The sequence below is a fragment of the Streptomyces griseicoloratus genome (genome assembly GCF_014534645.1).
In the GTDB taxonomy this organism is placed as follows: Bacteria; Actinomycetota; Actinomycetes; order Streptomycetales; family Streptomycetaceae; genus Streptomyces; species Streptomyces griseicoloratus.
The window spans coordinates 115,344-226,685 of record NZ_JACVQF010000200.1; the positions used below are offsets into that span (position 1 = coordinate 115,344).

At 71.5% G+C, this 111,342-nt stretch carries 111 protein-coding genes and 2 pseudogenes (2 of these 113 running past the window's edge); 48 read left to right on the plus strand and 65 right to left on the minus strand.

Annotation, left to right across the window (positions count from 1 at the left end; genetic code table 11):
- Positions 1–385: the beginning of a YwqG family protein gene (locus H0H10_RS20995; RefSeq protein WP_188182569.1), read on the minus strand. Its footprint begins 485 nt before the window's first position; the window shows 385 of its 870 coding nt (coding positions 1–385); the start codon lies at positions 383–385; its stop codon lies off the left edge, out of view.
- 304 nt (positions 386–689) lie between these two features.
- Here H0H10_RS20995 and H0H10_RS21000 point away from each other — a divergent pair, with 304 nt between their 5' ends.
- From H0H10_RS21000 to H0H10_RS21010, 3 genes are all read left to right on the plus strand, one after another.
- Positions 690–1,130 (plus strand): hypothetical protein, encoded by a 441-nt coding sequence (locus H0H10_RS21000; RefSeq protein WP_188182570.1) that lies wholly within the window; start codon positions 690–692, stop codon positions 1,128–1,130.
- Positions 1,096–1,836 (plus strand): hypothetical protein, encoded by a 741-nt coding sequence (locus H0H10_RS21005; protein ID WP_188182571.1) that lies wholly within the window; start codon positions 1,096–1,098, stop codon positions 1,834–1,836. Before H0H10_RS21000 ends, H0H10_RS21005 begins: the two co-directional genes overlap by 35 nt.
- A gap of 174 nt (positions 1,837–2,010) precedes the next feature.
- Complete coding sequence (locus H0H10_RS21010) at positions 2,011–2,760, plus strand: methyltransferase domain-containing protein (protein ID WP_188182572.1); 750 nt, start codon at positions 2,011–2,013, stop codon at positions 2,758–2,760.
- 22 nt (positions 2,761–2,782) lie between these two features.
- On the opposite strand, the gene H0H10_RS21015 is transcribed toward H0H10_RS21010, so the two are convergent.
- Entirely contained in the window at positions 2,783–3,718 is a 936-nt protein-coding gene (locus tag H0H10_RS21015) for a phosphotransferase family protein (RefSeq protein ID WP_188182573.1), read from the minus strand.
- 107 nt (positions 3,719–3,825) lie between these two features.
- On the opposite strand from H0H10_RS21015, the gene H0H10_RS21020 reads away from it, so the two are divergent.
- From H0H10_RS21020 to H0H10_RS21030, 3 genes are all read left to right on the plus strand, one after another.
- Entirely contained in the window at positions 3,826–4,341 is a 516-nt protein-coding gene (locus tag H0H10_RS21020) for a DinB family protein (RefSeq protein WP_188182574.1), read from the plus strand.
- Between the two features lie 330 nt (positions 4,342–4,671).
- Positions 4,672–6,117, plus strand: coding sequence for an extracellular catalytic domain type 1 short-chain-length polyhydroxyalkanoate depolymerase (locus H0H10_RS21025; RefSeq protein WP_188182575.1), 1,446 nt, complete (start codon positions 4,672–4,674; stop codon positions 6,115–6,117).
- A 327-nt stretch (positions 6,118–6,444) separates the two neighbouring features.
- Positions 6,445–8,565, plus strand: coding sequence for a PQQ-dependent sugar dehydrogenase (locus H0H10_RS21030; RefSeq protein ID WP_188182576.1), 2,121 nt, complete (start codon positions 6,445–6,447; stop codon positions 8,563–8,565).
- A gap of 86 nt (positions 8,566–8,651) precedes the next feature.
- Here the strand turns inward: H0H10_RS21030 and H0H10_RS21035 are convergent, their stop codons facing one another.
- From H0H10_RS21035 to H0H10_RS21060, 6 genes are all read right to left on the minus strand, one after another.
- Positions 8,652–9,059, minus strand: a complete 408-nt coding sequence (locus H0H10_RS21035) for an STAS domain-containing protein (RefSeq protein ID WP_373566858.1) — start codon at positions 9,057–9,059, stop codon at positions 8,652–8,654.
- Between the two features lie 87 nt (positions 9,060–9,146).
- Positions 9,147–9,905, minus strand: coding sequence for an IclR family transcriptional regulator (locus H0H10_RS21040; protein WP_188182577.1), 759 nt, complete (start codon positions 9,903–9,905; stop codon positions 9,147–9,149).
- Between the two features lie 207 nt (positions 9,906–10,112).
- The gene (locus H0H10_RS21045) at positions 10,113–11,045 is read right to left on the minus strand and encodes a hypothetical protein (RefSeq protein WP_188182578.1); all 933 of its coding nucleotides are present in this window, start codon (positions 11,043–11,045) and stop codon (positions 10,113–10,115) included.
- Positions 11,046–11,105: 60 nt separating this feature from the next.
- Positions 11,106–11,450, minus strand: coding sequence for a hypothetical protein (locus H0H10_RS21050; RefSeq protein ID WP_188182579.1), 345 nt, complete (start codon positions 11,448–11,450; stop codon positions 11,106–11,108).
- Between the two features lie 179 nt (positions 11,451–11,629).
- A complete protein-coding gene (locus H0H10_RS21055) occupies positions 11,630–12,106 on the minus strand; it encodes a hypothetical protein (protein ID WP_188182580.1) in 477 nt (158 codons plus the stop codon).
- A gap of 258 nt (positions 12,107–12,364) precedes the next feature.
- Positions 12,365–13,231 carry a helix-turn-helix transcriptional regulator gene (locus H0H10_RS21060; protein WP_188182581.1) on the minus strand — a complete coding sequence of 289 codons (867 nt, stop codon included), beginning with the start codon at positions 13,229–13,231 and terminating at the stop codon, positions 12,365–12,367.
- Between the two features lie 93 nt (positions 13,232–13,324).
- Between H0H10_RS21060 and H0H10_RS21065 the strand changes: the two genes are divergently transcribed.
- The 5 genes and pseudogenes from H0H10_RS21065 to H0H10_RS21085 all read left to right on the plus strand — a co-directional run.
- A complete protein-coding gene (locus tag H0H10_RS21065) occupies positions 13,325–14,080 on the plus strand; it encodes an SDR family oxidoreductase (RefSeq protein WP_223180188.1) in 756 nt (251 codons plus the stop codon).
- A gap of 68 nt (positions 14,081–14,148) precedes the next feature.
- Positions 14,149–14,358, plus strand: a complete 210-nt coding sequence (locus H0H10_RS21070; protein ID WP_188182583.1) for a 4-oxalocrotonate tautomerase family protein — start codon at positions 14,149–14,151, stop codon at positions 14,356–14,358.
- Positions 14,359–14,516: 158 nt separating this feature from the next.
- Complete coding sequence (locus H0H10_RS21075; protein ID WP_188182584.1) at positions 14,517–15,014, plus strand: SRPBCC domain-containing protein; 498 nt, start codon at positions 14,517–14,519, stop codon at positions 15,012–15,014.
- Positions 15,011–15,346: an ArsR/SmtB family transcription factor gene (locus H0H10_RS21080; protein WP_188182585.1), complete on the plus strand. Its 336-nt coding sequence runs from the start codon at positions 15,011–15,013 to the stop codon at positions 15,344–15,346. The genes H0H10_RS21075 and H0H10_RS21080 overlap by 4 nt, the downstream gene beginning before the upstream one ends.
- Positions 15,343–15,537 (plus strand): annotated as a pseudogene (locus H0H10_RS21085) (DUF899 family protein); the annotation flags it as partial. The gene H0H10_RS21080 and the pseudogene H0H10_RS21085, both read left to right, overlap by 4 nt.
- 150 nt (positions 15,538–15,687) lie before the next feature.
- Here H0H10_RS21085 and H0H10_RS21090 read toward each other — a convergent pair.
- The 5 genes from H0H10_RS21090 to H0H10_RS21110 all read right to left on the minus strand — a co-directional run bounded on the left by H0H10_RS21090 (position 15,688) and on the right by H0H10_RS21110 (position 18,760).
- A complete protein-coding gene (locus H0H10_RS21090) occupies positions 15,688–16,782 on the minus strand; it encodes a response regulator (RefSeq protein WP_188182586.1) in 1,095 nt (364 codons plus the stop codon).
- Positions 16,775–17,017: a hypothetical protein gene (locus H0H10_RS21095; protein ID WP_188182587.1), complete on the minus strand. Its 243-nt coding sequence runs from the start codon at positions 17,015–17,017 to the stop codon at positions 16,775–16,777. The genes H0H10_RS21090 and H0H10_RS21095 overlap by 8 nt, the downstream gene beginning before the upstream one ends.
- 311 nt (positions 17,018–17,328) lie before the next feature.
- The gene (locus tag H0H10_RS21100) at positions 17,329–18,087 is read right to left on the minus strand and encodes a PIG-L deacetylase family protein (protein ID WP_188182588.1); all 759 of its coding nucleotides are present in this window, start codon (positions 18,085–18,087) and stop codon (positions 17,329–17,331) included.
- Between the two features lie 50 nt (positions 18,088–18,137).
- Positions 18,138–18,509, minus strand: coding sequence for a fic family toxin-antitoxin system, toxin component (locus H0H10_RS21105; RefSeq protein WP_188182589.1), 372 nt, complete (start codon positions 18,507–18,509; stop codon positions 18,138–18,140).
- Positions 18,506–18,760 carry a hypothetical protein gene (locus tag H0H10_RS21110; RefSeq protein ID WP_188182590.1) on the minus strand — a complete coding sequence of 85 codons (255 nt, stop codon included), beginning with the start codon at positions 18,758–18,760 and terminating at the stop codon, positions 18,506–18,508. The genes H0H10_RS21105 and H0H10_RS21110 overlap by 4 nt, the downstream gene beginning before the upstream one ends.
- A 104-nt stretch (positions 18,761–18,864) precedes the next feature.
- Here H0H10_RS21110 and H0H10_RS21115 point away from each other — a divergent pair, with 104 nt between their 5' ends.
- Together H0H10_RS21115 and H0H10_RS21120 are read left to right on the plus strand one after the other, a co-directional pair.
- Positions 18,865–19,674, plus strand: coding sequence for an alpha/beta fold hydrolase (locus H0H10_RS21115; protein ID WP_188182591.1), 810 nt, complete (start codon positions 18,865–18,867; stop codon positions 19,672–19,674).
- 44 nt (positions 19,675–19,718) lie between these two features.
- Positions 19,719–20,432, plus strand: coding sequence for a 2-phosphosulfolactate phosphatase (locus H0H10_RS21120; RefSeq protein ID WP_188182592.1), 714 nt, complete (start codon positions 19,719–19,721; stop codon positions 20,430–20,432).
- 66 nt (positions 20,433–20,498) lie between these two features.
- On the opposite strand, the gene H0H10_RS21125 is transcribed toward H0H10_RS21120, so the two are convergent.
- Positions 20,499–21,749, minus strand: a complete 1,251-nt coding sequence (locus H0H10_RS21125) for an MFS transporter (RefSeq protein ID WP_188182593.1) — start codon at positions 21,747–21,749, stop codon at positions 20,499–20,501.
- Positions 21,750–22,087: 338 nt separating this feature from the next.
- Here H0H10_RS21125 and H0H10_RS21130 point away from each other — a divergent pair, with 338 nt between their 5' ends.
- On the plus strand, positions 22,088–23,125 hold the full coding sequence (locus tag H0H10_RS21130) for an NHL domain-containing protein (protein WP_188182594.1): 1,038 nt from the start codon (positions 22,088–22,090) through the stop codon (positions 23,123–23,125).
- Positions 23,126–23,128: 3 nt separating this feature from the next.
- Entirely contained in the window at positions 23,129–24,148 is a 1,020-nt protein-coding gene (locus H0H10_RS21135; protein ID WP_309141861.1) for an HAD-IIA family hydrolase, read from the plus strand.
- Here H0H10_RS21135 and H0H10_RS21140 read toward each other — a convergent pair.
- The 7 genes from H0H10_RS21140 to H0H10_RS21170 are packed head-to-tail and all read right to left on the minus strand — an operon-like array spanning position 24,138 to position 31,023.
- Positions 24,138–25,232, minus strand: a complete 1,095-nt coding sequence (locus H0H10_RS21140) for a hypothetical protein (protein ID WP_188182595.1) — start codon at positions 25,230–25,232, stop codon at positions 24,138–24,140. The two genes, H0H10_RS21135 and H0H10_RS21140, sit on opposite strands and share 11 nt — an antisense overlap.
- A gap of 24 nt (positions 25,233–25,256) precedes the next feature.
- The gene (locus H0H10_RS21145) at positions 25,257–26,168 is read right to left on the minus strand and encodes a methyltransferase domain-containing protein (protein WP_188182596.1); all 912 of its coding nucleotides are present in this window, start codon (positions 26,166–26,168) and stop codon (positions 25,257–25,259) included.
- A gap of 37 nt (positions 26,169–26,205) precedes the next feature.
- On the minus strand, positions 26,206–27,189 hold the full coding sequence (locus tag H0H10_RS21150) for an ornithine carbamoyltransferase (RefSeq protein WP_309141862.1): 984 nt from the start codon (positions 27,187–27,189) through the stop codon (positions 26,206–26,208).
- A 12-nt stretch (positions 27,190–27,201) separates the two neighbouring features.
- Positions 27,202–28,233, minus strand: a complete 1,032-nt coding sequence (locus H0H10_RS21155) for an ornithine cyclodeaminase (protein ID WP_188182597.1) — start codon at positions 28,231–28,233, stop codon at positions 27,202–27,204.
- Complete coding sequence (locus H0H10_RS21160) at positions 28,230–29,171, minus strand: diiron oxygenase (RefSeq protein WP_188182598.1); 942 nt, start codon at positions 29,169–29,171, stop codon at positions 28,230–28,232. Before H0H10_RS21160 ends, H0H10_RS21155 begins: the two co-directional genes overlap by 4 nt.
- Complete coding sequence (locus H0H10_RS21165; protein ID WP_188182599.1) at positions 29,168–30,100, minus strand: pyridoxal-phosphate dependent enzyme; 933 nt, start codon at positions 30,098–30,100, stop codon at positions 29,168–29,170. Before H0H10_RS21165 ends, H0H10_RS21160 begins: the two co-directional genes overlap by 4 nt.
- Complete coding sequence (locus H0H10_RS21170; protein WP_188182941.1) at positions 30,097–31,023, minus strand: polysaccharide deacetylase family protein; 927 nt, start codon at positions 31,021–31,023, stop codon at positions 30,097–30,099. Before H0H10_RS21170 ends, H0H10_RS21165 begins: the two co-directional genes overlap by 4 nt.
- 256 nt (positions 31,024–31,279) lie before the next feature.
- Between H0H10_RS21170 and H0H10_RS21175 the strand changes: the two genes are divergently transcribed.
- The 11 genes from H0H10_RS21175 (at position 31,280) to H0H10_RS21225 (ending at position 43,141) form a co-directional block, all read left to right on the plus strand.
- Positions 31,280–32,554, plus strand: coding sequence for a M20 metallopeptidase family protein (locus H0H10_RS21175; RefSeq protein ID WP_188182600.1), 1,275 nt, complete (start codon positions 31,280–31,282; stop codon positions 32,552–32,554).
- The gene (locus tag H0H10_RS21180; protein ID WP_223180189.1) at positions 32,551–33,066 is read left to right on the plus strand and encodes a GNAT family N-acetyltransferase; all 516 of its coding nucleotides are present in this window, start codon (positions 32,551–32,553) and stop codon (positions 33,064–33,066) included. Before H0H10_RS21175 ends, H0H10_RS21180 begins: the two co-directional genes overlap by 4 nt.
- Before the next feature lies 1 nt (position 33,067).
- On the plus strand, positions 33,068–34,000 hold the full coding sequence (locus H0H10_RS21185) for a glutamate ABC transporter substrate-binding protein (protein WP_188182601.1): 933 nt from the start codon (positions 33,068–33,070) through the stop codon (positions 33,998–34,000).
- A 51-nt stretch (positions 34,001–34,051) separates the two neighbouring features.
- A complete protein-coding gene (locus H0H10_RS21190; RefSeq protein WP_188182602.1) occupies positions 34,052–34,699 on the plus strand; it encodes an ABC transporter permease subunit in 648 nt (215 codons plus the stop codon).
- Between the two features lie 68 nt (positions 34,700–34,767).
- Positions 34,768–35,619 carry an amino acid ABC transporter permease gene (locus tag H0H10_RS21195; RefSeq protein ID WP_188182603.1) on the plus strand — a complete coding sequence of 284 codons (852 nt, stop codon included), beginning with the start codon at positions 34,768–34,770 and terminating at the stop codon, positions 35,617–35,619.
- A complete protein-coding gene (thpD, locus tag H0H10_RS21200) occupies positions 35,616–36,530 on the plus strand; it encodes an ectoine hydroxylase (protein ID WP_188182604.1) in 915 nt (304 codons plus the stop codon). Before H0H10_RS21195 ends, thpD begins: the two co-directional genes overlap by 4 nt.
- A gap of 241 nt (positions 36,531–36,771) precedes the next feature.
- Positions 36,772–37,107 (plus strand): hypothetical protein, encoded by a 336-nt coding sequence (locus H0H10_RS40120; RefSeq protein WP_223180190.1) that lies wholly within the window; start codon positions 36,772–36,774, stop codon positions 37,105–37,107.
- Between the two features lie 122 nt (positions 37,108–37,229).
- The gene (locus H0H10_RS21210) at positions 37,230–37,583 is read left to right on the plus strand and encodes an ArsR/SmtB family transcription factor (protein WP_188182606.1); all 354 of its coding nucleotides are present in this window, start codon (positions 37,230–37,232) and stop codon (positions 37,581–37,583) included.
- Positions 37,580–37,894 (plus strand): hypothetical protein, encoded by a 315-nt coding sequence (locus H0H10_RS21215; protein ID WP_188182607.1) that lies wholly within the window; start codon positions 37,580–37,582, stop codon positions 37,892–37,894. The genes H0H10_RS21210 and H0H10_RS21215 overlap by 4 nt, the downstream gene beginning before the upstream one ends.
- A gap of 184 nt (positions 37,895–38,078) precedes the next feature.
- Positions 38,079–40,187, plus strand: coding sequence for an MMPL family transporter (locus tag H0H10_RS21220; protein WP_188182608.1), 2,109 nt, complete (start codon positions 38,079–38,081; stop codon positions 40,185–40,187).
- A 101-nt stretch (positions 40,188–40,288) separates the two neighbouring features.
- A complete protein-coding gene (locus H0H10_RS21225; RefSeq protein ID WP_188182609.1) occupies positions 40,289–43,141 on the plus strand; it encodes a SpoIIE family protein phosphatase in 2,853 nt (950 codons plus the stop codon).
- Between the two features lie 120 nt (positions 43,142–43,261).
- On the opposite strand, the gene H0H10_RS21230 is transcribed toward H0H10_RS21225, so the two are convergent.
- On the minus strand, positions 43,262–43,918 hold the full coding sequence (locus tag H0H10_RS21230; RefSeq protein ID WP_188182610.1) for a TetR/AcrR family transcriptional regulator: 657 nt from the start codon (positions 43,916–43,918) through the stop codon (positions 43,262–43,264).
- Positions 43,919–44,082: 164 nt separating this feature from the next.
- Between H0H10_RS21230 and H0H10_RS21235 the strand changes: the two genes are divergently transcribed.
- Positions 44,083–45,630 carry an APC family permease gene (locus H0H10_RS21235; protein WP_188182611.1) on the plus strand — a complete coding sequence of 516 codons (1,548 nt, stop codon included), beginning with the start codon at positions 44,083–44,085 and terminating at the stop codon, positions 45,628–45,630.
- Positions 45,631–45,687: 57 nt separating this feature from the next.
- The gene (locus H0H10_RS21240) at positions 45,688–47,322 is read left to right on the plus strand and encodes an amidohydrolase (RefSeq protein WP_188182612.1); all 1,635 of its coding nucleotides are present in this window, start codon (positions 45,688–45,690) and stop codon (positions 47,320–47,322) included.
- A gap of 23 nt (positions 47,323–47,345) precedes the next feature.
- Here the strand turns inward: H0H10_RS21240 and H0H10_RS21245 are convergent, their stop codons facing one another.
- Complete coding sequence (locus tag H0H10_RS21245; RefSeq protein WP_188182613.1) at positions 47,346–48,239, minus strand: GNAT family N-acetyltransferase; 894 nt, start codon at positions 48,237–48,239, stop codon at positions 47,346–47,348.
- 101 nt (positions 48,240–48,340) lie between these two features.
- Here H0H10_RS21245 and H0H10_RS21250 point away from each other — a divergent pair, with 101 nt between their 5' ends.
- Entirely contained in the window at positions 48,341–49,405 is a 1,065-nt protein-coding gene (locus H0H10_RS21250; protein ID WP_188182614.1) for an alkene reductase, read from the plus strand.
- Positions 49,406–49,553: 148 nt separating this feature from the next.
- Complete coding sequence (locus H0H10_RS21255) at positions 49,554–50,057, plus strand: MarR family winged helix-turn-helix transcriptional regulator (protein ID WP_188182615.1); 504 nt, start codon at positions 49,554–49,556, stop codon at positions 50,055–50,057.
- A 95-nt stretch (positions 50,058–50,152) separates the two neighbouring features.
- Here the strand turns inward: H0H10_RS21255 and H0H10_RS21260 are convergent, their stop codons facing one another.
- From H0H10_RS21260 to H0H10_RS21275, 3 genes are all read right to left on the minus strand, one after another.
- Entirely contained in the window at positions 50,153–50,503 is a 351-nt protein-coding gene (locus H0H10_RS21260) for a DoxX family protein (RefSeq protein WP_188182616.1), read from the minus strand.
- A gap of 266 nt (positions 50,504–50,769) precedes the next feature.
- Positions 50,770–52,170: an IclR family transcriptional regulator domain-containing protein gene (locus H0H10_RS40125; protein ID WP_223180192.1), complete on the minus strand. Its 1,401-nt coding sequence runs from the start codon at positions 52,168–52,170 to the stop codon at positions 50,770–50,772.
- 186 nt (positions 52,171–52,356) lie between these two features.
- Positions 52,357–53,130 carry an IclR family transcriptional regulator gene (locus tag H0H10_RS21275; RefSeq protein ID WP_188182617.1) on the minus strand — a complete coding sequence of 258 codons (774 nt, stop codon included), beginning with the start codon at positions 53,128–53,130 and terminating at the stop codon, positions 52,357–52,359.
- Between the two features lie 193 nt (positions 53,131–53,323).
- Between H0H10_RS21275 and H0H10_RS21280 the strand changes: the two genes are divergently transcribed.
- From H0H10_RS21280 to hxlB, 5 genes are all read left to right on the plus strand, one after another.
- A complete protein-coding gene (locus tag H0H10_RS21280) occupies positions 53,324–54,652 on the plus strand; it encodes an MFS transporter (RefSeq protein WP_223180193.1) in 1,329 nt (442 codons plus the stop codon).
- A gap of 8 nt (positions 54,653–54,660) precedes the next feature.
- Positions 54,661–55,440, plus strand: coding sequence for a fumarylacetoacetate hydrolase family protein (locus H0H10_RS21285; protein WP_188182619.1), 780 nt, complete (start codon positions 54,661–54,663; stop codon positions 55,438–55,440).
- Positions 55,440–56,411, plus strand: a complete 972-nt coding sequence (locus H0H10_RS21290; protein WP_188182944.1) for a sugar kinase — start codon at positions 55,440–55,442, stop codon at positions 56,409–56,411. The genes H0H10_RS21285 and H0H10_RS21290 overlap by 1 nt, the downstream gene beginning before the upstream one ends.
- Before the next feature lie 58 nt (positions 56,412–56,469).
- Complete coding sequence (locus tag H0H10_RS21295; RefSeq protein ID WP_188182620.1) at positions 56,470–57,099, plus strand: orotidine 5'-phosphate decarboxylase / HUMPS family protein; 630 nt, start codon at positions 56,470–56,472, stop codon at positions 57,097–57,099.
- 102 nt (positions 57,100–57,201) lie between these two features.
- Positions 57,202–57,771, plus strand: coding sequence for a 6-phospho-3-hexuloisomerase (gene hxlB, locus H0H10_RS21300; protein WP_188182621.1), 570 nt, complete (start codon positions 57,202–57,204; stop codon positions 57,769–57,771).
- An 81-nt stretch (positions 57,772–57,852) separates the two neighbouring features.
- On the opposite strand, the gene H0H10_RS21305 is transcribed toward hxlB, so the two are convergent.
- On the minus strand, positions 57,853–58,302 hold the full coding sequence (locus tag H0H10_RS21305; protein ID WP_188182622.1) for a MarR family winged helix-turn-helix transcriptional regulator: 450 nt from the start codon (positions 58,300–58,302) through the stop codon (positions 57,853–57,855).
- Positions 58,303–58,600: 298 nt separating this feature from the next.
- On the opposite strand from H0H10_RS21305, the gene H0H10_RS21310 reads away from it, so the two are divergent.
- The 4 genes from H0H10_RS21310 to H0H10_RS21325 all read left to right on the plus strand — a co-directional run bounded on the left by H0H10_RS21310 (position 58,601) and on the right by H0H10_RS21325 (position 61,905).
- On the plus strand, positions 58,601–59,107 hold the full coding sequence (locus tag H0H10_RS21310; protein ID WP_188182623.1) for a hypothetical protein: 507 nt from the start codon (positions 58,601–58,603) through the stop codon (positions 59,105–59,107).
- Between the two features lie 243 nt (positions 59,108–59,350).
- Positions 59,351–59,803 carry a VOC family protein gene (locus H0H10_RS21315; RefSeq protein ID WP_188182624.1) on the plus strand — a complete coding sequence of 151 codons (453 nt, stop codon included), beginning with the start codon at positions 59,351–59,353 and terminating at the stop codon, positions 59,801–59,803.
- A gap of 345 nt (positions 59,804–60,148) precedes the next feature.
- Positions 60,149–61,276 carry an LLM class flavin-dependent oxidoreductase gene (locus tag H0H10_RS21320; protein WP_188182945.1) on the plus strand — a complete coding sequence of 376 codons (1,128 nt, stop codon included), beginning with the start codon at positions 60,149–60,151 and terminating at the stop codon, positions 61,274–61,276.
- Positions 61,273–61,905: a CE1759 family FMN reductase gene (locus tag H0H10_RS21325; protein WP_188182625.1), complete on the plus strand. Its 633-nt coding sequence runs from the start codon at positions 61,273–61,275 to the stop codon at positions 61,903–61,905. Before H0H10_RS21320 ends, H0H10_RS21325 begins: the two co-directional genes overlap by 4 nt.
- A gap of 17 nt (positions 61,906–61,922) precedes the next feature.
- On the opposite strand, the gene H0H10_RS21330 is transcribed toward H0H10_RS21325, so the two are convergent.
- From H0H10_RS21330 to H0H10_RS21355, 6 genes are all read right to left on the minus strand, one after another.
- Positions 61,923–63,374 (minus strand): glucose/sorbosone family PQQ-dependent dehydrogenase, encoded by a 1,452-nt coding sequence (locus tag H0H10_RS21330; protein WP_188182626.1) that lies wholly within the window; start codon positions 63,372–63,374, stop codon positions 61,923–61,925.
- 106 nt (positions 63,375–63,480) lie between these two features.
- Positions 63,481–64,380: a pyrroloquinoline quinone biosynthesis protein PqqB gene (gene pqqB / locus H0H10_RS21335; RefSeq protein WP_188182627.1), complete on the minus strand. Its 900-nt coding sequence runs from the start codon at positions 64,378–64,380 to the stop codon at positions 63,481–63,483.
- The gene (gene pqqE / locus H0H10_RS21340; protein ID WP_188182628.1) at positions 64,377–65,471 is read right to left on the minus strand and encodes a pyrroloquinoline quinone biosynthesis protein PqqE; all 1,095 of its coding nucleotides are present in this window, start codon (positions 65,469–65,471) and stop codon (positions 64,377–64,379) included. The genes pqqB and pqqE overlap by 4 nt, the downstream gene beginning before the upstream one ends.
- Positions 65,464–65,787: a pyrroloquinoline quinone biosynthesis peptide chaperone PqqD gene (gene pqqD / locus H0H10_RS21345; protein WP_309141863.1), complete on the minus strand. Its 324-nt coding sequence runs from the start codon at positions 65,785–65,787 to the stop codon at positions 65,464–65,466. The genes pqqE and pqqD overlap by 8 nt, the downstream gene beginning before the upstream one ends.
- Positions 65,784–66,536 carry a pyrroloquinoline-quinone synthase PqqC gene (pqqC, locus tag H0H10_RS21350; RefSeq protein ID WP_309141864.1) on the minus strand — a complete coding sequence of 251 codons (753 nt, stop codon included), beginning with the start codon at positions 66,534–66,536 and terminating at the stop codon, positions 65,784–65,786. The genes pqqD and pqqC overlap by 4 nt, the downstream gene beginning before the upstream one ends.
- Positions 66,529–66,678 (minus strand): hypothetical protein, encoded by a 150-nt coding sequence (locus H0H10_RS21355; RefSeq protein ID WP_188182629.1) that lies wholly within the window; start codon positions 66,676–66,678, stop codon positions 66,529–66,531. Before H0H10_RS21355 ends, pqqC begins: the two co-directional genes overlap by 8 nt.
- Positions 66,679–67,658: 980 nt before the next feature.
- Between H0H10_RS21355 and H0H10_RS21360 the strand changes: the two genes are divergently transcribed.
- Positions 67,659–68,075, plus strand: coding sequence for an SsgA family sporulation/cell division regulator (locus tag H0H10_RS21360; RefSeq protein WP_188182630.1), 417 nt, complete (start codon positions 67,659–67,661; stop codon positions 68,073–68,075).
- On the opposite strand, the gene H0H10_RS21365 is transcribed toward H0H10_RS21360, so the two are convergent.
- From H0H10_RS21365 to H0H10_RS21415, 12 genes are all read right to left on the minus strand, one after another.
- The gene (locus H0H10_RS21365) at positions 68,072–69,943 is read right to left on the minus strand and encodes a glycoside hydrolase family 15 protein (RefSeq protein WP_188182631.1); all 1,872 of its coding nucleotides are present in this window, start codon (positions 69,941–69,943) and stop codon (positions 68,072–68,074) included. The two genes, H0H10_RS21360 and H0H10_RS21365, sit on opposite strands and share 4 nt — an antisense overlap.
- A gap of 87 nt (positions 69,944–70,030) precedes the next feature.
- Positions 70,031–71,827 (minus strand): ABC transporter ATP-binding protein, encoded by a 1,797-nt coding sequence (locus H0H10_RS21370; RefSeq protein ID WP_188182632.1) that lies wholly within the window; start codon positions 71,825–71,827, stop codon positions 70,031–70,033.
- Positions 71,824–73,563 (minus strand): ABC transporter ATP-binding protein/permease, encoded by a 1,740-nt coding sequence (locus H0H10_RS21375; protein ID WP_188182633.1) that lies wholly within the window; start codon positions 73,561–73,563, stop codon positions 71,824–71,826. Before H0H10_RS21375 ends, H0H10_RS21370 begins: the two co-directional genes overlap by 4 nt.
- Entirely contained in the window at positions 73,560–74,708 is a 1,149-nt protein-coding gene (locus H0H10_RS21380) for a SagB/ThcOx family dehydrogenase (RefSeq protein ID WP_309141865.1), read from the minus strand. Before H0H10_RS21380 ends, H0H10_RS21375 begins: the two co-directional genes overlap by 4 nt.
- Positions 74,709–74,718: 10 nt before the next feature.
- Entirely contained in the window at positions 74,719–76,098 is a 1,380-nt protein-coding gene (locus H0H10_RS21385; protein WP_188182634.1) for a YcaO-like family protein, read from the minus strand.
- Positions 76,095–77,576 carry a CocE/NonD family hydrolase gene (locus H0H10_RS21390; protein ID WP_188182635.1) on the minus strand — a complete coding sequence of 494 codons (1,482 nt, stop codon included), beginning with the start codon at positions 77,574–77,576 and terminating at the stop codon, positions 76,095–76,097. The genes H0H10_RS21385 and H0H10_RS21390 overlap by 4 nt, the downstream gene beginning before the upstream one ends.
- Positions 77,573–78,427: a hypothetical protein gene (locus H0H10_RS21395; RefSeq protein ID WP_188182636.1), complete on the minus strand. Its 855-nt coding sequence runs from the start codon at positions 78,425–78,427 to the stop codon at positions 77,573–77,575. The genes H0H10_RS21390 and H0H10_RS21395 overlap by 4 nt, the downstream gene beginning before the upstream one ends.
- Positions 78,428–78,517: 90 nt before the next feature.
- On the minus strand, positions 78,518–78,631 hold the full coding sequence (amiA, locus tag H0H10_RS40570; RefSeq protein ID WP_241270818.1) for a streptamidine family RiPP: 114 nt from the start codon (positions 78,629–78,631) through the stop codon (positions 78,518–78,520).
- Between the two features lie 57 nt (positions 78,632–78,688).
- A complete protein-coding gene (locus H0H10_RS21400) occupies positions 78,689–79,510 on the minus strand; it encodes an ABC transporter ATP-binding protein (RefSeq protein ID WP_188182637.1) in 822 nt (273 codons plus the stop codon).
- Between the two features lie 20 nt (positions 79,511–79,530).
- Complete coding sequence (locus H0H10_RS21405; RefSeq protein ID WP_188182638.1) at positions 79,531–80,538, minus strand: FecCD family ABC transporter permease; 1,008 nt, start codon at positions 80,536–80,538, stop codon at positions 79,531–79,533.
- The gene (locus H0H10_RS21410; RefSeq protein ID WP_223180237.1) at positions 80,535–81,632 is read right to left on the minus strand and encodes a FecCD family ABC transporter permease; all 1,098 of its coding nucleotides are present in this window, start codon (positions 81,630–81,632) and stop codon (positions 80,535–80,537) included. Before H0H10_RS21410 ends, H0H10_RS21405 begins: the two co-directional genes overlap by 4 nt.
- Before the next feature lie 107 nt (positions 81,633–81,739).
- Complete coding sequence (locus tag H0H10_RS21415) at positions 81,740–82,711, minus strand: ABC transporter substrate-binding protein (RefSeq protein ID WP_188182639.1); 972 nt, start codon at positions 82,709–82,711, stop codon at positions 81,740–81,742.
- A 94-nt stretch (positions 82,712–82,805) separates the two neighbouring features.
- Here H0H10_RS21415 and H0H10_RS21420 point away from each other — a divergent pair, with 94 nt between their 5' ends.
- Positions 82,806–84,005 (plus strand): hypothetical protein, encoded by a 1,200-nt coding sequence (locus H0H10_RS21420; protein ID WP_188182640.1) that lies wholly within the window; start codon positions 82,806–82,808, stop codon positions 84,003–84,005.
- Between the two features lie 32 nt (positions 84,006–84,037).
- Positions 84,038–84,358, plus strand: coding sequence for a hypothetical protein (locus H0H10_RS21425; protein WP_188182641.1), 321 nt, complete (start codon positions 84,038–84,040; stop codon positions 84,356–84,358).
- Between the two features lie 65 nt (positions 84,359–84,423).
- On the opposite strand, the gene H0H10_RS21430 is transcribed toward H0H10_RS21425, so the two are convergent.
- The 4 genes from H0H10_RS21430 to H0H10_RS21445 all read right to left on the minus strand — a co-directional run bounded on the left by H0H10_RS21430 (position 84,424) and on the right by H0H10_RS21445 (position 89,118).
- Positions 84,424–85,557: a methyltransferase gene (locus tag H0H10_RS21430; RefSeq protein WP_188182642.1), complete on the minus strand. Its 1,134-nt coding sequence runs from the start codon at positions 85,555–85,557 to the stop codon at positions 84,424–84,426.
- Between the two features lie 316 nt (positions 85,558–85,873).
- Positions 85,874–86,827, minus strand: coding sequence for an aminoglycoside phosphotransferase/kinase family protein (locus H0H10_RS21435; protein ID WP_188182643.1), 954 nt, complete (start codon positions 86,825–86,827; stop codon positions 85,874–85,876).
- A gap of 105 nt (positions 86,828–86,932) precedes the next feature.
- A complete protein-coding gene (gene abc-f / locus H0H10_RS21440; RefSeq protein WP_188182949.1) occupies positions 86,933–88,597 on the minus strand; it encodes a ribosomal protection-like ABC-F family protein in 1,665 nt (554 codons plus the stop codon).
- A gap of 215 nt (positions 88,598–88,812) precedes the next feature.
- Entirely contained in the window at positions 88,813–89,118 is a 306-nt protein-coding gene (locus tag H0H10_RS21445) for a hypothetical protein (RefSeq protein WP_223180195.1), read from the minus strand.
- Between H0H10_RS21445 and H0H10_RS40130 the strand changes: the two are divergent.
- A pseudogene (locus H0H10_RS40130) lies at positions 89,045–89,383 on the plus strand (GtrA family protein); the annotation flags it as partial. The gene H0H10_RS21445 and the pseudogene H0H10_RS40130 overlap by 74 nt on opposite strands.
- Before the next feature lie 60 nt (positions 89,384–89,443).
- Here the strand turns inward: H0H10_RS40130 and lysA are convergent.
- The 10 genes from lysA to H0H10_RS21495 all read right to left on the minus strand — a co-directional run bounded on the left by lysA (position 89,444) and on the right by H0H10_RS21495 (position 99,300).
- The gene (gene lysA, locus H0H10_RS21450; protein WP_188182645.1) at positions 89,444–90,778 is read right to left on the minus strand and encodes a diaminopimelate decarboxylase; all 1,335 of its coding nucleotides are present in this window, start codon (positions 90,776–90,778) and stop codon (positions 89,444–89,446) included.
- Positions 90,779–90,792: 14 nt separating this feature from the next.
- Positions 90,793–91,140, minus strand: coding sequence for an SAV_915 family protein (locus H0H10_RS21455; protein ID WP_188182646.1), 348 nt, complete (start codon positions 91,138–91,140; stop codon positions 90,793–90,795).
- Positions 91,141–91,186: 46 nt separating this feature from the next.
- Positions 91,187–91,609: a hypothetical protein gene (locus H0H10_RS21460; protein WP_188182647.1), complete on the minus strand. Its 423-nt coding sequence runs from the start codon at positions 91,607–91,609 to the stop codon at positions 91,187–91,189.
- 246 nt (positions 91,610–91,855) lie between these two features.
- Positions 91,856–92,536: a type 1 glutamine amidotransferase domain-containing protein gene (locus H0H10_RS21465; protein ID WP_188182648.1), complete on the minus strand. Its 681-nt coding sequence runs from the start codon at positions 92,534–92,536 to the stop codon at positions 91,856–91,858.
- Between the two features lie 46 nt (positions 92,537–92,582).
- Positions 92,583–93,842 (minus strand): MFS transporter, encoded by a 1,260-nt coding sequence (locus H0H10_RS21470; RefSeq protein WP_188182649.1) that lies wholly within the window; start codon positions 93,840–93,842, stop codon positions 92,583–92,585.
- 131 nt (positions 93,843–93,973) lie between these two features.
- Entirely contained in the window at positions 93,974–94,705 is a 732-nt protein-coding gene (locus H0H10_RS21475; RefSeq protein WP_188182650.1) for an HAD family hydrolase, read from the minus strand.
- Positions 94,705–95,298, minus strand: a complete 594-nt coding sequence (locus tag H0H10_RS21480; RefSeq protein ID WP_306420961.1) for a DJ-1/PfpI family protein — start codon at positions 95,296–95,298, stop codon at positions 94,705–94,707. Before H0H10_RS21480 ends, H0H10_RS21475 begins: the two co-directional genes overlap by 1 nt.
- Positions 95,277–96,032 (minus strand): cupin domain-containing protein, encoded by a 756-nt coding sequence (locus H0H10_RS21485; RefSeq protein WP_188182651.1) that lies wholly within the window; start codon positions 96,030–96,032, stop codon positions 95,277–95,279. The genes H0H10_RS21480 and H0H10_RS21485 overlap by 22 nt, the downstream gene beginning before the upstream one ends.
- Positions 96,033–96,253: 221 nt before the next feature.
- On the minus strand, positions 96,254–96,940 hold the full coding sequence (locus H0H10_RS21490; protein ID WP_188182652.1) for a type 1 glutamine amidotransferase domain-containing protein: 687 nt from the start codon (positions 96,938–96,940) through the stop codon (positions 96,254–96,256).
- A 233-nt stretch (positions 96,941–97,173) separates the two neighbouring features.
- On the minus strand, positions 97,174–99,300 hold the full coding sequence (locus H0H10_RS21495; protein ID WP_188182653.1) for a cellulose binding domain-containing protein: 2,127 nt from the start codon (positions 99,298–99,300) through the stop codon (positions 97,174–97,176).
- A 368-nt stretch (positions 99,301–99,668) separates the two neighbouring features.
- On the opposite strand from H0H10_RS21495, the gene H0H10_RS21500 reads away from it, so the two are divergent.
- The 4 genes from H0H10_RS21500 (at position 99,669) to H0H10_RS21515 (ending at position 104,943) form a co-directional block, all read left to right on the plus strand.
- Complete coding sequence (locus tag H0H10_RS21500; RefSeq protein WP_188182654.1) at positions 99,669–101,708, plus strand: beta-galactosidase; 2,040 nt, start codon at positions 99,669–99,671, stop codon at positions 101,706–101,708.
- A 15-nt stretch (positions 101,709–101,723) separates the two neighbouring features.
- The gene (locus tag H0H10_RS21505) at positions 101,724–103,076 is read left to right on the plus strand and encodes an ABC transporter substrate-binding protein (protein ID WP_188182655.1); all 1,353 of its coding nucleotides are present in this window, start codon (positions 101,724–101,726) and stop codon (positions 103,074–103,076) included.
- Positions 103,073–104,017, plus strand: a complete 945-nt coding sequence (locus H0H10_RS21510; RefSeq protein ID WP_188182656.1) for a carbohydrate ABC transporter permease — start codon at positions 103,073–103,075, stop codon at positions 104,015–104,017. Before H0H10_RS21505 ends, H0H10_RS21510 begins: the two co-directional genes overlap by 4 nt.
- 92 nt (positions 104,018–104,109) lie before the next feature.
- Positions 104,110–104,943: a carbohydrate ABC transporter permease gene (locus H0H10_RS21515; RefSeq protein ID WP_309141874.1), complete on the plus strand. Its 834-nt coding sequence runs from the start codon at positions 104,110–104,112 to the stop codon at positions 104,941–104,943.
- A gap of 126 nt (positions 104,944–105,069) precedes the next feature.
- Here H0H10_RS21515 and H0H10_RS21520 read toward each other — a convergent pair whose 3' ends face one another.
- The 5 genes from H0H10_RS21520 to H0H10_RS21540 form a co-directional block, all read right to left on the minus strand.
- Positions 105,070–105,510 carry an OsmC family protein gene (locus H0H10_RS21520; RefSeq protein WP_188182657.1) on the minus strand — a complete coding sequence of 147 codons (441 nt, stop codon included), beginning with the start codon at positions 105,508–105,510 and terminating at the stop codon, positions 105,070–105,072.
- A gap of 159 nt (positions 105,511–105,669) precedes the next feature.
- Positions 105,670–106,566, minus strand: a complete 897-nt coding sequence (locus H0H10_RS21525; protein ID WP_223180196.1) for a trypsin-like serine protease — start codon at positions 106,564–106,566, stop codon at positions 105,670–105,672.
- A 240-nt stretch (positions 106,567–106,806) separates the two neighbouring features.
- Complete coding sequence (locus H0H10_RS21530; RefSeq protein ID WP_188182659.1) at positions 106,807–108,084, minus strand: MFS transporter; 1,278 nt, start codon at positions 108,082–108,084, stop codon at positions 106,807–106,809.
- A gap of 245 nt (positions 108,085–108,329) precedes the next feature.
- Positions 108,330–108,713: a DUF6281 family protein gene (locus H0H10_RS21535; protein ID WP_188182660.1), complete on the minus strand. Its 384-nt coding sequence runs from the start codon at positions 108,711–108,713 to the stop codon at positions 108,330–108,332.
- Positions 108,714–108,805: 92 nt separating this feature from the next.
- Complete coding sequence (locus tag H0H10_RS21540) at positions 108,806–109,621, minus strand: NAD-dependent epimerase/dehydratase family protein (protein WP_188182661.1); 816 nt, start codon at positions 109,619–109,621, stop codon at positions 108,806–108,808.
- A gap of 390 nt (positions 109,622–110,011) precedes the next feature.
- Between H0H10_RS21540 and H0H10_RS21545 the strand changes: the two genes are divergently transcribed.
- Complete coding sequence (locus H0H10_RS21545) at positions 110,012–111,325, plus strand: vanadium-dependent haloperoxidase (protein WP_188182662.1); 1,314 nt, start codon at positions 110,012–110,014, stop codon at positions 111,323–111,325.
- Positions 111,326–111,333: 8 nt separating this feature from the next.
- Here the strand turns inward: H0H10_RS21545 and H0H10_RS21550 are convergent, their stop codons facing one another.
- Positions 111,334–111,342: the 3' portion of a hypothetical protein gene (locus tag H0H10_RS21550; protein ID WP_188182663.1), read on the minus strand. It continues 660 nt past the right edge of the window; the window shows 9 of its 669 coding nt (coding positions 661–669); its start codon lies beyond the right edge, outside the window; its stop codon occupies positions 111,334–111,336.

Below are 111,342 nucleotides of genomic sequence, written 5' to 3' on the forward strand. Positions count from 1 at the left end.
CTCCGATCGCACGGGAGTCCCTCCAGTGCACCCGAGGCAGGGGGTAGCAGAACTCGCCGTGCGCGTAAGGGCACCACAGCACCTGAAGCAAGTCGGATCCGTCGGGGAACGGGATGCCCGGGGCGTCGGCCTTGTGCACCTGTACGACGGGGACCATGGGCACGGCAGCCTGGAGTTCGCTCACGGTGTCGGGGTCGTAGTGCTCCTGCGCGCACACGGGCCACGGCTCTGCCGCGGGCCACAGCAGTGGTCCTCCGACGGAACTTTCGTGGCTGGAGGGGGAACCGGCGCGCGGATGCAGGCGAACGGCCTGACGGCGGAAGGGGATCAGCTCAGGGAAGAGCTTCTCCACGTTCACCGGGCGGGCTGGGGTACGACGGGTCATGCACCGGACTCTAGGACCAGGGTGTGACAGCCGGCCCCATCGGCCCCGCGATCCCCCTGCCTCTCGTCATGGGCGGCGTGGCCGAGGCGGGTCGGGCCGGCCTCTCGGGTCGTCGGGTGGCGGAATGCGGCCACAGCGTAAACCCGCCACCGTCTTCCCCTCCGTACCAGCCGCCCGTCTGCCAAGGTGGGGCCACCCCAGTACCAACCAGCTTCCGCCGCCTGCCTTTCGACGTCTCGTCGCAGGCACACGGCGCTGACGTGCCATCGGCCCGGACATGCCGGTGCACAGATTGGGGAGAGCGATGCGCTCGATATCGCGTACTGCCCTGGGGACGGCGATCGCCGCCGTTCTGGCCGCCACCGCGGCCGTGCCCTCCATGGCGGGGGCACCGGGGAACGGCACCCCCGCGGAGAAGAGACCTCTGACCGGCAGCTCGGCCGCCGCCACCGCGCGCGGTGGGCAGGGCGCTGTCGTCACCCTCGTCACCGGTGACCGGGTCCTGGTCACCGAGGGCCCGTCCGGGCGGAGTTCGGCGGTCCCGCTGCCCGCCGCGGACGGCAGCACACCGCTCGTGCAGACCCGCCAGGCGGGCAAGGACCTCTACGTCTACCCGGAGGGCGCCGCCGCCGCGATCGCCGCCGGCCGCGTCGACCAGGAGCTGTTCAACGTGACGGGCCTGGTGCGTCAGGGCTACGACGACGCGCACCATGATGGGCGCCGTCCGCACCTACCGAGCGGGTGAGCGTCGCACCGAGGACTGGTACGGCGGTGTCCTGGCCCCGGCCACGCCGCGGGACGCCTCGGGCAGGGAGCAACTCGCCGCCGAGCGGCAGGGCAACCGGATCGGCGTCGTGCCGGCCATGTGGGGCGACCGTGAACACGCCGCCAACCAGGGGTCGTTCGGCGACCTCGGGTCCATGACCCTGGGCATCGACGGCGAGGTGGCGGGCACCAGCGCCTGTCCCTACGGTGTCTTCGAGGTTCCGGCGGCCGACTCCGCGTACGAACTGACCCTGCGGACCATGAAGATCGGGCAGCCCTCGCAGGTCTGGAAGCGGTCCGTGTCGACCGAGACGACATGGTCGTTCCGTTCCCGGTTCGAGGAGGGGGTCTACTCGCAGGGACTGCCGGTCCTCTTCCCGCAGTACCGACTGCCCGAGGACGGCATGAAGACGCTGGCCGCGCATGACGGGCAGCGCATCACCCTCGGCGTCACCGGACACGCCGGCTACCGGCCCGGCGAGCTGCGGGCAGCGAAGCTGTCGTACTCCTACGACGGCGGCGGCACCTGGACCGAGGCGGCGACGGACCGGCACGACGGTGTCTGGACCGCCACGGTCGACCATGCCGGCGCCTCCGGCAAGCAGGTCACCCTGAAGGTCGCCCTGACGGACACCAAGGGCAACTCCGTCACCCAGACCGTGACCCGGGCCTACGACGTACGGTAACCCCGCACTTCCCACGGCCGGCCGGCGGCAGGGCGGCACCCACAGACCGGGAGTGCCGCCCTGCCACGGTCGCCCTCGGTTGTTCGGATCACCCTCCCTCGGCGGGCGGTAGGGGCCGGCGGTCGGCGAAATCCGGTGGCTTGCCGGACGAGCGGCGTGGCAGCCTTCCAGGTCATGGATGCAGACGTGTGGAACGAGCAGGTGGCACAGGGGTACGACGAGTCATCGGCACACATGTACGCGCCCGACGTCCTGGGTCCCGCGGTTTCCTTCCTCGAACGCCGAGCGGGCCGCGGCCCCGCTCTGGAGTTCGCGGTGGGGACAGGACGCGTCGCGCTTCCGCTGAGCGAGCGAGGCGTTCGTGTGGCGGGGATCGAGAAGTCGGAGCCCATGGCCCGGGAGCTCGGCAGGAAGCCCGGCGGCGACGACGTGGCCCTGACCATCGGGGACATGACGACCTCTCGGGTTCCGGGCACGTTCAGCCTGGTCTACCTCGTCTACAACGCCATCACCTGCCTGCTCTCCCAGCAGGAACAAGTCGCGTGCTTCCGCAACGCCGCAAGGCACCTTCAGCCTGGGGGCCGATTCGTGATCGAGGTCTTCGTCCCCGAACTGCAGCGGCTGCCGCCGGGCGAAACGGCACGCCCGTTCCACATCGGCGACCGGCACGTCGGCTTCGACACGTACGACCTGGTGAACCAGCAGTTGGTCTCGCATCACTACACGATCGTCGACGGTCAGGGCTCCACCTTCCTCTCACCTCACCGCTACGTCTGGCCCTCCGAGCTCGACCTGATGGCCATGCTCGCCGGCCTGGACCTGTCCGAGCGGTGGGCCGACTGGAACGAGGCGCCCTTCACCGCGTCCAGCAGGTCACACGTCTCCGTGTGGCAGAAGCCGTCCCACGGTTCCGCATCTCCTTGACCACCGTGCGGACACCAGTGGATCACGCCAGAACGTTCCAGGGAGCCGGTGGAACAGAGGCGAAGAAGCGGAGCAGGCCCAGGAGTCGGCTGGCCGGAGGGGCCGTCCAATGACGTTCGCCCGGGTGCGGGACGGGATCTGCCAGGCGGCCGAGGGCCCACGTGAGGTGGAACCACAGCACACGGGCTTCCCACGTCGGCGAAGGTACTGCGGTGCGCTCGCCGGTCTCCTGCCGGTAGCCGTCGAGCATGGCCGGGATCGCGGTCAGGGGCATCTTGGCGAAGTCGACGGCGGGATCGGTCCACTGGGCATCGCCCCAGTCCACGATGCCCGTGAGCCGACCGGTCCGCGGGGAGACGAGCAGGTTCTGCGGAGCGATGTCGCCGTGCACCAGGACCTGGTGCGGCTCGTCGGGGAGATGTACCGAGAGCCGATCGAGCCAGCCCCTCAGCCAGCGGGCGGCCCCGGCGTCGATCCAGCCGTCCGTGAGCAGGCGGTCGGTGAGTGCCCACGGGTCTGTGGTGCCGTCGTCCACGGGGACGGTACGGAGGTCGGGTGCGCCGGCCGGGGTCAGCCGGTGGAGCCGGGCCAGTTCTCGACCCACCTGGTGGAAGACGCGGTCGGTGTCGGCGGTGGCCGGTTCGAGGCGGACGAGATCTGCTCCCGGTGCTCGCGTGAGCAGCATGTAGGGCACGTCCACCGCCGAGCAGGTGTCGTCGAAGGCGACGATTTCGGGCGTGCGCACGCCGGCCTGCCGGGCGACGGGGATGACGGCGGCCTCCTTGACCAGGTCCGGGAGGAACTGCTTCGTCCGCGGTATGCGCAAGACCAGGTTGTCACCGAGAAGGAAGACCCGGTTGGCCACCCCGGAGGGAAGGGGGCGCACCTGTTCGGCCCGGGTCCCGTGCCGGCCGGCGATGGCGGCCAGTGTCCCGGCGCTCGGTTCGTAGTCCAGCATGACCGAACATGCTGACACAGGCGGGCCGGCCCCTTCTCGAGCCCATGCCCATGCACGACCGAAAATCAGGCGACAGCCGGAGACCGGGCGCCCTAACGTCCGCAGGCATGACCCCTTCACTTGAGCGTCCCCCCTTGCAGGCCGACGAGCGCACCGCGCTCATCGGCTGGCTGGATCTGCAACGGAAGATCCTGCGATGGAAGTGCGACGGCCTCAGCGAGGCAGACGCGCACCGCTCCGTCATCCCGACCTCGCCGGCGATGACGATGGCCGGGCTCATCAGCCATATGCGGTGGGTCGAGCACACCTGGCTGGAGGTGCTGTTCCTGGGCGGTGACAAGACGCAGAACCCGTCGTTCGACGAGACCGACGAAGACGCCGACTGGCGCACCGACGGCATACCGCTGAAGCAGTTGCTCGCGGAGTACGAGAGCCAGTGCGCCCGAAGCAACGAGATCGTGGCCGCGGCCTCCCTGGACGACGTCGGCCGCCACCCCGACTACCGCTCCGGCAACGCCAACCTCCGCTGGATGCTCATCCATCTCGTCGAGGAGACCGGACGGCACGCGGGACACGCGGACATCGTGAGGGAGCTGCTCGACGGGACGAAGGGGTACTACTAGAGCGACTGCCCGGGTGGGTCCGCGCGCATCTCGTGGCGCCGGCGAGCGCCTCGCTAGCAGACGGCACGCACCGGCACAACCCGTTCGAGCGCACACCCTGCCGCTCCAGGGTGTAGTGCTGCCCGCCATATCGTTGCTCGTTGAACAACCCCTACGGTGCCGGACACCGGGCCGCTCCCGCTGGTCCTCGCCTGCGGACCGACCCGGTGTCCCCCCGCGCCCAAGGGAGCCGCCATGCAGTCGCCGCCGTTCCGAAAAGCCGCCACTCCGCCGCACCGTATCTCCCCCGCGCCGCCGCACGCCGGTCCACGGCCCCGCCCGACGGGCGGCATGGCCCGAAGAGCGCTCACCCGCCTCGTGGCCGTCGTGGCCCTGGTCCTCGGAGCGGCCCTGGCCGGTCCGGCACCGGCCGCCCACGCCGCGGTCGGCCTGACCAAGGTCACCGACTTCGGTGCGAACCCGGGCCAGTTGAACATGTACCTTTACCGGCCGGCATCCCTGCCCGGCAACCCGGCCGTGGTGTTCGCACTGCACGGCTGCACGCAGGACGCCCAGACCTACGCCAACAACTCCGGGCTGCCCGAACTCGCCGACCGGCACGGGTTCCTGGTGGTGTTCGCCGAGACCACGACCTCGAACAACCTCAACAAGTGCTTCAACTGGTTCCAGAGCAGCGACAACCGCAGAGGCCAGGGCGAAGCCGCCTCGATCCGCCAGATGGCCGCGCACACCGTCTCCGCCTACGGCGCGGACGCCCGACGCACCTACGTCACCGGTCTGTCCGCGGGTGGCGCCATGACGTCGGTGATGCTCGCCGCCTACCCCGACGTCTTCCAGGCCGGAGCCGTCGTCGCCGGGCTGCCCTACGGCTGCGCCACCGACGTCGGCAGCGCGTACTCCTGCATGAGCCCCGGCACCGACCTCACCCCGGCGCAATGGGCCCAGCGGGTCCGCGACGCGTACCCGTCATGGACCGGCCCGTGGCCGCGCGTGGCCATCTGGCACGGCGACAGGGACACCACCGTCGTACCGCGCAACGCAGACGAGCTGCGCGACCAGTGGACCGCGCTGCACGGCCTGTCCCAGACCCCGACCCGCACCTCGGCCATCGGCCCCAACTCCACCCGGCACGAGGAGTACGCGGCCGGGGGCGGCCCGCTGGCCGTCGAGGTGAACCGCGTACCGAACATCGGACACGGCACCCCCGTCGATCCGGGCAGCGGCGCCCAGCAGTGCGGCGGCACCGGCGCCGCCTACTTCCTGGACTCGATCTGCTCCAGCCACTGGATCACGCAGTTCTTCGGCCTGGAAGGGTCCGGCTCCCAGCCCGGTTCACTGCCGGCCCCCACCGGTCTGGTCGCGACCGGCGCCACGGACACCACCATCAGCCTGCGCTGGAACGCCGTCGACGGCGCCACCGGCTACGCCGTCCACCGCGACGGTGCTCCGATCAGCACGTCGACCACGACGACGTACACCGACACCGGCCTGACCGCGGGCTCCTCCCACACCTACACGGTCGCCGCCCGTGACGCCGACGGCAGGACGGGCACGCCGTCGGGCGCGGTCACCGCGCGGACCACCGGCGCCACGGCGTCCTGCTGGACCGCCGGCAACTACGCCCACGTCCAGTCCGGACGCGCCACGACCAGCGGCGGCTACACCTACGCCAAGGGCTCCAACCAGAACATGGGCCTGTACAACACCTTCGTCACCCACACCCTGAAGGAGTCGCCCACCGGCTACTTCACCATCGCGGACGGATCCTGCCCCTGACCCGGGCCGGCCAGCACCGCAGAGGCCGCGCCCAACAGATGCGTCCTGCGCCCGTCATGGCGGCAGCCCACTCCAAAGGGCCGCCCACCATGGCGGGCGCACACATGCTCGGCAGGACGGGCCGTCATCCACCCGATGGATGGCCCAGCACCCGGACCGCCTTTCCCCAAGAAAGTTGAAACTTTGTCCTTGACGAGTGGAAAGTAGGCGCTCTAGCGTCCAACTGGCTCACTTCGCATGGTTTTTCACCCGTCTTCACTCTGTAGCAGCCGGCCGGGGCCAGCCCCCGGGCTGCCGCAGCCGCTGACCAGACCAGAGGAGTTCTGAGTGCGCAACAGACGGATCGTCACCCTTGTGGGGGCGGCGGCGCTGGCCGGAGCCGTCGGGCTCCTGCCTCTGTCACCGGCCCAGGCCGCCAAGTCGGACCCCGCACCGCCGGCCCAGTCGGACTTCCAGAAGGTCACCCTCAACGACCGCCCGGGCGAGCCCATGGCCCTCGCCGTCCTCCCCGACCGGCGGGTGCTGCACACGGCGCGCACGGGAGAGGTCCGGATCCACGACCCGAAGAGCGGCGTGAACTTCCTTGCCGCCGACATGAAGAAGAGCCCGGCCGGGCTCTACCAGCACGACGAAGAAGGCGTGCAGGGCATCGCCATCGACCCCGGCTTCGCCAAGAACCGCTGGGTCTACCTGTACTACTCCCCCCGCCTCGACACCCCCATGGACGACCCGGCCACCCCGGGCGTCAACGAAGGGGACGCACCGGAGTACGGCACGGCCGCGGACTTCGCCAAGTACAAGGGCGTCACGCGGCTTTCGCGGTTCAAACTGGAGGGCAACAAGCTCGACTTCGGCACCGAGCAGAAGATCCTCGACGTCCCCGCCGACCGCGGCATCTGCTGCCACGTCGGCGGCAAGATCGACTTCGACCACAAGGGCAACCTGTTCCTGTCGACCGGCGACGACTCCAACCCGTTCGCCTCGGACGGCTACGCCCCGCTCGACGACCGCCCCGACCGCAACCCGGCCTACGACGCGCGGCGCACCTCGGCCAACACCAACGACCTGCGCGGCAAGGTCCTGCGGATCAAGGTCAAGCGCGACGGCGGCTACGTGATACCCGACGGCAACCTCTTCGCGCCGGGCACCCCGAAGACCCGTCCCGAGATCTACGCCATGGGCCTGCGCAACCCGTTCCGGTTCGGGGTGGACGACAGGACCGGAGAGGTCTACGTCGGCGACTACTCGCCCGACGCCAACCAGGCGAACCCCGACCGCGGCCCCGCCGGCCACGGCCGCTGGATGGTCATCGACCGCCCGGCCAACTACGGCTGGCCGCTGTGCGTGACCCAGGACATGCCGTACCAGGACTACGACTTCGCCACCAAGAAGTCGAGCGGCGCGTTCGACTGCGCCGAGCCGGTCAACGACTCGCGGCACAACACCGGACTGAGCAAGCTGCCGCCGGTCACGGACGCGGAGATCGTCTACGGCTACGGGGCCTCCGAAGAGTTCCCGGAGCTCGGCACGGGCGGCATCGGCCCCATGGGCGGCCCGGCGTACCGTTACGACAAGCGGAACAAGGCCGAGAACCGCTGGCCCGAGTACTTCGACGGCAAGCCGCTCTTCTACGAGTGGACCCGCGACCAGATGAAGGCCATCACCCTCGGCCGGAAGAACGAGGTCAAGAAGATCGAGGACGCGATCCCCTCGATCACGACGGACGGCCCGATCGACGCCGAGTTCGGCCCGGACGGCGCGCTCTACGTCCTCGAGTACGGCACCGGGTACTTCGCGGAGCTGCCCGAGGCCCAGCTCTCCCGCATCGACTTCACGCGGGGCAACCGCACCCCGGAACCCAAGGTCGCCGCGGACGTGGTCAACGGGACCAACCCGCTGACGGTCCAGTTCTCCAGCGCCGGCACGAAGGACGCCGACGGTGACGCCCTCCGCTACGCCTGGGACTTCGACGCCGACGGCACCGTGGACTCCACGGAGGCCAACCCGAAGCACACGTTCACCGAGAACGCCGTCTTCGACGCCACGCTGAAGGTCACCGACAGCACCGGGCGCTCGGCCTCCGCATCGGTTCCCGTCGTGGTGGGCAACAAGGCGCCGACCGTCTCGCTCACGACCGACCCGGCTCCGCACGGCGGCACGGCGTTCCACTGGGGTGACACGGTCACCTGGAATGTCACCGTCACCGACGACCAGCCGGTGGACTGCTCCAAGGTCACCGTCTCGTTCATCCTCGGCCACGACACGCACGGCCACCCGCTCTCTTCCAGCACCGGGTGCTCCGGGTCGTTCAAGACGTTCGTGGACGGCGGTCACGCCGGTGCGGACAACCTGAAGGCGGTCTTCAACGCCACCTACAAGGACTCTCCCCCGGACGGTCTGCCGTCCCTCTCGGGCAGCGCCGAGGTCGCACTGACACCGGCCGACTGACCGGCTGCACAGGCACAGAGGCGGGGCGCCATCCCCAGGGGTGGCGCCCCGCCGCCACACCTGCGGCATCCCGCCCCCTGAGTCGATCAGGTGTGGCCGTGCGGCCAGCCGGCCAGGCCACTACCTTCGGGAGCGTGGCGCGTCGCCTCCTCGACCGAGTCGTGGAAGGCGTACACCGGATACAGGCCGCCGGCCTTGAACACCTTGAGTATCCGGGCATCGGCGCAGGTCAGGAGCAGGGACCCCGCGTGGGCCTGAAGGCCCTTGGTGATCGCCACGATCGTGCCCAGGCCCATGGAGTCCAAGAACGTCACCTGGCACAGATCCAGAACGAAGTGCCGGTGCCCTTCGTCGACGAGGCGGGCGACGGCCTCGCGGATCGCGGGTGAAGAGCAGACGTCCACCTCGCCGGTGACGCTGACGACGGTCCACCCGTTCGTCGTGCAGTGATCGAGCTTGTCGTTCCTCAGGGTGAGCCGTTTGGGCGTCCGCACTCTCTGCTCTCTGCCTCTCTCGCCGTCCCGAATGTCTCGTTCATCCAGTAAACGGGTCTTGAGTTTCCTGTCACAAGGGTGCGAGTTTCAGATAGTGAGCGAGAGTCCCCTGGTCACCCGGTTCGCCGCGGCGAGCAGCCGTGCGGAGGCGACCTGGATCGTGGACGAACGATCCGCGCGCAGCGAGACACCCAGGGATCCGAGAGTGTCACCCCTGTACACGGGCACCGCGACGCAGACGGTCCCGAGGGAGTACTCCTCCAGGTCAGTGACGGCCCGGTCGTCGGGGAAGGCGTCGAGCCGCCGCAGCAGCTCCCCGCGGTGGGTGATCGTCCTGGGCGTGAGGTCCGCCAGGGAGTGCCGGGAAAGGTACTCCTGGCGTGCCTCGTCGTCCAGCTCGCGCAGCACACACTTGCCCAGCGCGGTGGCGTGGCCCGCGTCCTCGAAACCCACCCACAGCTCGGCGCGGGGCGCCTGGGGGCCGTCGACGATCTCTGCCACGCGGATCTCGCCGTCCTCGTAGAAGGTGAGGTAGGCGGCGGCGGACAGGTGGTCGCGCAGGGAACCCAGCATCGGGCGGACCCTGCTGAGCAGTGCCTGTGTCCCACTGGCGTCGTGCAGGACTCCCAGCTTCTCGCCGAGGACGTAGGAGCCGTCCTCCAGCTTGCGCACGTATCCGTCGTGCGCAAGGGTCCGCAGCAGGTGGTACGTGGTGGCCAGGGCCAGCCCCGTCTCACGCGCCAGCTGCTTGGCCGGTGCGCCGCCTTCATGAGCCCCTACCGCCTCCAGCAGCCGGAAAGCCCGCTGTACGGAGGTGATGAGCGTGGGGCCTTCTTGAGCGCCCATACCTCCACCGTGCGCGCGACGGGCGCGCAGGGCAAGCTGCTCCGACGCCCGGTGCCCCGAGCCGCGGGTCCCCGCCACCGTCGGTCGCAGACCGGTCACCGCCTCGATCCGGTGGGAGGCGGCACCCTCAGTGGTTGCCCGGCTCCGGTCCGTGCCGACCGGCACGTTCCCGGCTCTGCAGCGGGCCATCGACATCGAGGGCGGAACTCAGGTACGGGGCCAGTCCTGGCCGGCGGTCACCTCCTGCGCGACGCGACGCCACCGGGCCTCTCCGCCGGGCAGGGGCCAGGCCCAGGTGAGTTGTGCCGCTGTATTGAGGTCGTGGAGGAGGCGGACGAGTTGCGGGCCGGCGGTGGCGGCGCCGTCCGGGACAGCGGGGCCGTGGACGGCGCGGAGTCCGGCGAAGCGTGCCAGTTCGTCCTCATAGAAGCCCACGGCGTCATCGATGCGTGCGGCGAGGTCGTCGCGCGGCACCGTGCGGTGCAACTGCAGCAGCGGAGGCTCGATGGACTCGGCGATCGCCGCGGCGAGCCGTGCGTGGCCGTCCAGGATCAGATGGCAGTCCAGGCCACTGACCCACCACAACAGAACCGGTGGGAGCGTCCCTTCGCGGGCCTGCCTGCGGTACGCCTTGACGCTGCTGTCGCCCGGACCGGGCATCGGCCGCAGCGGTAGAACCTCCCACGAGCCGGCGTGGAAGAACCAGTCGATGTATCCGTCCGGATGGCCCTCGACGAGCATCGAGCCCCAGTACTCGGCGTGCGAAGTGCCGGCGCGGCACCGGCGCTGGAGCGGACTCTCACATGAGAGCAGCCATCGTCCCTCGTGCAATGGGCTGTCCGGCGAGTCCACGAGGTACTGCGCGAAGCGGTGAGCCCACCGTTGCGGGCTGCCTGCCAGGACACGGCCCACATCGGCACGCAGCGGCGGGACGAAGGAGCGGTACTCGCCGGTGCGCCAGAACTCCACGCCCGCGAGGCGCTCGTCGACATCGGCGAGCAGCACGGCCCGCGACTGCTGCGAGACCAGCAGCCGCGGCCCGGCGCTGAACACACACAGACCCGGCTGGTGGCGGTCCTGTACGTCCAGGGACAGCCCCACCCACCTGCCGTCGTGCCGCGTGACATCGCTGCGTCGCATGCCGCAGAGCATAGACAGGCGGTGAGGGGCGGGATGGAAAAGCCGGGGCCTGGCGGTGTGTCAATCGAACAGGACCGACCGCACCTTCAGCCGCTCGGAGCCGCCACCGGTGAGCGGGCGGAGCCTGAAGGAGTCGCCCTCGCAGTTGGAACCGGTGTAGACCGTCGCCCAGGCGTCCGTGCGGTTCTTCGGCGAATGGCCGGGCTCGGGGTTCTCCTCGCCGACGCCGTGGAGATTCAGGCACAGGTCGCTCGGCGGGTCGTTGAGGAAGCCGGTCGCCTCATAGCCCTCGACGGTCACGTAGTCGTAGCGGAACTGCCCCGACGCGGCTGAGGCAGAAGAGGGGACGGCAGCGACGAGCAGGCCGGCGCCGAGAACGGCGGTGAAGGCGGAGCGAAGACGCATCGATGGGCCTTTCTGCTGGTGGAACAATGCCGCGGCCATCTCTGCCCGCTGAGCCGAACCGCATCCGCGCTTGACACGAACGGATGACGACGAAACGACCCTGCACGAACTGGTTCCTCCAAGGCATCGAAGGCATCAGCTACGGCCGCCAACCGGCCTGCTCATCACCCGCTGCCGGCTCAGCGCACGTCCGTCTCCTCAGTGCCCGTGCCGGGCTGGAGCATCCCAGTCCCGGGTTCGGCCGTCTCGGGCTGGATCGTGCCTGTTCCGGGTTCGGCCGTCTCGGGCTCGATCGTGCCTGTTCCGGGCTGGACCTGCTCTGTGCTCGGCGGGACGACCCGGCAGTTCACGAAGATGTCGCTCTGGTCCTCGTTGACCGCGAGAACGGTGTAGTCGACGTTCCTCTGGAAGCGCGTCAGCAGGAAGTTTCCGTTCTCATCCACATTCAGGCGCTCTGTGGACTCACCGTCGTTGAGGTCCCGCGGAGCCGTGAAGCCCTCGCCGGAGATGGTGACGGACATGCCGTTCGCCGCGGGTGTGACCGTGCAGCTTGCGGCGGGTACCGCAGCGGCGGTCGGTGCGAAGACGATCGCACCGGACAGTGCGAGCGAGGACGCGAGCACGGAGACCACGGTGCGTCGAGGGTGCAGATGCATGACAGTGCTCCCATCAGAGAGGCGGGGGAAAGGCCGTCCGCAGAGGCGTCGGCGTCATCGCCACGAGCACCGCGCGACGGCCTGCAAGGCGGGCCGGCGCCTGCCGTCCTGGGCTCTCGTTGCCGGCGCGTACAGGGCGGCAACCTGGAGGCCGGAAGGGGACCCGCCGTTCCATGCTCCCCCGCTCTCCCCCACGTGTCGACCGGACGGACGGGCCGCTCCCAGTGCTCGCGCGTTCCTCACCAGGTGTACGAGGACTCACCGCGTCGGTCGGGCGATGTCCTGAGTGCCGATGACGGCGAGCAGCCTGAGCAGGTCGGCGCTGTCCGTGCCGACCGCGGGGGTGAACCAGAGCAGCCGTTGCCGGCCGTCTTCGCTGAACAGGTTGAGGCAGTTGACCTCGATCAGCCCGAGCGTGGGGTGGACGAGGCGCTTGCGGTCGTCCCGCCGGAACGCCACGTCGTGCTCGGCCCACAGGGCGGCGAACTCGGCGGAGGCGTCGCGCAGTGTGCTGATCATCGAGCTTGCCTCGGTGTCCCTGGCGTCCCGCCGCGCCGCGGCGGCTCGCAGATCGGCGACGAAGGCACGGGACTGGGCCTCGTGATCGGCTTCGGGATACAGGCGCCGGGCGTCCGGGTCGGTGAACCACCGGTGGACGAAGCTGGCCCGAGGGCCCCGGAAGCCGGACTGGTCCCCGAGCAGTGCCACCGCGAGCGGGTTCTGCACCAGGGTGACGTGCAAGTCGGTGATGACCTGTGCGGGGGTGGAGGTCAGACGATCGAGCAGGTCGAGCATGGCCGGGTGGACGTGCGACGCGGCGCCGTGCACGGGCACCGGGCGGCCCGCGAGGTGGTAGAGGTAGTCGCGTTCGTCAGCGGTCAGACGCAGGGCCCTCGCCAGCGCGGCGATCATCTGCTCGGACGGCTGGGACCCGGCGCCGCGTTCGAGTTCGTTGTAGTAGTCCACGGACGCCCCGGCGAGCTGGGCGACCTCTTCCCGGCGCAGGCCGGGCACCCGTCGCCGAGGCCCTGAGGGAAGCCCCACGTCGGCCGGGCGGATGCGTTCACGCCGCGAACGCAGGAAAGCGCCCAGCTCGGTGTATCTCGTAGATCCTGCGGAGGCCATGCCGTCCATTGTGCGCTCGGCCGGGCCGGCGACCCAGGGGATGACATCCCCTGGTTGCGCCGGGCGGCACCGCGCATGGTGGAGGGCGTGACCATGAACCAGCCACCCCGAGAACGGGCGACCGAACGGGTCGCCGTCGTCACGGGCGGATCGCGCGGCATCGGCCGCGCGGTCTCCCGCAAGCTCGGCCGGCAGGGCCTGGCCGTCGTCGTGAGCTACGCCGGCGACGACGCCGCCGCCGAGAAGACCGTGGCGGAGATCGTCGCCGCCGGCGGGCGGGCGATCGGCGTGAAGGCGGACGTAGCGGATGAAAACGCGGTCTCCGCGCTGTTCGACCGGGCGGAGCGGGAGTTCGGCGGCGTGGATGCCGTCGTGAACGCCGCCGGCCGACTCGCTCTGTCGCCCATCGCCGATCTCGACCTCGCCGTGCTCGACGCCGTGCACCGCACCAACATCCGCGGCACGTTCGTCGTCGCCCAGCAGGCGGCTCGGCGACTGCGCCCGGGGGGCTCCTTCGTGGCGTTCTCGACCTCCGTGGTCGGCACCCAGTTCCCCGGCTACGGCGCGTACGTGGCGAGCAAGGGCGCCGTCGAGTCGATCACGCTGATCCTCGCCCGCGAACTGCGCGGACGGGACATCACCGTGAACACCGTCGCCCCCGGGCCCACGGCCACCGACCTGTTCCTCGACGGCAAGACCCCCGAGCAGATCGACCAGCTCGCCACAGCCGTTCCGCTGGAGCGGCTGGGCACCCCGGAGGACATCGCCGAGGTGGTCGCCTTCCTCACCAGTCCGGAAGGGCACTGGGTCAACGGCCAGATCCTGCGGGCGAACGGGGGCTTGGTGTGACGACCTGACCGAACGCCGCAGCGATCAGACCCGAGACCCCTGACGACACCCACACAGAGGAGACACACATGCCTTTCGCCAACTTCAAGGTCCCCGCGGGCACCATCACCGACGAGGACAAGAAGAAGATCATCGAGCGCACCACCGAGCTCTATGCGGAGATCTACGGCGAGCGGGCCCGTCCCACCACCGTCGTGCTCGTCGACGAAGTCGTCGACGGCGGCTGGGGTGTCGCGGGCAATGTCCTGACCGCCGCCATGCTCAACGGCGACGCCTGACGATCACGCGCGGCGGCCCGACGCCCGGAGCGCGGGCCGCCGCCACGATCCGCCCTGACCGGGTCCGGCACCCCGGAACAGCAAATGCAACCCACAGGTTGCAGTCACTCTCGCGATGTGCAATCGTTCAGTTGCACAGCAATGCGAGGGAGCTACCCATGAACGACACCACCTACACCGACGCGGAGCTGGCCGAGCTCGACCGGATCGCCCGGCAGATCGACATCGACGCCCCGGCCGAACGGGTATGGGAGCTGGTCGTACGGCCCGGCTGGTACATCAACGACGGCGTGGTCGAGGCCGAGCAGGACCTGCGCTACGAGGGCGACGTGGCCGTGGTGCGCCATCCGTCGCTGGGTGAGTTCCGGTTCCGCACGGTGGAGCTGGACAAGCCTCGCTACGCGGCGTTCCGCTGGATCGGAACCCCGTTCCGGGACGGATCGACGCCCTCGACCCTGGTCGAGTTCTGGATCGACGAGCGCGCCGGCGGCGGGGTGACCCTGCGCGTGGTGGAGAGCGGGTTCTCCAGCCTCGCCGACGACCCGGCGGCGTGGCTGAAGCAGCGCGAGGGCAACGACAAGGGCTGGCTCACCGAGCTGGCGGCCGCGAAGGCGTTCGTCGAGAAGAGCGCGCCGGCCCCGACGGGGCGTCCATGACGGCCCCCGCTCTTCCCGTCGTGTGTGCCGCGCTCGGCGACGCGACGCGCTGGGAGATCCTCACCCGGCTCGGCGAGGGCCCCATGTCGGCGTCCGCGCTGGCCAGGGTCCTGCCGGTGAGCCGGCAGGCGATCGGCAAGCACCTGGAGGTGCTGCGGGAGGTCGGGCTGGTCGAGTCCGAGCAGCGCGGACGCGAGGTCGTCTACGTCGCAGTCGGCGCCCGGCTCGGCGCGCTGGCCCGCGAACTCGACCGGATCGGCCGCTCCTGGCAGACGCGTCTGCTGCGGATCAAGGAGCTGGCGGAGAGCCCCGCATCCGACACGGCCGACTGACGGATGACAGCAGGACGGCGGACCGCGCTCCGGTGCTGCCGCCGACGGCCGACCGGGTCACCTTCCAGGCCGAGCCGGACCGGCTGCGGATCCGGGAGAAGGCGCACACCCGGGAAGGCGACGCGATCGCCGCCGCCCGAGGGCGCCTGCCCATGACCGCGGTCGCCGCCGACTGTCCATCGTCCACTCCTTGATCACCGCTCATCAGGGCCGCGTCGAGGTCCGCACCGCCTCCGGGCAGGGCGCCACCTTCCGCGTCCTGCTGCCGTTGCATCCCGACAGCCCCGGCCGCCGGGCGCCCTGTGCGGTGAAGACCGTCCCCTCGCGCATCCGCCCGGTGGTCACTGCTCTCCGGCCAGGCGTCGTTGTTCGAGGTAGATGCCGGTGAAGACCGCGACCTTGGCGCGCAGGACCCAGGGGTCGAAGGGTTTGCCGATGTAGTCGACTGCGCCGGCGGCATAGCCGCGGGCGGAGTGTTCGGGGTCGGCGCCCATGGCGGTCAGGAAGATGATGGGCACGTCGCGGGTGCGGAGGCGTCGTTTGATGTGGGCGGCGGTCTCGTAGCCGTCCATGTCGGGCATCTGGACGTCCATGATGATCACGGCGAAGTCGTCGTGGTCGAGGAGGGCTTTGAGGGCCTCGCGGCCGGAGGAGACGGCGACCAGTTCCTGATCGAGGGTGGCCAGGACGGCGGTCATGGCCAGCAGGTTGTCCGGCTGGTCGTCCACGACGAGGACCTTGGGCATCGCCTGAGGAGCCACCGGTGTCACGGCAGCGACGGCCTGGACCTGCTCGACCACCTCCAGCTGTCGTTCCAGCAGGGTGCAGCGCGCTTCGGCTTCGTCACGCTGTTTCTCGGCCTGGTTCAACTGGGCGGACAGGCGGGCGACTTCCTCCTGCAGCCTGTCACGTTCACGCAGCAGGTCGGTGACGTCGGGGTTGGCCGCGGCCAGGCGCTCGGCTCGTTCGCGCTCCGCGCTCCATTCCGCTTCCATCTGGTTCAGGCGCACCTCCAGGTCGGCGATGCGGTGTTTGCGGTCCAGCAGCGCGTCGCTCAGCGCGTCGCCGCGGGCGGCGGAGCGGCGGGAGACACGGTCGGCTTCGGCGAGCTGCTGCTCGAGCACTTCCATCGCGTGGCGGGGCGAGGAACTGGTCTCGACGGCTGCCCGGTGCAGGCGGCGCACCAGTTCGATGGTGTCCGGGGTCGCGGCCATGCCGCGGTGTTCGGCGACGTCCGTGAACAGGTCCATCACCACTTCCCATGGAGGCACTCGACTGCCGTTGAGGTAGCGGGAGAAGGTGCCGGCGTCGCGCACCCGGCGGGCCGCGTAACGGCGGACCGAGACCTCCAAGGCCTCGAACAGCTCGCGCAGCGCCATGGCCAGCGCTCGCGCTTGCGGTGTCAGGTTCTCGGCGAGAGGACGCAGCTCACCCACGGGCGTTCCCGCCCTTCGCGCCGGCCTCGCGCACGGCCGGCCTGCCGTGGACGGTGTCAGGGGCGATGACCTGGTTGAACACCGGCACGGCTCCGCCCGCGGCGGTGAGCCCTGCCAGCACACCGGCCGCGATCCCGTTACCGGCCAGCACCGTCAACAGGCCTGCGCCCACACCGGCCAGCGCCGCCAGCAGCAGCACCATCGCTGCCCGCACCGACACAAGTGAACGATCCATCTCCCAGCCCTTCCTCACCCCTGCCGGACACCCGGCCGAGACCGAGCGGGCCCCGGACGAACCCGCCTTGCGACGGGCTCCAGATTGACGCCGGGTGAATCCGTTGCGCCAGGCAACCGACGAATCGGCAACACGCATGGCCCGTTGCGGACCCCGCCCGGCCATCCGCAACACTTCTGACCTGCGGATCCGTGCCGAATCGCCGTCCGGTGTTGCGGCAACACTCACACCGCCCGCGAACACGGTGTTGACGGCCGCCCCCCGAACCGCGTTCCGCGAGGAACGCGGCCCTCGCGGTCCGGACCGTGTGGTCAGGCGGTCAGTTCCCTCTGGGCCGGCGCCGCAGAGGTGAGTGCGTGACGGATGTACCACTCGGTGGCGAACAGCCGTTCCCGTGCATCCGGCGACAGGCCGGCGATCACGCCCGGCAGGGCTCCCCGCTCCACCTCGGAGCGATGGGCCAGTACCGCGGCGATCTTCTGCTTCATCCAGGGGCCGACATCGACGGTAGCGGTGACCTGTTCGTCCGGAACGCTGTACACCGCCTTGCGCGCACCGATCACGTCTCTCAGGGCCGGCACGGCCGAATGCGGGTGCGTGGCCAGGCAGAGCGCACGGGGCTGCCAGGCTGCTCCCGCGTCCGGGTAGAGCTGTTCGAGCCCGGCCGCCCGGGCCGCGATCATGGTCACCCGGTGGGTGTGCACGTGGTCCGGGTGGCCGGGCAGCCCGCCGTAGGCGTCATGGGTGACGATGATGTCGGGGCGGAACGCACGGATGTGCCCTACGACCCGCCGTACCGCTTCGTCGAGCGGTGCATCGCAGAACCGCGCCGCGCCCGGGGCCGACTCCGGTACACGCGCATCGGCGTAGCCGAGCATCCGCGGCTCGCCGGCGCCGAGGATCCGCAGCGCCTCGGCCAGCTCCGCAGCTCGCGCGGTGGCCTCGGCCCAGGTCGCCGTGACGACGGCCGTACGCGCGCCCGCAGCCGCGTGACGGGCGAGCACTCCTCCCGCCGACAACGACTCGTCGTCCGGGTGGGCGAAGACGGCGAGCAGGCTGGGCACGGGCATGGACGGACCGCCTTCCGTCATGAAACAGACCGCCTTCGGTGGGTGCCCCGTCAGGGCTTCCAGGTGCGCAGCATGGCGGCGATCCGGCCGGCGGTGCACCGCGGGCTGTGCAGTTCGTGCGCGAGCGCCGTGAGCTGTTCGCGCGTGGGGTTGACGGGGATGCTGCTGGCTTCCAGGTACATGACGGCGACGGCGCAGGCAACGGTGAGGTTGGAGCGTTCCAGCCAGCGGCAGCGCCCCAGGGTGTGGACCAGGGCGGCGGCTCGTGCGTACGGGCCGTCGTAGACCGGGTGGTCGAGAAGTTCGCCGCGGTGGCGGGCGACGGCGGCGACGGGTACGCCGTAGTCGTCCACGCCCGGGTCGCTGCGCCCGGCTCGCTCGGCGACTTCGAGGATCCAGGACTCGTCGATGTGCAGGATCACGCGGCGGCGCCGGGCTGCCGGTCGTACGGCTGCTCGAGTTGGTGCTCGAGGTCGTCGAGGAAGGTGCCGTGCTCGTCGAGGAGGCGCTGTGCGGCCGCCATCCCGGCGGCCCGGGCGCCGGTGGTGTCCTCGATGATGAGGCGCTCGACGTATCGGTTGAAGTCCAGCCCTCGGGAGGCCGCGGCTTCCTTGCCCGCGGCGAGGACGTCGGGCTCCAGCCGGATCTGAGTTTGCTTCTTCGCAGAGGCCACACCACATGGTAGCACCCTGGTAGCAGGGGCACGGCGCCGAGCCGTTCACGGCCGCTCCCGTCGCGTGAAGGGGGATGTCAGACCCGCGCGTTAGAGTCCCGGGCATGACGTCGACCGCACACTCGGCCCCCTCGGCACACAGGGAATTCGAACTGGTCCGCAGAGACCTGGACCTCGGTGGGAGGCGTCTGTCCCTGCTGGACTCCGGCGGGCCCGGGCGGCCTTTGCTGGCCCTGCACGGGCACTTCTCGGAAGGCCGCACCTTCGCCCGTCTGGCCCGCGAACTCGCCCCTGACTGGCGGGTCGTCGCGCCGGATCAGCGCGGACACGGGGAGTCGGACCGGCCGGCGGACTTCTCCCGGGAGGGGTACGTCGCCGACGCCGTGGCAGTGCTCGACCATCTGGGGCTCGGCCACGTGGTGGTGCTCGGCCATTCGCTGGGCGGCGTCAATGCCTACCAGCTCGCCGCCCGTCACCCGCAGCGCGTGAGCGCCCTGGTCGTCGAGGACATCGGTGCCGTTGTCGACGACGACCTGTCCTTCTGTCTTGCCTGGCCCCGCCGGGCACCCACCCGTGCCGCCCTGATCGAGGAACTCGGGGACGCGGCTCGCTATCTCACCGACGCCCTGCGCGCATACGCCGACGGCTGGGGACTGGCCTTCCGCCCGGAGGACATGGTCACCTCGCAGCGGCAGCTCCTGGGTGATCACTGGGATGACTGGCTGGCCACCGACTGCCCCGCTCTGCTGATTCACGGCATCCGCAGCGACACGCTCAGCGCCGAGCACGGGCATGAGATGCAGGCCCGCCGTCCCCGCACCCGACTGGTCCAACTGCCCACGGGACACACCGTTCACGACAGTGACCCCGCAGGATTCGCCGCCGCGGTCCGTGCTTTCCTCGACTCGCTGTGACAGGCGGCGCGAGGGTCCCCCCGGCGAACTGCGATCATGTTCGGATGGACGCTCGTTTCCTTGGCATCGCCGAGCTGGTCGAAGTCCCGTCCGTGGCGGTCGTGGTCGACGTCATGCGTGCGTTCACGGTGCCTGCCTGGGCCTTCGCCCAGGGAGCGGAGAAGATCGTTCTTGCCGAGTCACTGGACGAGGCCCTGGCCCTCAAGGCCTGTCACCCGGATTGGGCAGCGCTCAAAGACGGTCCGCCCGCTCCCGGTTTCGACACCGTCAACTCCCCGGGTCTGCTGCGGTCCATCGACCTCGGCGGACGGACCGTGGTGCAGAAGACCACGGCAGGGACGGTCGGCGCCCTCGCGGTCAAGGAGGCGTCGCTGGTGCTGTGCGCCGGCTTCGTGGTGGCGGAGGCAACGGCTCGGCTGTTGCGGACACGCGAGTGTGACAGCGTCACGTTCGTGGTCACCGGCGAGGGCGGGCAGGCCGACGAGGATCTGGCGTGCGCTCAGTACATCGCTCGGAGGGCTACCGAGGCCGGGACGGATCCAGCCGGGTTCCTACGCCGCGCCGGGGAGTCGCGCGCCGCCGCCGAGCTGGCGGAAGGTGTGCGTCAAGGAGTCCATCCTGATGACGTCGCACTCTGTCTGGAGCTCGACCGGTTCCCCTTTGCCATGGTGGCGGCCTCGGAGGACTCGCTCATGGTCCTGCGCCCGTGCGCGGTGCCTTCGCCGGCCGAAGGGACTTCGATCCAAACGCCGGCCTAGCACGGCGGACCGCAGTGTCCTGCCGTCCCTCCGAGCGCTCGTCGGCCCTGTGCCCGCCGGGACGGGTCAGGCATACACTGCCGCAGGATCGGCCGGCAGCGCGCGGTGGCGGTGTATCCAGGCCACGGCGCATGACGAGAGCAGTCCGAGTGCCGCGCAGCAGGTCCACGGCAGCCAGGTGCGGCCGGTCCGCTCGCCCAGATCCATCACCCAGCCCACACCTGTGTTGCAGGCCGCGGCGGCGGTGCCGGACAGGACGTAGAACAGGCCGAAGTAGGTACCGGTCATGCCGTCGGCCGCGTAGCGGGTGACGAGCTCCATCGCCGACGGCTGGGTGATCATCACGCCCAGACACATCAGCAGCGCCCCGACGGCCAGGGGCACGGTCCGCAGCACCGCGTCCGATGTGCCGCCGGCCGGGCCCGTGCCACTCACCAGGACGGGCGGCAGGAAACCCAGGCCCATCAGGGCCAGACCCGGCGCGATCCAGCGTCCGGCGTCGCCGCGGGACCGGGTGAGCCGAGTGACGTGCAGTTGCAGCATCAGCTGTGCGAGCGCGCCGGACAGGAACAGCAGGGTGATGGAGCCGTCCCAGCCGGAGGCCCGCCGAACGCCCATGGTGAACAGCAGGTAGAGCTGGTTCTCCAGGGCCGCCATCCCCATCATCGTCAACGCGAAGGCGAGGAAGCCGCGATGGCGCAGTGCCTCACGCCAGTCGAGCAGGACCGTCTTGCCGGTGGGCCGGACCTGGTGCACGGGCAGCGAGAAGAGCTGAGCGACCGTCAGGACCGCGAAAACCGCGGCGGCCGAGAGGGCGCAGACGCGGAAGTCGATGAGGCAGAACACGCTGCCGAGCAGCAGTCCGATCATTCCGCCGGCGGTGGCGCAGACGTTCAGCAGTGAGAACGCCTCGGCCTGCCGGTCCCGGGCCTGCTGCGCGAGGTAGGAGCGTACGGCCGGATAGAAGAGCGCGCCGGCCAGTCCGCTGAGGACCGAGGCCGCGAACACGGTGACGATTCCGTCGCCCAGGGCGAAGAGGGCGAAGCCGATCGTACGCAGGGCGCAACCGAAGGGAATGACCCGGTGTGCGCCCAGTCGGTCGGCGGCGGTGCCGCCGAGTACGAACAGGCCCTGCTGCGAGAGGGTGCGGACGCCGAGCACGGTGCCGGTGAGGGTGGCGGACAAGCCCAGGTCGGCGGTCAGATGCGTGGCGAGATAGGGAATCAGCAGATAGAAGCCGACGTCGATGCCGAATTGGTTGAGCAGAAGCAGGCGAACGGTGAGAGGAAAACTGCGAAGGGCGCGGAGAGTTTTCATGGCGCGCTTTCTGTCCGCGGTCGTGCGGAAACAGCCCTGAATACCGCAGGGTTGGTGCGTTGCGTTCGCCTTCACCCTAGGGAACACGAGGCCACACCAGGCGCAGATGCCAGAAACGCACCTGTTGGAGGGACGTTCTGATATTGGCCCACCATCGCCTCATGGCATCTCGGTGCGCCCGCTCGTACCGATGCGTCGGGTGGTGCATTCATGCGCCGTCGTATGCAGAGCAACGCCCTGTTCCGGACAGTGTGACGGGGGGTCGCGTGGCCGATGGCAGCCCTGTTCGGTGCCGGAATCCATGGCTACGCTGAGGCGCCCGGCAGGAAGGGGCGGCCATGACGACCACCAGCGGTTCCGGAGCCGGTTCCCCGCGGCTCACGGACGGCGTCATCACCACCGTCGCCGGCACCGGTGAGCCCGGCTGCGGCGGCGACGGCGGTCCCGCCGCACGGGCGCGGCTCAACCAGCCCCGGGCGGTGGTCGTGGACGCGGCGGGCGCCGTGTACCTCGCCGAGTGGAAGGGACACCGCGTCCGGCGCATCGGCCCCGACGGCGTGATCACCACCGTCGCCGGCACCGGGGAGCCGGGGTACGGAGGCGACGCAGGCCCCGCCGTCCGGGCTTTGCTCAACGAGCCCGGCGGCCTGGCGCTGGACGCCGAGGGCGGCCTCTTCGTCGCCGACTACTGGAACCACCGCATTCGGAGGATCGGCCCGGACGGCCTGGTCACCACGGTCGCCGGCACCGGCGAACCGGGCCACGGCGGTGACGGAGGTCCGGCCACCGAAGCCCGCTTCAACGAGCCCAGAGGGCTGGCCCTGGACCGCTCCGGCACCCTGTACGTCGCCGAGTGGAACGGCCACCGCGTACGTGCCGTCTCGCCCGGGGGTGTCGTCACGACGGTGGCGGGCACGGGCGTGCCCGGTGCCGGAGCGGACGGTGTTCCGGCCCTGGAGAGCACCCTCGACCATCCGATCGACCTGGCGGTCGACGCCCACGGGCGGCTCTACATCGCCGACTGTTTCTCGCACCGGGTCCGGGTGGTCTCCCCCGACGGGCTGATCACCACGGCGGCCGGCACCGGTGAGCCGGGGTCCGACGGCGTACGGCTGAACCAGCCGCGGGGGGTCGACCTGGACGCGTCCGGCAGGCTGCTCGTGGCCGACTCCCTCAACGAGCGAGTCTGTGTCGTCGCCTCCGACGGCACCCTGCACACGGTGGCCGGCGGTCCCCCGGGTCACGAGGAGGAGGACGGCCCTGCCGTCGGCGCCCGGATGCGGTTGCCGCGCGCCCTCGCCCTCGCTCCCGACGGCAGCCTGTACGTCGCGGAGACCGACAGCCACCGTGTCCGTGTGGTGAGGGGGCGTCAGTAGGCCGTGGAAACATGCGACGGAGCCGACGACGCGGCCGGTGCGCTGGCCGGTCACCACGACGCTGCCCTGCTCGACCTGGACGGCGTCGTCCACGTCGGCCGCCGCGCCGTGCCGCACGCCGTGGAGGTCCTGCGGCAGCTCGCCGGCCTGGGCACGCCCGTCGTGTACGTCACGAACAGCTCCCTGCTCGGTCCCGGAGAGATGGCGCGGCGACTGCGCCGGCTGGAGGTGCCCGCGGCCGAGGGGGACGTGGTGGACTCGGCGCAGGCCGCGGCCCGGCTCGCGGTGGAGCGGTGCGGGCAGCGGGCACGGGTCATGGTCGTCGGGGGCACGGCACTGCACCGGGCGCTGCGCGAGCGGGAGTTGCGTCCCGTGCGGTCGGCGCGGGCGGAACCGGCGGGGGTGGTCCAGGGGTTCGCACCGTCGGTGTCCTGGCGGCAGTTGGCGGAGGCCGGGTACGCGGTGGCTCTCGGCATCCCGTGGATCGTGACCAACACGGACCTGACCGCGCCCACGGAGCGCGGCACAGCGCCCGGCAACGGCGCCCTGGTGGCCGCGGTGCGGGCCGCGACGGGCGCGACCCCGCTCGTCGCGGGCAAGCCGTCGGCAGCGCTGCTCACCGAGGCTGCGCGTCGGGTCGGGGCGGTGCGGCCCATCGTGGTCGGGGACAGCCTGGACACCGACATCGAGGGCGCCCACCGGGCGGGGTACGACAGCCTGCTGGTGCTGACCGGCCGCACCGGGCCCGCCGGTCTGCTGGAGGCGCCGCCGCAGCGGCGCCCCACCCATCTGGGCGCGGACCTGCGGGCGTTGCTCGCCCCGCCACGCATCGCCGAGCGGCGGGGCGACGGCTGGGCGTGCGGTGCGTGGCAGGCTTGGGTGGAGCGGAACAGGGTGGAGCTGCGTGGTCACGGTGACCCTTGTGACGGGCTCCGGGCCGCGTGCGCGGCGGCCTGGTCGGCGCCGGGTCCGGTCGACACCACGGCCGTCGTCGCAGCCCTGGGCGAGGCGTTCAGCCCATGAGTCCGTGGGTGCGAACGAGCCGTCCCAACTCGGCCGTGGTGTAGCCGCGTTCGAAGTGCCGGGGTTCGGTCAGCATGAGGGAGACCAGTCCGCGCAGCATCGCGGCATAGGTCCCGACCGTGCCCTCCCAGGCCGTCGCGTCCAGCATCCAGGGTGCGGTGTCCGGGGTGAGCTGGGCCTTTCCCTCCCGCATCAGGGATTTGGACAGTTTGGCGCCGGACTCGGACAGGATCACGGGGGTGAACACGCGAGGCGGGGGAACAGCGCCCGGGAAGCACAGGAACGCCTCGTCCAGCAGTCGGCAGCCGGCGGCCCAGTCGGCGCCCTTGATGATCACGGGCATGGCGTCGTCCCGGTCGGCCGCGCGCTCCTTTACGAGGTTGCGGTGCAGGGTCGTCAGGCCGACGTACGCGCCGCCGTCGGGCCGGACCTCGGTGTCGTACCGTCCGTGGTCCAGGCAGACGGCGGTGAATCGCGCCGCGGTCGGGCCGGCCTGGAGGAGCCGGGTGTTCTCACCGTACTTCTGCAGCCAGCCGCACTGCGGGCAGGGAAAGCTGATGGGGACGTGCCCGCTGCCGGGCGCGAGCACCCAGCGCAGCCGCTCCCAGTGGGCGAGTGAGGTGAGGAATTCCTCGCGGAACGCGGGGAGTTGCTGTTGGGCGGTGTAGGTGTCGACCGTGTAGCGCACGCCGGTGGCGGAGGACAGGGCGTCGAACAGGTCGCCGTAGAACCGCTTCACCAGGTTCCCGACCCGGTCCGGCCCCAGGGCGTGGTGGTAGGACCTCTCGTAGCGGGTGCCGGTGCGCGGGCAGGTCCGGGACTCGTACGGGGCGTTGTCCAGTGCCCCGAAGCGCAGTCCGGCCTCGACTCCTAGGCGGTCGCGGGCGGCGCGGGCCAGCAGGAAGGCCGCCGTCTGCATGACGTTGGTGCCCACGTGCGGTGCGCCGTTGATCTGCACTCCGGCGTACAGGGCGACCCGGCGGGCACCGCGGGTGCGCAGTTGCGGCCGGATGACGTCGATGCTGTGCTCGACGGCGCCGACGGTGACGCTGACGGGTGAGGCGGGTGGTTCGGGTGAAGGCATGGGTTCTCTCCCTGCGAGGGTCGATCACCAGTGGTGCCGGGCCGACGCGGGCGGCAGCGCGAGGATCCGGACCGGCCATGGCGGGGAGGTGCCGCCGGTCTCGTCGAGGGCGTCCAGGGCGGTGGTGGTGGAGCGGGCCGCGGTGTGCAGGAGGTCCATGAGTTCCTTGGCCGCGTCGGCTCCGGACGTGTCGGCGGCCCGCCGGCAGGCCAGGCCGACGACGAAGTAGGCGGGCCGTTCGCCCGCGCGGCGCCACAGGACGGCTTCTCCGGCGGCCTCCAGGGCAAGGACCCGTTCGGGGTGTTTCATCGTGAAGTCCCCGAGCGGCAGGGGACACAACGTCACGGTGGCGATCCGGTATCCCGCCCGGTGCAGCAGGCCGACCGCGCGCCGGGGCGTGGAGTAGCTGCCGATCGTGAAGCCGAGGTCGGCGTCGAGGGCGCCGGCGTGTCCGATGATCGCTCCGGCCCACTTGAGGCCGTCGGCACCGCCGCTGATCGAGGGCCGTGCCCGGTCGACCTCGGGCGGCAAGGGCACGTAGGCCGGGTTGCTGGTCACGATCAGCGGACGGGGCAGGTCGCCGGGGGCCGTGGCCAGCAGCTCGTGCGAGGCCAGTTCGGCGTAGTCGGCGAGGGCAAAGGTGACGCGGCCGTCGGCGCGGGCGTAGTGGTCCCGGGCCCAGCGCAGTGTCCGGCGGCCGGAGTCGATGCCGTGGACGCGGGCCGCTCCGGCGCGTGCGATGGCGGCGGCGGCCGCTCCGCTGCCCGAGCCGAGGTCGAACACGGTGCCTCCGCCGCCGGCCGGCAGCAGGTCCGCGGCGACCCAGACGCCGATCTCGGTGTCCGCCGGCTCGAAGAACACTTCCGGGTCCCCGGGCGGCTCCAGGTCGTGTGCCGTCAGATGCCGGTACGTGGTGACGCGCGTGATGTCGGGCATCCGTGTTCCCTTCCGTGCGCTCGGGGTGGTGCGCGGATCAGCCGGCCGGGAGCGAGGCGGTGTGTTCCAGGACGGCCATGGCGCTCGGCAGTTTCATCGCGGCCTGGGTCCAGGCCAGGGAACGTGGGCCGTCGAGCACCTCGGCGGCGACCTCGTCGCCGCGGTGGGCGGGCAGGTCGTGCAGGAAGAGGGCGCGCGGCCGGCGCGCCAGCAGCGCGGCGTCCACGTGGAAGGCCCGGAAGGCCTCGCGCCACGACACGTCCGGTTTGCTGGTGCCGGTGGTCTGCCAGCGCGTGGTGTAGACGACGTCCACGTCGTCGGGCGCGCCGGCCGCGTCGTGGATCTCACTGAGCCGGGCCCCGTTCGACTCGGCGGTCTTGCGGGCCGCTGCCAGGGCGTCGGACGGCAGGCCGTAGCCGCACGGCGTGGCGAAGGTGACCTCGGCGCCGCGGATCGTGGCAAGCCCGTGGGCGAGGGCCGTGGCGGTGTTGTTGCCCTCCCCCACGTACAGCACCCGGATGCCGCTCAGGTCCCCGAGAGCGAGGGTGAGCGCGGCCAGGTCGCACACGCCCTGGGTGGGGTGCTCCTCGGTCGCCATGGCGTTGACCACGGGCAGCCGTCCGGTCCGCGACAGCTCCCGCAGTTCCTCCAGCGGTCCCGCGGTGCGGGCCACCAGCAGGTCGAGCATGGCTCCGAGGACGCGTCCGGTGTCCGCCACCGACTCACCGGTGTTGAGCTGGAGGTCGTGGGGGCCGTAGGCGACGGGTGTGCCGCCGAGCCGGACGGTGCCGGTCTGGAACGCGGTCCGGGTGCGGGTGGAGGTGCGCGTGAACAGTACCCCTACGACACGGTCGTGCAGGGGTCGCTCGTGGGCCCGCGGGTCGTGGAAGAGCTCCACGGACCGGTCGACGAGCTGCCGCAGGGCGGAGGGTTCGAGCCCGGCCAGCGAGAACAGACCCCGCTCGGATGCGCCGGCCGGCAGGCCGAGCAGGGCGGAGGGTTCGCCGAGGATGTCGTGCACGGGGATCCCCTTTCAGGACAGGCGCAGTGTCCGGCCGGTCTTGCGGGCCACGGCCACCTCGTGGACGGCGTGCAGGAGGGCCACGTCCAGGACGGCCATCCCGAACGGGTTGCTCACGACATGGCCGGTGGTCGGCCGTACGGCGGCCACGTCGCCGGCGAGGACCTGGCCGAGGGTGCCGTCGATGCCGCGTCCCCCGACCGGACCCGGGGAGCGGGCGGTGACGCGTCCCTCCCGCATCAGCGCGCCCAGGATCCGGCGCGGGTTGTCGGCGACCAGGTCCACGTCGTCGACGTAGAGGGCCTGCGCGGTCAGCAGGGCGTCGGGCAGCAGGTCGGCGAGCGAGACGTGGGCGACGAACGTGCCGGGCCCCAGCCAGGCGGCGGGCAGGTAGCCCCGGTCGGTGGTCGTCGCGGTGACCACGACGGGCGCGGCCCGCACCGCGGTGCGGGCGTCGGCGTGCTGGACGATGCGCAGTTCGGGCAGGTGGTGGGCGGTCCACTCGGCCAGCGCTGCGGTGCGCCGGACATCGGCGTCGTACAGGTGGACGGTCCGGGTCTGCGCGAAGCTCCCGCCGAGCAGTTCCAGGTGGGTGCGGGCCAGCGTGCCGCAGCCGACGAGGGTGAGCGCGTCCCAGGCCGGCGGGCCCAGGTGGCGCAGGCTGACCATGGTGTACGCCGCGGTGCGGGCGGCGCTGAGCCAGCCGGCCTCGGCGATCACCAGGGGCCGTGCCGTGTGGTGGTCGAACAGGACGCCGATGCCGGCGGCCCGCTCCCGGCCGTGGACCGGGTTGCAGGTGGCCGCGTTGATGAGCTTGACGCCGCGGACCGGTGGCCCGTCGTCTCCCTCCAGCGCGCCGAGCACGGCCAGCGACCGGCAGTGGGCCCCGGCTTCGTTGGTCCAGGACAGGTGGCCCTCGGCCGGCAGGGTGGCGGCGCCGCGCGCGTGCCGGACCAGGGCGTCGGCGACGACCTGGCACACGTCGACCTCGGCCGCGCACTCCAGCACGTCGGCACGGTCCAGGAAGAGCAGTTCCTCGGTCATGTCGTGTGCCTCCCGGGCAGCAGGCCCTCCGCGTGGAAGGCGTCCCGTCCGCCGTCCACGTCGAGGACGCCGGTCTCCTCGAACAGCCGCAGCGCGTGCCGCGCGGCGCTGCGCATGTCCGCTTCGACGCGGTCGCGCGGGTAGCAGTCCCGCACCACCTCCTCCGCACGGGCCGGGGACAGCCCCGCCAGGAGCAGCGCGGCGTGCACCGGACGCAGGTCGGGGAGCAGGCTGGAGCGGATCAGGCCGGGCAGGCAGCGGGCGACCCGGACCCGCAGCGCGGGCGTCAGGCCGGCCCACAGGTCGCGGAAGAAGCGGGCGAAGAAGGCGTGGTGCCAGCCTTCGTCCCGGGCGTGGTCGCGGACGGTGTCCCGGACCACGGTCAGGACCCGCTGGTCCTTGGGCACGTCGTTGAGGATGGCCGTGACGAGTGTTTCGAACACGACGACCTGGAGCAGCTGGGCGAGGACCGGTTCGCCGGGCAGGACTTCGGTGCCGACGGCGTCCAGCCGGGTCAGGAACGGGGTGAAGTCGTAGGGCAGCGGCGCGATGCCGGAGGCGTCGGAGACCTGCCGGACGACGTCGTAGCTGTAGAGGGCGTGGTAGCCCTCGTCGCAGTAGATGCGGTAGGCGTTCAGCCGGGTCTCGGGTGGCGTGTGCAGGCCGCTGCGGCCGGAGGCGATGAGGTCGGTGGCGCGGTTCACCACCCGGGTCTCGAACTGTGTGGTGAAGTGCAGGTACTGGAACAGGTGGCGGGCGAGCAGTGCCTCACGGGCGTCGTCGGGCAGCTCGGTCACCCGCGGATGCCGGGTGTAGGGCACCAGGGAGGGCGGGAAGTACAGCTGCCCGGTGCGCAGTTCGTCCCGCAGCAGGCGCCGCGGGTCCTTGCGCACGCCTGCCTTCGTGTACCAGTCCCGCTCGCCGGGGTCCGCCGTCATGACGGCACCTCCCGCGGCCCGGCCGGGCAGGTGCCGGCGCCTTGAGTGTCGTCGGTGGGGACCTCGACGCCCGCCACGGCGTGGGTGCCGGTCAGGCCGTGCTCCTGGCGCCAGTCGCGCGAGAAGACGGTGTCGAGGCAGCGGTCGGCCCCGTCGGGGCAGAGGCAGGCGAGGCGGGTGCGCCGGGTGCCGACGCGGAACAGCCGCAGTGCCGCGGCGGGCAGGCCGCCGGCGCTCGGTCCCCCTCCGATGCCGCTCGTCTCGCGCAGCCGGGCGCAGGCCTCGACGGGTTCCTCGGGACGGACGTACACCGTCGGCCGGTGCCCGTGGGGCAGGACGGCGGACGGCCGGCTGGAGCCGGTCCCGGACAGCAGCCTGGCTCCCGGCGCGCCGCCCAGGGCGACGGACCCGCTCACGTCCACGCCGGCCGGTTCCCACGGCGCGCCGGAGGCGGCGACGAAGTCGCGGAACCCGGCGAGGGTGCCGCCGGCGGAGACCGCGGTCAGGACGCCCATCGGTTCCCCGCCGGTCTGCCGGTGCAGCTCGGGTGCCGTCCCCGTGGCGTGGGCGGCCGGATTGGCGGGATTGGCGTACTGGTTCGGCCAGAGGGCCCGGACGTCGTGCAGCAGCGCGGTGCTGGTGCGCGGGTCCACGACCGCGGTGAAGGGGACGCGGTGTGCGGCGGCGAGGGCCGCGAGAGCCGGCCCGAGGTTGCCGGAGGTGGACTCCACCAGCCCGGCACGGGCATCGACGCGGTCGGCCACGTCGTCCCATAGCGCCAGGGCCGTACGGTCTTTGACCGAGCCGTAGGGGTTGTACGCCTCCAGCTCGAGCCACAGCTCCCTGGCCGTCCCGCCGATGTCGAGGCCCGGCCGGACGACCGGGGTGGGCGCCGGCCCGCCGTACCCCGGTGAGGGCGGCCGTGTCATGCGGCGGTGCCGTTCCCGGTCGCGCGGCGCCAGACGTACTGGGCGATCTGGGCGTGCGTGGCGTACCAGACGTCCGGGTGCCCGGCGATGTGCCCAAGGAGTTCTTCGAGCACCACCAGGCGCGAGCGGTGCCCGATGACATGGGGGTGCATCGTGAGCTGGAACAGGCCGCCCTCGGCGTAGGCCGCGTCGAACTCGTCGCGCCACAACGGGATCAGCTGCCGCGGCGGTGTGTAGGGCCGTACGGCGCTGTAGCGGTCCATGTTCAGGTAGGCGGCGTCGTCGCGGATCCACTCCGGGGGGATCTCCACCACGCCGGTGGGCTCGTGGTACGCGAGCAGCTCGTACGGATCGTCGTCCGCCATCAGGGACGAGTCGTACACGAGCCCCAGCTCGCGGGTGATGTCCAGGGTGCGCTCACTGAAGTCCCACGACGGGGTGCGGACGCCCACCGGACGCTGCCCGGTGAGCCGCTCCAGCGTGTCCGCGCAGCGGAAGGCGAGGTCGCGCTCGTGCTTGTACTCCAGCTCCATGTTGCGTTCGTGGATCCAGCCGTGGATGGCCACCTCGTGACCGCGGTCGGCGTAGCCGCGGGCCTCGTCGGGGCGCAGCAGCGCGGACACCGCCGGCATGAAGAAGGTGGCCGGGACGCCATGACGTTCCAGCAGGCGCAGGATGCGCGGCACGCCCGCCCGCGCGCCGTACTCGCCCTGCGAGAGTTTGCCCGGCATGACCTCGCCGTCCCGCAGCGGGATCGTCTCGTGATCGGAGTCGAAGGAGAGCGCCACGGCGCACCGGGCCCCTCCCGGCCACGCGGCGGGTTTGAGGGAGCGCCCGGCGCGCACGCGTTCGACGTGGTGCCGCCATTCGGGTTCGTCCCACTGCCAGGGTCGCCGTGATGTGGTCTGTGCCGACTGGGACATCGCCATGGATCAGTCCTCACCCCACGCGGACATCGGGCTGCGGATCGAGCATGTCAGCGCGTCGATGCCCGGTCACTACGAGGAATGCGCCATGCTGAGACCGTCGTCCGGTGGCCGGTTTCCGCTGACCGGGCGTTTCGCTGTCTGTCGGCGCGGGCGAAGGATCCCTACGGTTGGTGAGCACCCTGCCTCGCGTGACGCCGCGGCCGGCGGCCCCGTGTGCCGTCGCCGTCCACGGGGAAAGGAGATCGGTCTCATGACGAGCCCCAGCGGTGGCGTGGACGGTGCGCCCGGCCCGGCGCGCACCGGGTCGCCGGCCCTGTCCCTCTCCGCAGGGGCCTCCGTTCTGGACGACGCCCGGCGGCTGGCGCCCGAAGCGGTCGCCCTGCGCCGGGAACTGCACACCTGGCCGGAGACCGGCCTGGAGCTGCCGGGCACCCAGCGGCGGGTCCTGGACTCGCTGGAGGGCCTGGATCTCCGGGTGCGCACCGGCCGGCGGCTCTCCTCCGTCGTGGCAACCCTGACCGGGGCGGCCGACGGGCCCACGATCCTGCTGCGCGCCGACATGGACGCCCTGCCGGTGACCGAGGACACCGGCAGGGACTTCGCCTCCCGCACGCCCGGGGTGATGCACGCGTGCGGGCATGACGCGCACACCGCGATGCTGGTCGGCGCGGCGCGGCTGCTCGCCGAGCGGCGCGCGGAGCTGGCCGGGCGGGTGGTGTTCATGTTCCAGCCGGGCGAGGAGGGTCACCACGGCGCCCGGTACATGATCGACGAAGGGGTGCTGGACGGGGTGGACGCGGCCTTCGCCCTGCATGTGACACCGAATCTGCCCAGCGGCGCGCTGCGGCTGCGCCCGGGGACGCAGATGGCGGCCGCCGACCGGGTGTACGTCACGGTGCGCGGGCGGGGCGGGCACGCCTCGGCACCGCACACCACCTGCGACCCGGTTCCGGTGGCCTGCGAGATCGTGCTCGCGTTGCAGACCACGCTCACCCGGAGCGTCGCCCCCGACGACGCGGCCGTGCTCAGCATCACCCGCCTGTCGGCGGGCACCGCGAGCGGGGTCATCCCGGACACCGCCGAACTGGTCGGCACCCTGCGGACGTTGGTCCCGTCCACCCGTCGGCACCTGCTCGACGCGGTCACCCGTGTCGCCGGCGGAGTGGCCGCGGCGCACGGCGCGACCGCCGACGTGCGCGTCGAACCGGGCTATCCCGTGACCGTCAACGACGCCGGCTTCACCGACTTCGTCCTGCGCACGGCGGCCGGCGTCCTCGGCCCGGAGTCCGTGGCGGTGATGCCGGCCCCTCCGATGACGGCGGAGGACTTCTCCTACGTCCTCGACTCGGTACCGGGCGCGCTGGCCTTCCTGGGTGCCTGTCCCCCCACCCTGTCCCCGGACCGGGCACCGTCGCTGCATTCGCCGCGCGTCGATCTCGACGAGGACGTGCTGGCCGTCGGCATCGCCTGCCACGCGGCCGTCGCCCTCGCCTTCGCCTCCTCCGGTCGCGGGGCGGGCCCATGATGGAGGACGTGGACATCCGGGCGGCCGGGCCCGAGGAACTGGACACGGTGGAGGCACTGTGGCTGGAGGCGAGCCGCTGGCTGGCCTCGCGCGGCATCGACCAGTGGCAGTACCCGCCCCGCCGGTGGCGCATGGCCGAGGCCGTCGAGGCCGGGGACTGCTACCTCGCCGTCCGGGACGGCCGCGCGATCGCCACGATCACCGTGCACGAGCGGGCCGATCCCGAGTGGTGGGCCGAGGAGGACCCGGCGTCCGCGCTGTACGTGCACGACCTCGCTGTGAGCCGCCGCGCGGCCGGCCAGTCCCTCGGGGCCCGGCTGCTGGACTGGGCGGGCGCGGTGGCGGCCGGGCGGGGCAAGCGCTGGCTTCGCCTGGAGGCCTGGAAGACCAATCCCCAGCTGCACCGCTACTACATCGGCCAGGGCTTCGCGCTGCTGCGGATCGTGGATCTGCCGCACCGCAACTCCGGTGCCCTGTTCCAGCGTCCTGCCGTGCCCGCCGAGGCCGACTGACATGACGGCCCGGCCCTCCTCGTCCGGCCGTCGGCGTCCGCCGGCCGTGGCTGCGGCGCTCGCCGTGGTGCTGCCCGCCGTACTGGTGACCGCGTGCGGCCGCGCGGGTCCGGTGACGGGCAGTGCCGGCCGTCCGGACAGCCCACCGCGCTACCCGGCCGCCCGCGACGTCTCCGTCCCCGGCTCGTCCGTCCACACCCGTGCGGTGCGGCGCGGCACCGTCCGGGTCGGCGTCAAGTCCGACCATCCCTTCCTCGGCTTCGAGGACCCGGTGACCGGCCGCCGCTACGGCTTCGACATCGAGATCGCCACGATGATCGCGGCCGACCTCGGCTTCCCAGCCGACCGCATCCGGTGGCAGACCGTGCCGCCGCAGGCGCGGGAGACGGCCCTCGCGCAGAAGGACATCGACTACTACGTCGCCGCGTACACCATCAACGACGAGCGCAAGAAGCGGGTCTCCTTCGCCGGGCCGTACTACGTCGCCGGGCAGGACCTGCTCGTGCGCGCCCAGGACACCGGCATCCGCGGTCCGGGCGACGTCCGCGGCCGGCGCGTCTGCTCCGTCGACGGGTCCACGCCCTACCAGCGGATCAGCCAGGCGCGCTACGGCGCTCGCGTCGTCGGCCACGACAGCTACGCGCACTGCGTCCAGGACCTGATCACCGGCATGGTGGACGCGGTCACCGGCGACGACGCGATCCTCAAGGGATACGCGGCCCAGAACGGCCGGCGGCTGCGTGTCGTCGGCCGGCCCTTCTCCCGCGAGCCGTACGGGATCGGCCTGGCCCACGACGAGGCCGCGTTGCGCGGCGCCGTCAACGACGCGCTGCAGCACCACATGGACAACGGCGACTGGCTGCGTGCCTACCGTGCCACGCTCGGCCGGGCCGGCGGACCGCTCCCCCGGCCACCGCTGCTGAGACGCTACTGAACCGCCGCACCCGTACGCCGCTCGCCCCGACCGCACCGACCGGAGCCGCCCGTGCACGTGCTGCTCGACAACGCCGACCTGTTCCTCGAAGGCTTCGCGGGCAGTGTCCGCCTGACCGTGGCGAGCACCCTGCTCGCCCTGCTGCTGGGCGTCGCCCTGGCCGCCTGCCGGGTGAGCCCGGTGCCCCTGCTGCGGGCTCTGTCCGCCACCGCCGTGCGCCTGCTGTGCAGCACACCGCTGACGGTGCTGTTCTTCGGCGTGACGCTGGGCCTGCCCGTGCTCGGCCTGACCTCACTCGGCTACTTCTCCCTGGCCGTGCTCACCCTCGGCGCGTACTCCGGGGCCTTCCTCTGCGAGGCGCTGCGCTCCGGCGTCAACACGGTGGACACGAGCCAGGCCGAAGCGGGCCGGGGTCTCGGGCTGAGCCCGGTGCAGGTCGCCTGGCTGATCGTGCTGCCGCAGGCGGCCCGCACCGCGCTCTCCCCCGCCCGCAGCATCATCGTCACCCTCGCGAAGAACTCCGCCCTCGCCGGCGGCTTCAGCGTGCCCGAACTGTTCGGCGCCGAGAAGGCGCTCCTGGAGCGCGGCTACGCGGTCGGTGTGGTGTTCTTGTGGGTGACCCTGGCCTATCTGCTGCTCATCGCCCTGATCAGCGGCGTGTTCCTCGTGGTCGAGCGGCGGTTGGCGGTGCCGTGCTGAGCCCGCGCCCTTCCCCGTTGTTCGAGGTCCCCGGGCAGCGGGCCCGGCGGCGCCATTCCCTCTACACGATGCTCACGGCCGCGGCGGCTCTCCTCGTCGGTGTGCTCGTCCTGGTCCGGCTGTCCGGTGCCGGCCAGTTCACGGCGGCCCTGTGGGAGCCGTTCACCTATGAGGGGGTGCAACGACGCATTCTGACGGGTGTCGTGGACACCCTCACGGCCTTCGCGCTGGCCGCCGTCCTCTCGCTGCTGCTGGGGCTGCTTCTCGCGGGCGGCACGCTCGCCCGGCACCGCCCGGTCCGCGTGACGGCCACGACGGTGGTCGCGTTCCTGCGGGCCGTACCGGTGCTCATCCTCGTCTTCACCCTGTACAACCTGACGGCGTTGCGCCTGCTGCTGGACCGGACCGGCACCACGCTGTCCGGGCATCTCGGCGATGCGGGAACCTGGGCGGCCGTCCATGTCACCGACGTCACGCTGTGGGCGCTCGTCCTCGGCGTCGCCCTGCACAACGGCGCCGTGCAGGCGGACATCCTGCGCTCCGGCATCCGTGCCGTGCCCCGCGGACAGGTGGAGGCCGCCCACGCCCTGGGCATGAGCCGGACGCAGACGGCGTGGTCGGTGGTCCTCCCGCAGGCGGTGCGCGCGATGCTGCCCAGCATCGTGGCCCAGCTCGCCGTGACCCTGAAGGACACCTCCCTCGGTTTCATCATCATGTACGAGGAGCTGCTGTACGTCGGCAAGCTCCTGGCGCAGAACATCGCCACCCCCCGCGGATACCCCTACCTGCCCGTGCTGTTCGTCGTGGGACTGCTGTACGTGGCCATGTGCCTGGCCATCTCCGCGCTCGCCCGGCGACTGGCACGCCGCAGCACCCGTGCCCCGAACGTCTCCCGTGACCCGGAGGAGAGCCGACGATGACCGCTGCCGTGCACCCCGACGCCGACGACCTGTACCCGACGCGTACGGTCACCTCGTCCGTCCCCCTGCCCCGCCGGCACCCCGTGGTCTGGGGTGGCGAGGACGACGGGCCGCTCACCGCCGAGCGGCTCGCCGCCTACGACCGCGACGGTTTTCTCACCTTCGATGCCGTGCTGGACCCGGACGAGGTCAGCGCCTGCCTGGAGGAGGTCAGCCGCCTCACCGCCGACCCGTCGCTGCGCGCCTCCGGCCGTGTGGTGCCCGAGCCCGACGGCGGCGGCATCCGCTCCGTGTTCGAGGTGCACGCGCTGAGCGAGACGTTCCGCCGCGTCGTCCACTCCCCGGAACTCGCGGCGACGGCCCGTCAACTCCTCGGATCCGACGTGTATGTGCACCAGACCAGGGTCAACCTCAAGGCCGCCTTCGACGGTTCCGGGTTCGGCTGGCACTCCGACTTCGAGACCTGGCACTCCGAGGACGGCATGCCGGCCCCGCGCGCGTTCAGCATGACCATCGCCCTCACCGACAACACGCCCTACAACGGCCCCCTTCTGATCATCCCCGGCTCGCACCGCACCTTCGTCCCCTCGGTCGGCGAGACGCCGCCGGACTACCACCGTCTGTCCCTGAAGGGCAAGAACCTCCCGGCAGGCCCGGCGGACCGCTCCGCCGTCACCGAGCTCGCCCGCAGCCACGGCATCCGCCAGTGCGCCGGCCCGGCGGGTTCCGCGGTGGCCTTCGACTGCAACTGCCTCCACGCCTCCGCCGCCAACGTCTCCCCGTTCCCGCGCACCAACCTCTTCGTCGTCTACAACAGCGTCGAGAACCGCATCGGCACGCCCTACGCGGCGCCCCGCCCCCGGCCCGCCTATCTCGCGAGCCGCGACTTCACACCCGTCCCCGGCGCCTGAGCCACGGCGCCCTCGCCCGTGGCCGGTGGTCCGTCAAGATCAGCCGGATGGCAGAATGGCCGGTCGTCCAGTGGCGGAGAGGACGGACATCATCGTGCGACGGCGACAGAGGCACACGGCCCTGGCGTGCCTCGTCATGGCGGCACTCGTGACGGCGACGGCCTGCGCGCCTGCGGACCTCGGCCCCCTGCCCCCGCGCTTTCCGGGTCCGCCCCTGCCCGCTGACACGGTGGTCTCGGAGATGACGTCCGTACTGGCGGCGGAGGGCGTCGTGGTGGAGAGGGAACCGCCGAACCTCCCGGAGAGGTGCCTCGAACGGCTCTCGGGGCGGCATGCGCCGGAGACGGTGGACGCCGCCCTGAAGGCGGCCTTCGCGCGGGCCCGTTCCGAGCACGGCTGGCAGGCCGGTCCCGACCTGGGCAGCGGGACGCTCACCCTCACGAAGGCCAATTGGACGGCCGCGGCCGTCCTGCCCGTCAAGCCGGCCCAGGGCCTTCAGGCACCAGTGATCATGTCGCTGACATGCGTGGACGGCGGCGGTACGAGGACGCCGTCCGCCTGGCCGTCGGCAGGATGAGGCGCCCCCCGACCCGACCCTGAGATGTCCCCCATCTCTCCCGGAGATGTGTCAGGAATCTTTGACAGGTGCTCCGCTCGCCTGTCAGCCTTTTCTGACAGGTACGACGGAAAGGGGCCGCGATGGCCGAGGTCCCGCACCCGGCACCGACGGGCGACGAGTTGCTGAAGGTGCTCTCCGCGCTCGGCAATCCGCACCGCATGCGGATCGTCGCGGCGCTTCAGGAGCGCCGCAACTACGTCAGCGCGCTGGCCCGCGAGATCGGCATGGGCCGCCCGCTGCTGCACATGCACCTGCAGCGCCTGGAGGCGGCCGGGCTCGTCGTCGGCACGCTCGAACTCGCCGAGGACGGCAAGGCGATGAAGTACTACGAAGTCGCCCCGTTCTTCTACGAGTTGACACCACACGTCGTTGCCCGGGCGGCCGCGACGATCACCGAGACCACTGCCCGGACCGCGAAAGAGGAAACGAAGTGAAGGAGCAACTGGTGACGCTCGCCGCCGGAGAGGACGAGTGGGGGATTCTGGTCGGCGCCGTCGGCGCGGCCGGGTTCTTCGCCCTGATGATCGTGATCGTCTGGCAGGTCGCCGCCACCTGGCGGGCCCGGATGCTGGCGGCGCGTGAGGAGCAGTACAAGGAGCTCGCCACGAAGTACGCCCAACTCCTGGAGGACACCGTGGAGTTGCAGCGCCGCACGGTCGAGGAACAGCGGCAGACCCTGGACGAACTGACGCAGACCCGGCTCGCGGTCGGCTCGATGGAGAAGATGATGCGCGAGATCGAATAGCGGCACCCGCGTGCGTACGGCCGGGAGCGGCAACTCCCGGCCGTACCGATGAAGAACACACCTGAACACACCCATCCCGTACGCCACGGCAGGTCGTCACACCCTCTGCGCCGTGGTGCGGGCCCCGTGCGCCCTCGTGCCGGTCACCGACCGGCACGGCGCGTTCCCACGAAGGAGACTACCCATGCGTGCACTGCTGCAGCGAGCGGCCCGCGCGCCCGGCGGGCGAGGCGGCAAATGGCTCGTCCTGGCGGCCTGGCTGATCGTGGCCGTCGCGCTCGGCCCGCTGGCCGGAAAGCTCGGCGACGTCGAGGACACGAGCGCCAACGCCTTCCTGCCGCGCGGCGCCGAGTCCGCGCGGGTCAACACGGAGCTGGAGAGGTTCCGTACGGATCCGGTCGTACCCGCGGTCGTCGTCTACACCGGTGACGGCGCGGAGGCGAAGGCCGACGCCGACCGGGCCGCCTTCGCGAAGTTCGCACCCGCGGGCGAGCAGGTCACGCGGCCGGTCCCGTCCGAGGACGGCGAAGCCCTGATGACCGTCGTCCCGCTGGACAGCGAGGACGAGATCACCGACAAGGTGGACGAGCTGCGCGAGATCGCCGGCGCCAACGCGCCGCCCGGCGTGGACGTCCAGGTGGGCGGCCCCGCCGGGTCCCTCACCGACTCCGTGGCGGTCTTCGACAGCCTCGATTCCACCCTGCTGCTCGCCACCGGCCTGGTCGTGGCCGTCCTGCTGCTGATCACCTACCGCAGTCCCGTCCTGTGGCTCCTCCCCCTGCTCTCCGTCGGGTTCGCCGCCGTCCTCACCCAGGTCTGCACGTACCTGCTGGCCAAGCACGCCGGGCTGCCGGTCGACCCGCAGAGCTCGGGCGTCCTGATGGTGCTCGTCTTCGGCGTCGGCACCGACTACGCCCTGCTGCTCATCGCCCGCTACCGCGAGGAACTGCACCGCCACACCGACCGGCACGAGGCCATGCGGATCGCGCTGCGCCGCTCCGGCCCGGCGATCCTCGCCTCGGCCGCCACCATCGCCGTGGGACTGGCCTGCCTGGCCTTCGCCGACATCAACTCCTCCCGGTCACTGGGCCTGGTCGGCGCGGTGGGCGTCGTGTGCGGCTTCCTCGCGATGATCACGGTCCTGCCGGCCCTGCTCGTCATCACCGGCCGTTGGGTGTTCTGGCCCCTGGTGCCTCGGCACGGCACACCCACCCGCAAGGCCCACACCGTCTGGTCCCGCATCGGAGCCGCCGTCGCCCGGCGCCCCCGCTGGTCGTGGATGATGTCCGTCGCCGTCACCGCCGCCCTCGCCCTCAGCGCGGCCGGCATCTCCATGGGCCTGACCCAGTCCGAGATGTTCCAGGACAAGCCCGAGTCGGTCGTCGCCCAGGAGCAGATCTCGGCTCACTACCCCTCCGGAGCGTCCGACCCCGCGGAGATCGTCACCCGTACCGACAGGGCCGACGCGGTCCGCGCGGCCGCCTCCGCCGTGGGCGGCGTCGCCCGCGTCGAGAACACCGGCGACCGCACCCCGGACGGCGAACTCACCACGCTGTCCGTGGTGCTGAGGGAGACCCCGGACAGCCAGGCGGCCAAGGACACGATCGACGGCCTCCGCGAAGCCGTGCATCCCATGGGCGCCCTCGTCGGCGGCACCACCGCCGAGAGCCTCGACACCCAGCGGGCCGCCCACCGCGACCTGACCACGGTCATCCCGATCGTGCTCCTGGTCGTCCTGGCGGTTCTGATGTGGCTGCTGCGGGCGCTCGTCGCGCCGCTGCTGCTCCTGGCCACCGTGGTGCTGTCGTACTTCGCGGCCCTCGGCGCGTCGAACCTGCTCTTCGTACACCTGCTGGGCTTCGCGGGCGTCGACTGGTCGATCCCGCTCATGGGCTTCGTGTTTCTGGTGGCCCTCGGTATCGACTACAACATCTTCCTCATGCACCGCGTGAAGGAGGAAGCCGGACGCCTCGGCCACACCCGCGGTGTCCTGGAGGGCCTGACCAGCACCGGAGGCGTCATCACCTCCGCCGGCGTCGTCCTCGCCGCCACCTTCGCCGTCTTCGCCGGGCTGCCCCTGGTGACCATGGCCCAGATGGGCGTCCTCGTCGGCATCGGCGTCCTGCTGGACACCTTCCTCGTCCGCACTGTCCTGGTTCCGGCCCTGGCCCTCGACCTGGGCCGCTGGTTCTGGTGGCCGGGCGGGCTCTTCCACCGCCTCGCCCGCGGCGAACGGGGCAGGCCGGCACGCCCGGCGGCCACGACCGCCGCACCGGCCCACGACCCGGCCTGACGCGGCGCGCCGCCCGCCGGGGCGTTCCCGGCGGGCCGGCTCCGGTGCGGCTGAGCTGCCACACCGACTGGATGCCCTGTTCACCCGATTATCCTGATTATGTGGCGCCTTATCCCACCACCCCTCCGGGCAGCGACCACGGCGACCGAACGCCGCCGGTAGCCGGAGTACGCCCGGAGATCCTCGCCTCCTGGCAGCGCTCGCAGTCGCTCGGCATCGACCCCGAGGGCGCCGCCCTGCCGATCGAGAGTGACCTGGATCCCGACTCCCGGCTGGTCAGGGCGGCCACGCCGGTGCTGGACCGCCTGTGGGAACAGTTCTCGGGCGTACCGGTGACCGTGGCGCTCGCCGACTCGCGGGCGAACATCGTGAACCGCTGGGGCGACCCCGCGGGGCTGAAGCTGATGGACGCCGCCTCACTGGTGCCGGGCGCCAATGTCGACGAGCGCTTCATGGGGACCAGCAGCGTCAGCATGGTCCTGAGCACCAGGGCGCCGTTCGTGGTCGTCGGCCACGAACACTTCCTGCACGAGCTCAAGGAGCTCACCTGCATGGCCGCGCCGGTGCGCGACCCGGTGGGCGGCGCCGTGCGGGGCGCGGTCAACCTCTCCGTGCCCCGGGTGCTGGCCGAGCCCGGCATGGCGCTGGCTTTGCAGGACGCCACCGAACGCATCGGGGAACGCCTGCTGGAGCTGAGCACGGCCCGCGAGGTGGAGCTGATGCACTCCTTCCGCCGGGCCAGGGAGCGCGGCGGGCATGCCGAGCTGGACCTCGGCTCGGGAGAGCTGTCCCCGCTCTGCGGACCGGCGCCCCGGCTGGCCTCGCAGGAACGGCTGATGCTGCTGGAGCGAGCCGTCGAGCTGATCTCCTCGACCGGTGAGGGATTCGCCGAGGTGCCGCTCGCGGGGAGTCGCGTGGCGATGCTGCGCCGCCGTGAGCTGCACCACGGCGACGCGGAAGGCGCGGCGGTCGAGGTCAGCTTCGAGGAGACCCGCGGCACGGGGACACCGGGCCCCGCCACCGCGACCGCCCCCGACGGTCGTGATGTGCCGGTCCTGAGCCGCCCCACCGTGACCGCGGAGGCCCGGCCCACCGTGACCGCGGCGGCGCACGCGCCCGGCATGACGGCGGAACCGCACGCCGCCGCACCGGCCGACGCGTGGCTGCTGCTGGTGGGCGAGCCGGGCGTCGGCCGGCTCGCCGCCGAGGCGCGCGGGCGGCTGTCCCTGCTGAACGAGGCAGGCATGCGGCTCGGCACCACCCTGGACATGGGGCGCACCGCCGAGGAACTGGCACGCATCGCCGTGCCGCGCTTCGCGGACCTGGTCGTGGTCGACCTGCTGGAGAACGTCCTGGCGGGCGATGAGCCCCCGCCCGGACAGCTGCGCCCCGACACGGCACTGCGCCGGGTGGCCGCCTGGGCGGGCGAGGAGTCCCGCGGCACTCCGATCGACGGCGTGGACGAGCCGGCCCGCTACCCCTCCGGTACACCCCAGGCCCGGTGTCTGGAGACCGGGCAGCCGGTCACGGACTCGGTGCTGACCGCCGCCCTGACCGGGCCCTCCGCCGGCCGGGGGCACCCCGTCGACCTGCTCGGCGAGGGCGTGCACTCCTACCTCGGCGCTCCGCTGTCCGCGCGGGGCTCCGTCCTGGGCCTGGCGGGGTTCTACCGCCGCGGCAGGACGAAGCCGTACGAGCAGGACGATCTGACGCTGGCGGGGGAACTGGCGGCCCGTGCCGCGATCAGCGTGGACAACGCCCGCCGCTACCGCCGGGAGCACCACGCCGCCCTCACCCTGCAGCGCAGTCTGCTGCCGCACGCCCTGCCCCGGCTGAGCGCCGTCGACCTCGCCTCCCGCTATCTGCCCGCGGACGCCGCGGCAGGTGTGGGCGGTGACTGGTTCGACGCGATTCCGCTGTCGGGGTTGCGCGTGGCGCTGGTCGTGGGGGACGTGCCCGGACACGGTCTGCAGGCGGCGGCGACCATGGGCCGGCTGCGTACGGCGGTGCGGACACTGGCCGGGCAGGACCTGCTGCCCGAGGAGGTGCTGGCCCATCTGGACGACCTGGTCAGCCGCACCCCCGACGAATCGGCCGGCGAACAGGACCCCGCGACCGGAGCGACCTGCCTGTACGCGGTGTACGACCCGGTGTCCTGCCGCTGCACGGCCGCACGGGCGGGGCATCCGCCGCCCGCTGTGCTGACGCCGGGCGGGGAGGCGCGGCTGATCGACCTGCCGGCCGGTCCGCCGTTCGGGCTCGGCGGGATCCAGCCGTACGAGTCCGCGACCGTCGACCTGCCCGCGGACAGCCTGCTGACGCTGTACACCGACGGCCTGCTCAAGGAGAGCCGCGGCTACGGGGACACCGACGCGCGCACCGGACAGCTGCTGGCCTCGCTGAACCGCTCCGGTCCGGCCCTGGAGGACGTCTGCGACCGGGTCGCGGAAACCCTCCTGCCGGACGGCCCGCACGACGACGTGGCCCTCCTGCTGGCCCGTGTGCACGCGCTGCCCGAGGACCGGGTGGCGTCCTGGGAGTTCCCGTCGGACTCCTCGGTCGTGGCGCGGGCCAGGGCGCTCACCCGCGCTCAGCTCGCCGCCTGGGGCATGTCGGAGCTGGACTTCAGCACGGGGCTGGTGGTCAGCGAGCTGGTCACCAACGCCGTGCGGTACGGCGGCCAGGGGCCGGTGAACCTGCGGTTGCTGCGCGACGACTCGTTGATCTGCGAGGTCTCGGACCGCAGCAACACCTCTCCGCGCATCCGGCGGGCGGCCACCACCGAGGAGGGCGGGCGCGGCCTGTTCCTGGTGGCGCAGTTCACCAAGAGCTGGGGCGCCCGCTACATGCCGCAGGGCAAGACCGTGTGGGCCGAGCAGATTCCGCAGCCGGAGCAGCCCGCGTCGGAGGTGGACGAGCAGGCACTGCTGGCCATGTTCGACGAACCCGGCTGACCCGCCGGCCGGCGCGACGGCCTCCGGGTTCGGTGGCGCACGCCCGGCCGGAACGCGCGGTGACGCCCCTGGCCGATGCCGGTGATGCCGGTCGCGCGCCGTTCTCACCCGAGGCGCGGGTCAGCTTCTCGGCCCGCCTGCTTCCCGCCCGTCGGTGGCGGCGGCGGTACGGTCGCGCACGAGAAGACCGCGGCAGTGGTCCAGGAATCCCGCGAGCGTCAGATCGAAGGCCTGGTCTGCTCGGGCCGGTCCCGTGGCGGCCTGGGCTGCGGCGAGGCGCGGGGCCTCCGCCTCTCCCCCGACCACCCACATCACCTCGGGGGCCGACATGTCCAGGGCCGAGCCGAGCACGATGTTGTCCAGGCCGGTGATGATCGGCATGACCGCCTCGGGGGCGAATCCCGCGTCCAGCAGCAGGCCCGCCACCCGTTCGTACTGGTCGATCACCCGCGGCGCCCGCACCGGCGAGGTCATCAGCATGGAGATCGACCGGGGGTGCGCCGCGAAGGCCGCCCGGTAGGAGCGGGCCCACGCCTCCAGGGCGACGTCCCAGGGGCGTTCGTCGAGCGTGCCGGCGTCGAGTTCGTCGACGACCTGCTCCCTCAGCAGCTCGATCACTCCGGCCCGGCCGTCCACATGGTGATACACCGAGGCGGTCTGCACTCCGAGCCTGCGCGCGACCTCGGGGACGGTGAAGTCGCCCGTCTCGTCGACGAGTTCGAGTGCCGTACGACCGATACGCCTCCGGTCGAGCAGAGCCTTCCGCGGCCGCCCCATGGTCCATTCTCCTGACGTCGGGTCTTCCCGAATCGTACGGCGGCCGTCTACATTGCCTAAACCGAAACGGTTTAGGTTTCGCTGCGGCCTCGTCGGCGTCCCCACCCCCGGAAGCTCCCGGCCGCCGCCCATCCCTCTCCTCCGTCGAAGAAGGGCCGAGCGTCATGGCCGTAGAGTCCGCACCCCGCCAGGGAGCATCCGGAGGTGCCGCGCCGCAGCACCCGGGCGCGGCCGGGAACGACGAGTCCCCCGGGCTGCGCCGGGCCAGTCTCGGCGTCGCCGACATCGCGTTCTTCGTCGTCTCCGCCGCCGCACCACTGACCGTCATGGCGGGTGTGGCTCCTTTGGCCATCGGTGTCGGCGGCGTCGGCGCCCCGGTCGGCTATCTGCTCGCCGGGGCCGCGCTCACCCTCTTCGCCGTCGGCTTCACCGCGATGACCCGGCATGTCCGCCACAGCGGCGGCTTCTACGCCTTCATCACCCGCGGTCTCGGCCGCCCGGCCGGATTCGGCGCCGCCACGGTCGCCCTCCTCGCGTACAACGGCATGCAGATCGGTGTGTACGGGCTGCTCGCCACCGGCACCCAGGACGCGCTCGAGGCCCTGTGGGGCATCCATGTGCCCTGGCCGGCGATCGCGATCGCCGGCGTCTTCGTGATCTGGTTCCTCGGTTACCGCAGCATCGAGTTCGGCGCGAAGGTCCTCGGCGTCCTGCTGCTCGCGGAGACCGGCATCCTGGTGCTGCTCGCGGGCGGAGTGCTCCTCGACGGCGGCGGCGAGGGCCTCGCCCTGGACTCCTTCACACCGGACAGCGTCCTGGTCCCCGGGACCGGCGCGGTACTCGCCTTCGCGTTCGCCGCCTTCACCGGCTTCGAGTCCACCGCCATCTACCGCCGCGAGGCACGCGACCCCGGCCGCACCATCCCCCGGGCCACCTACATCGCCGTCGGCTTCCTCGGCCTCTTCTACGCCTTCTGCGTCTGGATCGTCATCCAGGCCTTCGGCAGCTCGCAGATCATGAAAGCCGTCACCACCGACCCCATGGGCCTGTTCTTCACCGCGACCACGCAGTACGTCGGCGGCTGGGCTGCCGACCTCATGCACATCTTCATCGTCACCAGCATCATCGCCTCGCAGCTGGCCTTCCACAACGCGATCAACCGGTACGGGCTCTCGCTCGCCCAGGAGGGCGTCCTGCCCAAGGCCCTGGGCAAGGTCCACCCCAGGCACCGTTCGCCGTACGTGGCGGGCATCGCGCAGAGCATCCTCGCGCTGTGCTTCGTCACGGGCTTCGCCCTGGCCGGCGCCGACCCGTACCAGCAGCTCCTGCTGTGGATGAACACCCCGGGCGGACTCGGCCTGATGGCCCTGCAGGCGGTCACCGCCGTCGCCGTGCTCTGCTACTTCCGGCGCATCCGGCACGAAGAGGGCCGCTGGCGCACGCTGATCGCGCCGCTGGCCGCGACCGTGCTGATGGCCGGCGCGATGTGGCTGGTCGTCAGCAAGATCGGCCTGATGACCGGGGCGCCCTTCGCGACCAACGTCGTACTGGTGCTGCTGGTCCCCGCCGCCTTCGTCCTCGGCGTCCTCATCGCGCTGCGCGTCCGCCGCAACCGGCCCGAGGTGTACGCCCACTTCGCGGACGAGCCGGACGAACCTGACGACGCGCACGACGCTGACAACACTGACAACGCGGACGAGGCCGCACGCTGACCGGTCCACCCGCACGACACCACACACCATCCCGCACCCACGCAAGGAATCACACCCGTGTCACAACCCGCCCAGCCCCTTTCCTCCGTCGCCGACACCATCCTGACCGGAGCCCGGGTCCGCACCCTCGACCCCGCCCGTCCGTCGGCCGGCGCGGTCGCGGTCAAGGACGGCCGCATCGTCGCCGTCGGCGACGAGACGGACGTACGGGACTGGCGGGGCGCGGACACGGAGATCGTCGACCTGGCCGGGTCCACCCTCACGCCCGGCCTGGTCGACGGCCACAGCCACCCCTGCCTGGGTGTCAGGATGGCCACGGGACTCGACCTCTCCGACTGCCGGGACCTGGACGCGCTACGGGCCGCACTGGCCGCCGCGGCGCGCGCGGCCGGACCGGGCGACTGGGTCCTCGGTCACGGACTGGACCACAACACCTTCGGCGGCCGGCCCGTCCACCACGACCTGATCGACGCGGCCCTCGCCGGTGTGCCCGCCTTCCTCCGGCTCTACGACGGCCATTCCGCCCTGGCAAGCGGCCCGGCACTGGCCGCCGCGGGCATCGACGGGCCGCGCCGCTTCGAGCAGCGCGCTCAGGTCGTCTGCGGCCCGGACGGGCGGCCCACCGGACATCTCGTCGAGTTCGACGCCATGAGCCTGATGGACCCCGTCCTGCCGGGTGAGACCGTGGCCGTGCGCCGGGAACGGCTCCTCAACCTGCTGCACGACATGGCCGCGACCGGGCTCACCGGTGCTCATGTCATGGACCTTCAGGAACCCGACGTACTCGGCCTCCTGGCCGCTCTCGAGGAGGACGGTGAGCTGCCGGTACGGCTGCGGATCGCCCCCTGGTGCATGCCGGGCACGGACGAGGACGGCCTCGACCACCTCGTCGAACTGCAGCGCTCACGCGGACGGCGGTGGCGGGTCGGCGGCGTGAAGTTCTTCATGGACGGGACCGTCGAGGGCGGCACGGCCTGGTTGGAGCACCCCGACTGCCACGGGCAGGGCACCGAGGCGTTCTGGCCGGACCCCGCCGCCTACACCCGGGCCGTCCACCATCTCGCCCGCGCCGGAGTGCGCACGGCCACCCACGCCATCGGGGACGCGGCCGTACGGCACGTCCTCGACACCGTGGAACTCCTCGACGACCCCGGGCAGCGGGCCCTGCACCGGATCGAGCACATCGAGACCGTGCCGAGCAGTCAGGTGCCGCGCTTCGCCCGGCTCGGCGTGGCCGCGTCCATGCAGCCCACCCATATCGCGTACACCCGCGCCGACCACTCCGACGAGTGGTCGGCGCGGGTCGGTGAGGAGCGTGCCGCCCGTGCCTGGCGCTGCCGTGACTTGCGGGACGCGGGCGCGATCCTGGTCCTCGGCTCGGACTGGCCGATCGCGCACTACGACCCGCGCGAAGTGCTCGCCACCGCCCGCCTGCGCCGGCTGCCCGGGCGACCGGATGTCGAACCGGTCACGGCCGCGCAGGCCCTCACCGGCCTGATGGCCCTTGAGGGATACACCTCGCACTCCGCCCTCGCGGTCGGCGAACAGGACGTGGCGGGTCGGATAGCGCCGGGATACCGGGCCGACCTCACGGCGTTCGCCGTCGACCCCGTCACCGCGCCCGCCGATGAACTGGGCACGGCACCCGTCACTCTGACCATGACCGGCGGGACGGTCGTGCACCGGGCCTGAGACAGGCGGGACCGGGGTGCCGGTCACCGCTGGGCCGGAGCGGTCGGCGATCCGGGCATCGTGCCGAAGTCGTACACGGCGAAGCCGGCGACCGGGAGGTAGCCGATTCGCCGGTACAGGCCGTTGCTGGTGGGGTTGGCCACGTCCGTGAACAGCACGACCTCCGTCGCGCCCGCGGCCAGCGCGGCCCGGCTCACCTCGGCCGTCGCGGCGCCCGCGTAGCCGCGGCCGCGGCGGTGGGCCGGGGTGTAGACGGGGGTCACGCGGATCTGGCCGGCGACCATCGGGGTCACGCCCGCCATGGAGACGGGAGTGCCGTCCGGTGTCTCCCAGAGCGTGACGCGTCCGTGGGCGATGCGTGTGTCGGCCCAGGAACCGGCGTCCACGGAGGGGGCTTCTCCGACGGCGGCGGCGAACTCGCGGTGCCAGAGCTCGAGTTGCTCACGGTCCTGTTCGCCCGCGATTCGGCCCCGGCCTGCCGGGAGCGGCTCCGGTGGGGTGAGTGTGCCGAGGCGGTACAGGCGTTTCCGTTCGACCAGGGTCGGCGTTGCGCCGGTGTGCCGCTGCCATGCCTCGGCGAAAGCGGTGGCCGTCTCGTGGTCCGCGCCGACACCGGGAAGAAGGTGCCCGAGGCCGGCCAGGCGGGCGGCGAGGGTGTCGGCATGCTCGGGGGCGAGAGGTGTGAGGTTCAGGCGCCGGGGCGGGGTCCGGAAGAAGGCGGCGTGGACCTCGCCGGCTCGTTCAAGCCGGCCGAAGACGGGGGCTTCGGCGCCGTACGCGTGCGCCCCGCGCGTCCGCAGTGTCTCGGTCACCGTCAGCGGGAGGGTGTGCAGGACCGGGCGCGAGTGCAGGAAGTCCCGGGTCCGGGCGAGGAAGTCGTCGAGGTCTTCGGTGAGGTGCCAGTCGTCCGGGCGCATGCTTACAACAATACTTGGTCGACCAATGATTGTGTACGCTCCCATCTGAGCCAGGTCCCAAAGGGCTTGGTCGACCAATGAATATGACCCATGGAGACCCCATGACCACCGCTTTCGACCCGATAGACCTCTCCGGCCTCCGCCTTGCCAACCGCATCGCCATGGCCCCCATGACCCGCAGCCGCGCCACCGCCGACGGCCTGCCCACCGCCCTCACCGCCGAGTACTACACCCAGCGCGCCTCCGCCGGCCTGATCGTCACCGAGGGCATCCAGCCCTCAGTGATCGGTCAGGGCTACCCCAATACGCCGGGGCTGCACACGGCCGAGCAGATCGCGGCCTGGCGCGCCGTCACCGACGCCGTACACGCGGCCGGGGGACGGATCTTCGCCCAGCTGATGCACACCGGCCGCATCGGTCACCCCGACCTGCTGCCCGAAGGACTGGTCAACGTGGCGCCCTCGGCTGTGGCCGCCACCGGCCAGGTCTACACCCCCGAAGGCCCCAAGGACTTCGTCACTCCCCGCGAGCTCACCGACGAGGAGATCCAGGCCACCATCGCGGACTTCGCCGCCGCCGCTCGCAACGCCGTCGAGGCCGGGTTCGACGGTGTCGAACTCCACGGCGCCAACGGCTACCTGATCCACCAGTTCCTCGCTCCCAACAGCAACCGGCGCAGCGACGGGTGGGGCGGTTCGGTGGCCGGCCGCATCCGGTTCGCCGTTGAGGCCGTCAAGGCCGTCGCCGAGGCCATCGGTCCCGAGCGCACCGCCCTGCGGCTGTCGCCGGGCAACCCGTTCAACAGCATCGAGGAGCCGGAGCCGGAGCCCACGTACACCGCGCTCGTCGACGCGCTGGACCCGCTTGGTCTGGCCTATCTGCACGCGGTGGAGGTCACCCCGGAGGCCCGGGAGGTGACCACGGTGCTGCGCAAGCGGTTCAGCGGGGTGTTCATCCTCAGCCCGGCGACCGACGGCCCGACCGGCCCGGAGTCGCTGGCGCTCGTCGAGGACGGCACGACCGACGTGATCGCCTACGGGCAGCTGTTCCTCGCCAACCCCGACCTCCCGGCCCGGCTCCGGGCGGGCGGTCCCTTCAACGCGCCCGATCAGTCGACGTTCTACGGCGGCGGCGCCGAGGGATACACCGACTACCCCACGCTGTGACCCATGCCAGGGGCCTCCGCGCCGCAGCGGGGGCCCCTGTGCCCTACGCGGCTCACCGCTGCGCCGTGAAGAAGCCCGGTCGACGTACCTGCGCCGCGGGGAGTCGCGATCGGTGAAGGGGTCGTCACGTGCACAGTAAAGTGAACTCATGGTCACGAACGCGCTCACACCCCCCGAGAAGGGCGCCGCTGCCCCTCCCGGGGATCTCATCCGGCACCTGGCGATCATTCTCCGGGGGTTCCAGGCCAGGTTCGAGAGCGCGATGGACGGGATGCCGGCCGGGGTACGCGGTTACCAGATCCTGTCGACCGTCGTTCACCTGGATCCGCCCAACCAGCAGGCGATCGGCACTCACCTGGCGATCGACCGGACGGTTCTGACCTACTTGATCGACACCCTCGTCGACGCCGGACTGGTCGAGCGCGTCCCCGACCCGGTGGACCGCAGGGCGCGCAAGATCGTGGCCACGGGTCCGGGCACCGAGACGCTGGCCAGGTACGAGGAGCGAGTGGCCGCTGCGGAGACCGATCTGCTGTCGGGGCTGTCCCCCCGGGAGGGCGCGGCCCTGTCGGCACTGGCCGGGCGCCTGTCATCACAGATCCACCGCGCGCACCCGGGGGTCGACCCCTGCGAAGCGATGGACCACATCTGACCCTGCACTCGCGGCAGGCGGCAGCGGAACGGGCCACCGAACCGGTGGCCCGTTCCAGCGTCCACGGCAGCAACTGAAGCCGGACGCTTCGCCGGTCACATGGTGGCGGCGGCCAGCGCCAGTTCGGCCGCCGAGACCACGAGCAGGACGCCGGAGCCGGGCACCCCCTTGACGTCCTTGACTCGAAGGTGGGCGATCACAGCGCCCAGGAAGTACAGCACCACACCCACGGCCGCCGCGACGCCGAGCGGCCGGTAGCCGATCCCGACGAGCAGACCGAGCGCGCCGGCGAACTCCAGAACGGCCAGCACCGGCACCAGTCCGGACGCCACTCCCACAGCCTCCAGGACCGCCATGACCTTCGGATCCTTGACGAGTTTGCCCCGTCCTGAGACGACCAACATCAGCGACAACAGGACGGCGAGGACGACATAGGCAATAGACATGGGTTCTCCGTGGGACGGACGGGCCGGGAGACCTGCGGCGGCCAGTAGCTGGCCAGCCAACTATCTGCCCGGCAAATAATCTGCGTGGCAGACTATATCCGAGATCGCACTGGAGTCGGCTGCGCCTGCCATGCGGGCCGTATGAGGGCGTACAGAATGACGGGACACCGTTACGTGCTTCAGTGGTGCTCACGCTTTGCCGACCAACTACGGACCGTCGGCTTCCTCGCAGTCCTGGTCGGGAGACCATGGCGGCGGCTACACGACTACCCCACCCTGGGCGAGCCCTCTGCCCTCGCGGGCGGCCCATCCGTGTCGCGGTCGCCGGGCAGCCGCTGCTGCAGTCCTTCCTCGATCTTGCCGAGGATGCCGGTCACCGCCGTCGTCTCCTCCTCGCTCAGCAACGTGGTGGCATCCTGTTCGAGCTCGTGCCAAAGGTCCGCGACCTGGTCCCGCAGGGCCTGCCCGGCGTCCGTGAGGGAGACGACCGACGCGCGCCGGTCGGTCGGCGAGGGGGAACGGGTGATGAATCCGGCCTGCTCCAGGCGCTGGAGCATCTTGGTCACCGTGGAGGCGTCCAGGGCGAGCGCGCGGATGAGGTCCGCCTGTGCGCGATGGTCCTCGTCCCACAGCAGCATGAGCAGGATCTCCTGGCCCGGGTAGAGCCCCACCCTGCGCAGCAGGGTGCCCGCGTGCACGCGATGCAGCCGGCCGGCACGGAAAAGGGCGTGGCTGACCCTGCCCCAGGTCGCGCCGGACGGCGCGTCCCCCATGGCGCAGATCTGTTCGCCGGGCTGCCTGGTGTCATGCGCCGTGCCGGCGTCCTTCTTGCCGACCCGGTTCCGGGCGGCCTCCGCCGCTTCACTCTCTGCCCCGGTGGGTTCTCCGAGGAGAAGAGCGGGAGGGCAGCCGATCGCGCGCGACGCGCCGGCGGCGGAGGCCACGACGAGGGCGGCCGTCCCCGGCACGTCCGCGGGTGTCAGCCGCTGCACCGGTGCCACGATGCCCAGGACGGCCACGAGTCGTCCGTGCACGCCGAAAACGGGCGCGCTCACGGAGACAGACCCGACGTCGCCTTCTTCGAAGGACACGGCGTGACCGCGTCGGCGGACGGCGGCCCGCTGCTCGGCCAACTGCTCCACGTCGGGGACGGTGTGCCCGGTGACCGGACCAGGGCCCTGCTCCAGGACGTCGCGCCAGGCGTCCTCGTCGTGGGCGAGGAACACCCTGCCCGCCGAGCCCTCGTGCAGGGGATCCACCGTGCCGAGGGCGACGGCGCGCCTGACGACATGCCGGGTCTCGGCGAGCCCCACGACACTGCAGTACAGACCGTCCCGCACGTACAGGCAGGCCGTCTCTCCCGTGCTGTCTCGCAGTTCGTCCAGGAAGGGCTGGATCCGCCGGACCGGATCGAGTTCGTACAGCCCGGGTGCGGCCATGCGTACCAGGGCGAGTCCGATGCGATAGGCGTCCCCGGTGCGGTCGAGGAAACCCTCGCGCGCGAGGTCCTCCACCAGGCGCCGGCAGGTACTGGACGGCAGCCCGGTCGCCCGCCTGATCTCAGGCAGCGTCAGTTCCGGCCCCTGCGGGGCGAAGCACTCCAGAATGGCGCGGATCTCGCCCAGCACGAGGAGTGGGGGCTGCCCCTGCGGGTCATCCTCGTTCATCGCTGCCGCCCTCCTGGCCACTTCGCCTGCTGACCTCCCGTTCACTGTCGTGCCGTGCTCGCACACGACGGTACGCCGACAGTACCTGACGAGGTTCAAACGGATGCATGGCCCATGCAGCCGCGTTGGCGGCCCCGCCGGAGCCGAGGACTGACTACCGTCACACCGTCCGCCCGAGACGACGCGTCAGTATGTCCCGGTGGGCAGCGCGTACGACAGTTCCTGCGCCGCGCTCGTGAGGGCGGGGTGGAGACGGACGAGGTCGGGCAGCGGGGTGCGGTAGGCAGGGGCCGCGATGGACAGGGCGGCGCGGGCCGTGCCGTCGGGGCCCAGGACGGGCACGCCGAGCGCGCGGATGCCGGGTTCGTGCTCCTCGTCGGCCACGGCGTACCGATCGGCTCGGACCTTCTCGATCTCGGCCCGGAAACGCGCTCGGTCGGTGATGGTGTGGGGACCGAGCGGCTCCAGTACCAGGGTCTCCAGGAGTTCCTCGCGCACCTCGCGCGGGGCGAAGGCGATCAGCGCCTTCCCCATCGCCGTGCAGTGGACCGGCCCGTGCTTGCCGGGCTCGCCGCGGACGCTGACCTGCTGCGGCCCCTGCACATAGTGGATGTAGAGCTGCTTGTCCCCGTCGAGCACCGACATCAGCACGGCCTCGCGGGACAGTTCGGCGAGCCGGCGCATCACGGGCAGGGCCACGCCGGTGAATCCATGTGCCTGCGAGACCCGCTGCCCGAGCTGGTACACCCGCAGTCCGAGCGTGTAGTGCTTCGTACGTCCGTCGAACTCGACGAAGTGGTCGCGGCCCAGCGACTTCAGCAGCCGGTAGCAGGTGCTGGTGGGATAGCCCGAGACGCGGGCCAGCTCGGACAGGGTGACACCCGAGGGGTGCTCGCCGAGCAGTGTCAGGACGGCGAGGGCCTTGCCGACCATGTCGGAGGCCGGAGTTGAGGCTGACATGGGACCACCTTCTCACAACTCTTGCCGCATCGCGGCAAGAGTTGCCGCATTTTGAAATCGATCATTGACACGGCCGTCAGCGCGACCTCAGACTCTTCCCGAATTACGGCATCACTTGCCACATCGCGGCAAAATCCGCGCTCCCCTGTGGCACCCACCGACGGCAATGACGCCCCGGAAGAAAGAGGCCCCGATGTCGCCCCGATCCACCGCGGTCCCGACCCCGACCGCTTCCGCTCCGCCCGCCGACGCGCTCAGTCCCCGACGCTGGACGCGGCTGATGCCGATCGTCTTCGTCACCTACAGCTTCGCGTACCTGGAACGCTCCAACTTCTCCGTCGCCACCGCCGGCGGCATGGCCGACGACCTGCACATCACCGGCTCGGTCTCGGCCCTGCTCGGTTCGCTGTTCTTCCTCGGCTACATCCTCTTCCAGATCCCCGGAGCCCTCTACGCCCAGCGGCGCAGCGTCAAGCGGCTCATCGTGCGCTGTCTGGTCGTCTGGGGTGTGCTGGCCACCGCTCAGGGCCTGATCCCGAACGTGCACGTGCTGATGGCGGTGCGGTTCGTCCTCGGTGTCTCGGAGGCCGCGGTCCTGCCGGCGATGGTCATCTACATCACCCACTGGTTCACCGCACGGGAACGCGGCCGGGCCAACACCTGGCTGATCCTCGGCAATCCGGCCACCGTTCTGTGGCTCACCGTCGTCTCCGGCTACCTCGTCGAGTGGGTCGGCTGGCGCGGCATGTTCATCGCCCAGGGCCTCCCCGCCATCGTGTGGGCCTGGGTCTTCCACCGCTTCGTCGACGACCGGCCGGCCGACGCCGCCTGGCTCACCGAGACCGAGCGGGCAGGCCTGGAGGACGCACTCGAGGCGGAGCAGCGCGGCCTGCGCCCCGTCACCGGCTACGGCAGGGCGCTGCGCTCGGCCAACGTCGTACTGCTGTCGGCGCAGTACCTGCTGTGGAGCCTCGGCGTGTACGGCTTCGTCTTCTGGCTGCCGTCGATCGTCGCCAAGGGCAGCGACGAGGGCATCGGAACCACCGGTCTCATCTCCGCCGCGCCCTACCTCTTCGCCTGCGTCGCGATGCTTCTCAACAGCCGTGCCTCCGACCGCGCCGGGCGCCGCGCCGTGTTCGTGTGGCCGTGGCTGCTGACCGGCGCCCTCTCCTTCTACGGCTCCTACCTGCTGGGCGACGACTTCTGGCTCTCGTTCCCGCTGCTGTGCGTCGCGGGCGCCGCCATGTACGCACCGTACGGCCCGTTCTTCGCGTCGATCCCGGAGTTCCTGCCCAGCAACGTCAGCGGCGCCGCGATCGCGCTCATCAACTCCTTCGGCGCGCTGGGCGGCTTCGCGGGCAGCTACCTGATCGGCATGCTCAACGACGTCACCGGCTCCACCGCAGCCTCGTTCCTGACCATGGCCGCGTGCCTGGCGGGCGCCGCCGCACTGACCCTCGCCGTTCGCCCCGCTCCGGCGAAGGCCGAGACGGACGCCCTGCCGGAACCGGGAAAGGCCTGAGCAACTCCATGCGCATCGCTCGTGTCGCCCATGCCGACGGGGTGGACTACGCCGTGCTCGACGGCACGGACGCCGTACTGATCGCCGACCCGTTCGCCACCACGCACACCGTCCGCCTGGGACGCCGCATCGCCCTGGCCGACGTACGGCTGCTCGCCCCGGTCGTCCCCAGGACGGTCGTCGGCATGGCACACAACACCGGCCCCGACGACCGGCGGCTGCCGCCTCAGGCCTTCCTGAAGCCGGCCCGCTCGGTCGTCGGGCCGGGTGAGCCGATCCCGCTGCCGACCACGTCCGAACACGTCGACGCGGAGGCCGAGTTGGCCGTCGTCCTGCGCGCGCCGCTCGCCGGGCACTCCGCGGAGACCGTGCACGAAGCCGTCCTCGGCTACACCGTCGCCAACGATGTCACGGCCCGCGATCTGCAGCGCACCGATCCGCTGTGGACCACCGCCAAGGGCCAGTACGGCTTCACGCCCCTCGGGCCCTGGGTGGAGACCGCTCTCGACCCGGACGACGTCCAGGTGGGCCTGAGCATCGACGGCCGGCCGCTGCGCCCCGCCTCCACCGCGCACCTGGCCCGCGGTGTCACCGAGATCCTCTGCCACCTCGCCGCCCATCTGCCGCTCGGCGCGGGGGACGTCGTCCTGACCGGCGCCCCGGGCGAGTACGGACCGCTGCGTCCGGGCGGACGGGTCGAGGCGACGGTCACGGAGATCGGTTCCCTCGCCAACCCGGTGATCCACAGCAACCACCCGCCCCACACAGGAGAGACCCCGTGTCCCTGATGCCCCCCGCCCACCTGCCGCCCCGCCTGGACGCGGTCACCTTCGGAGAGGCGATGGTGATGTTCCGCGCGGAGGACAACGGCCCCCTCTCCCAGGTCGACCGCTACACCCGGGCACTCGCCGGAGCGGAGGTCAACGTCGCGATCGGGCTGAGCCGCCTCGGCCACGCCACGGCCTGGGCGGGCCGGGTGGGCGACGATCCGCTGGGCGCCCACGTCGTCTCCGCACTGCGCGCCGAGGGAATCGACACCGGCGCGATCGACGTCGACGCTCACGCCCCGACCGGTTTCCAGCTCAAAGGCCGCGCCGACGTGGGCGACCCCGAGGTGGTCTACTTCCGCCGCCACTCCGCCGGCAGCCGCCTGACGTCCTCCCCCGCCGCCACCGCCCGGCTGACCGGAGCCCGGCATCTCCACGTCACCGGCATTCCGCCGGCCCTGTCGCCGACGGCGCGGGAGTTCACCTACGAGGCGATGGAGACCGCCCGTGCCGCGGGGCTCACGATCTCCTTCGATCCCAACCTGCGCCCCGCGTTGTGGGCGGACCGCGACGAGATGGTACGGATCGTCGGCGACCTCGCTGCCCGGGCGGACTGGGTGCTGCCGGGGCTCGGCGAGGGCAGGCTGCTCACCGGCCGGGACGACGCCGAGGGCATCGCGCGCCGCTATCTGACGGCCGGAGCCCGCCGCGTCGTCGTCAAGGACGGCGGGAACGGCGCGGCCCGGCTGTTCCAGGACGACGGCTGCTGGGTCCAGCCCCTCTTCACCGTACGGTCCGTCGACCCCGTCGGCGCCGGCGACGGCTTCGCCGCCGGGCTCATCAGCGCCCATCTCGACGGGCTCGACGCACCGGAGGCGGTGCGCCGGGCCGCGGCCGTCGGCGCCCTCGCCACCACACGGCGTGGCGACAGCGACGGGCTGCCCACCCGCGCAGAACTGGAGGAGTTCCTCGCGGCCCATGCCGCCGCCTGACCCCCGCCACACCTCTTGCCCTGACCACCGGCAAGCCTCTTGTAAGGAGCACTCTCACATGGCACTGCAACTGCAGATCGCCCTCGACCGCGTCCCGCTCGAGCACGCGGTGCGGATCGCCTCGGCCGTCGCGCCGCACACCGACTGGATCGAGGTCGGCACCTCCCTGATCAAGCAGTTCGGCATGGAGTCCGTACGGCAGGTCGTGGCCGCAGCTCCCGGCGTGCCCGTCCTCGCCGACCTCAAGACCGCCGACGACACGGTCTTCGAGTTCGGCCTCGCCTACGAGGCGGGCGCCTCCTCGGCGACCGTCCTGGGCGTCGCCGCCGACGCGACCCTGGACAAGGCGGTGCAATGCGCCGCCGAGCACGGTAAGGAGGCCGTGGTCGACCTGTTGGAGACCACCGGGCCACGGCGTGCGGAACTGGCGGCGCGGCTGCCCGCGTCCGTGGTCCTCGCCGCGCACATCGGCAAGGACGCCCAGCACGGTGGCACCGACCCCGCCGCTCTGCTCGGCACGTGGAGCGCGGGCCGACGGCTCGCGGTAGCCGGAGGGCTGACCGCCGAGGACCTGCCCGGCCTCGCCGGTGCGGGCGACCTGCGGGTGATCGTCGGCTCGGCCGTGACCGGCGCCGACGACCCCGCCGCCGCAGCCCGGCACCTGGCGCGGGCGGCGGGCCGCGACTGACGTACCCGCCGCGTTCGACGCCAGCACGCGTACGACCGAGCACGCGTACGACAACAGCACACGCACCACCCAGCACCACACAAGAACGGAAGACACACCACCATGACCGACCACGCCACCACCTACGTCCTGAAGACGCAGATCCTCACCGAGATCGAGAGGGTCCTCGCAGCCCTCGACGACGACGCCCTGGAGTCCCTGGCGAAGGTGCTCCTCGACGCCGAGCGCATCTTCGTGACCGGGGAAGGACGTTCGGGGTTCATGGCCAGGGCCTTCGCCATGCGGCTGATGCACCTCGGCCTGCCCGTGCACGTCGTCGGGGAGACCACGACCCCCGCGGTCGGCGCCGGCGCCACCGTGGTGGCGGTCTCCGGCTCCGGCACCACGGCGGGCACGGTCCGCGTCGCCGAGCAGGCGCTCGCGGCGGGCGCCCGCGTGCACGCCGTCACCACCGCACCCGGCTCCCCACTCGGGGAGCTGGCCGCCACCACCCTGGTGGTCCCGGCGGCGACGAAGTACCGGCGTCCCGGCGAGGCCGCCAGCGTCCAGCCCCTGTCCAGTCTCTTCGACCAGGCGACCCACATCGCCCTCGACGTCGTGGCGCTGCGGCTGGCCGGACTGCTGTCGGTGGACAACGACACGGCACGGAAGGCTCACGCCAACACGGAGTGACAGCGGGAGGCCCTGGTCCGACGCTCGTCGGACCAAGAGCCTCGAACACGTCGGGGACCGGCGAGGGTACGGCCCTCGGCCTCAGCCGTCTTGTGCCGCGTTCAAGTGGCTGGTGAGGCGTTCGAGGAAATCGACTACGTGGGGGCGTTCTTCCTCACTCAGGAAGGCGGTGAAGTCACGCTCGATGCTTCTTCCGTGCAGTCGACTGGCTCGGGTGAAGACCTCCCTGCCCCGGGAGGTCAGCTTGACGACCACGACGCGCCGGTCGTGGTGATCGCGTGTCCGTTCGACCAGCCCGGCCGCCGTGAGCTTGTCGAGGACCTTGGTCGCAGCGCCGCTGCTGTAGAGCATCGCAGCGGCGAGTTCTGCCATGCGGAGTTGTCCCTGGGGTGCGCGACTCAGGTGCGCGAGAGCGTCGAACTGGGAGATGGTCAGTCCGCAGGCGGTCTTCAGTTCGTTCTCGAACCGCTTGATCAGCGCATCGTGGGCGCGGAGGAAGAGGTGCCACGCCCCGGCGTCCCCACCACCCACGTCAGTTCTCCTTGCCGACCGGTCCATCCACTACGGAAATCGTAGTTGGCGGCAGACGCCGAGGCGTGCCAGCACCCCGCACCGACCCAGGTCGGCACGGACCCACGCCGGCGGGTACGCAGGCCAGGCCCGTGCTATTCCCCGTGATCACCACCCAACCGACATGAACTACATCACCCCTACAGATGTCCAACATTTAACGAAATGAGGAGTAGCGTCTTCCATGCCTCGCCCCTCAGGGGGGAGGTCCTGGAGCCCCCCAACCATGGGGCTGCAGGCCCAGCAAGGAGGAAAGACCATGAATCTCACCCTCGGACGGCGGGCCATCACCCTGGCTGCCACACTGACCATCGCGACCGGCGCTCTGCTCGCGGCCGGTGGCGCCGCCTCCGCCTCGGAGTCCGGCTACCGCACGTCGGAGTCCGCTTCCCACAGCGCGTCGCTCGTCTCCTACTCCAAGGGCGACGACCGCCGCGACCACCGGGACGACTACCGGGACCGCCGCGACTACCGGGACGACCGCCGCGACTACCGGGACGACCGCCGCGACTACCGGGATGACCGCCGTGACCACCGGCACGACCACGGTGACCACCGGGGCGACCGGCGCGACGACCGCCGTGACCACCGGGAGAGCCGCTGGGATGGTGAGCGCACCTGGGTGCGTGACGGCGGCAAGTGGTACTGCGACGAGGACGGCTACCGCTACCAGTGGGACGGCCACCGCTTCTACCAGCTGAAGAACGGCGCATGGATCGTGGTCCGCGCAGAGTCGCACGGCTTCTCCACCGCCATCTTCCGCTGATCGTCGCAGCGTAAGGACAGGCAGCAGGCGTCGCACCCTCGGACGGGGGTGGGCCGCGCCGGAAGACCTGGGCCCGCACGGCCACGGTAAGTGGCCGTGCGGGCCCAGGTCGGTTTCCTGTCGGACCCGTACCCGGCGTCGGAGGAACATCTGGATCACGTAGGCGGCGGAATCAGGGACTGGAGCGACGGGTGGGGTGGTACTCGAAGGCGAAGCAGCTGACGCCAGGGAAGAGGCCCCGCGATGCAGCGAGACGAACTGCCTGCCCCGGTCACCGGGATGCTCCTCACCCACTTCCTGACCGTGCGCGACGTGCCCCGGGCACGCGCCTTCTACAGGGACGTGCTGGGCGGCACCGTGGTCCTGGAAGAGAACCCGTGCATCATCAAGCTCGCCAACGGCTGGATCATCATGAACCCCGGCGGCGGCCCGACCCCCGACAAGCCCGACGTGACGCTTCAGCCACCCGATGACCCGACCACCACGTCGAGCTTCCTCAACATCCGTGTGGCCGACATCGACGCCTGCTACCGGGACTGGAGCGCCAAGGGGGCGGAGTTCCTCACCCCGCCCATCGACCGCAAAGCCGAGCTGCGCTGCTACATCCGCGACCCCGACGGTTACCTCATCGAGGTCGGCCAGGCCACGGGGCTGCTCGAAGGGATCCTCGCCGACCCGCCCGCGGGCACCGGGTGAACGGGCAGACGGATCCGCCCTCCCCCTCCCCCGGCGTCCGCCATGCGGCGCCGAGCACTGCACCTGCTTCAGGTCTTTCTGCCGCCTCGGTACCGGCCACGCGGTTCGGATCCGGAACGCCGGGTAGTCGGAGGCAGCCTGCGGTGAGCCGTGGGCCCGAGCCGGAGACGAGCCCGCGCGGAGACTGGTTCCGAAGAGGTCGGGGCCCCGGCCGGTCGGGTCCGCTCGCCCCCTGACGATCGACCGCGCCCGCGGGGACCGTCGCGGACAGCTCGCCGGAACAGGCGGGCGTACCGGTTGCGGGGTGCCACGGCGCGAGTACGGAAAGGCAGCGACATGACCGACATGCAGTGGGGGATATTCACCGTCGGTGACGTCACCCGCGACCCCACCACGGGGCGTACGCCCTCCGAGGCGGAACGCATCCAGGACACGGTCACCATCGCCAGGAAGGTGGAGGAGGTCGGCCTGGACGTCTTCGCGACCGGCGAGCACCACAACCCGCCGTTCGTGCCCTCCTCGCCCACGACGCTCCTCGGTCACATCGCCGCGTTGACCGAGCGCATCATTCTGTCGACCTCGACCACACTGATCACGACGAACGATCCAGTCAAGATCGCCGAAGACTTCAGCGTGCTGCAGCACCTGTCCGCCGGACGGACCGACGTGATGCTCGGGAGGGGGAACACAGGACCGGTGTATCCGTGGTTCGGGCAGGACATCCGCCAGGCCCTCCCCCTCAGCGTCGAGCACTACGGTCTGCTGCGCCGGCTGTGGCGCGAGGAGGTGGTCGACTGGGAGGGCAAACTGCGCAGCCCGCTGCAGGGCTTCACCCTCGCTCCCCGACCGCTGGACGGCGTACCCCCCTTCGTGTGGCACGCCTCCATCCGCACCCCCGAGGTCGCGGAGCTGGCGGCCTACTACGGGGACGGGTTCTTCGCCAACCACATCTTCTGGCCCTCGTCGCACACGCAGAAGATGGTCGAGCTGTACCGTCGGCGATTCGCGCACTACGGCCACGGCACCCCCACTGAGGCCATCGTCGGCCTGGGCGGACAGGTCTTCATGCGCCGCAACAGCCAGGACGCGGTCGACGAATTCCGTCCCTACTTCGACAACGCCCCGGTCTACGGTCACGGCCCGTCGCTGGAGGAGTTCACCTCAATGACACCGCTGACGGTGGGGTCGCCCGCACAGGTCATCGAGAAGACGCTGGGCTTCCGTGACTACGTCGGCGACTACCAGCGCCAGCTCTTCCTCATCGACCATGCCGGGCTTCCCCTCAAGACGGTGCTGGAGCAACTGGACCTCCTCGGCGAAGAGGTGGTCCCGGTGCTGCGCAAGGAGTTCGCCATCGGCAGGCCCGCCGGAGTACCGGCGGCTCCGACCCACCAGTCGCTGCTGCGGGCACGTGCCGCGAGCGAGGCGGCAACGCCGGATGCCACGCCCACCGAAGGACTGACGAAGCAATGACCGAACTGGCAGTGATCAGCGGCGGACTGCGCGAGCCGTCCTCGACACGTCTCCTCGCCGAACGCCTCGAGGCCTCGGTACGCAAGGAACTCGGCACCCTGGACATCGCGGCCGGGTCGTCGTTCGTGGAGCTGCGCCCACTGGGCCACCCGATCATCGACGCGATGATCACCGGTTTCGCCGCCCCGGCGCTGGAGGAGGCGTTCGAGACGGTGGCCGAGGCGGACGGCGTCATCGCCGTGACGCCGGCCTTCAACGCCTCCTTCAGCGGACTGTTCAAGTCGTTCTTCGACGTGCTGCCGGAGGAAACACTGTCCGACATGCCCGTGCTCATCGGCGCCACCGGCGGAACCGAGCGGCACTCGCTCGTACTCGAACACGCGCTGAGGCCGATGTTCTCCTACCTGCACGCGATCGTCTCGCCCCGAGGCGTCTACGCCGCCACCGAGGACTTCGGCGCCCCCGCCCAGGAGGGCTCGGCCTTGGGCCGGCGCATCACCGCGGCGGCAGCCGACTACGCACGTCTGGTCCAAGGATGCGGGTCCCACCAGCGGCGTGACGCCTTCACCGAGGAACTGACCTCCATGGAGCAGCTCCTCGGCGGCTCGGACGGCGAATCACGCCGGTAGGACATCCATGGGAACGGTCACTGCAGGCGGAAGACGAGGATGCTGCCGGGGTTCTCCAGTTCTGTCGTGGGAGCGCCGTTCCGGTCGCGCACGTTGCCTTCGGAGTCGGTGGCGACGTAGACGGACTTGCCGTCCGGGCTCAGCGCGATGTCGCGGTAGCGGTTCTGCGCCTTCCACAGCGGGGTGGCCTCGGTGATCTTCTGGCCGTCGTCGCTGAGCTTCAGCCGGTAGACGGTGCCGTCCTTGAGGGTGGTCATGAGCAGCGAGTTGCGCAGCCCTGCGATGCCACCGGTGTCGGGGTAGTACGTGATGCTGGAGTTGGCCAGTGACGGCCAGCAGATGTAGACCAGTTCGCCGCACTTGGGGTCGGCGAAGTCGTAGCCGGTGTCGACCGTGCCGAAGGTGCGGATCGGCTCGGTGAACCGGCCCTGCCAGTCGGTCTCCTTCTGCCGGAGCACCGACTCGGGCACCTCCAGGTCGCTGAACGTGAGGTCGGCGCACGGAGTCGGTGCGGACGCGGACCATGGACGGAACGCGTAGGCCTTGTCGTCCCGGTACCCCGCCACGTAGGGCCAGCCGTAGTTGGCTCCCTTCGTCAGGACGTTGATCTCGTCGTCGGTCTTGGGCCCCTGGTCGCCGTTGTACAGGGTGCCGTCCGCTCCGAAGTCCAGGCCCTGGGCGTTACGGAACCCGTAGGCCCAGACATGACTGCGTACGCCGTTGAGCACGGGGTTGTCCGCGGGGATCGAGCCGTCCTCCGGGTTCAGCCGCAGCGTCTTGCCGCGGTAGGCGATCCAGTCCTTGGCCTCGATCTGCTCCTCGGTGGGCAGCCACTGGGCCCGGTTCGGCTCGCAGAAGTGCTGGAGCTGGTTGGCGCCCTGGTCGCCGATCGTGTAGTACAGCTTGCCGTCGGGGCCGTAGCGCAGCCGTGCGCTCTGGTGGTCGGTACCCGATGCCAGTCCGCTGATCAGATTCTTCGGCCGGCCCAGCGTTCCGCTCTTGCTGTCGTAGGTGTAGCGGTCGATCCTCAGCCGCTGGTCGACCTCGGCGTCCGAGGTGTTCGAGTCGTACGTGTACGAGACGTACACGTAGTCGCGTCCCTTGTTCTTGAGCAGGTCCGGATGGAGGGCCAGGCCCAGCACACCGTCCTGACCGCCCATGGTGTGCACGGCTTTCTGCGTCAGGTCGAGGACGGTGCTCTTCGCACCCGTCCGCGGATCGACGCGGGTGACCTTCCTGCCGCTCTTCTCCGTGGCCCACAGGAATCCGTCGGGCCCCCAGACGATCTCGTACGGATTGCCCAGGCCGGTGGCGACCACCTGCTTGGTGAATCCGTTGAGGGAAGCGGTGTCCCTCTCGGTGTCGCCGCCGGCGGGGCCACCGGCGCCCGCCTGGAAGACCGCACTCTGTGTGATGCCCAGAACCAGAGCTGCCGGTACAGCGACCAGCGCTGTGCGTATGCGCCGCATGATTGCTCCCTTCGGCCCCCTCAACCACATTGACCCAATGCGGTGACCGGGTCGCTGTACGTATCCGCCAGTCGGGTGACGGGAGTGCGAGTGACGGCGCCATCGCTCAGAGCGTGAACTCCGCACCGTCCGGGAGCACCTCGACGCCGTGGGCACAGACATGTGCGCGGGCCCGGGAAGAGGGGTCGGCCAGGGGGTTGGTGTTGTTGAGGTGGGTGTAGATGCGACGGACGGCCGGATGGCCCGCGAGGCGGCGCAGGGAGCCGTCCGCCCCGTTGACCGGCAGGTGCCCCATGGCCGACTGCTCGCGGCCCGGCTGCTCGCCGAGTCCCGAGCCCATCTCGTCGGCCGTGTAGAAGGTGCCGTCCACCAGGGCGCAGTCGGCTCCTGAGAGCAGGCGGTCCAGCGTGGGTGTCCAGACGGCGAGACAGGGAGCGTACACGAGCGTGCTCCCCGAAGCGGTGTCCTCGATCCGGTACGCCGTCACCCAGCGATTGTCGGACGACGCCGAACCGACGTATCTCGGCGGCTTCGTGCCGACCGGGTGACCGGTCACCCTGAGACCGCCGGTCAAGGCGGTGACGTGGGCGCCCGGACCCTCCCGCCACTCCCACCGGGCGTACCGGTCGCTCATGCCCCGCAGGGGCAGGGCGTCGGTCAGGGCCCCCATGACGGGCGGACTGGCGTGGACGGTCAGCCCGGCGTGGCCGCGCAGGAGGGCCAGGCCGAGGACGTGATCGGCCTCGGCGTCGGTGAGCAGGACACCGCGCACCGGTGTGTCGCGTGGGCCCGGGCCGGCGGCGAGGCGGGGAGAGGCCAGCAGTTGCGTCCGCAGATCGGGAGAGGCGTTGAGGAGCCACCAGTTCCTGTCGTCCCCGGTGACGGCGACGCAGTCCTGGGTACGGCAGGGCAGCCGGCCGGTGCGGGCGGCCGCGCACTGGGCGCAGGCGCAGTTCCACTGAGGCAGGCCACCACCCGCGGCCGTGCCGAGCAGGATGACTCTCATGAGGCCGTCTGAGTGCGCATGACGAAGGCCGGCTGCGATGTGTCGTCCGGAGCGGCATCTTCCGTGAGGAGGGCGTCCACCAGTCTCCGGTGCGGCGACAGCGTGCAGACGGGATCGGTTGCCGTCGCGTCCCCCGTGAGCTGGAACGCCTGGCAGCGGCAGCCGCCGAAGTCGGTGTGCCGCTGCGGGCAGGTGCGGCACGGGTCGGCCATCCAGCCGGTGCCGCGGAATGCGTTGAAGGCGCGGGAGTCGTACCAGATCCGGGCCAGCGGCCGGCGCAGCACGTTCTCCACGGGCAGCGTCGTGATCACGCCGGCGGCGGGGCAGGGCAGGACGTCACCCGTGGGGGTGACGGTCAGTTGCCGGCTGCCCCAGCCGTGCATGCAGGGCTTGGGCCGGTCGGCGTAGTGGTCGGCCACGACGTACACCAGTTCCGGCCCACGGCCCGTGTATCGGGTGCGGGCCTGTTCCACGGCCTGCTGGGCCACCGCCAGCTGGCGTGGTGTCGGCAGCAGGGCACCGCGGTTGCGCAGCGCCCACCCGTAGTACTGGGTGTTGGCCAGCTCGATCCGGTCGGCGCCCAGGGCCGTGGCCAGCTCGATGATCTCGCCGGTGTGCTCGATGTTCGCCCGGTGAAGGACCACGTTCACGGTGAGCGGCAGTCCCGCGGCGAGTACCGCCTGCGCGGCTCGGCGCTTCGCGGTGTGCACCCGGGCGCCGGCGATCCGGTCGGCGCGTGCGGGATCGGCGTCCTGCAAGGACAACTGCACGTGGTCGACTCCGCAGTCCGCGAGTGCCCGCGCCCGGTCGCCGGTGAGCCCGACTCCGCTGGTCACCAGGTTGACATACGCGCCGAGGCCGCGGGCGTGGGCGACGAGCTCGGGCAGATCGCGCCGGGCCAGCGGCTCTCCGCCGGAGAAGTGCATCTGCACGACCCCCAGTTCATGGGCCTGGCTCAGCGCGTCCCGCCACTGATCCGTGGTCATCTCCGCCGAGCGGCCTGCCAGTTCCAGCGGATTGGAACAGTAGGGGCAGTGCAGAGGACAGCGGTGGGTCAGCTCGGCCAGCAGGCCCAACGGTGCTTCAGTCATCGGGGCGCACCCCCGCGGGGTCATCGAGGCCGGCACCCTGCCGGTCACCGAGGCTCACCACTCGCCGCTCGGCGAGATCGGCCAGCAGCTCGGTGACGTCCTCGGCACGCACCCCGTCGTACCGCTCGCGCAGAACGTCGGTGATCTGTGCGACGGTCCGCCTGCCGTCGCACAGCCCGAGCACGGCGGCCGCCGTCTCGTTCAGCACCAGGACGCCCTCGGGGAGCAGCACCATGTCCGTGTCCCGGACATGGTCGTGGGTCAGCCTGACGCCCGGCCTCAGCCGGGGCGATCCGGTGTCCAGCGGTCCGGTCACTGCCGTGCCACTCCCCTCGGGCCGGTGCCGCCGCAGTAGTAGTCCACGGTGTCGAGCACCGCCCACAGCACATCGCACTTGAACGCGAGGGCACTCACGCACGCCTCCTGCTCGGCACGCGTCCGGGCGCTTCTCACGACCAGGTCGAGCAGTGCCTGTCCCTCCGCTGCCACGACCTCGATGCGCGCGGTGAAGTAGGCGAGACCGTCCTCGGCGACCCACGGATAGTGCTCCCGCATCCGGTGCAGCCGGTGGGTGAGCAGCCCGGGCGAGAACAGCTCCGTCAGACCCGAGGCCACCGCCTCCAGCCAGGGGCGGCGCAGGGCGAAGCCGACGTAGGCGTCGACGGCGAACCTCACCCCCGGCAGAACCAGTCGTTCCGAGAGCACCTCGTCCCGTTCGAGACCGACCGCCTCGGCCAGCCGCAGCCATTTCTCGGCACCACCGGAGTGGGCGTCGACGCCATCGTGGTAGACGATTCTCGCCAGCCACTGCCGCCGCACCTCGGGCAGGGGGCAGCTGGCGATGATCGCCGCGTCCTTCTGCGGCAGGCACCGCTGGTAGTACCAGCGATTGGCTGCCCACAAACGGAGCTCGTCGTCACTGAGCAATCCGTCGTGCAGCCGCTGATGGAACGGGTGCCGGTCCCAGTAGCGGGACTCCAGCGCACGCAGCGCGCCGGCGAACTCGACTTCGCTCCAGGGCCGCCGGATCCGACCGTCGGCGCGGGATCCGTCACCGTCAGGCACGACCGGCGTAGGCGGTCACCTCCATGGGTGTGTCGAACACCTGGTACTCGGGGCGGATCCATGTCCTTGCCGCGGGACGAGCCGGGCTCTGGCGGCGCACGGGGCTCTGCACACGGACGCGAGCCTTCATGGTGGAACGCATGGGCACTCTCCTGCCTCGGCGGAGGGGTCGCGCGCCGGGCCGGAGACCGAGGCGTCGGCGACCTTGCCCGCAGGCAGGCCGGCAGGGTGTCGAGGAGGCCGGTCCCGGTTCGGCACGCCGTACTGAGCAGGCTATGCCCGACACATCGGCGCTGCATGTCGGGCAGCGGGCGGGCCCTGCCGGGCCGACGAGGGTGGCGCATGGCGGAGCTCACACCCGGCTTAGTTTACTGTTCAACCAACACGGGAGTAATGTCACCAACGCCCGAACAAGAACGGGTAAAGCGCCATGATCGGCCCACAGGCCGCGGCGTGAACAAGGAGGAAGAACCATGACATCGAGGATCGCGCGTCGGACTGCCGCAGCAGCCGCTTCCGTGACCGTCGCCGCGGCAGCACTCCTCGCCGCAGGCGGTACCGCTTCGGCGACCGAGCTTCCGGGCAGCGAACAATCCGCCCTGAGCCGAGTCGCGGACAGCCGCAGCGGGGACCGCCTTCGCACCGGCAACGAACATCTCCACGATCACGCCGGTGACGGCCACGCTCATCACCGGGGCCATGGTGACGACAGCCGACGTGCTCACGGATCGCACGACTCCCACCGAACCCGTCACTGGACGGACATCGACGACCTCCGCCGCATGTGGGTCGTCGACCAGATCCAGTGGCTCCGTGATCAGGGCCTTTCCCGCTGATCGGGCCCTTCCTTCCTCAGCCCGCAAGCACGAGTACGACCCGTTCGACGCGGCCGGCCGGCATGGGTCCCTGCGGAACACCCTCCGCAGCCAAGAGCCGGGGCGGCACTCCCGATCGTTCCAGAGGACAGCGCGATCACGAAGCGGAGTGCCGCCCCGCCACCGGCAGCCGCCACGCGCACGACGCATGACGTGGCGACGCCCCGGCACTCGGCAGGCAGTCCCGCGGTCCAGGACGGTTCACCCAGTTGTTCCGGCCCACTGAGCCCAATCAGAGAGACGAGCCATGACCGAGTGCATAGATCAGATGCTGCACATGGAGCTCCTGTCGGCACCGGAAGAACCGGTCGCACTGCCTGCCCTCCTGTCCTACCGACGGCGGGACCCGTTCGCCGTGCACGTCACCTTTCACACCGAGCCCGGCGGTCCCGTCCCGTGGGTGTTCTCACGTGAGCTGCTGTCGCAGGGCATGCACGAACCGAGCGGCGAAGGCGACATCCGCCTCTGGCCGAGCGGGAGCGGCCCCGGCGCCGTGCTGCACCTGGCACTGTCATCGCCGCACGGATACGCCCGTCTGAGAACTCCGCTGCCGGCACTGGCCGAGTGGCTCAGGCGCACGTACCTCCTGGTGCCCGCCGGCCACGAGGGCGATCAGATGAACTGCGACGCAGAGCTGTCACGGCTGCTGCACGGCGCGCCCTAACCGAGCATGCGGTCGAGGTTGAAGGCCGCGCTGATGAGGGCCAGGTGGGTGAAGGCCTGGGGGAAGTTCCCGCGCTGTTCGCCGGTGTGGCCGATCTCCTCGGCGTAGAGGCCGAGGTGGTTGGCATACGTGAGCATTTTCTCGAACGCGAGGCGGGCCTCGTCCAGGCGGCCGGCGCGGGTCAGTGCCTCGACGTACCAGAACGAGCAGATCGAGAACGTACCCTCCTCGCCCCGCAGCCCGTCGGGGCTGGCCTGCGGGTCGTAGCGGTAGACCAGCGAGTCGGACACCAGGTCCTCGCCGAGGGCGTCCAACGTGGCGAGCCACTTCGGGTCGGTCGGCGAGATGAACTTCGACAGCGGCATCATCAGCAAGGACGCGTCGAGCACGTGGCCGTCCTCGTGCTGGACGAAGGCGTGCCGTTCGGCGGACCAGCCCTGGCGCATGATCCTGCGGTAGATCGTGTCCCGGGCCCGCCCCCAGCGCAGTGTGTCGGCCGGCAGCCCGCGGTGCTGGGCCAGCCGCATGGCCCGCTCGATCGCCACCCAGCACATCAGGCGCGAGTAGAGGAAGTTCTTGCGTCCGCCGCGGGTCTCCCAGATGCCCTCGTCGGGCTGGTCCCAGTGGTCGCACAACCAGTCGACCAGCGCGCAGACGTTGTCCCAGTGGGCGCTGGAGACGGGCTGTCCCCACTTGTCGTAGAGATAGATCGCATCGACGAGCGCCCCGTAGATGTCCAGCTGCAACTGATCGACGGCGTCGTTCCCGATGCGCACGGGGGCCGAGCCCTGATGTCCCCCGAGGTGGGACAGTACGCGTTCGTGCAGCTCACGGCGCCCGTCGATGCCGTACATGATCTGCAACGGGCCGGTGGGGCCAAGCCCCACGGTCGCCTCGTCCGCCTGGAGGTGGACATGCTCGGAGAGGAAGCCCATGAAGGCTTCCGCCTCGTGGGTGAATCCGAGTCTGAGCAGCGCGTACACGCAGAACGCGGCGTCGCGGATCCACACGTAGCGGTAGTCCCAGTTGCGCTCGCCGCCGATCTGTTCGGGCAGGCTGGTGGTCGGCGCGGCGATGATGGCGCCGGTCGGGGCGTAGGTGAGCAGCTTGAGGGTGAGGGCGGAGCGGTGCACCGTCTCCCGCCACCGGCCTCGGTAACGGGACTGGGACAGCCACCGGCGCCAGTACCCGACGGTGGCGTTGAACTGATGCTCCGCCTCGGACAGCGGGCAGAAGCGGGGTGACACGTCGCCGCCGACCCGGTCGAGGGCGAACACGGCGGACTCGCCCTCGCGCAGCTTGAACAGCGACCACACGTCCGGGCCGGTCACCTCGATCGGCACACTGGAGGTCAGCGCGAGAGTCAGCGAGGGCGATTCGAAGAGCGCCTGTCCGTGCTCGGCGTGCACGGTGTGCGGCTGCGCCCCGTACTCGAAGCGCGGGGCCACCCGGGCACGGAACGGCAGCGATCCTCGTACGCACACCACGCGGCGGATCAGCCGGTGCCGGTCGGCCTCACGTGAGTCGTCGACGACCGGCATGAAGTCCTGGACCTCGCCGACCCCGTCGTCCGCGAAGAAGCGGGTGATCAGCACATTGGTGTCGGGGAAGTAGAACTGCTTCGTGTGCGTCGACGCGTCCGGGCCGAGCTCGAAGGACCCGCCGCGGTCGGCGTCCAGGATCGAGGCGAACACGCTGGGTGCGTCGAAGCGCGGGCAGCAGTACCAGTCGATGGTGCCCCTGGTGTCCACCAGTGCCGCGCTGCGCAGATCGCCGATCAGTCCGTGTTCCGCGACCGGCATGTAACGGGGCCGGGCAGCGCCGGTGCCGCGGGATCCGCCGACCGCACTCAACGCTTCAGCGGTCATTTCGGCCTCACTGGTCACTTCAGACCTCCCTGAGCCACCGCCCCACTCTTCAGGCTAACGGTTCCTTCGCGTGAACTGATGCGGGGATCAGCCGTCGGCGGCCCGTGGGCCTGCCTCGGCGGCGCCCGTGGAGGAGTCGACGGCGAGGATGCGGTTGAGCGCGCTGTCGGGGCGGCCGGTGAGGTCCTCCCAGGTGCCCTCCTCGATGATGCGGCCGGCCTCGAGGACGGCGATGCGGTCGGCCCGGCGGATGGTGGCGCGGCGGTGGGCGATGACGATCGTGGTGCGGCCCTCCTCGCGCAGTGCGCCGGCCAGTTGGGCGTCGCCCGCGTTGTCCAGGTGGGCGGTGGACTCGTCCAGCACGAGGACCCTCGGCCGGGCCACAAGCGCGCGGGCGAGGGCGATGCGGGCCCTCTGCCCTCCGGAAAGCGTGGCGCCGCGCTCGCCGACCAGGGTGTCCATCGGGGCGATCCGGTCGACGCCGCACAGGCGTGCCGTCTCGGTGAGCAGGCCGTCGTCCGCCTCGGGTGCGGCGAGCCGCAGGTTCTCGGCGAGCGTGCCGTGGAAGAGGGGTGCCTCCTGGCCGACCAGTGCCACGGCGCGCCTGAGGTCGGCATCGCTCACCTCGCGCACGTCGACGGGGTCGCCGTCGGCGGGGATCAGCTGGACCGCTCCCTCGGACGGGTCCCAGAACCGGGCCAGCAGATGGGCGCAGGTCGACTTGCCGGCCCCCGAGGCACCGACCAGTGCGAGGGTCTGCCCCGCGCGGACGGTCAGCTCGACGCCGTCCAGCACGGGTGCGCCGCCGTAGTCGAACCTCACCCGGTGCAGCCGGAGGCCCAGCGGGCCGGGGGGCAGGGAGCGGGGAGCGGAGGGCGGTGGGGCGAGGGCGGGCGCCTTCACGGCGGCGTCGACCCGGGCGGCGGCGGCGCGCAGCGCGACGGCCTGGCTCAGGGACCGGGCCGACTCGGCCACGGGACCGAGTATCGACAGGGCCAGGGTCATCGCCGCCGGAGCCCACGGGCCGTGCAGCCGCCCTGCTGTCAGGGACTGCGCCGCCGCGGACACCACTCCGAGGACCGCCGCCACGATGAGGAGGTCGCGGACCGCGGCGGCGACAGCCTCCCAGGTGGCCTCGGCTCGCTGGGCGTCGGCCACCTGCCGCCCCCGTTCGGCCAGTCGCCGGCGCCGTGCGGGCAGGGCTCCGAAGGCGATCAGCTCGCGCAGCCCGTCGACGGTCTCGACCGTGTCGGCCGACAGCCTCGCGGCGGCGCTCCGGGTCCGGCCGCCGCGTGCCGCGCGTCCTCGCGCATCGGCGAACGGCGCCGCGGCGAGGAGCGCGGCGACCGGCAGGACGGCGGTCAGCAGCCAGGGCTCCACCGTGGCGAGGACCGCGGTGCCGCCGGTGAAGACGGTCCCCGCCGCGAGGAGTTGGGCGGTGGTGTGGGCGTAGAAGAACTCCAGGGCCTCCACGTCCGCCATGGCCGTGGCGGCGAGGTCTCCGCTGCGCCGGCCGGCGACGCGGGCGGGCGCGCTGCGGGCGAGTCCGTCGAAGACGCGGACGCGCAGTGCGGCCAGCACCCGGTAGGCGAGGTCGTGCGAGAGGTCCATCTCGCGCCAGGTCATCAGGGCGCGTACGAGGACCAGGGCGACGAGCGCGGTGGTGGTGGCGGCCGAGGGGGCGTGGCCTTCGATGACCGCCGTTCCCACGGTGTGCGCGGCGAGGGTGAGCAGCGCGACGAGGGAGCCCTGTTCGAGGAGTGCGGCGGCGCAGGTGCGGACCGTCATGGCGCGGTGGCCGGCGAGGGCCGGGAGCAGGGCGCGCAGTGAGCCCCGCGCGGGCGGCTCCGCGTCGGTCGTGGCGGTGGCGATGGCGCTGTTCATGCGGCGAGTCCTCCTGGGTGGGCGTGGCCGGCCTCGACGAGTCGGGCGTAGACGCCTCCGGCCTCGACCAGGCCGGCGTGCTCGCCGACGGCGTCCACCCGTCCCGCGTCGAGGACGACGATGCGGTCGGCGTGCCGGACGGCGGCGAGCCGGTGGGCGACCACCAGGACGGTGCGGCCGGTCGCGGCGTTCAGCAGGTCCCGGACGATGTCCGCCTCGCGGCGTTCGTCGACCGAGCTGGTGGCCTCGTCGAGGACGAGCACCGGGGCGTCGGCGATCAGGGCCCGGGCGAGGGCGAGGCGCTGGCGCTGCCCGCCGGACAGGGTGGCGCCGCGTTCGCCGAGGACGGTGGCGTAACCGTCGGGGAGGGCGGCGATCTCGTCGTGGATCCCGGCGACCCGCGCCGCGCGCGTCAGCTCCTCGTCCGTGGCGTCCGGCCGGGCCAGGCGCAGGTTGTCGGCGATGGTGGCGTGGAAGAGGTACGTCTCCTGCGAGACGACGGCGATGCCCCGGCGCAGCGAGTCGAGCGCGTACCGGGTGGTGCAGCGCCCGTCGATGGTGATGCGGCCCTCCTGCGGGTCGCGGTCGCGCAGGAGCAGGGCGAGGAGCGTGGACTTGCCGGCGCCGGACGGGCCGACGATCGCGGTGGTGCGGCCGGCCTGTGCGGTGAAGGAGACACCGTGGAGGGCCGGCGCCGGTGCGCCGTCGTAGGTGAACGCGACGTTCTCGAAGCGGACTTCGGGTGGTGCCGGCCAGTGGGCGGGCGTGGTTCCGGTGTCGCGGACGGCGGCCTCGGTGGTGCGCAGCGCGGCGAGTCCGTCCGCGGCCGACACCCCCAGGTATCCGGCGTGCCACTCGCGGGCCAGGTCACGGACGGGCCGGAAGCACTCGGAGGCCAGCAGGAGCACCAGGTACGTGCCGGTCGCCGTGGTGGACCCGGTGACGGCCGACCAGCAGGCGAGGAGCGCGGCGGCGGCGGTGCCGCCCTGGATGGCGAGGTCGGTGATGCCGGTGTCGACGAGGGACACGCGCAGTTTGGCGACGGTCGCCCGGTGCAGCGCCGCCGAGCGCCTCTCCAGGCGTTCGCGGGTGCGGCCGACCGCGCCGGCGGCACGCAGGGCGGGCATGCCCTGCAGGGCCTCCAGGTAGTCGGCGCCCAGTCCTTCGTACGTGTCCCAGTGCTCCTTTCCGCGGGTGGCGAGGAGCCGGTCCCAGGCGCGCGGGCCGCACAGGGCGAGCAGCAGGGCGGGGACGAGACCGAGGAGGGCCACCGGTTCCACCGCGGCCAGGGCGGCGAGCACCAGGGGAGGCACGGTGAGGGTGATCAGCAGCTGGGGCAGGTAGCGGGAGACATACGCGTCGACGCCCTCGACGCCGTCGACGAGGGTGGTGCGGACGGCGCCGGCGCGCGCGGTGGTCAGGTGTGCGGGCCCCAGTCGTCCGAGGCGGGCGAGGAGTTCGTCCCGCAGCGCCACCCTGACCTCGGCCCCGGCGCGGGTGGCGGTGCGCCGCTGCCACGTGCCGAGTCCGGCGCGGGCGGCGACGACCGCGAGCACCGCGGCGAGCAGCCACGGGAGCCGGTCGGTGTCGCCGTGGGCCAGGTCGGCGAGCGCTACGGCCAGGACTGCGGCCTGTGCCAGGTGGGTGAGGGTGACGGCGCCCTGCAGCAGGGTGGCCGTGAGCAGGCGGCGCCGTGCCCGCCGGGCGGCGCGGCGCAGTTCGGGGTGGACGATCACGTGGTGTTCTCCTCGTCGGCGTGGCGGGTGCCGAGGGCCAGTCCGTGGACGACCCAGTCCCGGCCCGGGGTGGCGCCGAGCGCGGCACCGAGGTCCGCGCACTGCCAGGAGCCGATGGGGCGGGCGGCCAGTCCGTGGCGGCGGGCGGTGACGTGGGCCAGGTGGACGGCGAAGCCGGCCCGCAGGTGGGCGCGGCGGATGTGGGGCGCGCCGGAGTCGTCGGGGCAGCCGTGGGCGAGCAGGACGGCGCCCGCGTCCGCGATCCACGCCTGGCCCGCGGCCCAGCCGGCGAGCGTCGGGCGGGCCTCCCCCGTGGCGAGTCGTCGCAGTGCCGTGCCGTCGGCGGTCGGCCCGACCAGGCCGGGCCGTGGTGCGCCGACGGCGGCGCACCAGCGCAGGTCGTCACCGCCTGACTGTGCGGCGACGGCGAGCACCGCCCGCAGCACGTCCGGGGGTGGGGTGCCCGGCAGCGGCGGCGGGATGCTGCGGCGGGCCAGAAGTTCCTCGGGTGTGGGCGCGCTCGTCGGCGACTGGGGGTGCGGTGCACCGTCGGGCCGGTGAGCGGCGGCCTGCGGGCCGGGCGGGGGGATGCGTACGGTGGCGAGTGGGCTCGCGGTGAGTCCGTCCAGCCGGACGTCGGGGTTGCCCGCCCCCGATGCGCGGGCGGCGAGGTGCAGCGATGCCGCGGCGTGCCCGGTGTCCAGCAGCAGGAGCGGCCAGGCGCGGTGGCCGTAGTGGGAGGCCGTCCGGCGCACGGTGACGGAGAGTTCGGCGGTCACGCCCGGGGGTGTGCCGTCCGGTTCCCGGCCGAGCCGGTGGACGCGGTGGCGCAGCGGGTCGTAGCCGTAGCGGCCGGGCGGCAGGGAGCAGCCGGCGCCCACGACGAGTTCGGTGTCCACCGGGTGCAGGGCTCCGGCGGAGGGCGTGGGGCGCAGGCGTCCGGAGTCGTCCGAGGCCGCCAGGGACAGGCGCAGCAGGGCCCGCAGGTCGAGGTCCCCCGGGCCGGCCTCCGGGATCGGGCGGGATGGTCCCGGCCAGGCCCGGACGGCGGGCCCGGCGGGTGTGTCGGGACCGGGGCGCTGGGAGGAGCGGGCGCGGGCGAGGGCGGCGGCGAGGTCCACCAGGTCCTCACGGGTGTGTTCCACGGGGCGGCCCTCACATGTGGGGTGGCGGAGCGAGCGTGAAGTCCCGCGGGCCGCTGGGAGCGCTCGTCCGCCAGCCCCGTTCGACGGCGGCGTAGGCGAGACGCGGGCAGCCGAAGTAGCCGAAGGCGGCGGGGGCGTTGGGCAGGAGCCGGGAGACGAGGACCCGGGCGACGCGCAGGGAGGTCTCTGCCACGTCCTCGGTGGTGAGGTCGAAGGTCATGACACGGTGGCCGCCCGCGTGCAGCGCGCGCTCCAGCCGCTCCCGGCTCCCGGGCTCGACCGCGTCGATGGACACGGTCCCGTGGGCGGGGTCGGTGAAGCGCCGGGCCTCGGGCGCCATGCGTTCGTCCAGCCACACCTGGACGTGCGCGCCCAGGTCCCGTACGTGCTCGAACTGCTCGCCGCAGGCGTCGAGATAGCGTCGGTCCGCGCGGTGCTCCAGGTAGAGCCCGCGAGCCAGCAGTCCGGCATCGACGGCCTGGAAGACCCAGCCGTCGGGGTCGGTGAGTCCCTGGGTGAAGACCCAGGTGTGGACGGCTTCGAGGACGGCCTTGCGGGCGGCCTCGGCCGGGTCGTACTTGCAGGCGAAACCGGCGGCGTACAGGCCGAGGCGCGGGTCGTGGACGAGCGCGGCCATGCAGGGGGCGAACTCCGAGGGCATTTCGGCGATGTGGACGTCGAGCGCGCATCCGGCGAGGTCGTCGCTGAGCCCGGGCACGCTGGCCGGGTCGATGCCGCGGGCCGGTCCGTCGAGGTGCCACCACAGTTCCAGGGCGTCGCGTTCGACGATCTCCAGCAGGCCGCGTTCGACGGCGTCGTCGAGGCCCTGCCCGGTGGCGATGCCGGCGTAGTTGAGGTGATGGGTGCGGGGCAGTGACCGCAGCTCTCCCTGGCGCCAGTTGAGGTGGGTGAGCGCGACGGGCGCCCAGACCTCGGTGGTCCGCCTGTCGGGCAGGTGCTCGGTGCCGCGCGACCACAGGGCCGGGGTGTCGGCGGTGAGGGGACGGTAGGGGAAGTTCCTCCGGGCGTACTGCCACGGCGCGTAGGCGGGCGTGTCGTCGGGGCCGTAGAGCCGCAGTCCCTTGTCGGCCAGTTCGGCGGCGGTGGCGCGCAGCGGGGCGTCGGGGTGGCCGGGCGGCGGCACGCGGTTGCCGCAGTACCGTTCCATCCCCTCGGCTATCGCGGCGACGCGGGCGCCCTCGGGGTCGCCGAAGGTGGTGCCGAGGGACACCCGGTCGGCGGGCCACAGCCCGAGCCTGCGGGCGTCGGACACCTCGGCGGTGAGCGCGGTGTAGCGGGGCGGGGTGCCCGCGGGATGCTCGACGGGCTTGACCTTGCGGACGATGCCGCAGACCGGGTCGACGAGGGCTTCCAGCGGCAGCGCCGTCATCGCAGGATCTCCTTGGCGGGTTCGGTGGGGGTGGGACGGGACGGGAGTACGGGCAGGGTGAGCGCCACGCTCTCGGGGTCGACCTCCCGGCGGGAGGCGAGCAGCCGGTGGGCCGTCACCGGGTCGCTTCCGGTGTGGGGGTTGCGGGCGTGGGCCGGGAAGTGGTGCCCGGCGATCTCCAGGCGCAGCCGGGTGCCCGCCCGGATCCGACGCGCGAGCCGGCCGAGCTCGATCGTGAACTCCGCTTCCCGGCCCGCGGGTTCCTCGCGCCGGACGACACCGACGAGGAGTCGTTCGGCGATCCCTTCCGAAGTGAGCGCGACGAGCCGGGCGGCCCAGTCGGCGGACGGCGTGTGGGCGGTGGCCCGCAGCCGTACCCGCACGGGTCCGACCAGGTCGAGGGGGCGCGGGAGCGGCGGGGTGACCAGCAGGCAGCGGTCCGGCGGTCCGCCGGTGGGGACGGTGAGGTCGTCGGAGCGGACGGGACGGCCGGGGTCGGCGGTGAAGGCGGAGCCGTGCAGCAGCCTCGGCCGTCGCGTGCGCGGCTCGCCCTCGGTGCCGGCGGGCAGCCACAGGTCGCCGCCGCCCAGCGCCAGCGCGCCGTGGTGCCCGGGGGCGAGCTCGCCGGTGAGGGCGCGGCGGGCCCAGCGGACGTACAGCTCTCCGAGGTTCACCCGGTGGGCGGGGCCGGCGCCGGGTCCGGGCGCGGTGACGAGGCCGTGCCGCCACGGGCCGAGCAGCAGCCGCGCCGAGGGGCCGCCCCAGGCGCGCCACAGCCCGACGGTGTCCTCGGCGAAGTGGTCGTGGTGACCGCCCACCGCGAGCAAGGGGGTTCGGGCGCTCTCCGCCCGCGACACGAGGCGACCGCGCTCGCGGTGGTACCACAGTCCCGCCCAGGAGGGCAGGCTCCGGCCCAGCCGTGCGGGCAGCGCGGTGACCGGCAGGTGGGTGAGCAGCGCGGGGTCCGCGGCGAGGGCCTTGTCCAGTGCGCTGTCGTCGGAGTCCCGCCGGTCACCGTGGGCGGCCCACCAGCCCGCGCGGGCCAGCAGCCGTTCCACGCCGGAGGGTTCGCGCGCGGTCTCGGCGGCGCCGAGGGCGGGTACGGCGGCGATGACGGCGTCCGGGCGGGCCTCGGCGGAGGCTTCGAGGGCGAGGACGAGGGCGCAGTGGGCGGCGTAGGAGGCGCCGGCGGCGACGAGCCGTCCGTCGCTCCACGGCTGCCCGCGGACCCAGTGGGCCGTCGCCGCTCCGTCGGCCGCCTCGTTCTCGTACGGGCGCCACTCCCCCGGCGACGCGAACCGGCCCCGTACGTCCTGGACGACGGCGGCGAACCCGCGGCGGGTCCAGCCGCGCGCCTCCGGCCGGTGCCGGAGGCGGTCGTAGGGGGTGCGGATGAGGACGGTGGGGAAGGGGCCGTCGCCGTCGGGGAGGCGGACGTCCGTGGCGAGACCTTCGACAGTCGCGCTGAAGGGTGTCATCCGTCCTTCTTCGGTATGGGGGCGACCTCGGGCACCGGCAGGACGGGGTGCTCGGTGACGGTCAGGGTGCGCAGGTCGACGCGGCGCAGCCGGCGCCGTGCCGGGAGGCCGGCCGGGTCGGGGGAGCCGGTGGCCCACCGGCTGAGATCGTCGGCCAGCAGAGCCGCGAGCAGCCCCGCGGCGGGAACGGTGAGCCGGAGCGTTGCCCCGGACGTACGGGGTCCGCTCCAGTAGGCGGCCAGCTCGCGGTGTGCGGGGGTGGCGGCGAGCCGGCGGGCGCGGATGTGGGCCGAGACGACGTCTCCGGGGGCGGCGGCGACCGGCTCGACGTACGCCTGCCAGCCCTCGCGGTGGCACCGCAGCCAGGCGACGCCGTGCTCGGGCAGCCGGTCGGCGTCGTCCCACAGCCCGTCGGGTACGGGTCCGTCGATGCACCACACGACGGCTGCGGGGTCTTCGTGGAGCAGGTCGTCGAGGTCGTGCGGTGACGCGGCGGGGGCGGCCGGCACCGCGGTGGTGCGCGGCCGGGCTCCGAGGGCGGTCAGGTGTGCGGCGAGCGGTTCGGTCAGTACCGGGTCGCCCAGCAGCCGGATGTGCCGGCGGGCGGCGGGCCATTCCGGGTGCTGCGGCCCGTCCGCCAGGTAGCCGGCGTCCTCGAAGGCCCGTACGAGACGGTGCAGTTCCTCGTCCGCCGGGGCCACGGCAGCGCCGGAGAGCGCGGAAAGCAGGGCGTCCTCGTCCGCGTCTCGTGTCCTGACGGTGAGGAACTCCCCTTCTGCGGTGCGGACGGCGAGTCCCCGCCCGGGCACGGCGACGACCTCGACACCGGGTGCGAGCCGGTTGCGGAACACGGCGATCCTCCTGACGACAGTGCCTGGGATGGGCGTGGGCCCGCCCGGAAGGCAACGGGCGGGCCCACGGTCGGGGGTGCTGAGCCCCGCTTACTCCTCGGTGTCCTCGAAGGGGTTCTCGACGAGCGCGTTGGAGTGGGAGGCCGAGTCGTGGGCCAGCTGGCCGGGGTCGGCGATCGGCGCGAAGACCTGCTCGTTGTCCATGAACTCTCCTTTGTCGTAAGGGAGATGCGGCGTTCGGGTGAGCGCCGCAAGAGCACCCTAATGAATCTGATTTTCATATTCCAATACGGCGAGAGGGTGATCTGGGTAACACACCGGCCAGCCCCCCTCCGGGTCCCGGCCGACCCGGCCGGACACCCTCAGCACGTCCGCCAGCAACCCCGGCGTGACCACCTCCTTCGGCGGCCCGTCGGCAACCACGCGGCCGTCGCGCAGGGCGACGATGCGTTCGGCGAACCGGGCGGCGTGGGCGAGGTCGTGCAGCACCATCACGACGGTGAGACCGCGCTCCTCACGCAGGCGGACCACCGTCTGCAGCACGTCGAGCTGGTGGTGCAGGTCCAGGTACGTGGTCGGCTCGTCGAGCAGCAGGACGCGGGTGTCCTGGGCGAGCGCCATCGCGAGCCGCACCCGCTGCCGCTCACCCCCCGACAGCGCGTCGACGTCACGGTCGGCCCACCGCTCCACGCCGACGTCGCGCAGCGCCCGGTCCACCACGGGATCGTCGCCCTCGCGCAGCATGCCCAGCGGGCCGCGTGCCGCGTACCGCCCCTGCCGGACCAGGTGACGCACCGTCATCCCCGGCACGGCAGGCGCGGACTGGTGCAGCAGCGCCACCCTTCGGGCCGTGGCGCGCCGGGAGAGCCGGGCGAGGTCGTCCCCGCCCAGCAGCACGCGCCCTCGGTCGGGTCGCAGCAGCCCGGCGGCCAGCCGCAGCAGGGTCGACTTTCCGCAGCCGTTGAGGCCGATGAGAGCGGTCAGTTCGCCCGGCCGGACGGTCATGTCGACGCCTTGCAGCACGGGTCGTGCGGGGTAGCCGAAGTGGACCCCCTCGACGTGGATCCCCACGGACTCGGTCATGCTCTGTCCTTAAGTCGACGTCAGAATGTACGGCTCGGCGTGCGGCGCACGACGACCAGCAGCAGGGCGGCGCCGAGGCAGGCGGTGAGCGCCCCGACCGGCAGCGTGAGCCGTCCGGAGTCCAGCGTCTGGGCGAGCAGCCGCGAGGACAGCTGCGCCGCGGCGTCCGCCCCGCACACCACGACCGCGCCCAGCAGGGCGGCGCCGGGAAGGCTCACCCGCAGGTCCGCGCCGAAGACGGCCACGGCCAGATGCGGGACGAGCAACCCCACGAAGCCGAGCGCCCCGACGGCGGCCACCGCGCCCGCCGTCAGCGCCACCGCGCACAGCAGTGCGAGGGTCCGGGCCCGCCGGGCGGCGAGGCCCGCGGCGAGGGCGATGTCGTCCCCGCAGCGCAGCAGGGTCAGCGGGCCGGCCAGCAGCCAGGCCGCGGCTCCCCAGGCCAGCGCCCACGGCCACAGCAGGTGCCAGTGCTGCCACACCCGGCCCTCCGTGGTCCCCACCAGCCACTGGACGACGCTGCCGAGTTCACCCGGCTCCACGAGCAGCACCATGGCGGTGAGCCCACCGAGCACCGCCGACACCAGCACCCCGTGCACGGCGGTCTGCGCGGGGTCACCGCGGCCGCGGCCGGCGAGCAGCCACAGCAGCGCCGCTCCGCCGCATCCGCCCGCGCACGCGGCGATAACCACCGCCAGGGGCGAGTCCCACCCGGCGAGTCCCAGGGCCGTCGCGGCAACGGCGCCGAGCACGGCCCCCGGTGTCACGCCCGTCACCTCGGGCCCGGCGAGGGGATTGCGCAGCGCGGACTGCAGGACCAGCCCGGCCACGGCGAGGCACGCGCCCGCGCCGAGGGCGACCAGCAGTCTGGGCAGGCGCAGTTGCAGCAGAATGTGCCGCTCCGTCGCATCACCACCACCGCCGAGGACGTCCCATACGACGCCCGGGGACATGCCGCGCCCGGCCACCAGCTCCGCCGCGGCACACACGGCGGCCAACGCCGCGAGCACGGTGAAACGCCGGCTCACCGGACCTCCTCCGTTCCGTCCCGAAGGACGCTCTTCGCCGCACCGGTGCGCAGTGCTTCGTCCGCTGCCTCACCGGGCACGGTCCGCACTCCCTGCGGCAGCGGGCGCGCGGCCGCCGAACCCACCGAATCCGCCGGCCCGCGCCGGGCCGTCCGGTTGCGGCCGCCCGACCGCATCAGGGCGATACCGGCCGGCACACCCAGCAGGGCCGTCCAGGCACCGGCCGGCGTTTCCACCGGCGCCAGCGCCAGCCGGGCCGGCACATCGGCGACGGTCACCACCACGGCACCCCACGCTGCGGACCAGGGCAGCCAACGCACCGCCCCGGCCGCGGGGTTGAACCACCGGGCCAGGTGCGGGGCGAGGAACCCCACCCATGCGACGGGCCCGCACACGGCCGTCACGGGCGCGATCAGCACGACGGCGATGGCCAACGCGGCCAGCCGCGCCCGCTGTGCCCGCACGCCGAGGGCCGCGGCGTCCTCGTCCCCCAGCCGCATCACCGACAGCACCGGCGCACACAGCACGAGGGCGGGGGCGGCGACGAGCAGCCACGGCCACAGGCCCCCCACGTCGTCCCAGGTCCGGGCGGAGAGGGAGCCGAGCAGGTAGCGGTAGATCAACTGGAGGTCGAGCTGGTCGGCCATCACCATCAGCACGAGCAGCGCGGCCTGCAGGGCGGCCGCGACCGCGGCCCCGGTCAGCAGCACCGCGGACGGGCTGCGGCCCAGTCCGGCGGCGAGCAGCGTGAGGCCGCCGCCGAGCACCGCCCCGCCGACGGCCAGCAGGGGCTGGACGGCGGCGGGCAGGGACAGCGTCAGCACGAGCGGCGCGGCCACCCCGAGGGCGGCCCCGGACGACACGCCCAGCATCTCCGGTACCGCCAGGGGGTTGCGCAGCGCCTCCTGGAGCACGAGACCCGCCGCCCCCAGACATGCTCCGGCGATCAGCGCCAGCACCAGTCGGGGCACGCGGAGTTCGGTGACGACGATCCCCGCGAGCGAGCCGTCCCCGTCCAGCACCGCTGCGGCGAGCCGGTGCGGCGCGACGTAGGGCGTACCGAGGCTCAGGGCGCACACGGAGGCGACGGCCAACAGCACCGCCACCAGCAGTGGTTGCCGCCCCGGGGAACGGCGTGCGGACCAGGAGGCGCCCGCCGCCGTCCCACCTGCCGGGCCGCGCGCCGAGAAGGGCATCCTCGTCACAGCGCGGCCGTGGCCTCGTCGAGGACCAGGCTCAGCGAACGGGTACCGCGGCCCTTGGCCCACACCTCCGAGTTCACCTCGTGGACGTCGCCGTTCTTCACCGCCGGGATCTTGCCCCAGAGGGGGTTCTCCGCCAGCTTCTCGGAGAGCTTGCCGTCCGCGTCACCGAAACTCATCGTCTCGACGAACAGCACGTCGACCCCCTGGGCGAGGATCTCCTCCAGGCTGTAACTACCCTCCACGCCACGGGACTTCCAGGGATACCGGGCAATCTTCGGAAGGAGACTGGCGGCCACGTCGCCCTCGGGGGTGGCGACGCCGAAGTTCTCGTCACTGCCGTAGATGATGAGCGCGGTCTTGTCGCTCGGTGCCTTCTCGGCCTCGGCGAGCTTGGTCCGGAAGGCCTTCTCCGCCTTCTCCCCCTCGGCGGTGCGGCCGGTGAGCGAGGCGGCGTCGCGCAGGTAGCCCACGCTGTCCTCCCACGTCTCGGGCTGCATGGGCCAGAACGTGGTGGCACCCTTCAGCGCGGGGGCGAGCTTGCCGTGGGTGTCCTCCAGGCCGATCACGAGATCGGGCTTGTGGGAGAGGATCGCCTCCACCTCCGGAGCGATGAACCCGCCGGGGATGACTGCGACGTCCTTCGCCCTCTCCTCCCCCAGGAAGTCGGGGTGGGCGAGCAGTGTGCTGTTCGTGGCGGCCGGGACGATGTCCAGTTCGGTCAGGATGTCGTCGCAGAGCGCGAACAGGCAGACGATCCGCTCCGGTTCCTTCTCCAGAGAGATCTTCACGCCGTTGGTGTCGGTCAGCTGCGTCGCCGCCTTGATGGGCTCGACGGTGACTTCGGTCTTCGCCGCGGGCTTGGCCTTGTCGCCGGCGGGTTCGTCGGTTGCGCCGCAACCGACCAGCACGGAACCCACGACCGCTGCCGTGATCCAGCCGCGGACGAATCTCGACGGTGAGCGCAGCATTGATGCCCTCGTTTCTTCTCGGAACCTGGAACGCTCACCGAAGATACATGATAATCGTTTTCAACTATTGAACTATTCCCGCCCGGAGGCACCCATGACCGCTGCCCCTGCCGTGCTGCTCGTCTCCGACCACGTGCACGGGTCCGTTCACGTACGGGCCGTTCCGGACGGCACCGAGACCGGCCGCCTCACGGGTCGTCATGTCTCGGAGCACGCGGGGTTCCTGGCGTTGCCGGGCGGGCGCGTGGCCTGCGTCGACGACCGCCGGGGCGAACTGCTGGTGCTCGACCCCTTCGCGGACGAGTTGCTGGAAGCCGCGGTTCCGGTCGCCGTACCGGCCGAGCACCTGGCCTGCGACCCGTCCGGCCGCTGGATCGCCGTCACGACGGGCCTCGGCAGGAACACCGAGCCCTGGTCGGACCTCCTGACGGTCGCCGACCTGCGCACCGGAGAGGCGGCCCGTGTGCGCACGCGCGTCGGCGAACCGGGCGTGACGGTGCTGGGCGGCGGCGAACCGCTGGTCGCCCTGCGGCACCGGGAGCCCGGTGAGCTGGCCGTCCACCGCTTCGCCGACCTCCTCGGAGCACGGCCGGGCTGCCCTCCTGTGACGCCCCACGCCCTCCTGCCGTTGCCGGACGACGGACACGGCGACGCCCAAGCGCCGTTCTCGCGGCACGTCTTCTCGGCCACGGGCGAAGGAGTGCACCGGGCCCGCCGGGAGGGCGACGTGCTCGTTCCCGAGCCGCCGATCCCGTGGGAGGCGCCCGCCCGGGGCTGGTACCTGCGGCTCGACACCCGGCGACGGGCCCTGTGGTCCACGTTGCGCGGCGGCCCCACGGACCCACGGCGGTGGCCGGACTGGACCAACCAGGCATGGCGCCACGACTTGGAGACCGGCCGCACGCGCGTGACGGAACTCGGTCCCGGCCTGGTCTTCCGGCTGGCCCTCGCCCGGCACCACACCGCCTTCACCCGCATCCACCCCGACGGCGACGAACTGATCCTCCTGGACGCCCACGACACCGACCGTCGCGTCCCCCTCCCCGCCATGGACGGCGCTCCGCGCCGCGGCGGCACCCCCTGGGAGGGCGTCCAGCGCAGAGCGGTGGCCGCCTCACCGGGAGCCGACTGGATCGCCGTGACCCGCGGCGGCCACGGCGAGGTGCACGTCATCGACGCTCGAACGGGCCACGAGGCAGCCCGGTGGCGCCTGGACACGCCGCTGGACCACGGCGGTCACGCGGTACTGCGCACCCGCAGCGACAGCGCCGACGGCGATCCCGTCGGCCGGTGACAGACCTACCGGGCATGCAACCATGCTGTTCCATGACCCGACACGACCCGAAGGCCAAAGTCCGGCAGCTCCTCTACGAACTCTGCGTCGACCTCGGCTTCTGCCTCCCGCCGCAGGAGCATCATCGGCTGCAGGAGGCACCACCTGCCGACGTGGACGGCTTCACCGACGCCGTGTTCGAGGCGGAGGGAATGGACCCCGGCCTGCATGAGGAGCTACGGCGGCAGGTGCGGGACAGAGTCGATCGGCACATGCGCGGGTGGGGTGCCCCTTGGAGCACGGGCATACCGGACGACGAGCCCGGCGAACGCCGGCCCCGCCCCTTCACCGAAGGCGACGGCAACCCGCTCTGACGCCTGCACGGGTGACGCACTCCGGCCTCACCCATCGCTCGGTGAGGCCGGGGCGAGCCTGCTCGTCAACTGCGGGCGAGGCGCCAGAGCGAGGTGACTTCCGCGGCGCGGGCGGCGTGGAGGGGATCGGCGGTGTCCCTCGCCCGTGGATGCCGCGGCCGGGTGTCGATCTTGTCCACGACGTGCAGGCCGGCCGCCTCGATGGCGGCCGGCAGTTCGCCGCGCGTCCTGAGTCCGAGGTGCTCGGCGAGGTCCGACAGGATCAGCCACCCCTCGCCTCCTGGTTCGAGACGGGCGCCGAGCCCGGCCAGGAAGTCGCGGAGCATGCTGCCGCCCGGGTCGTAGACGCCCTGCTCCACGGCGGAGGTGGGCCGGGCCGGAATCCACGGCGGGTTGCAGACGACGAGGTCCGCGCGCCCGTCGGGGAAGAGAGCGGGGCCCACGACGTCGACGCGCCCGGTGAGGTGCAGCCGGCGGATGTTGTCGCGTGCGCAGGCCAGGGCACGCGGGCTGATGTCGGTGGCCACCACGTGGTCGATCCCGCGTCGGGCCAGGACGGCTGCGAGCACTCCCGTCCCCGTCCCGAGGTCGAACGCGGTGCGGCGGCCCGCGCGACGTCCGGCAGGCGTGGGGAGCGGAGCATGGGCGACGAGGTCCACGTACTCGCCCCTGACCGGGGAGAACACGCCGTAGTGCGGGTGGATCCGAGCGCCGAGGGCCGGTACTGCCACGCCCTTCGTGCGCCACTGGTGCGCTCCGATCACGCCCAGCAGTTCGGTGAGCGAGACGGCCATCGGCGCGGACGGCGGACCGTACGCCTCGGTGCACGCCTGGCGCACCTCGGGGGCTCTGCGCAGGTCCAGGCGGTAGTCGGCTTCCAGCAGCACGAGGAGCCTGCCCAGCACGCGGGCACGGTGGCCGCGGGCCCGGCGGTGCAGGTGGAAGGACTCTGCCGGGCCGTCGCCTCGCAGGGGAGGCTTCCGGGCGATGCGGCGGCCCATCGCCTCCAGGAGCCGACGTGCGTTGTGGAAGTCGCCCCGCCACAGCAGGGCAGTGCCTTCGCAGGCCAGTCGGTAGGCGGTGTCGGCTTTCATACGGTCGTCCGCGCGGACGACCCGGCGGGGAGGCGGCGTTGCGCTCTCGGAATGCCAGCGGGCGGAACGGGGGATGTTCGTCTCGGTCCAGTCGATGGTGGACACCGGGTACTCCTCGTGATCGGGCGTGCAGGGGCACGAAGAGCACTTCGACGAGGGGCTGGGCCAACGGCCCGTATCGCCGTACGGGGGCGTGTGTCAGCGCAGTTGGGGCTACCGCTCCCGCGTCGAAGCGCGAGCGGAGGAGTCGCCGAGAACCATGCCGAGAACCATGGCGCGTGTCATGACCAGCCCTTTCAGACGGACAGCCGCATGAGTCTCGCACATCCCCTCGCCCCGGACGGACCAGCCCATGGGGCCGTGCTGCTCGAGTCCGGGGCGAGGGGTGTCCGATGGCTGCCGTGTCTGCCGGTGTTCGGTGTCAGCTGCTGATGCCGCCGGCGAACGGCATCGTCTGCCACTTGTCGACGGCGGGCTTGAGGTACTCCATCAGGTCGGGAAGCTGCGGGGCCAGCGTGAGGGTGGCGATGGCCCGCAGCATGCCCAGGGCGTTGACGAAGCCGAGGACCTCCTCGTCGAGCGGCCTCGTGCCGTTGCGCCGTGCGCCGCGGTCGTAGGCGGCTTCGTGCTCGGGTCCGAGAGCGGCCAGGTCCCACTCGACGGGCCCCAGCGTGACCAGTTCGAAGTCGGCGTAGAGGTCGCCGTCCACCCCGGAGAAGATGTTCGCGGGCGGGCAGTCGCCGTGGATGGGCTGGAGCTCGACGCCCGGGAACCGGTCCTCGAAGGCCCTGCGTGAGCGCACGAGGGGTTCGAGGACCTGCCATTCGCGCCGGGCTCGGTCCAGCTCGGCCGCGGCGATCAGGCCGGGGTGCCGGTCGAGCCGGGCGAGGCTTTCCGCGATGAACCCCGGTTCGGCCGCGGACAGAAACTCCAGGCGGCCCGGGTAGGCGCGCAATGCCGCGTGCAGATCGGCGACGCTCTCGGCGTTCGCCACGTAGTCGGGTTCCTTGTCCCGGTCCTCCTCGACGAACGGCCACAACGTCATCGAGAACCCGCCGCGCTGCACGGGTTCCCGCGGCACGAGCGGGCTCGGCGCGATCACGGGGACTCCCCGGTCGCCGAGCCAACGCGTCACGTCCAGCTCGTCCTGCTGGCGGCGCGCGAGGGCGGCCAGGTCGTCCGGGCGGGGCAGGACGGTGGGAATCCGGGCCACGACCGGCGAGGGCGCGAGGTGGACGACGACGGAGAAGACGTCGTGGAGCACCGTGGGGTCGGTGACGGTCAGGCCGAGCTCGCGCCCGGCCGCGACGGCCGCCTCGACGGCGGCGGCGGTGCGGTCGGCAAGCTGTTGTGGTGTCAGGAAAGTGGTGGTCATGTCTCCATCGTTTCGGCGTGTTTTCGGCTGTTGGGCAGGTCGGGGCGGGGGCCCGGGGCCCCGGGGGGCCGGGGGCCGTTCGAGGCGGAGGTGGACCCGACGGGGTCAGCTCCTGCGGCCGGCACGCAGCTCCAGCTGCTCGGCTTCGAAGCGTGCGCGGAAACCGCGGTCGTGCGAGACCGCGACCACCGCCCCCGGGTACGCCGCGAGCGCGGCCTGGAGGTCCTCGACCAGGTCGAGTGCGATGTGGTTGGTCGGCTCGTCGAGGACGAGGAGGTCCGCGGGCCGGGTCACCAGGGTCGCGATCTGCAGCCGCCGCTGCTGCCCCGCGGACAGGGCGGCGACCGGGACGTGCAGGTCCTCTTCGCGGAACAGGCCCAGGGCCAGGAGCTGTTCGGCGTACTCGTCCGGCAGTCCGGGCCGCCCGGCGGCGAACGCGGTGAGCAGCGGGAGACTCGTGGAGTGCGCGGGCAGTTCCTGCGCGAGGTAGCCGATCCGGGCGGGGCGGCGTGCCCTGCCCGCGTCCGGCTCCAGGTCGCCCGCCAGGACACGCAGCAGTGTCGTTTTGCCCGCGCCGTTCTCGCCCGTGACCAGCAGCCGCTGTCCGGGCGCGACCGCCAGGAGCCCGTCCAGACGCAGCCGCTCGCCGACCCGTACGTTGTCGAGCTCGACGAGGGGGCCCTCGGCCGGGCCGTCTGCCGCCGACGGCCCTGTCGACAGCGCCGTCGTGAAGCGGAGCGGTGCCGGCGGTTTCGCCATCGGGTTGCGCCGCAGCTGGGCCAGGCGCTCCCGGGCGGAGCGCACCTGTCCGCCGAGCTTCGCCTCACTGGAGCGGCGGTGCTTGCCGAATCCCTGCTTCGGGTCACGGCCGGTGGTGGCCAGCCGCCTCTCCGCGGCCTCGAGCAGTTCCTCCATGCGGGCCACCTCCTCGACCCAGTCCGTGTACCGCTGCTCCGCGCCGCGCCGGGCGGCGGCCTTCGCGGCGCGGTAGCCGGCCCAGCCGTCGCCGTACCGGCGCACGGTGCGCTCGTCCCGGTCGACCTCGAGGATCGTGGTGGCGATGCGCTCCAGGAAGCCGCGGTCGTGGGTGACCGCGACGACGGTGCCGCGGTGTGCGCGCAGGTGCTCCTCCAGCCAGCGCACAGCCGCCGTGTCGAGGTGGTTCGTCGGCTCGTCCAGGAGCAGCAGTTCGGGGGCGGCGGCCAGGACGCAGGCGAGCGCGAGCCGCGACTGCTCGCCGCCGGACAGCGAGCCGAGCGGGCGCTCACGGGTGATCCGGGCGAGCCCGAGCCCGTGCATCGCGGCATCCACACGGGCGTCCGCCTCGTATCCGCCGCGTTCCTCGTACGCGATCAGCAGTTCGCCGTACGCGGCGAGTTCCTCGTCCGACGCGTCTTCGAGGGACTCCTCTGCCGCACGGAGCCTTCGCTCCATGTCGCGCAGTTCGGTCAGGGCGAGGTCGACGGCGTCCTGCACGGTACGGGCCGCATCGAGGTCGAGTGTCTGGGCGAGGTGGCCGGTGCCGCCGGGGAAGCTGACGGTGATCTCCCCGGCGTCCGGGATCTCGGCCGCGGCGAGCAGCCGCAGCAAGGTGGACTTGCCGGAGCCGTTCTCGCCGACGACAGCGGCCTTCTCGCCCGGCCGGACGGTGAAGGAGACCTGGTCGAGGACGGTCCGGGTGCCATAGGACTTGGTGACGTCCTTGACGGACAGCTGCGCCACGGCAGCGGGGGCGACGGTGGGCAGGGGGGTGTGGGCGCGGTCGCGCATATGGCTTTCCCTGGGCATGCGGAGGGTCTACGGGCAGCGGAAACGGCGGCATCGGCCGTGCCCGGACTCAGACGAAGAAAAGAAAAGCCATGCCCTCACCATAACAAGACGAAACGTCTCGCCTCAACTCGCGCGGGGCGCAAAGCCCGTGACCCACGCGTTCACCCCGATCCATTGCAACGCTTCGATCGACTGCCGTTGCATTGAACGCGAAGTCATTGCAATGATTTCTCGTCATCTGGCTGCTGCAATGCAGACACTGTGCAACGAACTCGTTGAAGAATCCCTGAAGACAACGTAGCTTTTCTAATAACCGAAACAACGACGAGCACAGGAGAAGAGGGACCACCCATGCCGTCGCCTCTCGCAGAGGAGGCCGGGAAGGCGACTCCGGCGTCCCCTGGCCCCGTCACCTCCTTCACACGGTTTCTGATCTTCGGGGGCGGCATCGGAGTCCTCTCCAGCTTCGCGATACCGCTCTTGGCCACAGCCATGCCCTGGGCGATCTCGAACGCGATCATCACCGTCGCCTCCACACTGCTGTGCACCGAACTCCACTCCCGCTACACCTTCGCGCGAGGGCGCAGCGCCGGATGGCGGGAACACTGGCAGTCCGCGGGCTCAGCCACCGCCGCCTACCTGGCGACCAGCGTTGCCGTTCACGTCCTGCATCTGGTGCAACCCTCCCCCGGCATGCTGACCGAGCAGATCGTCTACCTCAGCGCCTCCGGCCTCGCCGGCGCCGGCCGCTTCGTCTTCCTGCGCCTCTACGTCTTCGTCGGCCGCCTCAACGGTGACCGCGCCCGTCCTCGCAGCGGCGTAGGCCGTCCCGCCGGCGTGCGTCTGTCACAGGCCCACGTCGCGGTTGCGGATGTCGGTCAGCGACTCCCTGCGGACGAGCAGGCGGGCGAAGCCGTCGCGCACGGCGGCCACGGGTGGGCGTCCGACCAGGTTGTAGCCAGAGGCCATCGACAGGTGGTAGGCACCGGCCACGGGCACGGCGAGCAGGTCGCCGGAGCGCACGTCGGCGGGAAGTTCCGCGTCGGTGGCGAGCACGTCGCCCGCCTCGCAGTGCCGGCCCACCACGGTGACCCGGGCCCGGTCCACGGTGCTGCGCCGGCCGATCAGACGGGGTGCGTAGCCGGCGCCGTACAGGGCCGGGCGCGGGTTGTCGCTCATACCGCCGTCGACCGCCACGAACACGTGGTCGCCCGTGTGCTTCACCGTGAGCACGCGGTACAAGGCGATGCCGGCGGGCCCCACGATCGCGCGTCCCGGTTCGATGATCAGGCGGGGCACCGGCAGACCGGCCGTGGCGCAGGCGTCGGCCAGTTCGGTGCGCACCTTGCGGGCCAGCGCCATCACGTCCAGGGCCTGCTCGCCGGGGCGGTAGGCGATGCCGTGGCCGCCGCCGAGGTCGAGTTCGGGCAGGACCAGGCCGTGCTGCTCGTGCAGCCGGGTCATGAGGCCGACCATGCGGCGCACTGCGGCGAGGTACGGCTTGACGCTCGTGATCTGGGAGCCCAAGTGGCAGTGCAGCCCCGTGAGTTCGAGTTGGGGCTGGTCCAGGATGCGGGCGATGGCGTGCTGGGCGTAGCCGTCAGCAATGGACAGGCCGAACTTCTGGTCGTCCGTACCGGTGCGGATGTTCTTGTGGCCGCCCGCGCTGATACCGGGAACGACTCTCACCATCACCTTCTGGCGCCCGTCCGGTCCGACGGCGGCGGCCAGCCGCGCGATCTCCGAGGGGCTGTCGATGACGATGCGGCCGACGCCCAGGCGCAGGGCGGTGTCCAGGTCGTGTGGGGACTTGGCGTTGCCGTGCAGCACGATCCGGTCCGGTGGGAAGCCGGAGGTGACGGCGAGTTCCAGTTCGCCGGCGGAACAGACGTCGAGTCCGAGGCCCTCTTCGGCGGTCCAGTGGACCATGGCCCGGCAGAGGAATGCCTTGGCCGCGTACAGGACTTCCGCGTCGGGGAACGCGTCGCGGTAGGTGCGGCAGCGGCCGCGGACCTCGGACTCGTCGAGAACGTAGACGGGGGTGCCGAAGCGCTCGGCGATCTCGGCGAGCGGCACGCCGCCCACGGCGAGGTCGCCGCGTACGGGCTCGGTGGTCGACGCCGGCCACACCGACAGTCCGGCGGCCGTGGTGGGGGTGGTGGGCTCGTGAACCGTGGTCATGGTGCCCGCACCTCTCAGACGGTCCGCAGCGCGGAGGCGTGTGCCGACTCGGGGACCGGCGAGGTGACCGGCGCGGGAGCCGGGGCGGTGAAGTGCGGGTCCACCGTGAGGGTGGTGATGCCGAGCGGGGCGGTCAGCGCACGCAGGGCGTGCTCGGCGAGGCGGATCCACGCCTGGTCCGGGCCGAGCGTGGCCCTCAGTCCGTGCTCGGAGGTGAAACCGACGGCCGTACGCTCGCCCAGCGGCGTGCGGAAGAACCGGACCGCGCAGCCGTGGGGGCCCGGCCGGACCGGGATGTACAGAGGACCGGCCGGGAGTCGATCGGAGGGTTCGGGGTCGTCACTGCGGAGAAGTTCTGTCATGGGGTGCCTCCCAAGAGGCAGGGAACGAGTGATCTGGAAGGCCCGGTCACCGGGGCTCGGGCCGGGGCTCGCCGTCGACGTTATGCCCGCTGCCCCGGCTTCCGGTCGGACTCTGACGGGACGCTGACGGTGTTCCGGACGAGCTTGACGGGATGCTGACGGGGCGCTCTTGCTTTCGAGCCAGGACGACCATCCGGCGGCTCCCATCGGTCAAGGGTCCACCCGACTCATCGACCCCTCGGACTTCGCGGAATCCAGCCGCAGTAAGCCATTCCTTGAGTTCGACGTAGGTGAAGAGCCGGACGAAGAAGTGCGCCCGGCGGGTCTGCCCGCCCTTGATGATCGTCCGCTGCACGGTACTGCGACCGGTCATGGGGTCGAGTGAGCTCTGATCGATGAGGAAGTCACCGTCCCGCTCGATCACGCTCACGGGCTGGTAGTGGCGCAGCAATGAGGAATAGTCGGGCATCTCGATCGCGAGTGTTCCGCCCGGCCTCAGAGCCGCTCACTCCAGTGCAGATCACGCATGTCGCCCTGCACGTGCTCAACCGAAACGTCGAACGTCCGGGCGTCAGCCTGCGCCTGATCGAGGAAGAGGCGTGATGAGTCGAGCCCCGTGACCCTGCAGCCGCGACGCGCCAGCCGGTGACATCGCCGTACGCGTGGTGGGCGCGTGCGCGAGGTGTTGCCTCCCGCGGGCAGCCACACTATTCCGTCACTGGCCGAGGAGTTCGACCATCCGCCGGCCCAGCTCCGGTGCGGAAGCGGGATTCTGTCCGGTGACGAGCCGTTCGCCGACCACGACATGGGCGATGCGGTCGGGCGCGCAGGAATACAAAGCTCCCCTGGCTTCCAGCACGCTCTGCAGGGAGAACGGCACGACGTCGGTCAGGCCCCGCGCCGCTTCGCTCTCGTTCGAGAAGGCGGTCAGGGCCTTGCCCGCGACGAGGTAGCTGCCGTCGGACAGGGTGAGATCGACGAGTGCCGCCTGGCCGTGGCAGATGGCCGCGACCACTCCCCCCGCTTCGTAGATGCTCCGCGCTGCCGACTCGAGCCGGGCGTTGCCCCGGAAGTCCCACATGGTGCCGTGACCGCCGACGAAGAGGACGCCCCCGTACCGGGACGCGTCGACGTCCTCCGGAGTCAGCGTCCGGTCGAGTTTGTCCCTGACGTCGGCGTCCGCGAGGAAAGCGGTCTCCTCCGCCGCGTCGGGGTCGTGACCGATCATGGGCGGTTTGCCGCCTCGAACCGAGGCGAAGTCGACGTGGTACCCGGCCGCACGGGCGATCGACCAGGGGCGGACCGTTTCACCGAGGTGGAACCCGGTCGGCCTGCCGTCGTCGCCGAGGGTGTCGTGGCTGGTGAGGATGTACAGCATTCGCTTGTGGGTGGTCATGTTGGGGTTCCATTCGTGGTCATGCAGTTGACTGGGCGTCGACGGTTTACTGCTTGGAGGGAGACCGGGCGGCGACCGCCCGGTCGATGGGCCGGGCCAGTGACCGGGACGGCCTGGCGAAACGGGCCACGGTGGCCGCTGCCAGGATGACGGAGCCGGCGAGGACTCCCAGCATCATGTGGTAGCCGGCATGAGCCGCGGCCAGTTGCCCGAGCGATGCGCCGATGAACAGGACGAAGGTGTTGAACGCCACGGCGGCGCCCCGGTGTTGCGGAGCCAACTGGTGCAGCAGGCCCACCAAGCCGGGAACGACGAGGCTGATGCCGGCCACGAAGACCAGGCTCCCGCCCACGACCGCGGCGAGTGCTCCGCTGAGCTGTTCGAGAAGCAGGCCCGCCCCGGCGGTCACGAATCCCGCGACGGTCAGCACACGCGGGCCACTGCCGCCGAAGAGCCGGTTGACCACCGGGCCGACGATCAGGCCCACGGCACCGACGGCCTGCACCAGGAGCAGTCCGCCCTGGCCGACACCGAACGTGTCACGCAGGTGTGGGTTGAGCACGGCGTACATGGCGACGAAGCTGCTGAACACAGTGATGGCCGAGGCGAACACGGCCGCTGGACCGGGCGAACGGATCAGTCTCGCCATGCCGAGAAAGACGCTGCTCCACGCCGTGGTCGACGCCGCGGTTCCGGGGGCCAGCAGCCGCCAGAGGGCCAGGGCCGCCACCGCGTACACGACGGCCGTCGGCCAGAAGGCGGTCGGCCAGTCGGCGTGCGCGACGACGAAGTGGCCGAACGCCTGACCAAGCAGACCCGCCCCCAGCAGGCCGGTGGTGATGAAGGACAGAGAGGCCGGACGCCGCGCCTCGGGCGCACGGTCGGCCACATAGGCCAGGGCCACGGGCGCGAAGGTGGCCGCCGCAAGGCCTTGCAGCGCACGGCACGTGATGAACCAGCCCATGCTGGGGCTCAATGCGGTCAGAGCCGTGACGACGGCCGTTGCCAACGCTCCGAGCGCCAGTACCGGGCGACGCCCCACGCGGTCGGACAGCGGGCCGAAGACGAGAAAGCCGGCCGCATAGGTCAGGGTGAAGGCGCTGCCGGTCCACGAGGCGGTCGCTTCGTCCACACGGAAGGAGCTCTGGATCTGCTCCGCGACCGGGATCGCGAGATAGAGCTGGGCGGGAATCGCGAATGCCATCGCGACCAGCAGCGCCAACTGGACGGAGAAACCAGGGCCGTCCCGCGAGACACCGCCCGAGCGCGCGGATCGCGCGGGGGCCACGGGCTGCAGGGTACTCATGCGTGTCTGCTCCAAAGACAAACGGAAGGACGATCGGAAAGACGAACGGACAGGGCGTTGTACGGGACAAAGAGGCGGGTGGGGCGCAGTGAGGTGTGCTGCGCCCCACCCATCGCTGTGCCGAGCCCGGGTCAGACGACCAGCTGCGGCAGGTCGGAGAGCTCCAGCGGTTCAACGTCGAACCGCTTGGCCTCCTGGCGGTGTTCCGGCGTCTGGTAGCCCCATTGGGCCCACCGCGCCCGTGCGCCGACGGCAGAGACCCGGCGAACGTTGGTCAGGTTGTCGTCGATGAAGGTCAAGGAATTCGGAGTGATCCCCCGACGCGAGCACAGCTCCTGGACGGCCTCTGCCTTGCGCCCGCATTCACCGAAGACCTCTGACACGGTCTGTTCGAGCCCATGCCTGCGCAGGATGGCGCGCACCGACTCCTCGTCCTTCGCGGTGATGATCGCCACGTTGCCCGAGTTCTGCCGGAGCAGGTTGTCCAGTCCGGGGTACAGCGTGTGCTGCCCGAGCCAGAACTCCGTTTCCTCGGTCCGGAACCAGTCCCGGGCCCGGGACGCCGCGGTGGTGAACCGGCTGACGTAGTCGGACGGGAGTGAGGTGAACAGGAGGTCGAAGTCCGTCTGCGAGCCGACACCGTCGGCCGCCGGGAGGTGCGCCACCGCGAAGTGGTCCAGTAGCCGCGAGTAGTTGCGCACCTTCTGGAACCGCGCCGTGAAGTCGGCGGGCAACAGCCCGACGTGGCTGGGACCGGGGATGGAGCGGTCGTGCCGCTTGACTGCGAGCCAGGTGACGAGGGCGCACTCCTCCAGGGCGTCGCAGACCACCCCGTCGAAGTCGAGCGCCAGCACGCCGGCCATCAGGCGGAGACCTTTTCGACGGTCTCGAACACGCTGCGCATGAAGGCCCCCATGTAGCCGTAGTAGGAGCAGGTGATGATGTTGCCGTCGACGATGACGTCGCTGTCGACCACATCGGCGCCGGCGTTGATCACGTCGTCCCGCAGACCGATGTACGCACAGGCCTTGCGGCCCTTGAGCACCCCGGCGCTGACCATGATCCAGGGGCCGTGGCACAGGCCCGCGACGACCTTGCCCGCCTCGTCCATGCCGGCCACGAAGTCCAGGACGTTCCTGTCCTGGCGCACCCGGTCCGGGGCTTCGTGACCACCGGTGAGGATCACCGCGTCGTACTGGTCCACCGAGAGGTCCTCGTACCCGATCAGTGGCCGTGCGGTCTTGTCCATCGGCAGCGGAATTCCGTACTTGCCTGTGACGGGGTCGCCGTTCTTGGTCGCCACGTCGACGTGCCACCCTTGCTCCATGAGACGGTAGTAGGTGAACACCACATCGTGGTCCTGGAATCCGGCACCGGTGATGATGACAGCATTGCGAGAAATGTTTCTCTCCTGTTGGATTTCTTGGTCGATGTTCAGAGGTTCTTGCTGATGCAGAGGTACTGTTTGTCGGTCTGGGGCCGCCGCTTGTCGCCCTCGTGGCCGGTAAGGATCTCGACGTCCGAATAGACCACTCCGGACACGCACAGCGGAATGTAGAAGATGTCCTCGCTGCGCCTGCGGTAGAAGATGTCCATTCCCGTACGCAGATCGAATCGGAACTTTCCGTTCGGGGTCCGCCGCCGCATGTGGGTATTGGGGAATGCCGTCACCTTCTGCATGGAGTGTTCGGGCTCCTCCAGTGACGTCGCCTCGTAAGCGGTGCCCACCCGGTCGTAGTCGTCCTTGAGTCGCATGAGGTCGAACTTGTTGCGCGGAACCTCGACCTCGATGAGTTCGAGAGGCTCGTTCCCCGCGTTCCGGGTGCCGTGGAAGGCGCCCGGGGTGATACGGAGGATCGTGCCCTCCCGCACCGGCACTTCCTTCGCGAGGCCGGAGGTGACCCCCTGCCCGCCGAGGCAGATCAGGTACGTGAGTTTCCGGGGGTGCACGTGCATCGAGGTCCTGTGCGCCGCGTCGATGTGCAGCGCCCAGAAGTCGAAGAACTCGTCGACATATGCGCGGTACTCGTATCCCCACGGCTTGGGAATGACCTTGTTGAGATGGGTGTCCTCGTCGAACTGCTCATTGAGTGCCCGAGCTCCCCGCCGCACGAGCTTGTTCAGCTCGGCGACATCCGCGGAAGTCGCGCTGATCGGAACCGGCGAATATCGGGAAGATTCGAAATTCATGGTGGACTCCTCTCGGTGAAGGGTGCTTGTTTCCTGAGAAAATGCTGCCCGCTGTGAAGAATCCAGCAAAGCGACGGCAATTCGGGGCTTGACAGATCACCCTTCGCGGGCCGAGCGCACACAAAAGGACGCCGCGACCGGTCCGGACCGGTCGCGGCGCTCCATGGCAGGTCAGAGCCTGCGTCATCCACCATCCGGTGGTCTTTTCGATGGGAATCGGTCTACGCCGCGGCGCCCGACCGGAGGATCTCGAGCACCGCCTCGGCGACACCGGTCGAGGAAGCCGGATTCTGGCCCGTGACCAGGCGTCCGTCCACGACGACGTGAGCCGCGAAGTCCGCAGCCCCGCTGTGCTTGGCGCTGCGTTCCTCCAGCCTGGTCTGCAGGGCGAACGGAACGACGCCGGTGAGCCCGACCGCGGACTCCTCGTCGTTGGTGAAGGCCGCCACCTCCTTGCCCGCCACCAGGTACGTCCCGTCGGACAGCGTGAGATTCACCAGCGCGGCCGGACCGTGGCACACGGCGGCGATCACGCCGCCGCCCTCGTAGATGTCCCGGGCGACGCGGGCAAGCGTCGTGTCGTCGGGGAAGTCCCACATGGTGCCGTGCCCACCGGCGTAGAAGATCGCGTCGTACTGCGCGGGGTCGACGTCCTGTGGGCGCGGTGTGGCCTTGAGCCGGCCACTGATGCGGTCGTCCGCCAGGAATGCGTTCTGGACCGGGTCGGAAGGGTCCACGCCGACCATCGGCGGCTCGCCGCCCTTGACCGATACGAGGTCGACCTCGTAGCCGGCGTCCGTGAACACCTTCCATGGGTGGGCCGCCTCGGGGAGGTAGAAGCCGGTGGGGCTACCCGTGTCACCGAGGCGATCATGGCTGGTGAGCGCAATGAGAATCTTCTTGGTCATGCTGTCTCCCGTGGATAACGCGAATCCGAATGCCGCCGTGACTGCGGCCTCGATATGGACGGTAGGCCGCGCGACAGTAGGGGCACCAATAGCGGAAATTCGGGGCTTGACGGATGTGATCGAGCCGTACTCCAGCCAATCAACACCGCCGGGAGACACGCGCTCTTCCTGCCCAGGACAAGGCGCCCTGTCCGGGACAGGCCCGGACAGGGCGCTCCGTGACGTGTCGGTCGTCAGCTGCCCGAGCAGACGGCGCCGTTGAGGCGGAAGACCGTCGGCGCCGGGTTGGGTCCGTCGTTGGCGCCGACGAATCCGAACGAAGCCGTCGATCCGCCGTCAGCGGCCAGCGGCCCCGCGCCCTCGGCGGCGGTCACCCGCACGTGCCTGCCGGTCTGGTGGAACGTGGCGTTCCAGCCGGAGGACACCGATTGGCCGTCGGTCGGCCAGTCCCAGTCCACGGTCCAGCCGGTGATCGGCGTGTCCGAGAGGTTGCGGACACTGACCGTGGCCACGAAGCCGTTGCCCCAGCTCGTGTCGCGGTGGAACGTCACCGCGCAAGCGGCGTCCGACGGGGTGCCGGTGGTGAAGGTCAGCGGAGTGGACGGGGCGGAGAGCCGTCCCGAGGCGTCGGACGCGAGCACGTTGACCGTGTGGCTGCTGCCCGGGGGCAGGTTCCGCAGGGTCACGGACGTGCCGGTGGTTTCGCCGACCAGGCGGGTGTGCACGCCGTCGCGCTCCTGGACCAGGTAGCGGGTGGCACCCGTCGCGCCCTCCCAGGACAGGCGCGCGGTGGCGTCGGTCACCGCCTCCAGCTTCGGGGTGCCCGGGGTTCCGGCGGCGGAGGCGCCGGGCCCGGTGCCGGCCTGCGGGGTGAGGGTGACCGTGAGCATCGCGTACGGCGGCACGGTGACCTGGGAGGCGGTCGCCCCTCCGCCGGTGACGTCGGTGATGTCCTCGTCGCCGCGTGCGTAGCGGCTGACCTCGGGTGCTGCGGCGGACGGGGTGAAGCCCGCGTACTGGAGGTCCACGGTCCGTGCGGCGTCAGGGTTCTTGTTGATGAGCAGGACGCTCAGGCGTCCGTCGCGACGGTGCACGGCGTGGGCCGAGATGTCCTGCTCCGAGGACTCGGCGGCGACCATGGTGTCGCCCGCGGTGCCCAGTTCGCTGGTCATCTTCATGCCGTAGTAGGGGTGGAACGGTGTGTTCGGCGCCGGTTCGCAGATGTCACCGGTGCAGGCGCCGCTGGAGAGCATCCCCATGTCGCCGTAGTCGGTCTCGCCGTCGACGGTGGTGATCTGGCCGGCGCCGTTGTGGGTGTTCCACCAGTCGACGTTGAACACGCCGTTCTCCAGAGCCGTCATGAACGCGTCGGCGGCGAAGAGGCCGTTGGGGCGGGCGGTGAGCCGGGCGCCACCGGTGTTGGTGTTGATCTCGGTGAGGGCGATGCCGATGCGCGGCGAGTCCGTGCCCGCGTGCCGGTCGATCTGGCGGCGCACCTCCCGCAGTTCGCCGGGCAGCCCGGCCAGCCTCGCCATGGCGTCCTCGGCAGTGGTGTCGGACCCACCGGCGTACCAGTGGACGCTCACGAAGTCGATGACGTCGGTCACTTGGGAGAGCACGGTGTCGTTCCAGTCGCCGGGATCGCCCTCGCCGACCACTCCGTCCGGCCAGTGGCCCGGAGTGGTGAGCACCGCGCCGATCTTGACCGTCGGGTCGACGGCCTTCATGGCCGCGGCGTACGCGCGGACCTGGCGGGCGTACTCCCGAGGGCTCTTGTCCTCGTGCTCGTCGTGCTCCCAGCCGCTGCCGTAGTGACCGTTGCCGTAGATCTCGTTGCCGATCTCCCAGTACTTCGCGTCGTAGTCCTTGGTGACGTTCGCGTACCTGACCCAGCCGGCCGCCTCCTCGGGCGTGCCGGAGCCGTAGTTGGCGATCAGGATCGGCTGCGCGCCGGTGGCACGGACGGTGTCCATGAAGAAGTCGAAGCCGGTGCCCGGGGCGACGTATCCGCCGGGCGCCGTGTGCGTCTCCCAGTGGTAGATGTCGGCGTAGGAGCCGCCGGGGTAGCGCATCGCCCCGACGTCGGCCGCCTTCATCAGGCCGGCGACCTCCGGATCGTTCATGTGCGAGTCCCAGATGGCGGCATTGACGCCGCGGGCGGTGTCGGACAGCCGGCCCAGCGCTGCCTGGGCGTTGACCCGGACGTCGGCGTCCGCCTCGGCGGCGGCCTGCGGTGCGGCGGGCGCGACGCCGGCCAGCGGGGACAGCAGGGCCAGCGCGGCGGCCAGGACGGTCGCGCCGCGCGCGAGGGAACGAGGGCCGGCACCGGCCGGCCGGCCGGGTCTGTGCAGTAAAGGCATGGGGGGTCCTCCCTCGGGGGCCGGCGGCACGGGGAGGCAGCAGGCGCCGAACCGTACCGCCGGACGGGCGAAGTGCCGACGCGGCAGCGGGACGTTCCGCGCCGGCGGCGACGGAGACGGAGCGTGGGTGCGGTGCGGTCGTGCACGTGCGGGGCGGCGGCCGGACCCGCCGGTGGGAGCGCTCCCATCATGAGAGGCGTGTGACGTCCTGTCAACGTCCGGTCACCGGAGGGAGTATCGAGCGCCCTGGTGACACCTGGGGGTTCTCGCAGCCCCTGTCCGTTCTCAGGCGCTGACCCCACCCGGTTCTTTCAATTAATAATGCATATATCTTGACGAGCCGGTGCGGCGCTCCAAGACTGACCGGCATGCACCCAGCAGATGCGGTAGCAATCGACGGTCGGCGGCGCCTGCGCCCGGCCGGGATCGCCTTCGGCGGCGACTACAACCCCGAGCAATGGCCCGAGCAGGTGTGGGCCGAGGACGTCGCCCTGATGAAGGAGGCGGCCGTCACCATGGTGACGGCCGGCATCTTCTCGTGGGCCAAGGCCGAGCCGAGGCCCGGTGAGTACGACTTCGGCTGGTTCGACCGGGTCATGGACAAACTCGCCACGGCGGGTGTGGCCGTTTGTCTGGCCACCATGACGGCGTCACCGCCACCGTGGCTGTCCCGGCTGCACCCCGAGATCCTTCCGGAGACCGCCGACGGCCGCCGGATGTGGCCGGGCGGGCGGCAGCACTACTGTCCCTCCAGCGGCGTGTACCGCGAGCACGCCACGCGCCTGGTCGAGCGGCTGGCCACCCGGTACGCCGGTCATCCCGCGCTCGAGATGTGGCACATCGGCAACGAGTACGGCTGCCACACGCCGATGTGCTGGTGCGACGAGTCGGCGGCCGACTTCCGGCGCTGGCTGTCCGAGCGGTACGGCGACGTCGAGGCGCTCAACGACGCCTGGTCGACGGCCTTCTGGGCGCAGCACTACGAGAGCTTCGACGAAGTGCTGCCGCCCCGCCTCGCGCCGACCTTCCCCAACCCCGCGCAACAGCTCGACTTCGCCCGGTTCTCCGACGACGCGCTGCTCCGGTGCTACCTGGCGGAGAAGGAAGTGCTCCGGCGGATCACGCCGGACGTTCCCGTCACGACCAACTTCATCGGCGTGCACAAGCACGTCGACGCCTTCCGGTGGGCCGCGGAACAGGACGTCGTCTCGGTCGACGTCTACCAGGACCCGCATGACCCGGACACCCACGTCTCGGCCGGGTTCGTCTTCGACGTCACCCGGTCCGCCCGGGCCGGTCAGCCGTGGATGCTGATGGAGCAGGCCCCCAGCGCGGTGAACTGGCGCCACCGCAACGGGCCCAAGCCACCCGGGCGGATGCGGCTGTGGAGCTGGCAGGCCGTCGCCCAGGGCGCGGACGCGGTGCTCTACTTCCAGTGGCGCCAGTCCAGGGGCGGCGCCGAGAAGTTCCACTCGGCGATGCTGCCGCACGGCGGCACCGGCACCCGCACCTTCCGCGAGGTGCGCGACCTCGGCCGCGAGCTCGCCTCCGTACCGCAGATCGCCGGCACCCGCTCCACCGCCGAAGTCGCCCTGGTGCTGGACTGGAACAGCTGGTGGGCGCTCGAGCTGGACTCGCACCCGTCCACCGCGCTGAACCAGACGGACATCGCGCTCGCCCACTACCGGCCGCTGTTCGAAGCCGGCGTCACCTGCGACGTCGTGCCCCCCGACCGTGACCTGTCCGCCTACCGCCTCGTCGTCGTGCCCAACCTCTACCTGCTGAAGGAGCAGGACGCCGAACGCCTCACCGGCTTCGTGCGCGGTGGCGGCCATCTGCTCGTGTCGTTCTTCTCCGGCATCGTCGACGACTGCGACCGGGTGCACCTGGGTGGGTACCCGGCGCCGCTGCGCGAGGTGCTGGGCCTGCGCGTCGAGGAGTTCTGGCCGCCGGCCGAGAAGGAGACGGTGGACGTACGGCACCCGGACGGCACGGTCAGCCGGGCCGACCTGTGGTCGGAGGTCGTCGTGCTCGAAGGAGCGCAGACCGTGGCCGACTTCGGCTCCGGGCCGCTGGCCGGCCGGCCTGCCATCACCCGCCACTCCTTCGGCGAGGGCAGCGCGTGGTACGTCGCGACGCGTCTCGCGCCGGAGGCCATGCGGGCCCTCACCGAGGAGGTGTGCCGTACCGCGGGCGTCGGGCCCGTACTGGCCGGGCTTCCCAGGAGCGTCCAGGCGACCGTCCGCGAGGGCGACGGCCGACGGTTCGTCTTCCTGCTGAACCACGGTCAGGAACCGGCCGAGATCCAGTTGCCCGAGCCGATGGCCGACGCCCTGGCCCCAGGGACGGCCTCCACCGACCGCATCACGCTGCCGGCAGCCGGAGTAGCCGTACTGAGCAAGCCGTAGACCAAAGGGACACACATGGACACCTCACCACCCTCGCGGAGAGCCGTGCTCCGGTGGGGCGCCGGGACGGCCGCGGCCCTGACCGCCGGGCCCGCCCTGACCGCCTGCGGCCAGAGCGTCGGAGCCGCGCGCACCACCCGGCAGGAGACCACCCGCCGCGGCGAGAAGGTCGAGCTCGTCTTCTGGACCTGGGTGCCGATGCAGAAGACCGTCGACCTGTGGAACCGGACGCACCCCGGCATCCACGTCGAGATGCAGACCATCCCCGCGAACGTGCAGGGCGGCTACCAGAAGATGCACTCCTCGCTGACGGCCGGGAACCCTCCGGACCTGGCCCAGGTCGAATACCACGAGCTTCCCGCCTTCATGCTGGTCAACGGCCTGACGAACCTGAGCGAGTACGGTGCCGACGAACTGCGCGACAGCTATGTGCCCTGGCAGTGGCAGCAGGGCGTCTTCGACGGACGGGTCTACACCATCCCTCAGGCGTCCGGTCCGATGGGTCTCTTCCACCGCCGGGACCTCTTCGAGAAGTGGGGCATCGAGACGCCCGCGACCTGGGCCGACTACGAACGGGCCGCCCGCGTGGTCAAGGCCCGCGGCGACGGGGCCCGGATGTGCGCCTTCGCACCCAACCAGCCCAACTGGTTCGCCGCGATGTGCTGGCAGCGCGGCGCACGGTGGGTGCGCACCGAGGACGACACCTGGCTCGTCGACATGGACGACGACCTCTCCCGCGAGGTCGCGGAGTACTGGGAGAGGATGATCCGCGACGACCTCGTCTTCGTCGAGCCCGATATTTCCAGCGCCTGGTACAAGCACATCCAGAGCGGGAAGATCGCCGCCTGGGTCGGACCTCAGTGGGGCGACGCCCTGCTGCGCGGCAACGCGCCCGGCACCGCGGGAAAGTGGCGGGTCGCCCGGCTGCCGCAATGGGAGGCGGGACAGCACGTCTCAGCCAACTGGGGCGGATCGTCCACCGCGATCCTGCAGGGCACCCGCCACCCGCGTGAGGCGCTGCAGTTCGCGCACTGGATCAACACCGACCGCCGGGCCGTCGACCTGAACGTCGCCGCCGGCTACGGCTGGCCCGCCGCGGCCGGCATCTTCCGCGGATCGGCACTCGACAAGCCCGACCCGTTCTTCGGCGGGCAGCGGTACAACGACGTGTTCACCGCGTCCGACCGGGCCATCGACACCTCCTGGAAGTGGTCGCCCACCACGGATGCGGACTTCGCCCAGCTCCAGGACGCCTTCGGCGCCGCCATCGCCGAGGGAGGCAGCCTGGCCGGGGCGCTGGCCGAGATCCAGAAACGCACCGTGGACAACCTGCGGGCCAAGGGCCTGAAGGCAAGGAGCGCGCGATGAGCACCGAGACCACCAGGACGACGACGTCCGCACCGGGCAGCCGGCGCTCCGCTCGCCCCGACCGGGCGGCATGGGGGTTCCTGCTGCCCTTCGTCGCCCTCTTCCTGCTGACCTTCGTCCTGCCCCTCGGCTACGCGGTCTACCAGAGCCTGCTCACACCGGTCCGCTCCGGCCCGCTGGGCCTCGGCCCGGCCACCCTGGGTTTCGCCGGACTGGACAACTACGCCCTCGCGCTGGAGCAGTCGGCCTTCCTGGAGAGCTTCGCGCGGGTGCTGCTCTTCGGGCTGGTGCAGATCCCGGTGATGCTCCTGCTGTCCACGACGCTGGCACTGGCGCTCGACACGCTCTCCCACCGCTGGGCGGGCATCCTGCGCGCCGCCTACTTCCTGCCGTACGGCATCCCCGGCGTCATCGCCTCGATCCTGTGGGGCTTCCTGTACGTGCCCGGTGTGAGCCCGATCGTCGACCTGCTCGGCAAGGCCGGTCTCGCCCCCGACTTCCTGGGCTACGGCAACGTGCTGTGGTCGATCGCCAACATCGTGATCTGGGAGTTCGCCGGCTACAACATGCTGGTGATCGTCGCCCAGCTCAAGGCGATCCCCCAGGAGCTCTACGAGGCCGCCCGCATCGACGGGGCGAGCGCATGGCAGACGGCGGTCCGGATCAAACTCCCCCTCGCCCGGCCCGCCCTCGTCCTCACCGGCGTGTTCTCCATCATCGGCACGCTGCAGCTGTTCGTCGAACCGCTGGTCATCAAGCCACTGACGTCGGCGGTCACCAGTTCGTACACACCGAATCTGAGTGCCTACAACGAGGCGTTCGCCAACAACAACATCTACCTGGCCGCGGCCGAGTCGGTGATCCTCGCCCTGGCGGCGAGCGTGCTGTCCTTCGGTTTCCTCAGCCTGGTGAACCGCAAGGAAAGAAGGGATGCACGGTGAGCGTGTCCACACCCCGCGCCGAGAAGCCCGTGGCCTCCCCGCACGCTCCAGGGGCCGCCGCGCGACGCCGTGACGGCAGGCCCCGCCGCGGGGTGAAGCCCTCGCGCATCCTGCTGGTCGCGCTGCTGACCGTCGCGGCGCTGTACTTCCTGCTGCCCGTCTACTGGCTGCTGGTGGCCTCCACCAAGAGCAGCGCCGACCTCTTCGGCACCTTCGGGCTGTGGTTCTCCGACCCGCAGTGGCCGCACAACCTGTCGAACGTCTTCTCCTACGACGACGGTGTCTTCTGGAGCTGGACGTGGAACAGCGTCCTGTACGCCGGAGTGGGCGGCACGCTGGCCACCCTGCTCGCGGGTGCCGCCGGCTACGCCCTCGCCGTCTACCGCTTCCGCGGCCGGGAAGCCGTCTTCAAGGCCGTACTCGCCGGCGTGCTGCTCCCCAGTACCGCCCTCGCGCTGCCGATGTACCTCCTGTTCAGCAAGGTGGGTCTCGCCAACACCTACTGGGCCGTGCTGATCCCCAGCATGGTCAGCCCCTTCGGGGTGTACCTGTGCCGCATCTACGCCGAGGCGGCGGTGCCCACCGAGATGCTGGAGGCCGCCCGCGTCGACGGCGCCGGCGAGTGGCGGATCTTCGGCACGCTCGTGCTGCGCACCATGACGCCCGCGCTGGTGACCGTCTTCCTCTTCCAGTTCGTCGGCATCTGGAACAACTACTTCCTGCCGCTGGTCATGCTCTCCGACGACCGCAAGTACCCCATCACGCTGGGTCTCACCACCTGGCAGACGGCGGCCGACCGGACTCCCGAGCTGTACCAGCTCACGGTGGGCGGAGCGTTCGTCTCGGTCCTACCGCTGGCCGCCGCGATGCTCGTCCTGCAGCGCTACTGGCGCTCGGGTCTGACCCAGGGGAGCGTCAAGGGCTGACACACACCGGCGGCGCGCGTCCGGCGCAGGACTTCGTCCTGCTGGTCCGCACCCACTACTTCTGCGAACAGAAACCGGGCTCGCACGGCGCACCCCGGCGCCCGGGCCGTCCCACTCCTGAAACGGTCAGGCTTCGTCGATCGTGACGGCGACGGGCGTGCCGCTCTCGACCGTGCGGCTGACCGTGCAGAGTCGATCGTGGGACGCCCTGACCGCGCGGGGCAGAATCGTGCGGGCGCGATCCGCGCCCTCACCGTCCGGGAAAGCGACGCTGAAGGTGACCTTGAGGTTGGTCATGCGGTTGCCCAGCTCGTCGCTGATCTTGTCGCCCGAAACCGAGACCGAGAACTGGGCGGGTTCGGCGTGCCGGCTGGTGGCGACGTCGACGTCCACGGCCGTGCAGCCTCCGATCGCGGCGAGCAGCAGTTCGACAGGGGTGAACTCGGTGTTCCGGCCGTCATCGGACGCGGTACCGAAGTGGATCGTGCCGCCGCGGGCGTTGGTGGCGACGAAGTGGCCGGTGCCGGTTCGCTGGACGACGACGGAACGCTGGGAGTCTTCGCTCATGCCTCGACAGTAGTGCCGGAGACCGACGTGATCACGGGACCGGTGACAGTCGTGTTCCGAGTTCGGGCGCGCCACCGCTACGCCCCGACGCTGCGGGGCCGGGTGGTGCCGGTGGCGGGCCGCGCTGCCGGCATCTCCCAGCCCCGTGCGTTTCCAGAGTTACGGCAGTCGCACGAATGGCGCCAGGAAGGCGCGGGCGCCCGGAGTGTCCAGCCGGTAGGTGACATTGGTGGCGTAGCAGGGGCCGTCGCCGGTGATGGTCGTCGCAGCGAGGATGCGCCGACCGTCGATGACGGCGAAGTTGGGCCCGCCCGAGTCGCCGTAGCAGGCACCGCCGTTGCCCTGCGGAGCGGTCATGGCGAGACGCACCCAGGCGTCGTTGAGGGCGTTGAAGGTCACCGGTGCCTTCATCCGGACACCGCCGCCCGGGTGAGTGTGGCCCCCTGGTCCGTTCACGGCCTCCTGGGTGCCGTATCCGGCGACCACCCAGTCGGTGGCGTTGAGCTTCTGCGGTCCCAGCGCCCCGAGCCGGCCGGCGGTCGGCAGTGCCGCCGGGGTGAAGGACCAGCGCGAGGTCATTTTCGCGGCGGGGAGTTCGACGACCGCGATGTCGTGCGTGTCGGCGGCCGGGCCCGGGTAGCCGGGGTGGCTGTGGGCCGTGCCCTGGACGGCGACGGCTCTCGCCTGGGCGGCGGGGTCACCGGGGTACTTCTTCGCCGCGGCCTCCAGTCCGGACTGGACGTCCTGGTCGAGCGAGACGTGGAACCGGACGTTGTCCGGCCAGTCGGTGGTGCAGTGAGCGGCCGTCAGGAAGGTGTCCGCGTCGATCATGGTGCCGGAGCAGACCCAGTCGACACGGTCCGGGGTGGCCGGATCGCCGTCGTCGTCCCAGGTGGCCACGAGGGCGCCGACCTCGGTGCGTTCGGGGGCGGGGACCGCGTGGTAGGAGTTGATCGCGGACGAGGGCGATGCCAGGGCGAGCGCGGTGGCGCAGGCAGCCACGGTGACGGCGGCTGCACGTGTGGTGGCACGGACGGTGGCACGGATGGCGGACAAGAAGAACCCTTTCGCTGGGTCTGGCTCGGGTGTTCCTCCTGCGGGGGGTGGGTGCATTGAAGCGCCTGTGATCGTCTACGGCAAGACCACGAACCCGGTTTCCGCCGACTTCGTAGCTTGGTCTCCTCCGGATGGCGCCGCCGCCCGGACGGCAGAGTCTCCGCCGCGCCCCGGGCCGTCGCAGCCCCGGGACGCGGGCGCCGGGCAGGTCGTTGGCTTGGCGGTGCCGGTGCCCCGGTGCTAGGCCCGGTCCCCCGGGGCTTGGGGAGACTGGGGAGAGCCTGCGGATCCACCCGTGCTGGGGACCGCCGGGGCTGGTCCGGCCGCCTGTGCCGAGGTTCCGGTGCCGGACGAAGTGATCACGTGGGAGCGACGGCTGCCCCGGTCCATGAGTCCTCCCGCGAAGGCGAGGCCGAGGCCGGCCACGGCGAGAGCGGCACCGACGAGCGTGGGCGAGGCCCAGCCCCAGCCCGCCGAGATGGCGAGGCCACCGAGCCAGGCGCCGCCGGCGTTGGCCAGGTTGAAGGCCGAGTGGTTGGAGGCCGCGGCCATCGTCGGGGCGTCCTTGGCCTTCGCCATGAGCAGCATCTGGATGGGCGTGGTGATGAAGGAACCCATCGCACCGATGAAGGTGACCGTCACCAGAGCGAGCACGGTGCTGTGGACGGTGAAGTAGAACGTCACCAGCGCCGCGGCGAGCAGAGCGAGCCCCGCGTAGAGCGTCGGGCGCAGGGCGCGGTCCGTGAGCGGTCCCGCGATCAGCGTGCCGAGCGTCATGCCTACGCCGTAGAGCGCGAGCACCAGGGCGGTCGAGGAGTCGGAGATGCCCGTCAGGTTCGTCAGCATGGGCACCAGATAGCTGTAGACGGCGAAGAACCCGCCGAAGCCCACAACGGCTGTGGCCAGGCCGATGGCCACCTGCTTGTTGCCCATCGCCCGCAGCTCGTGCCGGATGCCCGACTGCCGGCCGCGAGGCTGGTGGGGGACGAAGCAGGCCAGCGAGGCAAGGGCGACGACCCCGATGACGGCGACCGCGACGTAGGCGGACCGCCAGCCGAGCTGCTGGCCGAGGGCCGTGCCCGCCGGGACGCCGACGATGTTCGCGATGGTGAGTCCGAGGAACATCTTCGAGACGGCGCGAGCAGCCCGTTCCGGGGTGACCAGCCGGGAGGCCACGACGGCGCCCACGCCGAACAGCGCCCCGTGCGGCAGACCCGCGAGAAAGCGCGCGGCGAAGAGCAGGCCGAAGGTGGGGGCGAGCGCGGACGCGATGTTGCCGATCACGAACAACCCGGACAAAAGCAGCAGCAGCCGCTTATGGGGTACGCGCGCACCGATGCCCGTCAGCACGGGGGCGCCGACGACGACTCCGAGCGCGTAGGCCGAGACGAGATTGCCGGCGTGCGGCACGGACACGCCGATCCCGTCGGCGATCTGGGGCAGCAACCCCATGGTGGCGAACTCGGTCGTGCCGATGCCGAACGCGACGACAGCCAGGGCCAGCAGAGCCAGTGGCATGGTGCAGGAGAACCTTTCAAAGACAGCGATCCAGGAACAAAGGACAGGAACAACCGAGGTCGGCTCCGGGTCCGTGGCCAGTCGCGCCGAGCACCATTGCCCCGCGCACCCCCCAGAACAGGGAAAGCCCATAACCTGCAGCAGTCACTGCGCGCCACGCATTCCAAGATCGAGCCGCACACCGCCGTGACGTGTATCACCCGCCGCCCTGCCTTCCCCGCGGCACGGGGAAGGCAGGGCAGGGCCTAAAGCTCCCCGAACAACTCGCGCACGGTCTCAGACCCGTGCTTCTCGGGGTCGAAGGTGACGAGGACGGCGTCATCAGGTGAGGTGCCCACGGCGAGGGCGGTGCCGGTGTCCCGCCCCACCACCCGGTAGGCGGTCAGTTCCTCGGCCGCTTCTCCACCGTCACCGTCATTCGGCGTGTCGTCGCAAGGCGGCTTCCGTGCGACGCCGACCGCCTCGCCGACCTCGAAGTCACCGCCGTCGATCCCCCAGTACGCCCGCCCGTCGTACGCCACGACATAGGCGCAGGAGGCGGCGTCCGCACCTCCGCCTCCCCCGGCCGTACACCCCGTGGCCATCACCAGAGCCGCGCCCGCCAGCACCAGCGTCCGAACAGTCCGCATTCACAGTCTCCTCACTGTTCTTGTATGACGCCGACGCCGCAGGCACCGGAAACGTTCACCGCCCGACATCTGCTCGATGTCGATCGGCAGCATCAGGCGTGTCCGACCTGGGAGTTCAGGTAGGCGGTGATCGAGGTGTGCTTCGGAGTCCAGTTGAGGAGACGGCGCGTCCTGTCCGACGAGATGTCCTGGTCGAGGGTGTACAGGCCGGCGATCGGGCCCATTTCGGCGGTCGCCTCCTCCAGGGGCCAGGAGGTCGCCGTCCCGCCGCCGAGCGCCCGGGCGACGTCGTCGAGGCGGACCGTCTCGCTCATCCCGTGCCAGACCGTGCCCGGCTCGGCGTGTTCGACCACCGCGACGTACAGCGCGGCCAGGTCCGCCACGTGCACGACCGGCCAGCGCACGCCCGGTTCGCCGATGTAGACGCCGGTGCCCCGTTCGGCGGCCTTGGCCGCCAGCAGGGCCGGCACACTGCCGCCGCCGTCGCCGTAGGCCATTCCGGGACGGACCACCCTGCCGCCCGCCGTCCGCACCCGGCGTTCCAGCTCGGCCCGCCAGGCGACGACGGGGTGCGGATCGGGCGCGCTGTCCTCGTCCTTGGAGCCGCTGCCGAGTACGGCGGCGCCTGTGGTGTGGACGAGCCGGTCGCCCGCGGCGGCGACCAACGCGTCCACCCCGGCCAGGTCGAGTTCCTCCCCGAGCGGCGGACCGGCGTGCACGACCCGGTCGAACCCCGTGGCGGCCTGCCCCAGCGAGGCCGGGTCGGTCAGGTCGCCGGGCACGGGACGGTACCCGGTGGCACGGCCGTCCGGGCGCTGGAGGGTGGACACTTCGTGCCCGGCCCCGACCAGGGCGGCGGCGACGGAAGAGCCGATGAAACCGGTGGCACCGATGACTAAGACGTTCATGCGATCTCCTTTGTGAGGCCGCCGGGGGCGGCGGACTCGTGATGGCCGTGAGCAGAAACGCTGGTTCGTGGTGGCGCTGGTGAAGGCAGGGCGGGCGTCGCGCGCGGCAGCTGCCACAAGCTCCGCGGCCTTCGCGCGCGGCGGGCCACAGCCCATGATGGCTCATCGGAGCGGATGGGCTGGGGCGTCCTCGAATCCGGGAGAGATCCGTGAGCGAGGCCTGAAGGCATGCCCGGTTCGCGGCGAGTTGTCTTGCTGACGCAGTGGGCCGTTGCTAAGCCTTGGGAACTCGACCCAAGGGAGCACGCCGTGTATCAAGAGCCCCCTCTTCCCGTTCCCCCGCGTTCACGCGTCCGGGGATTCGTCTGCGCCGTCACGGCCGTCGCCCTCGTGACGCTCACCGCCGCGACAAGTCCCCCCGGGGCGGGCACCCGGACCACACCGGACCCGGCAGCCGTGGTACGCGAGTGGAACGCCATCGCCACCGACACGATCACGACCAGTCTTGGCCCACGCCCCTCCGGGCAGGTGGCGATCTGGGAAGGGTTCGTCTCCGTCGCCGTGTACAACGCCGTGGTGGGGATCGAAGGCGGCTACGCCCTGTACAAATGGCGCGAGCGCGGTCCGGCCAAGGCCTCCTCCGCGGCGGCCGCCGCCACCGCGGCCCACGACGTGCTGCTCACCTACTTCCCTGCCTTCAAGGAGCGGCTCGACACCGCCCACGCGGACTCGCTCGCCGCTCTTCCGGCCGGTCGGTCCAGAGACCGCGGTGTTGACTACGGACGGCGCGCTGCCGCCCGCATCATCGAACTGCGGGAAGGGGACGGCAGGTTCGCGGACGTTCCCTTCACCGCTTCCCCGGCGCCGGGGGTCTGGCGGCCCACCCCGCCCGGGTTCCAGCCCTTCATCGACACCTGGCTCGCCAGGCTCCGCCCCCTCCTGCTCGCCTCCCCGCACCAGTTCCGCCCCGGCGGACCACCCGCCCTCTCGTCGGCCGCATACGCCGAGGACGTCCAGGAGCTGAAGGCCATGGGCGCGAAGTCCGGCTCGGGCAGGACCGCGCAGCAGACCGAGACCGCCCTCTTCTTCAGCGGCAACCTGATCGAACAGGTCCAGTCGGCCGTACGGGACCACGCCGCCCGGCACCGGTTCGGCGTCGCCGAGACGGCCCGGCTGTTCGCCGCGGTGAACGCGTCGGCGACCGACGCCGTCGTCACCGCGTGGGACGCCAAGCTCCACTACGGCTCCTGGCGACCGATCACCGCCATCCGCCTCGCCGACACCGACGGCAACCCCGCGACGACGGCGGACCCGGCCTGGGAGCCGCTGCTCCTCACCCCACCACACCCGGACCACATCGCCGGCCACACGACCGTCACCGCTGCCGTAACACGCGCCCTGACCGGCGTCCTCGGCACCTCGCGCACCGACCTCTACGTCCCCTCCGAGGTCACCGGCACCACGCGGTACTACGGGTCCGCCGACGACCTCAACCGGGACGTCGTCGACGCCCGGGTGTGGGGCGGCGTCCACTCCCGCACGGCGGACCTGGTCGGCTGCCGGACCGGCATCCGCGTGGCCGCCTGGGCGCTGGAGCACTACTTCCAGCCGGTCGCCAAGGGCGGCACCCAGCCGTCCCCACCGGCACGGACGGCTCGGCAGGACGGGCTCGCCGAGCCGGAGTGCGGCGACGACACGGACTGAACCACGGATCAGTGCCG

Excerpts from the sequence above, each read along its gene's own strand:
- H0H10_RS21000 (WP_188182570.1), top strand. The coding sequence starts at position 690 with ATGCGCTCGATATCGCGTACTGCCCTGGGGACGGCGATCGCCGCCGTT.
- H0H10_RS21005 (WP_188182571.1), top strand. The coding sequence starts at position 1,096 with ATGATGGGCGCCGTCCGCACCTACCGAGCGGGTGAGCGTCGCACCGAG.
- H0H10_RS21010 (WP_188182572.1), top strand. The coding sequence starts at position 2,011 with ATGGATGCAGACGTGTGGAACGAGCAGGTGGCACAGGGGTACGACGAG.
- H0H10_RS21015 (WP_188182573.1), bottom strand. The coding sequence starts at position 3,718 with ATGCTGGACTACGAACCGAGCGCCGGGACACTGGCCGCCATCGCCGGC.
- H0H10_RS21020 (WP_188182574.1), top strand. The coding sequence starts at position 3,826 with ATGACCCCTTCACTTGAGCGTCCCCCCTTGCAGGCCGACGAGCGCACC.
- H0H10_RS21025 (WP_188182575.1), top strand. The coding sequence starts at position 4,672 with ATGGCCCGAAGAGCGCTCACCCGCCTCGTGGCCGTCGTGGCCCTGGTC.
- H0H10_RS21040 (WP_188182577.1), bottom strand. The coding sequence starts at position 9,905 with ATGGGCGCTCAAGAAGGCCCCACGCTCATCACCTCCGTACAGCGGGCT.
- H0H10_RS21045 (WP_188182578.1), bottom strand. The coding sequence starts at position 11,045 with ATGCGACGCAGCGATGTCACGCGGCACGACGGCAGGTGGGTGGGGCTG.
- H0H10_RS21050 (WP_188182579.1), bottom strand. The coding sequence starts at position 11,450 with ATGCGTCTTCGCTCCGCCTTCACCGCCGTTCTCGGCGCCGGCCTGCTC.
- H0H10_RS21055 (WP_188182580.1), bottom strand. The coding sequence starts at position 12,106 with ATGCATCTGCACCCTCGACGCACCGTGGTCTCCGTGCTCGCGTCCTCG.
- H0H10_RS21060 (WP_188182581.1), bottom strand. The coding sequence starts at position 13,231 with ATGGCCTCCGCAGGATCTACGAGATACACCGAGCTGGGCGCTTTCCTG.
- H0H10_RS21065 (WP_223180188.1), top strand. The coding sequence starts at position 13,325 with ATGAACCAGCCACCCCGAGAACGGGCGACCGAACGGGTCGCCGTCGTC.
- H0H10_RS21070 (WP_188182583.1), top strand. The coding sequence starts at position 14,149 with ATGCCTTTCGCCAACTTCAAGGTCCCCGCGGGCACCATCACCGACGAG.
- H0H10_RS21075 (WP_188182584.1), top strand. The coding sequence starts at position 14,517 with ATGAACGACACCACCTACACCGACGCGGAGCTGGCCGAGCTCGACCGG.
- H0H10_RS21080 (WP_188182585.1), top strand. The coding sequence starts at position 15,011 with ATGACGGCCCCCGCTCTTCCCGTCGTGTGTGCCGCGCTCGGCGACGCG.
- H0H10_RS21095 (WP_188182587.1), bottom strand. The coding sequence starts at position 17,017 with ATGGATCGTTCACTTGTGTCGGTGCGGGCAGCGATGGTGCTGCTGCTG.
- H0H10_RS21100 (WP_188182588.1), bottom strand. The coding sequence starts at position 18,087 with ATGCCCGTGCCCAGCCTGCTCGCCGTCTTCGCCCACCCGGACGACGAG.
- H0H10_RS21115 (WP_188182591.1), top strand. The coding sequence starts at position 18,865 with ATGACGTCGACCGCACACTCGGCCCCCTCGGCACACAGGGAATTCGAA.
- H0H10_RS21120 (WP_188182592.1), top strand. The coding sequence starts at position 19,719 with ATGGACGCTCGTTTCCTTGGCATCGCCGAGCTGGTCGAAGTCCCGTCC.
- H0H10_RS21125 (WP_188182593.1), bottom strand. The coding sequence starts at position 21,749 with ATGAAAACTCTCCGCGCCCTTCGCAGTTTTCCTCTCACCGTTCGCCTG.
- H0H10_RS21130 (WP_188182594.1), top strand. The coding sequence starts at position 22,088 with ATGACGACCACCAGCGGTTCCGGAGCCGGTTCCCCGCGGCTCACGGAC.
- H0H10_RS21140 (WP_188182595.1), bottom strand. The coding sequence starts at position 25,232 with ATGCCTTCACCCGAACCACCCGCCTCACCCGTCAGCGTCACCGTCGGC.
- H0H10_RS21145 (WP_188182596.1), bottom strand. The coding sequence starts at position 26,168 with ATGCCCGACATCACGCGCGTCACCACGTACCGGCATCTGACGGCACAC.
- H0H10_RS21155 (WP_188182597.1), bottom strand. The coding sequence starts at position 28,233 with ATGACCGAGGAACTGCTCTTCCTGGACCGTGCCGACGTGCTGGAGTGC.
- H0H10_RS21160 (WP_188182598.1), bottom strand. The coding sequence starts at position 29,171 with ATGACGGCGGACCCCGGCGAGCGGGACTGGTACACGAAGGCAGGCGTG.
- H0H10_RS21165 (WP_188182599.1), bottom strand. The coding sequence starts at position 30,100 with ATGACACGGCCGCCCTCACCGGGGTACGGCGGGCCGGCGCCCACCCCG.
- H0H10_RS21170 (WP_188182941.1), bottom strand. The coding sequence starts at position 31,023 with ATGTCCCAGTCGGCACAGACCACATCACGGCGACCCTGGCAGTGGGAC.
- H0H10_RS21175 (WP_188182600.1), top strand. The coding sequence starts at position 31,280 with ATGACGAGCCCCAGCGGTGGCGTGGACGGTGCGCCCGGCCCGGCGCGC.
- H0H10_RS21180 (WP_223180189.1), top strand. The coding sequence starts at position 32,551 with ATGATGGAGGACGTGGACATCCGGGCGGCCGGGCCCGAGGAACTGGAC.
- H0H10_RS21185 (WP_188182601.1), top strand. The coding sequence starts at position 33,068 with ATGACGGCCCGGCCCTCCTCGTCCGGCCGTCGGCGTCCGCCGGCCGTG.
- H0H10_RS21195 (WP_188182603.1), top strand. The coding sequence starts at position 34,768 with ATGCTCACGGCCGCGGCGGCTCTCCTCGTCGGTGTGCTCGTCCTGGTC.
- thpD (WP_188182604.1), top strand. The coding sequence starts at position 35,616 with ATGACCGCTGCCGTGCACCCCGACGCCGACGACCTGTACCCGACGCGT.
- H0H10_RS40120 (WP_223180190.1), top strand. The coding sequence starts at position 36,772 with ATGACGTCCGTACTGGCGGCGGAGGGCGTCGTGGTGGAGAGGGAACCG.
- H0H10_RS21210 (WP_188182606.1), top strand. The coding sequence starts at position 37,230 with ATGGCCGAGGTCCCGCACCCGGCACCGACGGGCGACGAGTTGCTGAAG.
- H0H10_RS21220 (WP_188182608.1), top strand. The coding sequence starts at position 38,079 with ATGCGTGCACTGCTGCAGCGAGCGGCCCGCGCGCCCGGCGGGCGAGGC.
- H0H10_RS21230 (WP_188182610.1), bottom strand. The coding sequence starts at position 43,918 with ATGGGGCGGCCGCGGAAGGCTCTGCTCGACCGGAGGCGTATCGGTCGT.
- H0H10_RS21235 (WP_188182611.1), top strand. The coding sequence starts at position 44,083 with ATGGCCGTAGAGTCCGCACCCCGCCAGGGAGCATCCGGAGGTGCCGCG.
- H0H10_RS21245 (WP_188182613.1), bottom strand. The coding sequence starts at position 48,239 with ATGCGCCCGGACGACTGGCACCTCACCGAAGACCTCGACGACTTCCTC.
- H0H10_RS21250 (WP_188182614.1), top strand. The coding sequence starts at position 48,341 with ATGACCACCGCTTTCGACCCGATAGACCTCTCCGGCCTCCGCCTTGCC.
- H0H10_RS21255 (WP_188182615.1), top strand. The coding sequence starts at position 49,554 with ATGGTCACGAACGCGCTCACACCCCCCGAGAAGGGCGCCGCTGCCCCT.
- H0H10_RS21260 (WP_188182616.1), bottom strand. The coding sequence starts at position 50,503 with ATGTCTATTGCCTATGTCGTCCTCGCCGTCCTGTTGTCGCTGATGTTG.
- H0H10_RS40125 (WP_223180192.1), bottom strand. The coding sequence starts at position 52,170 with ATGAACGAGGATGACCCGCAGGGGCAGCCCCCACTCCTCGTGCTGGGC.
- H0H10_RS21275 (WP_188182617.1), bottom strand. The coding sequence starts at position 53,130 with ATGTCAGCCTCAACTCCGGCCTCCGACATGGTCGGCAAGGCCCTCGCC.
- H0H10_RS21280 (WP_223180193.1), top strand. The coding sequence starts at position 53,324 with ATGTCGCCCCGATCCACCGCGGTCCCGACCCCGACCGCTTCCGCTCCG.
- H0H10_RS21285 (WP_188182619.1), top strand. The coding sequence starts at position 54,661 with ATGCGCATCGCTCGTGTCGCCCATGCCGACGGGGTGGACTACGCCGTG.
- H0H10_RS21290 (WP_188182944.1), top strand. The coding sequence starts at position 55,440 with ATGCCCCCCGCCCACCTGCCGCCCCGCCTGGACGCGGTCACCTTCGGA.
- H0H10_RS21295 (WP_188182620.1), top strand. The coding sequence starts at position 56,470 with ATGGCACTGCAACTGCAGATCGCCCTCGACCGCGTCCCGCTCGAGCAC.
- hxlB (WP_188182621.1), top strand. The coding sequence starts at position 57,202 with ATGACCGACCACGCCACCACCTACGTCCTGAAGACGCAGATCCTCACC.
- H0H10_RS21310 (WP_188182623.1), top strand. The coding sequence starts at position 58,601 with ATGAATCTCACCCTCGGACGGCGGGCCATCACCCTGGCTGCCACACTG.
- H0H10_RS21315 (WP_188182624.1), top strand. The coding sequence starts at position 59,351 with ATGCAGCGAGACGAACTGCCTGCCCCGGTCACCGGGATGCTCCTCACC.
- H0H10_RS21320 (WP_188182945.1), top strand. The coding sequence starts at position 60,149 with ATGCAGTGGGGGATATTCACCGTCGGTGACGTCACCCGCGACCCCACC.
- H0H10_RS21325 (WP_188182625.1), top strand. The coding sequence starts at position 61,273 with ATGACCGAACTGGCAGTGATCAGCGGCGGACTGCGCGAGCCGTCCTCG.
- H0H10_RS21330 (WP_188182626.1), bottom strand. The coding sequence starts at position 63,374 with ATGCGGCGCATACGCACAGCGCTGGTCGCTGTACCGGCAGCTCTGGTT.
- pqqB (WP_188182627.1), bottom strand. The coding sequence starts at position 64,380 with ATGAGAGTCATCCTGCTCGGCACGGCCGCGGGTGGTGGCCTGCCTCAG.
- pqqE (WP_188182628.1), bottom strand. The coding sequence starts at position 65,471 with ATGACTGAAGCACCGTTGGGCCTGCTGGCCGAGCTGACCCACCGCTGT.
- H0H10_RS21355 (WP_188182629.1), bottom strand. The coding sequence starts at position 66,678 with ATGCGTTCCACCATGAAGGCTCGCGTCCGTGTGCAGAGCCCCGTGCGC.
- H0H10_RS21360 (WP_188182630.1), top strand. The coding sequence starts at position 67,659 with ATGACCGAGTGCATAGATCAGATGCTGCACATGGAGCTCCTGTCGGCA.
- H0H10_RS21365 (WP_188182631.1), bottom strand. The coding sequence starts at position 69,943 with ATGACCGCTGAAGCGTTGAGTGCGGTCGGCGGATCCCGCGGCACCGGC.
- H0H10_RS21370 (WP_188182632.1), bottom strand. The coding sequence starts at position 71,827 with ATGAACAGCGCCATCGCCACCGCCACGACCGACGCGGAGCCGCCCGCG.
- H0H10_RS21385 (WP_188182634.1), bottom strand. The coding sequence starts at position 76,098 with ATGACGGCGCTGCCGCTGGAAGCCCTCGTCGACCCGGTCTGCGGCATC.
- H0H10_RS21390 (WP_188182635.1), bottom strand. The coding sequence starts at position 77,576 with ATGACACCCTTCAGCGCGACTGTCGAAGGTCTCGCCACGGACGTCCGC.
- amiA (WP_241270818.1), bottom strand. The coding sequence starts at position 78,631 with ATGGACAACGAGCAGGTCTTCGCGCCGATCGCCGACCCCGGCCAGCTG.
- H0H10_RS21400 (WP_188182637.1), bottom strand. The coding sequence starts at position 79,510 with ATGACCGAGTCCGTGGGGATCCACGTCGAGGGGGTCCACTTCGGCTAC.
- H0H10_RS21415 (WP_188182639.1), bottom strand. The coding sequence starts at position 82,711 with ATGCTGCGCTCACCGTCGAGATTCGTCCGCGGCTGGATCACGGCAGCG.
- H0H10_RS21420 (WP_188182640.1), top strand. The coding sequence starts at position 82,806 with ATGACCGCTGCCCCTGCCGTGCTGCTCGTCTCCGACCACGTGCACGGG.
- H0H10_RS21425 (WP_188182641.1), top strand. The coding sequence starts at position 84,038 with ATGACCCGACACGACCCGAAGGCCAAAGTCCGGCAGCTCCTCTACGAA.
- H0H10_RS21435 (WP_188182643.1), bottom strand. The coding sequence starts at position 86,827 with ATGACCACCACTTTCCTGACACCACAACAGCTTGCCGACCGCACCGCC.
- abc-f (WP_188182949.1), bottom strand. The coding sequence starts at position 88,597 with ATGCGCGACCGCGCCCACACCCCCCTGCCCACCGTCGCCCCCGCTGCC.
- H0H10_RS21445 (WP_223180195.1), bottom strand. The coding sequence starts at position 89,118 with ATGATCGCGTTCGAGATCGCCCAGGGCATGGCTGTGGCCAAGAGCGGT.
- lysA (WP_188182645.1), bottom strand. The coding sequence starts at position 90,778 with ATGACCACGGTTCACGAGCCCACCACCCCCACCACGGCCGCCGGACTG.
- H0H10_RS21455 (WP_188182646.1), bottom strand. The coding sequence starts at position 91,140 with ATGACAGAACTTCTCCGCAGTGACGACCCCGAACCCTCCGATCGACTC.
- H0H10_RS21460 (WP_188182647.1), bottom strand. The coding sequence starts at position 91,609 with ATGCCCGACTATTCCTCATTGCTGCGCCACTACCAGCCCGTGAGCGTG.
- H0H10_RS21465 (WP_188182648.1), bottom strand. The coding sequence starts at position 92,536 with ATGACCACCCACAAGCGAATGCTGTACATCCTCACCAGCCACGACACC.
- H0H10_RS21470 (WP_188182649.1), bottom strand. The coding sequence starts at position 93,842 with ATGAGTACCCTGCAGCCCGTGGCCCCCGCGCGATCCGCGCGCTCGGGC.
- H0H10_RS21475 (WP_188182650.1), bottom strand. The coding sequence starts at position 94,705 with ATGGCCGGCGTGCTGGCGCTCGACTTCGACGGGGTGGTCTGCGACGCC.
- H0H10_RS21485 (WP_188182651.1), bottom strand. The coding sequence starts at position 96,032 with ATGAATTTCGAATCTTCCCGATATTCGCCGGTTCCGATCAGCGCGACT.
- H0H10_RS21490 (WP_188182652.1), bottom strand. The coding sequence starts at position 96,940 with ATGACCAAGAAGATTCTCATTGCGCTCACCAGCCATGATCGCCTCGGT.
- H0H10_RS21495 (WP_188182653.1), bottom strand. The coding sequence starts at position 99,300 with ATGCCTTTACTGCACAGACCCGGCCGGCCGGCCGGTGCCGGCCCTCGT.
- H0H10_RS21500 (WP_188182654.1), top strand. The coding sequence starts at position 99,669 with ATGCACCCAGCAGATGCGGTAGCAATCGACGGTCGGCGGCGCCTGCGC.
- H0H10_RS21505 (WP_188182655.1), top strand. The coding sequence starts at position 101,724 with ATGGACACCTCACCACCCTCGCGGAGAGCCGTGCTCCGGTGGGGCGCC.
- H0H10_RS21510 (WP_188182656.1), top strand. The coding sequence starts at position 103,073 with ATGAGCACCGAGACCACCAGGACGACGACGTCCGCACCGGGCAGCCGG.
- H0H10_RS21520 (WP_188182657.1), bottom strand. The coding sequence starts at position 105,510 with ATGAGCGAAGACTCCCAGCGTTCCGTCGTCGTCCAGCGAACCGGCACC.
- H0H10_RS21530 (WP_188182659.1), bottom strand. The coding sequence starts at position 108,084 with ATGCCACTGGCTCTGCTGGCCCTGGCTGTCGTCGCGTTCGGCATCGGC.
- H0H10_RS21535 (WP_188182660.1), bottom strand. The coding sequence starts at position 108,713 with ATGCGGACTGTTCGGACGCTGGTGCTGGCGGGCGCGGCTCTGGTGATG.
- H0H10_RS21540 (WP_188182661.1), bottom strand. The coding sequence starts at position 109,621 with ATGAACGTCTTAGTCATCGGTGCCACCGGTTTCATCGGCTCTTCCGTC.